Genomic DNA, 115,343 nt, shown 5'->3' on the forward strand with positions numbered 1-115,343 from the left:
TACAAAACCATTTGGTACAAAAATAGGAATTGCTTCTTCATTCATTGTAGCAGCAGTTATGTTGAATAGCCTTGCAAATGGTATTGGAAGAGTTTTTTGGGGATCAGTTTCAGATAAGTTAGGTCGTACAAGAACGATGTGTCTGTCCTTTGGACTGAATGCAATCTTCCTATTTTTATTACCTGTGTTTGGAAGCAAAAATGGTATAGCATATGTAGTCTTATTGATGTGTGTTATGTTTACATGGGGACAACTTTTCAGCTTATTCCCATCTTTAAATGCCGATATATTTGGTTCCACTTATGCTGCTACTAACTATGGTATTTTATACAGTGGTAAAGGGTTTGCTTCTATTTTAGGCGGCGGCTTAGGAGCTGCACTTGCTGCTCATTATAATTGGGGTATTGTATTTACAGTTGCAGCATTATTTTCATTATATGCTTGTGTAATGTCGGTAGTTTTACCTAGACTACCAAAGCCTATAAGGAAACAGACTTTGGTAGATAATGTAACTAGATCTGAGTAACATTTGGTTAACTTTTAAGTGTGTGTTTTAAACTTTTTTTATACAGGGGATCATATTTTGCAGAATATCTTCCCCTGCTCCTTGTAGTATATCATAATATTCAGAGTATTGCAATAGTATTTGGTATACCAAATACTATTGCAATACTCTGAAAAATGCTATATTACTAAGGCTTACAGGTTACTTTATATATACAAAAATTACTATATAAATAAGGAGGTAGTTTGTAATGTTAAAAAAACTGGATGACAAAAATTTTGAGGGCTTTATAGAGGAAAGCTTTTATTCAGTTGTAGGTTTCTATTTTCCTTCTGTGAAAAATGAAAACAAGATGCTAGGAATAATAGAAGAATTTTCAAAAATACATGCTAATGTAGCTTGTGGAACAATGGATATTACTGGACAAGAAGTACCAGAGGAATATGGTATTGGTAAAGATGAGAGTCCAATTATAGTTGTATTTAAACAGGGGAATGCGATTAAGGCTGTAGCTGATCTTTCAGTTAAAAATATTGAGAGTGCAATTACGCCGCCGGGTAAAAATATAACTTTACAGTAAATATTATTCTCGTAGTTTTAAAATACCTATTTGGGATTAGTTTGTCCTTATACGTATATAATTAACAATAATGCTTAATGTGCAAAATAGGGTTTGTAACTGAAAAGTTAATCCATCTCCCTTAGGTATAAATTAACTTTAAAATTACAAACTCTATTAGAGTTTACAAGTAGAAGCTTAACTTATGCGCAGACCGGGATTCCCAAAATACGTCACGTAAAAAATTTCTAGTAAGTCTAAGCTTGCGTTCATAAAAGTCTAAGCAGATTTTATAAACTCGCTTTGCTCAGACATATAAAATCCACTAAGACTTAAGAACCCTTCGCTAAGACTTACTACAAAATTTTTTAATGTGCCTTAATTTTGGAAATTCCGGTCTGCGCATAAGTTAAGCTTTCAGTTACAAACCCTATAAGATTGAAGTGATATTTTGTGATATAATATGTATGTAAATTAAGATATTCAGGAGGGATTTATATGGGGATATATTTAGATAATGCAGCTACTTCTTATCCAAAACCCGATGCAGTAATTCAAAAGATGATGCAGTATATGAAGGAAATAGGAGCTACAGCTGGAAGAGGAGCTTACAAGACTGCAATTGAAGCAGATAGATTGGTATTTAATACGCGTAAAATGGTATGTAAATTATTTAATGGAAATGATCCATCTAAAGTCATATTTACATATAACATAACTGAAGCTCTAAATATGGTTATAAACGGATTTCTGAAAGAAGGAGCCCATGTTATAACAAGCAGTTTAGAACATAATTCAGTTTGGAGGCCTTTGAAAACCTTGGAAAGAGATAGAAATATTGAAATATCTAAGGTTCCATGTACTAAAGAGGGAATCACTAAAGCTTCCGATATTGAAAAACTTATAAAACCCAATACTAAGTTGATAGTGTTTACTTATGCTTCCAATGTTATTGGTACTATTCAGCCTATAAAGGAAATAGGTATTATTGCAAAAAAGCATAATATATTGTTTCTTGTTGATTCAGCACAAACAGCAGGATCTTACCCTATAGATGTTGTTAAAGATAACATAGATATTTTAGCATTTACAGGACATAAAAGTTTATTGGGTCCAACCGGCACTGGTGGATTTTTGATAAATTGTGATTCGGATGCTAATATAATGCCTTCAAAATCGGGAGGAACAGGAGGAGATTCAAGTTATCCATATCAGCCTGATTATCTTCCAAATAAATATGAGGCCGGTACCTTGAATGTCGCTGGAATAATAGGACTCGGAGAAGCTTTAAATTTTATATGTTCTACAGGTATAGAAAATATAAGAAAAAAGGAACAAGAACTTGTAAAGTATGCTTTACAAAGATTGGACGAAATAGATGGAATACATATTTATGGTCCGAAAGATTACAATAAGATAGTTGGGGTTATAGCTTTTAATTTGGAAAATATACCAGCTGAAGATATAGCATTTGAACTTGATAGAAAATATAACATAATGGTTAGGGTTGGAATACATTGTGCTCCTACAGCTCATGAACTTATTGGAACACTAGAACGAGGAGCAGTAAGAATCGGTATAGGTTATTTTAATAGTAAGGATGATATAGATAAATTGGTTAGTGCGCTAAAAAATATAGAAGAAAAAATATAGAAATTTGTTGTAAACGAATATGCTAAAATAGTACAGATTTTAAATCTGTACTATTTTAACTTTAAAAAGTCTTGTAAAGATTTAAAATACATATTGATACAGAATACAAAATCGTATATAATAGTATATGTGAAACGAATAAAGTAAATTTAATAGCCATCATTCTTATAATTAAGTATAAGAAAATATACTCATTAATTTTAATGGGTATATTTTTTAGCCGTTAAAATAAAAGCCCCTTTATGGGGCTTTGTCACAGCACTGGTGTGAAAATTATAATATATAAAGTATTAATTAGATTCTTCCTTTCACTAGACGAATTCTATATAAAATTGTGAGAAAGCATTTCAAAGATTCTGATCTTGATCATTACAATTATAATCTATATTGTTATTTTGATCCGTATAGTTACATATTGTGTTGTCACTTGAATCGCAACTGTTATCACAATCAGAATCATCAAATAATGGATCTAAGTTTTGATCTGGATAGAATTTAGGTATAGGTGCTTCTTTAAATTTTTCACATACATTTTCTTCTGGTTCACAAGGACATGGCTCCTTAGGTAAAGTACAATAGCTATAAGCTGGTATTAAAAGTTGAACGACCAGTTCAGATTTTACGATTATATAGTAGCCTAATGTAATATCTAAAACATTACATCCATTTTTATCCTGAGCAAATTTCCCTTGTAAAGCTTCAGCAACCATTACAAGTTTTATTATATTGTCATCTTGCTTTTCATCATCTAAATGTACACTTGTATCTGAAACTTGGGATACAGAATTAGGACAATAGAACTTTCCTATGACATCTGTTCTATTGATTTCAAAAAATTCACATTTGTTTACTGCACTGCAATCTATATAATCTGCATAGAATGAAATAATGTAAGATATAATTAATTTGTAGAATCCACATTTATCTCTAAGTGGGACTTTATCTACAGAAACAAGCTTTACTTTAAAATCTCTACAGCCTATATACATTTTTGGATTTGATAGTGGGTTACTTCTTAATTCACAATCAGTTGAATTTGTGTCTGGACCGTCATGGTAAAATAGACATCTTTTTATTAAACATTGATCGAAAACTTTAGGTACTTCGATACAAACCAATTCCGAAGGATCAGGTAGTCGTCCTTGTTTGTTTACAAGACCTGGTCGTGGCACAAATTTCTCAAAATTTATGGACATAAATTTTCCTCCTTTTGAAGATTATACTAGAAAAATATCTAAATGCTTACATTACATCATATGCTGAAAGATTAAGATGGTGATATTTTCAAATGCTTTAAATGAAATCTTTAAATAAAAATAGAGTTATAAAATTTTTATATCAGAATATAATTTTATAAGGGGGGAGTGCAGTGAAAAATGAATATCCTTGGATATATAAAGACATTAACAATAATGTATGGAAGTATTATTTAAATCAAAATAATGAACTAGTTTATAAAGTTATGTATAATGAGGGAAAATGGACTAGAGAAAAGATAGTATGTAAAGAAATAAACACATTTACAGTATATGTTGATGTGTATAATAAAGTTCACATAGTGTATTCAAATTTAAAAGGTGAAATTGTATACTGTACAATTAATGATAATAAGTGGATGGGAAAGGTACTTTATAAAGCAGATAATTCTAATATAGTAATATCAGACCTCAAGATTGAAATAATGGAAGAGAATATGCATATCTTCTTTTTACTCTGTGAAAATAATGGAAGAGATCATGGAATACTTATGCATTGCATATGGGATGGCAAGAATACAAAATTTAATAGGATATATGATATTATTTTACCTTCTGTATCAGATGAATATTATTATATTAAAATTGGGATCACAGGCAATATCAATCTATTTTTTTTAACAGATGCTGGTGATGAGATAGCGCTCAATTATTTGATTTATGAAAATGACTTCTGGACAGATCCTGTTAGATTATATGGTTTAAAAGGAGAAAAAATATCGGTTAGAATAATAATAGCTAATACTGGTATACACATACTTAATGGGATTGAGGAAAATTCAATTTATACACTTGAACATGTGTGTATTGATTTTGATAATAAAATAAGTAACTATAAAGTTTTTGAAAGCAAAAGTGAAATTATAGAACCGATTATTTTCTATAAAAATAATAATGTTTATATCTGTTTTATAGAAGAAAATAAAATAAAATGTTTGTTATATGATAATGAAAACTGGTCAGAGGCAATGGAGGTTAATATTGATTCTGCTGTAAATCTGAAAATTTATAATTGTATTTTTGTATTTAATACAAGTGTGCTTATAAGTACGGTATATGGTACAGAAGATGTAGATGCAAGGCTGTATGATTTTGACTATATATTAAAGATGACTTTCGATTCAGAAGCACATTTTGAAAAAAATGGTGAATCTAATGTTTCGCACGATGATGTAAAAAAAATAAAAGAAAAGATATCTGAAGTAAATTCTGTTAATAAAATTTTTGAGAACAAAATCTCAATTCTTCAAGCTGAATTGCAGAAAAAACAAAAGTTCATAGAAAATTATGAAAAAAGGATAAATAAAGTATTTACACAAAAAAGTATTTCTGATGAAAACTGTAGTATGCTTGCAGATATAAAAAATAAACTTGAGCAAAGCCTTGATACTATAAAAGAAAAATTAGAAGAGGAGAAAGATGCAAGGAAAGCTCTGGATGATCAAAATAATATACTTTTTGAGGAGAACTCTATGCTAAAAAGTCAAATAGAGGATTTGAAGGAGGAAAATAAGAAAGTCAAACAGGAGCTTGAAATTGAAAAAAATGAATCTATATTTTCTCATATTCTAAGAAAAAAATAAGATGATATATAGTAATATTATGAAAGGATGAAAGTTATTGAAAGATAGCAATACTATATATTATGTATCGCATTTGAATAGAAATATTATATCAATTATTGATGCTGAGAGTTTTAAAGTTGTAAAAGAGATAGATACTGGTTGTAAAGTTACAAATGTAATAGTTGATTCAAAAAATAATATTTATGCTGTAAGTGGAAGAGATAATAAAATTATAATTTTTGATACTCTTTATAAACGTGAGGAAGTTTGGAATGTAGAAAATGATGGTATAGCAGAAATTGATATGAATGAAAACAAAATATATGTATCTAATATTGAAAGGGTAATTGTATATAATCTTGAAACCAGGGAAAAAGTTGGATGTATAGATGGATTTACCGCGATAAATTCGTTAAAACTTGATGCAAATAATGAACGTCTTTTTATTTTAGACACTATAGAATGTAAATTAAAAGTATATAATACAAAAGACTTAAAACTTGTTTTACAATATAAAAATATTGGTAATAGTCCATATTGTATGTGTGTATATGAAAATAAGGTTTATATTGGAAATAAATCAGCATGGGCGGTAAAAAATAGTGGAAATATAACTGTAGTAAATTTAAAAAATGGAAGCATATCTTATATAAGACTAAAATTGTGTGCTGAGGTTAAGGATTTAGAGATATATAATGAATTATTATATGTACTTAATTCAAAGCTTAAGAGAATTGAGGTTTTAAATATAAAAACAGGTGAGATTGTTAATTTAATAAAGACAACCTTTGAATTTCCCCAAAAGCTTTGTATTGATAGAAATAAAGGAGCTCTTTTAGTTACAAGTAAAGATTTTGAAGGAGACGGTGTTCTCGATAAAGTTGATACTAAAATAAATAAAGTTACTGCAACTGTATATTTTAAGCAGAAAAATGACAATCCATATGATATATCAGTATCTAGAATAGAAGATGAAGCCTTAGAGTATGATTTTCAAACTGAGATTAAAACCGAAAAAAATAAAATACCTATATTTAGTAAGAAGGTTATCTCAACTTATAAAGAAAAAGTATTATTTAATGATATGTCGATCGATTTACCATCTGATAAATGTGATTTCACTAATATAGATAATATATATTTCAAAAAGTGTGAAATACTTAAAGAAATGCAGAGCAAAAAAAGAATTAAAGATAATAGCGAATATCTGGTATTTGAATATAGTTTTATTATTCCATATAGTATAGATATTTCTGATGATAAGAAAAATACATTTACATTAGATGGTACTCTAAATGGGTCACAGAAGGCGACCATTTATATGCCATATAAAGTATATGAATATGATACTGCTATGGTAGTAAATTCTTTTACAAGGATAATTCAAGCTGCTAAAATTGAAGATGAAAAGGTTAATTTTTCAGCTGATTCATTGGTTGTAACAAGACTATTGATTGATGATGTCATATATATTCCAGATTGTGAGCAATGTTTTATAAAGAGTAGGAGATGAATATTTTGCAATGTGGAATATACGAAAAATACATTTTTAAAGTAAAAAATGGTGATGTAGTAAAGTTTTCATATAAAAATGAACTTGGTTTATATTATCAAAAGTTATGCAATAATGAATGGTCAAAGAAAATTATGATTTCGAGGATTGCCTTTAAAGGCTTTTATGCGATGCAAGATTACAACAATGATGTTTATTTATTTTATCAGAATATATATGGTAATATTGTTGTTATGAAATTTGGTAATGGTGAGTTTAAGTCTAAGGAAACTATAAATATATGTAGTAATACGATTATGCCTATTAATATTAGAGCATTTTTTTGCAATAATGATATCCATCTTATATACAATGTTAATGATGAAAAGAATATATCAGAAACACTTGTTGAAATAGTAAAATTAAATAATAGAGAATGGAGCAGGCCGCATGTAGTACTTAGATCAACACCTGCATTTAGCATGATGTTTAAAATAGTTCAGGATTGTGATTCAAATATATTTTTGATAGATAGTGATTTTGATAAAAAGCATAGGATAATTGTAAAATATTTCAATGCACGATACAATAATTGGGCATATCAAAGTATTATTTATGAATCACAATTTCCATGTTTGGATTGTGATTTAACAGTTGATAGAGATGAACAGCATTATATATGCATAATAAAGGAACATAAGAAAAGTAAGGTTGTTTATCTCTATAAAAAGGATAATATAAAAAGAGATACTATTGTATTTTATGGTAAGAATGTGAGTTCATGTTTGATTAAATTTTACAATAATATTCTATGGATTTTTTGGATCTCTGATAATGAACTTTATGGAAGTTTTTCTTTTGATAGAGGAATAAAATTTAGTATGCCTAAAATTTATATATATGGTAAAGATAACTTATTGGAGACTGTGTTATATAAGAGTTATGAAGATAACACTTATATAAGTGTCCCGTATAGATATTATGCAGGTATTAGGAAAGTATTTTTCTTCAAAGATTTCTTGAAAAAAGTTACCTTAAATGCAAACAGTGGATTTATAGAAAAGAATAAAGTTATTACTGCAGAAAATTTCAAAAAATTGTATGATAGTTTCGAATATGAAAAAGAGGAACTTAACAATGTAAAATATAGATTAAAGAATGAAATTGAAACAAATAAGATGCTTGAGGAGAAATATACAGTATTGAGGGATGAGATAGCATATTTAAAGAATAAACTTAAATCAGTTACGGAAGAAAAATTAGAATTGGAAGGTAAGATAAATAAAATTGGAGTAGAGGGTGACTTAAATAAAAACACTACTATAAATAATAAATTTATAGAAAAAAGTACTCTTAAAAAGAATAAAAAGGATTCTAAAAAATGGTTTTGGAAAGATTAAAAATTATTTAAAAATATATAGAAAGTATTAGCTGCAATGTGATATATTAATATTATAATGTATAGTATACTAATGATGAATAAAGTATAACTTATTATAATGTTAATTAATTTTAGAAGGAGAAAATAAAATGATTTTCTACGATGAAAATAATTTAAAGGTTATAGAGAAAGATTTAAGATATCTCAAATTGTTATCTAAGCAATATCCTACAATATCAAGTGCAAGTACAGAAATAATAAATTTACAAGCTATACTAAATCTACCAAAGGGAACTGAGCACTTTATAAGTGATATTCATGGAGAATATGAATCATTTACGCATATGCTTAAGAATGCCTCTGGTGTTTTGAGAAGAAAAATAGATGATGTATTTGGAAACTCATTAGTTGAACATCAGAAGTCAGCACTTGCTACTTTAATATACTATCCTGAACAGAAACTGGAATTAGTTAAAAAAACTGAAACAAATATAAAGGATTGGTATAAAGTAACACTTCATCAGCTTGTAGAAATATGTAAAAATGTAAGCTCAAAATATACAAGGTCAAAGGTTAGAAAGGTACTTCCTCCGGATTTTGCATATGTTATTGAAGAACTTCTTCATGAACAGGGAGATAGAATAGATAAGCAAGATTATTATAATGGTATTATAAATGCTATTATAGATATAAATAGAGCGGATCAATTCATTGTAGCAATATCAAAAGTTATACAGAGATTAGCTGTGGACAGGCTTCATATAATAGGAGATATATATGATAGGGGACCTGGAGCAGATATAATACTGGATGCTCTTATGGAACATCACTCCGTTGATATTCAATGGGGAAACCACGATATATTATGGATGGGTGCGGCATCAGGCTGTGAAGCGTGTGTTGCAAATGTTTTAAGGATTTCACTTAGATATGCAAATTTAAGAACTATTGAAGATGGATACGGTATTAACTTATTACCTTTAGCTACATTTGCTATGGACACATACGATGATGATCCATGCAAAGATTTTATACCAAAAACGATAGACAAAAATATAAGTGAAAGTGAAATATCCCTTTTTGCAAAAATGCATAAAGCAATAGCTATTATTCAATTTAAGGTTGAAGGCAACATTATAAAAAGAAGAGCTGAATTTGGAATGAATGACAGATTGCTTTTGGATAAAATAGATATAGAAAAAGGTGAGATAAATCTATATGGTAAGATATATAAATTAAATGACACTAATTTTCCGACAATCGATTTTAAAAATCCTTATAAATTGACTAATGGAGAAAGTGAATTAATTGATAAACTCACTAATTCATTTTTAAATAGTGAGAAATTACAAAAACATATAAACTTCTTGTATAGTAAGGGTTCTATGTATTTAGTATGCAATTCAAATTTATTATACCATGGATGTATTCCATTAAATAAGGATGGAAGTTTTAAAGAGGTAAAGATAGGAAATATAAAATATAGTGGGAGAAGTTTACTTGATAGATTTGATAGAGTCGCAAGGGATTCGTACTTCTTTAAAAATGACGAACGTGTTAAAAGATATGGTATGGATATGATGTGGTATTTATGGTGTGGACCAGATTCACCAGAATTTAGTAAAAAAAGAATGACTACCTTCGAAAGATATTTTATAGATGATAAAAATACTCATTATGAGGAAAAAAATTATTACTATAAATATAGAGATGATGAAACTATATGTAAAAATATCTTAACTGAATTTAATTTAGATCCAGAAGAGTCCCATATAATAAATGGGCATATACCTGTAAAGACTAAGGAGGGTGAAAACCCCATAAAGGGAAATGGGCGTTTACTTGTTATAGATGGAGGATTTTGTAAGGCTTATCAGCCTCAAACTGGCATAGCAGGATATACTCTTATTTATAATTCATATGGATTACTTTTGACATCACATGAACCATTTACTGCCATACAGGATGCAATAAAAAATAATGAAGATATAATTTCGTCTACTAAAATACTGGAACATGCTGTTAAAAGGAAGAAAGTTGCAGATACAGATATAGGGCGTGAGTTAGAAGAGCAAATTGCTAATCTTGAAAAGCTTCTTACAGCTTATAGGAAAGGTTTTATAAAAGAAGAAAATTCATCAGATATATTTTAAAATCCAATAAGGGTAGGAGATTTCCTATCCTTATTACATTAGAGATGAAAATATTTTACAGAAGGCTTCAAAAGCTTTTATGTAAGGAGGAAGATTATCAAAATAGTCTATAGAAATTCTTCTGCTATGTTTTAAGTCCTCAAAAAATAAGTTTTCGAGTTCTTCTGTGACTTCTTCATCGTATATCATAGCATTTATTTCATAATTGAGTTCATAGCTTCTTATATCCATATTTGAGGTACCTATTGTACAGAGTGTGCCGTCTACGGATGTAGTTTTTGCATGTACAAATGCATTTTTATTATAAAAATAAAGTTTTACCCCATTTCTCACTAGATCTTCAAGATAAGTTATAGAAGCATAATGAACAAGAATATGATCATATCTTTCAGGAAATAAAATAATTACATCTATTCCACTTAAAGATGCTATTTTTAAGGCATTTAATATACTTTCAGTAGGTATAAAGTAAGGAGTCGTTATGTAAACATGTCTTTTTGCGGTACTTATCATTTTTAAAACTGCCTGCTCGATTGCAGGAAATTCAGAGTCAGGACCACTTTTTATAAGTTGCATTAATTTTCCATCATAACTATCATATTCGGGAAAGAATTCCTCAAAATTATCTCCATAGTAGAATAATTCTTTATTTGCTTCTTTAATCGTAGCAAAATCATCCAGGAATACGGCCTGCAGTCCATATATAAAATCGCCTTTTACCATTATATGTGTATCTCTCCAATATCCGAATTTGCTTTTACCTATATATTCATCACCAATATTTATTCCACCAAGAAAACCCACTTTACCGTCGATTATCACTATCTTTCGGTGGTTTCTATAATTTATTTGTGTATTTATGTACTTTAAAAAAGGAGCTAAAAAATAAGAATAATAAACTACATCGACTCCGGCGTCTTTTAAATCTCTTATATAACTTTTTTTTATTCCAATGCATCCGACTTTGTCTAATATAAATCTTATTTTAACGCCTTCTTGTGCTTTTTTTATTAGGATATCCTTTATTTCATTTCCTATAGTGTCACTTTTTACAATATAATATTCCAGATGAATATGATTTTTTGCTTTTAAAAGTTGTTTTTTTAGTTCCTTGAATTTTTCAGTTCCATCTTTAAAAATTGTTACACTGTTATCTCTAAAAAGTGGTGATTCACTGTTTCTTGAAAGCAATTCTATTAATGCCGAATACTCACACGCGTTACTGCCGCGCATAGCTTCGTAAATAAGTTCTTCTATGTTTATATTTGTCTCATCATGTAATTTGTGCTTTTTCCAATTTCGACCAAGAAAGATATATAGAAATAAACCTATAGGAGGAAGTACGATAAAAATTGCCAGCCATGCAATGGTTTTTTCTGGATTTTTTCTTTCTAGTATTATAACGATTATTGAAACCATGATATTTATTAAGACTATTAGATATAATGTGTATTTCAATTGTTATTTATCCCCCTTGTTCTTAGAGTATAATTTTAGTAGGCAAAGGTAGTAATAATTACTGGTTAAAATAATAAAGGAGATACAAAAAGTATCTCCCATGTACATAAAAATCCATTATAATATAAGTTGATAAGACTATATAGAAATGGGTGAGATTATGTACAATTTAAACGATACTTTAAGTTTAAATGATAATGAAATAACTTTCAATAGTTTAGAGAAAAAAATATATAAATATGCGTGTGATACAGCATGTGAAATTCTAAGAGAGGTGCTTTCGCACCTGGACCGGAGGTTAATGGATGAAAGAGATGCCGAAATATATAGAAATAAAGGATTAAGGCATACGTGTATAAAAACTATTATGGGAGATGTAGAATTTGACAGACGTATATATGAATACAAAACTGATCAAGGGAAAAAGGCATATAAATTCTTACTGGATGAATACTTAAAAATGGATACAATAGGCCATATTTCAAGCACTTTAGTAGAAAAAATAGTAGACAATGTAACCAATGTGTCTTATAGGAACACTTCAAATAATATTAAAGAACTGGCAAACCAGGAAATCAGCCATACGGCAGTATGGAATGTAGTACAAAAATTAGGTTCTAAAATAGAAGAAAAGGAAGAGAGGAAGATACTGCTGAATAAAATGGGAAAATTAAAGGGCTCAAGGGAAGTTAAGGCCTTATTTCAGGAGATGGACGGCATCTGGTTAAGCATTCAGGGGAAAGATAAACCTAAAGGAAGGAAGTCTAAAAAGAAAGAACTTAAGCTGGGAGTAACTTATGAGGGCTGGAAAAAGAGAGGTGGCAGAAAAGACGGCTATGTAGTTCATAATAAAACAGCATGCGCCAGCTTTGGAACAAGTAAAAAATTCAAGGAACTTAGTGATGCCGCCATTGCAGAAGTATATAACACAGATGAAATAGAAGTAAGAATTTTGAATGGGGATGGTGCCCCATGGATAAAACAGAGCATGGGTGGAGAAGGCGTATATTTTCAGTTAGATCCATTCCATAAAAGTCAGGCAGTACTGAGAAATATGGAGGATAAAAAGGAAGCATATAAACTCATGAAAATGCTGCATGACGGAAAAATAGATAAGAGTTTTGAATACTTAACAGGTCTTATGGTTAAGTATACTAATAACGAAAAAAAGTTTAAGAAATTAGAAAAACTGTATACATATCTCTTTGAAAATAAGGCAGGATTAGTGCCATATCACTTAAGAGAAGAGATAAAGATGCCGGAGGCACCTGAAGGACTGGAATATAGGAATTTAGGCACAATGGAGCATAATATTTGTGACATACTGGCCCAGAGGATGAAAGGGAGAAAAATGAGCTGGTCTATAAAGGGTGCAAATAATCTGGCAAAAATACTGGCAGAAAAAGCTGGTAAAAGAATATACCAAACAATCGATGAGATATGTTCAGGTTCTATTTCAGATGATAAACTGGAGAAAATAAAAGAGGTTATAACATTAACGGCAGCTGATGTTAACAAGAAACCTAAGAAGAGCAGGTATTACCATATACATAAAGCAGGGATACCATTTACAGGCTGCGCCGTAACCAATGGCAGAAAAGCGATACAGAGCTTTTTTCAGGAAAGAAATCTCAGTGAACTGGTTTATAGATAATTTAAAAACTCGGGATAAAAAGTTAACAGGATAAGTGCGCCCTTCCGGGCTGTGGACGGGGCCATACGGGAAGAAAAATATCAACTGAATTTACAATGGAAATTTTAAAAAATAAAATTGCCCACTTTAACTTGACACAAACCCCCTTGTTATTTGAGTTGTTTTTATTTTTATTTGAATATATAATATAAATGACTGTGCTGTATGTTACTTAAGTATATCATATTTAATTAGATTTAAAGATATCTATATTATTTCGTTAATTAAATTTTTTATAAAGGAGAGGGTACATATGGATTTTGGTGAAATATTATATTATTCTGCTACCCCTATATTTTTAATATTATTTGTATTTTTAGTAATTTTACTTATAAAGATAATAAAAGGCAATAAAAATAGATAAAATGTGACGATTATAAAAATTATATTTTTAGTTTGTTTTTATTGTATTTGGGAGTTGATAGTATGAAGTCGATTATATTATATTTGAAATTTGTATTTTTTATAATAGTGTCTGTACCCAAAAAAATTAAGATAGATCATTTAAGGAAGATCGGAAGAATAGAAGATGCTGAAGCCTTATCAAGAAAATATCTTCTAAAATGGGCGAATTTCACAGTAAAAGAGGCTGGAATAACTCTTCATGTTGACGGAATAGAGAATTTACCAGATACAAGCTGTCTGTTTGTATCAAACCATCAAGGATTACTTGATATACCAGTATTGATTACTGCAGTTAATAGACCTATTGGATTTATAGCGAAAAAAGAACTACTTAAAGTAAAAATAATAAGTGGGTGGATGAAGGAAATTCATTGTGTGTTTATAGATAGAACAAATATAAGAGAATCTGTAAAATCAATAAATAAGGGCGTAGAAAATTTAAGGAATGGCTATAATATGTGTATTTTCCCTGAAGGAACTAGGAGTAAGGGAAAACCTGTTGCTGAATTTAAAAAAGGTAGTATGAAGCTTGCATTAAAATCAAATTCTCTTGTTGTCCCGGTTGCAATAAATGGAACATACAAAGTTTTGGAGGCTAATGGCTGGAGGATTAGGCCTGCAGATGTAATTGTTAAGATATTAAAACCAATTGATACCCAGAAAATCTCAAAAGATGAGAGACGTGATTTATCAGATATAATCAGAAATTCTATAATGGAAAATATGTGAAGCACTATATGTTAATTTTACTTGTGGAATATTCTTAAAGCTATGATATAATAAAAGTATAGAATTGATTTTTATAGTGGGAGGGGAAAAATTGTTTAAGTGTGAAGTCTGCGGCAAAGAAGCCGACAAACATCATATAGTCTATAGAAGTCAAGGTGGAGTTGATTTTCCAATTAATTTTAAGTATCTATGTCCTGAACATCACAGGGGAAAAAATGGTCCTCATAAGAACAGACAGCTTGATTTAAAATATAAACTGGAACTTCAAGAAAAATTAGAAAAAATATTGGTTAAAGAATTTTATACTATAGATGAACTAGTTACACTGCTTAAAATAAATAAAGGTATGCTAAAGAGACTGCTTAGGGAATATAAATTATATAAAGAAGGCTATAAAAAGGCTGATATAATATATAGACTTATGGGCAAAAAAGTTTATACTAAAGATATGTTAGAAAACTATTGTGATTTTATAGCAAATTTTTAATTGTATACAGAACTTATGTTGAGTAAAGTGGATGGCAAGTGGATGTTTTTGTAACTCACTTGTCATTTTCTGTAATATGAGGTATTGTATATGTAACTAAATATATCCGTATAGAATATTTTTTATGAAAGGAGCTGTAACAATTATGAATGAGGATTTGTTAATGCTTTTTAGTATAGAAGAAATTAGAAGTATTATTACGGGACTTAAAATATCACTTGAATCTATATATAGAGGAGATACTGAAATATCAGAAGAAGAAATTATAAGAATAGAGGATATGCTTAAGAAGATGCAGTATGTTGAAAGAGAGTATTCTGATAAAACTGACTAAAGTTTTAAAGAATATACTAATATAACTTATTAATAAAAAGGAGGGAGTCATGAACATAGCTTTTTTTCTAACACCAAAGAAGGATGTTGTGCATGCCTGTATAAGTGGAACCATGAGACAAGCCATTGAAAAGATGGAACGTAGTGGTTATACGGCTATTCCAATTATAGATGATAAGGGTAAGTATGAAGGCACTTTAACAGAAGGTGATTTACTCTGGAAAATAAAAGATACGCAAGAATTTAATTTTAAGGATACGAGCAAAATAATCATTAGAGATATAATTAAAAAAGTAAGGAATAAGCCTGTTCATATTGACGAGGATATAGAAAATCTTATATCTTTGGCAGTAAATCAGAATTTTGTACCAGTTGTAGATGATAATGATATATTTATAGGGATAATTAAGAGAAGTGAAATAATTAATTACTGCTATAAATTACTTGTTAAGAATTCTATGATATAAATTTAAAAACTTGAAGAGACATATTAGTATTGAATACTATTCAGTGCTAATTGTCTCTTTTTTAAATACCTTAGCGGTTGCTATTATTTCTTATAGCTCTTGCTTTAGCATTTATACTCGCGGGATTACCACGATTTAAATATCCTGTTTCAGAATTTCTACTCTCATTACTATGATTTAACATTGCCTTAGTTTTATCATCTTGATTATCTAATCTTTTTTTCTGCATATAAATTTTCACCTCCTAAAAACAAGATTAGTTTGGAGTTTTTAAAATAAATTTATGCAATCTCATTTCGACTGTTGACAAGTATAATTATTGGTGATATTATACATACAATATATAAAATCGTTGATGAGGAAGAGTAACTAATTTAGTTTAGTCGAAGAGAGTTGAGGATGGTGTGATCTCAATATTTGAGCTTATTAGTGAATGGACCTCTGAGAAGTAAATCGAAATTCGTTTAGAAGAGTAGTGGTTACCGTTTGCCATACGATATAATGGCTAGGATATGTTAGTATCTTAAATAAGAGGCGTTTTTACGTAATTTAGGTGGTACCGCGGAAGTGTATCTCCGTCCTAATAATATTATTAGGACGGAGTTTTTTTATTTTTTAATTTGATAGATGGAAGCCGGCTTTTTATATAAATGATGAATTAATCTAAAATTATTAGATGTTTTATATCGAGAGGAGATTATTAATTATGAATGTAAAAAAGATGATTATAAATTCACTGCTTCTGGCAATAGGAGCAATATTACACCAATTGACACCACCATTGATTCTTGGAATGAAACCTGATTTTTCTTTGGCTATGTTGTTTATTATAATGATATTGAATGATGATTACAAATCATGTGTATGTTCAGGACTTATAGCAGGAATATTAGCAGCAGCAACTACTGGTTTTCCTGGAGGACAAATACCTAATGTTATAGATAAAATTGTAACTGTGAATATAATGTTTTTAGTATTAAAACCTTTTAGGCAGAGGGTTAATAACCAGATAAAGATTGTATTTACTACAGCTATTGGAACTTTTATAAGTGGAACTACATTTTTAAGTGTTGCTTTTGTGATAGTTGGACTTCCAACAAGTTTTAAAGCATTATTTTTATCAGTAGTTGTTCCGGGAGCAATTATAAATACTATAGCTGGGGTGATATTATTTAATGCTGTAAATATTGCTATAAAAAGAAAGGCAGCAGCTTAAACTTAAGATGAATTATTTATTGAATGCTAGAGGTTTAAAAGTCAGAAAACTAGTATAATAATATAAAAAAAGACATGTGCTATTACAATGTCTTTTTTTATTATTTAACAACTTTCGATTTCACAATTTTCATAGGGTTTGTAATTCTAGGCTTAACTTATGCTTGTAAATTCTAATAGGGTTTGTAATTCCAGGATTAAGTTATACTCCAGCTGCCACTTCCAAAATTCGTCACCTAAAAAATTTCTAGTAAGTCTAAGTTCGTATTTATAAAAATCTAAGCAGATTTTATAAACTCGCAGGCTCAAACATATAAAATCCACTAAGATTTTCAAAAATACTTCACTAAGACCTACTAAAAAATTTTTTAATGTGCCTACATTTTGGAAATGTCAACTTACGTATAACTTAATCCTGGAATTACAAACCCCATGAGCGTAAAGTTAAGCCAAAATTTAGCACCAGGTAATTAAATTTACAGTTATAAAATAAATAAAAAAGGTCACTCCTAAAGGTAAATAAAAAAACAAGGGGTGATCTTTATGAAAAACAATACAGTAGGTAGTATGCACAAATTAGAAAAAATTATTAGTGATATTTTAAGGAAAAATATAAATAAAATAGCAGTAGATACTAAATTCACTAAAAGGTTTAGTAAATTAGATGGATTCACATTTTTTAAGGCATTTACATTCGGGATATACAGCCTTCCGGCCCCATCATTAAGAACTATATCAGATTTTTGTGAAGACATATCTACTGGTTTAACTCTATCAAGACAGGGTTTAGAAAACAGGCTTCCAGTGGGAGCAAAGTTTTTAAAAGCTGTTTTAAAGCATATTATCGAAGATAAAATGGTTAGAACATTAAAAAAGATAGATAGGGAGCTTAGCTTATGAGTTGGGTAATTATGATAACAAATGTAGATAGGTATCAAGCAAGTGCAGACATGCTGTTTGATATTTATAGATTAAGATGGCAGATAGAGCTGTTATTTAAGTGCTGGAAAAGCTATGCTAATATAAATAATGTAAAATCGGCAGGGTTATTATATGATATTCTAGTGAAACTCGGTAAAAGTTGCAAATGAGAAAAGAGAAAACGTAAATCTACAGAGGAAAGGTTAATGGATTATTACATTCCTCCTGCAGATTGGAATTAATTGTATTAGCTTTACACGTATGTTATAAACCCTATATTGATTAGAAAATAGTTTGAATTTACTTTTATTATGGTATGTAATTTGATGCACAAATTTGAAATAAAATAATAAGATATAGTGGATGCATTTTTTTGAGGGGTTATTTAAATTGAAAGCTGATATTATATTTGAAGGCGGTGGTGTTAAGGCCATAGGTTTTGTTGGTGCTGTTTGTGCACTTGAGCAAAATGGTTACAAATGGGGAAAAGTTGCGGGTAGTTCTGCGGGGGCAATAATAGCATCGCTAATAGCTGCAGGGTATAATGGTAAGGACTTGAAGAACATAATGATGAATATAGATTATACTAAATTTATTGGTAAAGGCAGGTATTTGTCTCTTCCATTTAGAATACTTAATATAATATTAAGAAAGGGTCTGTACTCAGGTGATTATATAGAAAATTTTGTGGAGGAACTTTTAGAAACTAAACATAAGACTAAGTTTAAGGATGTGAGTTTAAATGGAGAATCGAATTTAAAAATAATAGCAGCAGATGTTACCCAAAAGAAACTTCTTATACTTCCAGATGATATAAAAGATTATGGAATAGATCCTATGGAATTTAAAATTTCAACTGCTGTCAGAATGAGTGTAGGTATACCATTTTATTTTAGGCCAGTTTATATAAAGTATAATGGTGTGAATAATTATATTGTTGATGGTGGTATACTCAGTAACTTTCCAGTTTGGATATTTGACGTAGAAGGGGTTCCAAGATGGCCGACATTTGGGCTTAAGTTTGAAAAATCTGAAAAAGGTTATAGTAATAGAGATGACAATTTCATTTCATACGTATTAGATTTGGCTGAGTGTATAATAGAAACTTATGATGAAAAGTATATATCTGATAAAGATATGATTAGAACTATATCAATACCAACTTTGAATGTTAAAACTACTGACTTCAATATAAGTAAAGAGAAAAGCATGAAATTATTTGAAGCTGGTTATAAGACTGCTGAAGAATTTTTTACTAGATGGAATTTTAGGAAATATGTTGATAAACACAGAAAATAAAATTGGATAAAAGATACAGGTGATTTTTATGTCTGAAAAATATTGGCCGGAAACGGTTATACTTTGGGGAGCTGGGGCTACTAAATCCCTTGGACTTTATGCAACTAGAGAATTAATACAGATTGTAGTAAAAATAAATAAAAATGATTTTTCATTTTTGGAGGGTAAAAATGAAAAATTGAGATATGCTTTCAAGAAGTTGGTCACCGAGGATTTAGTAAAAGACCCCATACTGTGTAAGATATATGATTTAGAAGCCCTTCAGCTTATAATAGGAACAAATACAAAGGTAAATATGCATGAGCTTTTTACAATGCTTGATCAATTGATTGGCAATAAAATGGGATTTAATGCATTTATATCTGGAAAAACTTATTTTTTAAGAAGAGAAAGAGTAGAAGGAGCCAAAAGATGTCTTATTTTACTTATTGAGGAATTAGAAAGATTAAGTATACAGTTTGAGCCTGGATATATGAATAAAGATGAACTTACACCATATTATGAATTTTCAAGGACACTTACAGACCTTATGAAAGAAGAGGCATTTGAATTTGATAAGAGAGGATATGTAAGAACAAGCAGAAGGTTTTATTTATATTCATATGCAATTATATCTTTTAATTGGGATCCAATAATAATGTGGAATATTTTTAATGCACATAAAGAATTTAATGATAAGTCGGTATTTTTGAATTGTGGATTAAAATTAAGATTATTTGATGATTTTGGTACACAGATAGCTGGAAAGAAAATAGACAGTATTAATAATGAGATATGGTATACTGTTGGAGAACCTCAATGTAAAAGAATAAATGATTATGAATATCCATCTAGAATTATACGTATTGGGAAGATATTATTTCCACATGGAATTTTTGATTCAAGAGTATGCCCGGAATGTGGTAAATATATAACTACTTTTGGTGGAAGTTGGTGTAGGTTATCTACTGAAGTTTTTGGACCATCTATAGTAGATGAATTGCAGAAAAACTGGAAATATAGAAGCGAGAAGGAATTGAAAAGCAGACATGGGGCAATAGAATGTCCTTATTGTGGACAAATAACATATCCGTCTGATATGCCGCTTATAATGCAAACAATGGCTAAAAAGCAAAGTATTGCACCACTTGAGGAGGTTAAAACAGAAGTTGGCCTTTTGATGAAAAATGCAAAACATATAGTATTTGCAGGGTATAGTCTTCCGATAGATGATATAATGGTGAAAACTTTTTTTATGTCGTCTATAGCTGGAAATGATAAGAGAAGATTAAAATGTACTGTTCTAAATTATGATAAAGACTATTCAGAATGTGGATGGATTACCGGAGATAAGATATCAGATTATCTAAAGTGCAGTACAAATAAAGAAGTATCTGAGTGTATAGAAAATGTCTGTGATATATTTGATATAGAAAATGTACGTGTATCCTTGGAGGGAATACCAAATATATTTATGGAGAATGGAAAGTGCAGCAGAGAAAAAATAAAGGATTTATTATATCCGAAAGAATATTTTAAAGGAGGATTTCCAATAACCAGGGATTAACTTTGTGGAGGTACTTTTCATTAAAGTAAATTAATATGTCGATTTAGAAATTTATAGGGTTTATAACTGAAAGCTTAACTTATGCTCCGGCCGGGATTTCCAAAATACGTCACGTAAAAAATTTCTAGTAAGTGTAAGCTTGCGTTCATAAAAATCTAAGCAGATTTTATAAACTCGCAGGCTCAAACATATAAAATCCACTAAGATTTTTAAGAACGCTTCACTAACACTTACTACAAAATTTTTTAATGTGCCTAAATTTTAGAAATCCCGGTCTACGCATAAGTTAAGCTTAGAATTACAAACCCTATATAAATATAAACTGAGTAATTGCCGGTAATTTTTTGCCGGCAATTACTTTAAACTGTTGTAAATTAAATCTAAATTTGAAGCCATAGATTGTAAATAATCTTTATTGTCCTCTTTGCTTTCAATTGTGTATATTTTTTTAACTTTTGCATTGACTTCTGATGCCAGAGTTTCAGATATTTTGGGGCTTACCATTTCTTCAACAAATATAGTTTTAATTTTATTTTTTCTGCAGTAATCAGTAAGTAACTTTAGTTGTTTTGCACTTGGCTCTTCAGATGCAAATACATCTTCTATACTTCTTTGTTCTAATCCGTAATCTCTGCAGAGATATGCAAATGCAGCATGCCCTGTAACAAAACTTTTATTTGGAACTGATTTTAATTTCTCATTGTAAGAATTATATAGTGCATCTATTTTCTTAGAAAAATCATTGAAATTTTTCTCATAGTAAGATTTATTTAAGGGATCTGCCTTAACAAGTGCATCTCTTATATTTTTTGATTCAATTTTAGCGTTTTTTAGACTAAGCCATATATGAGGATCATATTGACCATGCTCCTTTATTTCATTAGAATCACCATTTTTTATAGGAGTTATTCCTTTTGAGGCATTGGTAACAATCAAATTTTTATTGTCTATTGATTCAAGGGTTTTATCTACCCAGTTTTCCATTCCAAAACCATTATATATGAAGACTTTTGAATCACTTATATTTCTCATATCCTTTACTTTGGGTTCAAAATCATGAGGTTCTGTTCCTTCTGGTACTAAGGTTTCTATATCTATTTTATCTTTACCAATAGCATAGGCAAATTCACGAAGAGCGTTAAATGTAACTACAACTCTTATTTTTGAATTTGAATTCTTTACAGTATCTTTATGTATATTATTACCACATCCAGTAAAAAATAATATTATAGTTGCAGTTATAAATATGGCAAGCACTTTTTTTGTCTTCAACATATTATCACTCCTAAAAATTTATGTTGCAAATCATTTGCATTTACATATATAATATATTATGTGAATTGAATTTGTCAATAAATAATAGGAGGACATATACATGCTTAAGATCAATAATTTATATTTTTCTTATAATAATCTTGCGCCATATATATTAAATAATATTAATCTTACTATAAAAGATGGAGAATATGTTTCTATATTGGGCGAAAATGGTTGTGGAAAATCAACATTGATAAAATTAATACTTAATATATTATCGCCTACAAGTGGCACTATAGTTAATGATGCTAAGAATGTCGGATATGTAGCACAAAAATCTGATTTTTTAAACTCTGATTTTCCAATTACAGTTTATGAAATGCTTGATTGTTATAGAAAAATATTAAAAATAAAGGATAAAAAAATAGTTGAAAAGAGCCTGGATAGAGTGAGTATGTTAAAATTTAAAAATTCATTAATAGGCAATTTATCAGGAGGACAATGTCAAAAAGTATTTATAGCAAGAGCATTAATGGGAAATCCTCATTTGCTTATTTTAGATGAGCCGTCTACTGGTGTTGATATAAAAAGCCAAAGAGAGATTTATTCATTGATTAAAAGTTTAAACAGAGATACAGGTATAACGGTCATATCAATAGAACACAACCTTAAGGCAGCGATTTCAAATTCATCTCTTATATATCACATTGCAAATGGTAATGGACATATGTGCAAACCAGAAACGTACATTAATGAATACGTGGAAGCCAATGGAGGTAATAAATTTTATGTTTGATTATACATTCATGCGAAATGCTTTTGCAATAGCAATCCTAATTTCTATTTTATGCCCCTGTATAGGTATATTTTTAGTGCTTAGAAGATATTCCATGATAGGAGATACTCTTTCGCATACTTCACTTGCTGGAGTTGCGGTAGGACTTTTGGCACAAAAAAATCCTATTGCTGTTGCATTTTTGTTTACTTCAATATGTGGAGTTTTAATTGAATTTTTGAGGAATTATTTTAAAAAGTATGCAGAACTTATACTTGTCATAGTGATGTCATTAGGTGTAGGAATTGCAATTACGATAATGAGTTCTGGAGAACTTCATACAAATGTTGATTCATTTATATTTGGAAGTATCCTTACAGTAACTAAGGAAGATTTATATACGGTTTTAATACTTAGTATAATATCATATATATTGATGTTTTTCCTGTATAATCAACTTGTCTTCATTGCTTTTGATGAAGAAGCAGCAACAATATCTGGAATCAGGGTTAAACTTGTAAATTATATATTTTTAATATTGGTTGCTGCTACAGTTTCTGTTTCAATAAGAATAGTTGGAGTTCTTGTTTTGAGTTCAATGATTGCACTGCCAGTAGCAACTGCACTGCAACTTAAAAGAGGATTTAAAATTACTCTTGTATCTTCAATACTATTTAGTGTTGTGGATGTTTTAATAGGTCTATTTTCTTCATATTATATTGGCTGTGCGCCAGGAGGTTTGATTGCATTGTCATCCGTTATTATGCTGACTTTAGTGATGTCAATTAAAAAGATAGCATTTGTCAACTATTCCTATAAATTATCGAGTAAAAATATTATAAAAGAGAATAATTAAAGAATTTAAGTCTGATGATTATTGACATATACATGAATATGTGATATTAATTAGTTAAATAATAGTATTGTTTTGGGGAGCCTGTATTATAGGCTGAGAGTGAGATAGAATCTTAGACCCGTACTACCTGATTTGGGTAATGCCAACGTAGGAAAAACTTTACATAACTTTAAATATAGAGTTGTATAAAAAGTTTAGATAGGGAAGCATTACATGTTTCTCTATTTTTTTATGCAAAAAAGGAGATGTATTAAAATGGATTATACGACACAAATGGATGCAGCAAGAAAAGGGATAATTACAGATGAAATTAAGACAGTGGCAGAAAAAGAGAATATGGATGTTAATGAACTTATGAAACTTATTGCAGAGGGAAAGGTTGTTGTTCCAGCTAATAAAAATCACAAAAATTTAAGTGCAGAGGGAGTTGGAAAGAGATTAAAAACAAAAATAAATGTAAACTTAGGTATTTCAAAAGATTGCTGTAATATTGATTTAGAACTTGATAAGGTGAAAAAAGCAATAGATATGAAGGCAGAGGCTATAATGGATTTAAGCTGTTTTGGAAAAACCAAAGAATTTAGGACAAGGCTTATAGGTATGTCACCAGCTATGATAGGCACTGTACCTATGTATGATGCTGTTGGTTTTTATGATAAGGAATTAAAGGATATATCAGCTGAGGAACTTTTGGGAGTTATAGAGACGCATGCAAAAGATGGTGTTGATTTTATGACTATACATGCAGGTATAAATAGAGAAACAGCAGAAGTATTTAATAGAAATCCAAGACTCATGAATTTTGTATCCAGAGGAGGAAGTCTTCTTTATGCATGGATGAAACTAAATAATAAAGAAAATCCATTTTATGAATATTTTGATAAGGTTCTTGATATATGTGAAAAGTACGATGTTACAATAAGTCTTGGAGATGCATGCAGACCTGGATGTTTGAATGATTCAACGGATGCAAGTCAAATTAAAGAACTTATGACACTGGGAGAACTTGCGAAGAGAGCCTGGAAAAGAAATGTACAGGTAATGATAGAAGGACCAGGGCATATGGCTTTAAATGAAATAGAAGCTAATATGATGATGGAAAAAAAGTTATGTCATGATGCACCATTTTATGTTCTAGGACCTATTGTGACTGATATAGCACCAGGCTACGATCATATAACTAGTGCAATTGGCGGAGCAATTGCAGCAACCTACGGGGCTGATTTTTTATGTTATGTAACACCGGCAGAGCATTTAAGACTACCAGATTTAGATGACATGAAGGAAGGCATTATAGCAACTAAAATAGCAGCACATGCAGCAGATATTGCAAAAGGTGTCAATGGAGCTAGAGATATAGATAATAGTATGGCTAAAGCAAGAAGAGAACTTGACTGGAATAAAATGTTTGAATTTGCAATAGATCCAGATAAGGCTAGAATGTATAGAGAGAGCTCTAGACCGGAAGACGAAAAAACTTGTACAATGTGTGGAAAAATGTGCGCTGTTAGGAATATGAATAAAGTTATGGAGGGTAAAAATATAAATATATTAAGAGATGATAATTAAATTTTGAAGTTATAAAATTTATTAAAAGAACTGCTGAATAATATCAGCAGTTCTTCTTTTTTTGTCGGTATTTGTGTTAAATAGCAATAAGTTGATATTTTATATGATTATTATAACTAAAAAGGTTAATCTTAAAGATATATTAATAAATATGGTATTATCTACGATAATTGAATTGTAATATTTTAATATGAGTTACTTAAGGAGGAATTTATATGAGAAACAATGCAATATTAAAGAAGTCTGTGAAATTTAAGATCTTAAGAATACCGATAATTATAATTTTTGTTGTAGTAGCCCTAATAGCGTGTATGTCTATATATGAAGTGAAAAGTAAAATATTGCTGCAGATGGAGACAGATGGACTGGTGATGGCAGATCATGTTTCGAGTGAAATAGAGAGAAATAATAGTTCTATAGATGAATTAAATGGATCTATAGATACTAGAGTAAAGACTTTAAGTAGCTTTTTAAATGCTAATATGGACAAGGCAAATGATGATTATTTGACTTTACTTTCTAAACAGTTTGAAGTTAATGAAATAAATATTGCTGATCCATCTGGAAAAACTATATATACAAATTTGCCAACAAATGTGGGTTATGTGTACGATAGTAAAACGGATGCATATAGGGTTCTGAAGGGAGAAAAGAATTTCTCTATGGAGGATATAAGAAAAAGTACACTATCAAATGATTATTATAAGTATGGAAGTATGCGCCTGGATAATGGAGGTATAGTTCAGATAGGAATTTTAGCAAATGCTGTCCAAAAGTTGACATCTAATCTAGAAATGCAAAATTTTATGCAATCTTTGGTTAAGGATAAGAGTGTTGTATATGCAGCATTTATAGGCAGTGATTTAAAAATAAAGGCTCATAGTGATAAAACTAGAGTAGGCATCACTGTAAATGATATTGGCAGTAAAACTGCGGCTGCTCACGGAAAGACGTATTCTTCTCAATATAAATATGAAAATAAGATACCAGTATATGATGTTTTGGTTCCTGTCTCTAAAAATGGTAAAACTATAGGTGCAGTTGATCTTGGCATGTCTATGGAGAATGTAAATAAAACAGTACGTATGATTACAATACTTATTATTGTTTTAGCTCTTGCAGCATTTCTTATAGCTGTATTTATGCTTACCAAGGTATCAAAGAGCATAACTTCTCCTTTAGATGAATTAGTTATTTTTGCCAAAAAAATAGAGGATGGAGATTTAAATAATGAAATAGACATAAAAAGCGAAGATGAAATTGGTGTTTTAGCACGCAGCTTTAAGAACATGGGTAATGGCTTAAAGGATACCATAGCTTCTATAAAAGAAAACTCTGAAAAGGTCCAAGTTATGTCAAATGATTTGAATACTAATGCGGAACATATGACAAGTGCTGCAAATGAAGTTTCAGGAGCTGTCCAGGAAGTTGCGGAGGGAACTACAAAGCAATCTGAGGATTTGGTTTCTATATCAGAAAGCATGGAGAGACTGGGAGAAGAAATTCAAAATATATTTGATAAGCTTTCTCATGTGGAAGAAACATCTAATATTACAAAAGATAAGGCGGACAATGGCAAAAAAGAAATAAATATACTTTTGAAATCAATTACTGATGTAAAGGATTCATTTGAGGAAGTAGTTAAGAAAATAAATAATCTTGATAAAAGTGTTTCTAAAGTTGGAGGTATTACTGAGGTAATAAATGATATATCAGAACAAACCAATCTTTTGGCGCTAAATGCTGCAATAGAGGCGTCACGAGCAGGAGAAGCCGGAAGAGGTTTTTCAGTTGTAGCTGAAGAAGTTAGAACTTTAGCAGAGCAATCCCAGCAATCAACAGCTGAGATACAGGAACTTATTCAATCTATAAGTAATGAAACAAAAAATGTAATCTCAACTTCAAGTAAAGTTAAAGGTGTAGTTCAAGATCAGTCTTCAATAGTGGATAGCACAATGAAATCATTTGATGAAATGTCAGAGTCTATAGATAAAATAAAGCCACTTGTTGATGATGCATATAGATCTATAAAAGTTACTAATGAATCAAAAGATAGTATTTCCGGGAAAATTGAATCAGTAACCGCAGTGTCCGAGGAGACATCTGCATCTTCTGAAGAAATAGCAGCATCATCGGAAGAAATGTTTGCATCTTCTGAAAATGTTGCAAAATTTTCTGGTGATTTAAAGAAAGTTGTAAATGAACTTGAGCAAAAAATATCCAGATTTAAGATTTAAATAATTTATCTTAGAACTTTTAGTTCATATTAAGAACTAAAAGTTCTATTTTTTTTACAATTAAATAATTTATTGTATTATTTTAGATTTTATTGTAATATTTATATGTATCAAACGCGTACAAATTTACATAAATGTACGTCAATTTATTTAGAGGAGGAAAGTATATGAAAAATGATGATGGTATTCAAAAGTCTATAAAATTTAAAATCTTATCGGTCCCTATAATTATAATATTAATTGCAATTATTATTTTATCTGGTGTGTCAATATACATATCTAGAAATAAAATTCTATTTCAGATGAAAACCGATGGAATTGTTATGGCAAATCATGTTGTAAATGAAATCCAGAGAAATAGTAATTCTATTGATGAATTAAATAGTTCAATAAATACTAGAATAGAAACATTGGGAGGTTTTCTTGTAAGTAATTCAGATAAGATAAATAATGACTATTTAACACTTATGGCAAAACAATTTCAAGTTGATGAAATCAATGTGACTGACCCTTCGGGAAAGATAATTTACTCAAATATACCTGCAAGTTTAGATCAGGTATTTGATAGTAAAACCGATGCCTATAAAGTTTTAACGGGACAAAAAAGTGTATCTATAGAAAATATTAGAAAAAGCCGTGAAACAAGTAATTATTTTAAGTATGGTTCACTGAAGAAAGATGATGGGGGGATTATTCAAATAGGAATCCTGGCAAATAAGGTTCAAAAATTGACATCAAATTTGGAAATCCAGAATTTGATGGAAAATTTAGTTAAGGATAAAAGCGTGGTATTTGCTTCATTTATAAATGAGGATTTTAAAGTAACCGCTCATAGTGAGAAGAGTCAAGTTGGAACTGTTGTAAACGATAAAATGGAAAAGGACGCTATTACTAATGGAAAAATTTATACGTCTGAATATAAATATAAAGATAAAACGTCAGTTTATAACATAATAGTTCCTGTTGTTCAGAATGGTAAAAATGTAGGAGCATTTGATATAGGTATGTCTCTTCAGAATGCAAATAAGACGTTGTTTGAAATTATGGGCATTGTGATTATTTTGGCACTTATAGCATTCTTGCTGGCAGCATTTATATTAATTAAAGTGTCGAGAAGTATAACATTACCTTTGAATTCACTCGTGGCTGCAGCTAAAAAAATAGAAGACGGTGATCTGAATAATGATATAAACATAAATAACACAGATGAAATTGGTATTTTGGCACGTAGTTTTAAAAACATGAGTGATAGTTTAAAGAATACAATAGGCTCAATAAGGGAAATTTCTAATAAGGTTCAATCCATGTCAGACAATTTGAATACAAATGCTTCCCATATGACAAGTGCTGCAAATGAGGTCGCTGATTCTGTACAAGGGGTTGCTAAAGGTACAACAAAACAATCTGAAGATCTTATTTCTGTATCAGGAAGCATGGACAAACTTGACCAAGAAATTCAAAGTATATTTGACAAATTTTCTTATATTGAAAAGACATCTAAATCGTCAAAGGATAAATCTGATAATGGAAAGAATAATATGAAGCTGCTTTTAAAGTCAATAAAAGATGTTAAAAATTCATTTGAAGAGGCATCAAGGAAAATAAACAGTCTGGATTCAAGTGTTTCCAGGGTTGGAAATATTACAAAAGTTATAAACGATATATCGGAACAGACAAACTTATTGGCATTGAATGCTGCTATAGAAGCGTCAAGGGCAGGAGAAGCTGGAAGAGGATTTTCTGTTGTAGCTGAGGAAGTTAGAAACTTGGCAGAGCAATCACAGCAATCAACATCTGAGATACAAGGGTTGATTCAATCTATAAGTGTTGAAAGTAGGGATGTAATTTCTACTTCAGATAAGGTGAAAGATGTGGTTCAAAGTCAATCAGGCATAGTAGATAGTACCATTTCCTCATTTGAAGAAATGTCATTATTTATAGAAAAGCTTGGACCTTTAGTAGATGAGGCATATAAATCTATAAAATCAACTAATGAATCGAAGAATATAATTGCAGGTAAAATTGAATCTGTAACTACGGTTTCAGAAGAAACCTCAGCATCTTCTGAAGAAATAGCTGCATCCTCCGAAGAGATGTATGCATCATCAGAGAATGTTACAAAGTTATCTGATGAATTAAAGAAGATTGTAACTGAACTTGAACATAAAATATCTAAATTCAAAATTTAATGATTATATTTAAAACTTTTAAAGAATTAGAGCTAACCTATAGATAAGTTAGCTCTAATTTAATGTGTACTATTAAGGAAATATATTTACGAATTTTATAGAGTATATATCTCCAAGAGTCAGCTCTCCAGTACTTTCTTCCTTTAAAATAACATAACTTATGCCGACGTCTGTAAGTATACCTGTACGATCCTGTAGATTATTTGTACCAAGTAAAAATGTCATCCTAACTCTCTTGCCTATTTTAGTTTTTAAATATCCCTGAGTATATTCAGTCCCTAGATTTGTAGGAGCACCAGGGGCTTCTGCAAAATCAGATGTCTGATTTTGAGATTGTGTTGTCGCCGCCACTCTAGAAGGTGGGTCTATTTGTGTGTTAGTACTAGTAGAATGTTCTGCACCCTGAGTATCGCTAGTTTTTGAAGTATTAGTCATTTGGTCGTATGGGAACATATTTGAACCCGGAAAGTTAGGCGGTACGGTTCTATAGAAACAGTTCGTGCAATATGAATTAAAATCAGGAAACATCCAATTACCTCCACTTTGAATATTGATCAAAAAATTAAGTTTTAGCATAGAGTTCAGTAGGGTTATAAAAGCAATGTTGTCCAACACTAACTTGAAAACTACCAGAACCATTTGGTGGAAATGTATATGGGCAGTCAGGTGCAAATGGATTGAAGTACCATAAAGAATAACCAATATTATATAATCTATTACCAGCTAATGCCCAATCTGCTATATCATAGTGAATTTGATCGGGTGGATTTGCCCATATTGTTTGTGGGTTAGCAACACCACCCAATATTGATCTCATACAATCAAATTGACCTTTTTGATAAATTACTTTTCTGATATCTCCCTGACCTACCCGGTGATATTCACCGTAAGGGACTCTTACCCTATTCATGATAACAGTTGCAACTGCCTTCATACCGATTTCGCCTTCTCCACCAGCTTCACACTTTACGATACGTGCGAGCAATTCTCTATTTGAGTAAGACATATATTTTCACCTCATTTTGAATACAATATTTGTTTTGTAAGGCAGTTATAACATTTTTAAATTATATAATTATATAATTTAAAGCCTCCAATAAAATTAATTACACAATATTATATTATGAATGATATCAAATATATGTTACATAAATTAATAAACTTAAAGTAATTAAAAGGACAAATTTTTAGTAAAGTGATATAATAACTTCGTAAAAGATTAGGAGTGATATAATGAATGATATTGCAGGAAACGGCTGCGAGGTTATGGTTCCATATAATGAAAGAAAACCTCTTAGTGAAATAGAGAATAGTATCAGTAAAACTTATAAAAAACATATATGGTCTAAATTTGTGAAAGCTATAAAAGATTTTAAGCTTATAGAAGAAGGAGATAGAATTGCAGTAGCTGTATCTGGTGGCAAAGATAGTTTGCTTATGGCTAAATTATTTCAAAAATTAAATAAACATTCGCAGATTAAATTTGAAGTTGAATATATATCTATGGATCCCGGATATCATCCAGACATAAGAAAGCTTTTAATTGATAACTGTGAATACTTAAATATACCAATACATTTATTTAATTCAGATATATTTGAAGTAGTAAATCATATAGCGAAGGATTATCCATGTTATATGTGTGCAAGAATGCGAAGAGGAATTTTGTATTCAAAGGCAAAAGAATTAGGATGTAATAAGCTTGCACTTGGACACCACTTCAATGATGTTATAGAGACAACATTATTAAATATATTTTATTCTGGTAATTTTAAGACTATGCTGCCGAAATTAAAGGCAACCAATTTTAAAGGCCTTGAACTTATAAGACCGCTTTATTATGTAGAAGAGGATTATATTAAAAGATTTATAAAAAGAAGTGGAATTTGGCCGCTTAATTGTGCCTGTATGGTTGCAGCAAAAAAGACGGGAAATAAGAGATATGAAATAAAAGATTTAATTCAGGAATTAAAAGGAAATTTTAAAGATGTTGAAAAATCAATTTTTAAAGCTGCCCAAAATGTAAATATGGATTCTATAGTAGGATGGCAAAAAGATGGAGAAAAGTATTCTTTTTTAGATAATTATAATCAGAAATAAGTACATGTTGTACCATTAATTACATGATTAATTTTTCTTTTAAAGTACAAACTATGATTACAATAAAGTATAGTACAAAATACAATATAAAGAGGAGGAATTAATTATGTCATATAATAAAGTTTTAGTACCAGAGGCAAAGGAAGCTTTAAATCAATTTAAAATGGAAGCTGCAAGAGAAGTAGGAGTAACTCTTAAAGATGGTTACAATGGTGACTTAACATCCAGACAGAATGGTTCCGTTGGAGGACAGATGGTTAAAAAGATGATTCAAACATATGAACAGAGCATGAAATAATAATATACATTAATGGTGTCCTGAGCGTTGCTTAAGGCACCATTAATTTTATAGGGTTTGTAATTCCAAGCTTGAATTATATGTAAGCTTTCATTTTCAAAATTTGTCACGTAAAAAACTTCTAGTAAGTCTAAGTTCGTATTTATAAAAATTTAAGCAGATTTTATAAACTCGCAGGCTCAAACATATAAAATCTACTAAGATTTTCAAAAATACTTCACTAAGGCTTACCAAAAATTTTTTAATGTGCCTACATTTTGGAAATGTCAGCTTACGTATAACTTAAACTTGGAATTACAAATCCTATATGTAACTTAATTTTATGAGAAACATAATATAATTTAAGAAGCTATAATATAAAAGAATGGTGATATTATTATGTGTGGAATAGCAGGAATTGTCAACTTTAATAGAAATCTAACGGATGATAAAAATATAATAGAATCTATGACAGATACATTAAAGAAAAGAGGACCTGATTCGTATGGATATTATATATCTCATGATGTTCTGTTTGGACACAGGAGGCTTATAGTTGTAGATCCGGAAGGTGGAGTTCAACCAATGATTAAATTCTGTCATAATAAGAAATATATAATTGTTTATAATGGAGAACTTTATAATACTGAAGAAGTGAGAAAGGATTTATTAAAAGAAGGTTATAAATTTGACTCATACTCAGATACTGAAGTACTTTTAACATCATATATACATTGGGGAGAGGATTGTGTAAACCATATAAATGGCATATTTGCTTTTGCAATTTACTGTGAAGAGGATAAGAAAGTTTTTATTGCAAGGGATCATCTTGGTGTAAAACCTCTTTTTTATTCTATAAAGGATGGAAATTTAATATTTGGATCTGAAATAAAAACTATTTTAGCACATCCAATTGTTGAGCCGATACTAACAGAAGAGGGACTTACAGAGATATTTGCACTTGGACCTGCAAGAAATTTAGGGAGCGGAGTTTTAAAGGATATATTTGAAGTTCCGCCTGCAAATTATTTAATATTTACAAAGGATGGAGTTAAAGTCAAGGAATATTGGAAACTCAAATGTTATCCACATATTGAAACTACAGATGAAACGGCTGAACATGTTAGAAATATATTAGTTGATGCGATAAAACGTCAGCTTTATGCTGATGTTCCAGTATGTACATTTTTGTCAGGAGGACTTGATTCAAGTATAATTTCTGCGGTTGCAGCAAAAGAATTTAAAGCTAGAGGTAAAGTATTAAATACTTATGCAATAGATTATGAAGATAATGAACTATATTTTAAAAATGATGGTTTTGTTATAACTACAGATAGTACTTGGGCTAAAAGGGTGTCTGAATTTATAGGAAGTAAGCACCATAAAGTGTTAAATAATAATGAAAATCTTGCAAAAGCACTTAAGAATGCGGTTGAAGCAAATGATTTACCAGGAATGGCAGACATAGATTCATCACTTTTCCTATTTTGCAGGGCAGTCAGAGAAAATAATGTTGTCGCACTTTCTGGTGAATGTGCAGATGAAATTTTTGGAGGGTATCCCTGGTTTACAAGGGAGGAAATGGTGAATGCAAATACATTTCCATGGTCGAGATTTGTAAAACAGAGGAGTGAACTCTTATCACCTCAATTTAAATCTATAAATCTACAGGAATTTGTGGACGAAAAATATAAAGAGAATATAGCTAAGGTTCCATATTTGGATACAGATACTAGATATGCAAGAAGGATGCGTGAACTGGTTTATCTAAATATAAAGTGGTTTATGATAACACTTTTAACAAGAAAAGACCGTATGAGTATGGCAAATAGTTTAGAGGTGAGGGTACCTTTTGCAGATCATAGATTAGTTGAATATGCATTTAATATTCCACCTGAAATAAGATTTTATGGAAACAGGGAAAAGGGAATATTAAGAAAGGCAGCAGAAGGAATGCTTCCAAAGGATGTAATAGAGAGAAAAAAGAGTCCATATCCAAAGACATTTGATCCGGGATATACAAGATTAGTTCAAAATTGGCTTAGGGAAATTTTAAATGACAAAACTTCACCTATACTAAATATAATAGATTTAAAGAATGTAACCGAACTCATGGAAAGTGGCGGAGAATCATATAAAACTCCTTGGTTTGGTCAACTTATGAAGGGACCACAATTAATAGCATATCTTATACAGCTTAATTTATGGCTTGAGGAATACAACGTAAAACTAGAAATGTAAAATTTATAAAATGCATATATTGCGTATTAAGCATTGTTGTAGACACATAAGTAGAATTCTTACTCCCGTGAAATACTGTAAGGCTTTGACACGTTAAAACTTTTTATAAATCTAAAACTTGTGCTGTTAAAAATCTAAAAAACCTGGATAAACTCGTACCTCAGACAGTATCCAGAACTTTAAGATTTTTAACAGCACTTCGCCAGGATTTATAGAAAAAGTTTTAAATGTGTCTTCAGCCTTACAGTACTCCACTACATAAGAATTCTACTTATGTTTACATCAAATACTTAACATACCAATAAAAGTATATAAGTGATTTTATAACTTTATGTAAATTTGATAAACTTTCTGAATATAATTTCGCCTTTAGGGGTTTATGGTGATAGCCATATTGATTTAAAAGTCCTTTACTCCATTTAAACCTAAATCATATATAATCTCACCCATTTTCTTTTATAGTATTCGCAATTTACATTATAATTCCCATGATTGTATTCTCTTTATAAAGGTTTTACGGACGGTAGTCCTTGTATACATAGTATTAATCCCGGAGGGATATTTTAAAACTACAGAAATTATAATAAATAACAAAATTTTTCCCGGTAAAAGATTAAATATATTTAAAACTAAAATAACCTACCCCTCATAAGAAGAACAGAACGCCCTAACGGGCTTGAAGGCTTACAGCCTTCCTTCTTTAAGTTATAGTAATGACTGTACTAATTTAATTATTAGGACGTTAACTTCCCGGGTATATAGTAAAACTCACATTTAAATTTAAATAATTCAATAGGACTAATCGTCCTGGAATCATTTCATTTATCTAAAATTTTAGTTAAATATCTTTTATGCCCAAAAAGATCTTAAAGTTCTGAATATACTATCTGAATTACAGGTTATTCAGACTTTTTTAGTTATCTTAACAGATGTCTAAAACTGCAATTATAGTATAAATCAATATGGCTATCGCCATAAACCCTTAAAGGAGAAATCATATTTATCAAGTTTACATAAGGTATATAATTATTTATATACTTTTATTAGTATATCAAGCATTTATTGATTTAAGTATATAACTTATAAGGACAGTTTGCCCTTATAGCCCCATATATCTATGATCAATGCTTAATACGCAATAAAGGTATGATTTTAAAATAAAATTGGAATTTAAATGCTAGATATTGCATATATATTAATACATTAAGTATTGATCTTGTTTAATTTATCTCATGTGTTTAATATAACTATTTTTTAAAAAGATTTGGAGTATGGACTGTCAGTATTTTTACGGTTTTATTTGTATTGTTCGCCCAGTTATGGTAAAGGTTTGAGTTGTAATGGGCACTGTCTCCTGGGAACAATTCATAGCTTTTATCGTTTATTAACAAAGTTAAAATTCCCTCCAGTACATATACAAATTCTTCTCCAGCATGAGGATAAAGGTTTATTTTTTCATTGTTGCTGCTTGGCAGAATTTCGAAAATTCGTGGGAGTAGATTTTTATTATCCATATCATTTGTTAATTGAAATTGTATTATTTTGTTGTTTTCAACTTCAAGTACTTGTCTTTCGTAACTTCTTAGAATAAAATTATCCTTGTTCTTTGGTTCGGTGAGAAAATAAGATAATGTAACACCTAAAGCTTCTCCTATATTGGATAATGTATCAATGGCTATGCTTGTGAGACCTCTTTCCAGCTGAGACAAATAGCCTGTGGACAAATTGGTTTTTTCACTTAAATCATTTAAGGTTAAATTATTTTGAGTCCTTAATTCTTTTATTTTTTTACCAATGTCTGAATTCATGTTGTGTCACCTCTTTTTAGTTGCTGTAATTTTTTATATGTTTATATTATTTAACAATTCCCGTTATTATTATATTATATAAGGTAATTGCTGTCCATAATAGTTTATGTATGTGAAAAATTTTCATATATATAAAATTATTATGGGCAATAAAAAGTAATAATATAACAATGTTCAAAAAATAATATATGATAGTAAATGATTAAAAAACGTTATGAAAAGGCCACATTGGTTCAATTATTGATACAGTATTTTTATATGTATGAATTTTTTTTTATATATGTAAAAAAAATAGTAGACAAAATAACAAAAATATTATAGAATATAATTAATTGATTGATACATTTTAAACAATCAATATGCTCAAATGCATTTATTGTAAATATAAAACGTTTTCTAATATAAAACTATAATTATTTAAATAGTAATCTAAATTAATTATTTAACTAGAGAAATGGTTGCAATTTCATAATAATGAAATATGTTTAATATCCTAATAAAAAAGTATGAATTATTGTAACTTTGATTTTAGTAAAAGTATAAAAAATTTTTTATTATAAGAAGGTGAGATATGTGGCAGCGGGTATAGTAATGAATATTCAAAAGTATTCAATTCATGATGGCCCTGGAATTCGTACAACAGTTTTTTTAAAGGGATGTCCACTAAATTGTTGGTGGTGTCATAATCCAGAAAGTCAAAAATCAAACCCTGAAATTATGTTCTTTAAAGAAAAATGTAAAAGTTGTGGTTTATGTTTAAAAATGTGTCCTCAAAAAGCAATAGAATTTGTGGATGGATATCCTGTAACTAATGAAGGCAAATGTAATCTTTGTGGAAAATGCACTGATTTTTGTACAAGCAATGCCAGAGAGATTATAGGAAAAGAGATGACAGTAAAGGACTTAATGAAGGAAATAATCAAAGATGAGGCATTTTATGATGAATCAAACGGTGGAGTCACATTTTCTGGAGGCGAACCTTTGATGCATGCAGATTATTTAAATGATATCCTTAGAGCTTGTAAAAATAGAGGTATTCATACAACAATTGATACCAGTGGGTATACAGATTGGAGTCAATTTGAAAAAATAATTGATAATACAGATCTTTTCTTATTTGATATAAAACACATGGACAATGAAAAGCATTTCAAATATATGGGCGTCGGCAATACTGTTATTTTAGAAAATTTGAAAAAACTTTCTGAAAGAGGCAGTAATATTTATATAAGAATGCCAATAATTGCTGGCGTAAATGATGATGACAAAAATATTGATGCAGCAGTTGATTTTATATCAAAATTAAATATAATACATGTAAACTTGTTACCTTATCATAAGATGGGTATGGACAAATATGTAAGACTTAATAAGAAATATAAGCTATCAGGTTTAGAAAAACCATCAGATGAAGTTATGGACAAAATTGCAGATAAATTTAAAAAAGCTGGGATAAAAACTAAAATAGGGGGTTAAGTATTATGATGACAGAAAGAGTAAAAAAATTAAGGGAGCAAAGCTTAAACGCTGTTCCAAGTCTTTCAATGGAGAGAGCAAAAATTGTAGATGAGGTTACCAAAAAGTATGAGGGAATAGTTCCAATTCCTGTGCTTAGGGCATTGGCTTTAAAGGAAATCAACTCAAAAAAGAAACTTTGCATTAATGATGGTGAATTAATTGTTGGTGAAAGAGGAGAAGGACCTGCTACAGCCTGCACTTATCCAGAATTATGCTGTCATACACTTCAGGATTTTGATGTTATGTCGCAGCGTGAAAGAATAAACTTCACAGTTAATGATGAAGCAAAAGAATTACAGAAGGATGTTATAATCCCATATTGGCAAAATAGATCCATGAGATACAGAATTCTTGAAAATGTATCACAAGAATGGAAAGACTGCTATGAAGCTGGAATATTTACAGAATTTATGGAGCAAAGAGGACCGGGACATACTGCAGGTGATGATAAGATATACCATAAAGGATTCCTTGATTTTAAAAAGGATATTCAGGATGCAATAAATAAACTTGATTTTTGTGAAGATGATGAAGCTTTAGATAAAAAGAATGAGCTTGATGCTATGTCAATATGTTGTGATGCAATAATGATTTTAGGAGAGAGATATGTTGCTTATGCAAAAGAATTAGCAGAAAAAGAAACTGATCCAGTTAAGAAACAGGAATTACTTGACATAGCTGATGTATGTAGTCATGTACCAGCACATGCTCCGAGAACCTTTAGAGAAGCACTTCAAATGTATTGGTTTGTACACTTATGTGTTATTACTGAATTAAATCCATGGGATGCATTTAATCCTGGTAGATTAGACCAGCATTTAAACCCATTCTATCAAAAAGAAATTGAAGAAGGAACATTAACTCATGACCAGGCAATGGAATTACTTGAATGTTTCTGGGTTAAATTTAATAATCAGCCGGCACCGCCAAAGGTTGGTATCACATTAAAAGAAAGCTCAACTTACACGGATTTTGCCAATATTAATGTTGGTGGAGTAACTAAAGAAGGTTTAGACGGAGTTAATGATGTAAGTTATATGCTGCTTGATGTAATAGATGAGATGCACTTACTGCAGCCAAGTTCAAATGTTCAAATAAGTAAAAAGAGTCCACAAAAGTTTGTAAAGAGAGCTTGTGAAATTGCAAGAGAGGGTTGGGGACAGCCGTCAATGTTTAATACAGATGAAGTTATTCAAGGATTAATGTTTGCAGGAAAATCTCTTGAAGATGCAAGATGTGGTGGAAACAGTGGCTGCGTAGAGTCAGGAGCTTTTGGAAAGGAAGCATATATACTGACAGGCTATTTTAATATGAATAAGATATTAGAAATTACATTAAACAATGGAATAGATCCAATGACAGGCAAGAAGCTTGGTCTTGAAACTGGAGATGCTTCAAAGTTTAAAACTTATGACGAATTGTTTGAGGCATATAAAAAACAAGCGAAATATTTTATCGATGTTAAGATAAAAGGCAATAGAGTAGTAGAAAAATTATTTGCAACTCAAATGCCTGAACCATTCCTTTCTGTTGTAATTTCTGATTGTATTTCAAAAGGTAAGGATTATAATGCAGGAGGAGCAAGATATAACTCAACATTTATTCAATGCGTTGGTATCGGAAATATTACGGATGGTTTGTCATCAATAAAATATAATGTATTTGACAAGAAAAACTTTACTATGAAAGAATTATTAGAAGCTATGAAAGATAATTTTGAAGGACATGATTATATTTATAATTTAGTTAGGAATAAGACTCCGAAGTATGGCAATGATGATGACTATGCAGATGACGTAATGAAGAGCATATTTAATTTATACTTTAGCATTATAAACGGAAGAAGAAATGGAAGAGGCGGATTCCATAAAATTGAGATGCTTCCAACAACATGCCATGTTTATTTCGGAGACGTTATGGGTGCAAGTCCGGAAGGAAGAAAGGCACATATGCCAGTTTCGGAAGGAATTTCACCAGCACAAGGAGCAGATAAACACGGTCCTACAGCAGTTGTTAAATCATGTGCAAAAATGCAGCATATAAAAACTGGCGGAACCCTGCTCAATCAAAAATTTACTCCATCTGTTGTTGCAGGAGAAAATGGACTTGATAATATGGCTAACCTGGTTAGAACGTACTTTAAAATGGATGGACATCATATACAGTTTAATGTTGTAGATAGAGAGACACTTTTAGATGCTCAAAAAAATCCAGATCAATACAATGATCTTATAGTTCGTGTTGCAGGATATAGTGATTATTTTAATAACCTTGACAGGGCACTACAAGATGAGATAATTAATAGAACAGAACAAACTTTTGAAGGAAGCGTCTGTTAAAAAAACAAAGGAGTGTTAATATGAATAAAATAATAGGATTCATTGGATGCGGTAATATGGGTAAGGCAATGATTGGTGGAATAATAAATGCAAAATTAGTAACACCTCAAAGTATCATTGTAGGCGACCTGAATGAAAAGAGTTTGGCTAAGGTTGCTGAAGAATACGGAACTAAAACTACAACAGACAATAATGTAGTAGCTAAAACTGCTGATATTATTGTGTTATCAGTAAAACCAAACTTATATCCAGTAGTAATAAAACAGATAAAAGATCAGGTTAAAGAAGATGTAATAATTGTTACTATTGCAGCAGGAAGAGCTATTGAAGCTACAGAAGAGATGTTTGGTAAAAAAATCAGAGTAGTTAGAGTTATGCCTAACACTCCGGCACTTGTGGGTGAAGCAATGTCAGCAATTTGCCCTAATGAAATGGTATCAAAAGAAGAAGTGTCTGAAATAGTTAGTATATTTGAAAGTTTCGGAAAAGCAGAAATAGTTAATGAGAAATTAATGGATGTAGTAACTGCTGTCAGTGGTTCATCACCAGCTTTTGTATTTATGTTTATTGAGGCAATGGCAGACGCAGCAGTTTTAGATGGAATGCCTAGAAATCAAGCTTATAAATTTGCAGCTCAAGCTGTTTATGGCTCCGCCAAGATGGTGCTTGAAACAGGAAGACATCCGGGTGATTTAAAGGATATGGTATGTTCTCCAAGTGGAACTACTATAGAAGGTGTAGCTGCTCTTGAAGAGAATAGCTTTAGAAATGCAGTTATATCGGCACTCAGAAAAACAACTCAAAAATCTATTGAATTGTCCAAATAAGAAAGCTTTTAACATTTGTAAGGAACATTGTCAAAGTAAATAATAGCAATTATAAGTGGAAACTTCAGGTGAAACTTAATATTTTGCTAAAAAGGATTAAGTGAGGACATCCTCACTTAATCTTTAAATATTATATTTTAGGAGGGAATTATATGATAATTACAGTTCTCTATATTTTACTAATAGGTTTTGCACTTTATTTTGCTTTTGTATTTTTAAAGGACTATGTAAAAACCTCAAAGGAAGGAAAATTAGAGTCAGGAAATTTCTGGGCAATAGGAGCAATAGGACTTGTTATGAATTTTTTTGATACCTTAGGAATTGGAAATTTTGCTACAGAAACTGCTGCTCTAAAAAATTTCAAACTTACTCATGATAGAACACTTCCTGGAACCTTGAATGTTGCCAATGCTATTCCAGTTATAGTAGAAGCATTAATATTTATAACAGTTGTTAAGGTTGAACCTGTTACATTATTTGCAATGTTGGCTGCAGCTGTATTAGGAGCATTAATAGGGGCCAAGTTTGTTTCTAAACTTGATGAAAGAAAAGTTGAAATTGCAATGGGTTTTGCATTACTTATAGTTGCTGTTATTATGCTTTGTGGACGATTAAATATTATGCCGTCAGGCGGAACTGCAGCTGGACTTACAGGAGCAAAGTTAATAATAGCTGTAGTTGGTAATTTCATTTTAGGAGCATTAATGACACTCGGTATTGGACTTTATGCCCCTTGTATGGCATTGATTTATGCACTTGGAATGAGCCCAAAGGCTGCATTCCCAATTATGATGGCATCTTGCGCACTTTTAATGCCAGTTGCTTCAGCTAAGTTTGTAAAAGAAGGCGCTTATGATAGAAAGGCATCAATGTCAATTACGGTATTTGGTATTGTTGGAGTGCTAATTGCAGCATATATTGTTAAATCTCTTCCACTAAATATATTAATATGGGTAGTAATATTTGTTGTAATTTATACAGCTGTAATGATGTTAAGATCTGCTAGCCGTCATAAAGCAAAATAAAAAGGACAAAATGAATATATTGCGTATTAAGCATTGATCATAGATATATGGTTATAAGGACAAACTCAACTCACACCACAGAGGTATACTCACAAACTTTGGCACCCTAAAAAAGTTTTAACATCTCTAAGCTCGCCTTTTAAAAATTTAAGCAGATTATATAAACTCGCTTTGCTCAAACATATATAATCTACTAAAACTTTTCTAAAAGGCTTCGCCAAGAGATGTAAAAGACTTTTTAGATGTGCCCTCAGTTTCCAGGTATACCTCTGCGGTGTGAGTTAAGTTTGTCTTTATAAATTATAAATCAAATGATCAATAAAATAATTTCGCTTTTAAGGGGTTATGGCGATAGCCATATTGATTTAAAAGTCCTCTATTCCATTTAAAGCTAAATCATATATAATCTCACTCATTTTCTTGTATAGCATTCACAACTTACATTATAATTTCCATGATTGTATTCTTTTTATAAAAATTTTATGGACGTAGTCAATGATTAGGTAAATTCCTGTTTTATCAAATCTTTTTACAGTATTCATAACAAACAGTTTTTTCCTAGAATTATTAATAATAAAATCGATATTATAGAGCTTATTTTTATTTAATTATCATCTTTTACATATTCAATTATATCCCCAGGTTGACAATCTAATACTTTACACAATTTATTCAATGTAGAGAATCTAATAGCTTTTGCCTTTCCAGTTTTCAGTATTGATAAATTAGAATTTGTGATTTCTATACTCTCTGCTAAATCTTTAAGAGAAATTTTTCGTTTTGCCATCATTACATCTAAATTAACTACGATAGACATGATATCACTCCTATTTTATATGGTTAGATCATTATCTTCCTTTATTTTCATTACCTCATCAAATATACTTGCAATTAAAAAAAATGTTAAAGAAATAATCACCAATGTTATCAAAGCTATTGTTATATTAAGTCCGAGTATTTGAACTATACCTTTATCGGGTTTGAATATTGAACTGTAGATGGCTTCAATAACTGCTTCTATGAAAATTTAATTACTTCAATATATGTTTAAAATTGCAATTATAGTATAAATCAATATGGCTATCGCCATAAACCCTTAAAGGAGAAATCATATTTATCAAGTTTACATAAGTTATATACTTAAATCAATAAATGCTTTATATGCAATATATGCATTTTTTAACTCACCTTAATTTACTGCTGCTTCAGATTATGAATAAAAGTTTTTTTATGATATACTTTAGTTTAGATGTCATATGACAAAATATTCTAGGGCAGGGGAGTTACAATTTGAAAAAAGGTTACATATATTCTATTTTATCAGCAGTACTTTTTGGAACCTGCGGAATAGTAATAAAAACATCTCTTTCACAGGGGATAGATTCTATAACGTTATTGATTTTGCAGTATTTAATAGCAATTCCTATTATGATTATTTTTATGCTTATCATAGATAAGGATTCACTTATAATAAGTAAGAAGGATTTATATCATGCAGCTGTTTTGGGTGTAATTGGGAATACATTTATGACTGTATTTTATTATTTAGCGTTTGATTATTTGGATGTTTCGGTAGTTACAATATTACTATATACATATCCAATAATGGTATTTATATATTCAGCTGTATTTGAAAGAGTTAAAATAGGAGTTAGTAAAATACTTCTATTATGTGTAGCTTTTATTGGGTGTTTCTTAGCACTTGGAATTTTAAAAGGTATGGGTACATTTTCAGCTATAGGAATAGTATATGGTATTTTATCAGCAGTATTTTACGCTTTTATGAATATATATACAGAAAAAAAGATGAGTAACATGAATTCATTTTCTATTAATTTTTATTCTATTTTATTCTCATTTATTTCATTGATATTAGTAAAACTTCCGCATATTGATTTTTATATTAATTTTAATATAAAACTTGTGGTATCTGTACTACTTTTGGCAGTGATGTGTGAAATAATACCTTTGACATTATTATATTCTGCAATTAAAAAGATAGGTTCTTTAAGGGTTTCTATAATAGGAAATTTAGAAATACCAACAGCTATGTTTTTATCGGTATTAATTTTGAAAGAGAATGTTACAATTCTTCAAGTAATAGGTGCATTTATGGTTATATACGCTGTTTATAGTATAAGAAAAATAGACTAAGTGTTATCTACAGTGACTTCACTTTCTTATATAGGGTTTGCAAATGAAAGCTCAACTTATGCTCCGGCCGGGATTTTCAAAATACGTCACGTAAAAAATTTCTAGTAAGTCTAAGCTTGCGCTTAAAAAAATCCAAGCAGATTTTATAAACTCACTTTTCATTTATAAACTCTATATAAAAAGTTCAGGCTTTTATATACTTTGAATTGTAAACAGATTCCTTATCCTTAAATTCAGGATTATGGATTTTAGTCTTATCTAGTATAGATGTCAAAAAGAAGGCTGCAAGGCATATAATCCACTCCATAAATATTACATGAGGAAAAATTCTAAAAGAAGGCAGAAGTTGCCACAAAAATAATGTAATTATACCAGCTATAGTTGTATAGAATGCAGAATTTTTTCTACAGAGTTTTGGAGCGAATATGGTGAATAAAAATACTATTGTAAACGCAGTTGTAAGGCTTAGACCAATTGATATAGTTTTAAGTATACCTGACATTGAAAGAGCAAGTATAAAAGTAAATACTCCAATTATAACTACGAAAAGTTTTGTTATTACTAAAAGCTTTTTGTCTTCTACTTTTTGATTTAAAAATTTCTTGTATATATCATTTGTAACTAAGGTGGATGCACCTAAAAGTAAATTACAGGCGGTTGAAACATCAGCAGCCCAAAGTGCAGCAAGTGTTATTCCGGCAGCCACCGGGTTCAGTGATAAAATCATCTTTGGCAGAGCCATTGTTGCGCTTACATGTGGAAATGCTGTTTTAGCTGACATACCAATTAATGCACATAAAAAACCTATTGGAATCATTAAAAGTCCACCAAACACAAAGCCGTTTCTTGCAACCTTGGGATCTTTTGCTGCAAAGGTTAATTGAACAGGTCCCTGCATAGACATAACTTGAGTTGTCATGACTAAGATCCAGCTTAGTATTATCCAAAGCCCAACTCCTTTAATAGGACTGAAGTATGGAATACCCTGGGGGAGAGAAAGTCTTATATTCTGAAGGCCGCCTCTTTGTGATACAGAGAGTATTGTACATAATATTATTCCTGTGTACTTTAAAGGAACATTGAATAAATTACATAGACCAGCAGACCACATGCCACCTATAAAGGTTATTCCTACGAATACACATGCGCTAACTATCATTCCTGTTTTTATGGTGAAGATATTTGGAAGTAATGATGATAGTATAGCTCCACCTGCAATGTATTGAAGCGATACTACTACGATTAGAATTATAATTTGGCATAGTACACATACAAATCGCCCTTTTTCATCATAAAATTTTCCAAATAGTTCAGGAACAGTTGATACATTGAATTTTCTGTATTTTGAAGCCAGCGCAAGCCCCATTATAATTGCACCAATTCCCCATGCTACATTGTACCATCCAGCTGAAAGACCAACATTATAAGCTTGCTCTGCAACACCTATAGTAGAAGCACCCCCAATTGCTAGTCCTATGAGTGAACAGGTTACCATTGGAGTTGTTAGCTGTCTACCAGCTAAAGTATAACTTTCTCCTCCTTTTGATGCCTTTTTTCTTGCGAAAAAACTTATTACAAATAACATAGCAATATATAGTATTATGATTATTAAAGATATATTCATTTATTATAGCCCTCCTTTTTATTTATGAAAAAGGTACCTTAAATTAAGGGACGAAATAATCGTGGTACCACCCTAGTTAAACAAAATTAAGAATTTTTAAAATAGCAATAAAAAAAGGCACCCAATGTAAAGGGGCGAATGATCGCGGTACCACCCTAATTGAACAATAATAGTGAAATTTATAAGATAAAAAAAGCACCTACGATTAAGGGACGATTAATCGTGGTACCACCCTATTTCAAAAACAAGTATTTGTTCTTCTCTCACTTTATAACGGAAGTTAACCGGCACAGTTTACTTCTTAAAAGTTTCAACCTGCAGTTCAAGAATGTATTTCATAAAGCATATTAGACAGTTTACACCAACCACTGTCTCTCTTTGCAATATACTTGATTACTTCTTTCTATCGTCACATATTTTTATGTGATTTAAATTATAAATTTTAATTTTTAGGATTGCAACTATAAAAAGTAGTGTTTAGATAGAATAGGTTTAAAATGCTCTACAAATTTAAATGTATCTGTGAAATCTGAATTATTTTAAATTATAAATAAAATTATCATTCATGCAGTTTTGGTATATAGCATTTATGACTTTTCGTACAGGAGGTTAAAAATGCTGTAGAAAATGTGATTATTGGTGCAACATAACATAGTACTGCATATGGAAGATAAAGTGAAACTGAAATTCCCGTTACAGCAACAATGAATAATGCATTTGCATTCCAGGGAATAAGTGGGGCAATAGCAATACCGGTATCTGAAATAGTCCTTGATAATATATTGTTATCTATTTTCATTTTTTCATATTTTTTCTTCAAAAAACTGCATGGAATTATAATTCCGACTGTTTGATCACTTATAGATGTTAAAAGGCCACTTATAATTCCAGTTTTAAATATAAGATTTCCTTTTGATGTGATTTTAGATGTCAATTTTTTTATAATAGGGTCTATTGTTTTTGTTTTGCATAAAAGACTGCTTAAACTTAAAGCACCGATTAGTATTAAAAGTATCCCAAACATGGAGATAATTCCGCCACTTAACAATATTTTATTTAAAACTGCAAAATCTGTGTGAGCCTTATAGCCAGTAAATATTATTAATATTGTAGTTTTTAAACTTATTCCCTGTATGAATATGGCAGAAAAAATACTTAAAATTATTCCTATTGATACCGATTTCAATATATTTATACCTAAGAATGACATTACTACAATACTTAATGGTACAAGTAAAAGCGTTGGAGATATGTGGAAACTTTTATTTAAAGCAAAAGTGAGAGAATTTATATTTGAAACCTTATTCGAAATATTGTAATTTTTGCCTAGTAAATAATAGATAAAGCAACATATAAAGTACTCTGGTATAAGTGTTGTAAGTACGGATTTAAGTGTGTTCTTATAATTTGTTTTCATACCTTCTATTGTCAGATTACAGAGGCTAGATATTGGTGAAATTCTGTCACCTATAGAGGCCCCGGATATTATTACTCCTAATGTAATGTAACCAGGTATTCCAAAAGCTTTTCCAAGTCCTAAAAGGGCAATGCCTATTGTGCTAACTGTACCGATTGCAGTTCCCATAAAGAAGGAGACTAATGAAGTTATTATAAATGCAGCGAGTAAGAAATTTAAATTTTGCATATATTCTAGTCCATAATACATCATAGCAGGTACAATTCCGGATATTAGCCATGCAGATATAATAGCACCAATAGATATTATCAAAATAATAAGAGATTTACATTCTATTAAAGTTTCTTTTATTATATTTAAAGTTTTTAGTACAGGAAGTCCATTTTTTTTGTATATATAAGAGCAGAAAATTATACTTGTAAAAAATGCATAAGATAGGGAAAGTTTAAATATAATACAGGAAAATATAGATAAAAGTATAAAAAGTACTATAAGGTAAGAAGTTTTGTTTTTTATAGAAATTTCATCTTCAGTCATGGTAAAGTCCCCCTATAACTATTGAGTAGATTTTGAATAATTAAAAATAAAAAGTACCTGCAAATTAATCGCGATACTATGCTAATTAAGACTAAATTATTACTTTGTTCATACAAGTTTTATTATAATGTCAGGGTTTTATGAATACAAGTATGTTTTTAAAATATGATAGATTTTTAAAAACGTTTCACTAACACTTACTACAAAATTTTTTAATGTGCCTAAATTTTAGAAATCCCGGCCTGCGCATAAGTTAAGCTTAGAATTACTAAAAGCATTTATAGTATCGGATTTTGACAGTATCTCCCGGGGGATGGATTAACTTTTCATTTATAAACCCTATATCATGTAGTGACTTCGTTAAATATTACATGGGGAAAAGATTAAGTGAATCGTATAGTTTCTGTCATACTTGTGTTCGTGAATGCATATATATAGATAAAATTATAAAATATTTAATATATAAGAAAGTGTTTTGCTATTAAATTTTTTATATATTATTTATTATAGAAATAAGATTTTTTATATTGACATGACTTTGAATTTGTAGTAAACTCATTGCAAATAGAGAAAGGCAATGATAGGATTAAATAAATATGTTAATGTTTTTAAGAGAGCAGGTATTTGGTGTGAATCTGTAAACATGCATATTGAAACTCACCCTTGAGCTGTAAGCTGAATTAACTAAGCTTATCCGGTTTTTATAAACCGTTAATACAATTAAGATAAAAAATGGGTGGTACCGCGGCAGATTTTTCGCCCCAGCGAATTAGTCTGTTTTTTTTGTACCTTAAATTGTATTTAGATATTAAAGGTATGACCAATGCGCCAGTGATTGTTCATAATTTATAGAAAGGAAGGATGAAATTTACATGAATATCGTAGTTTTAATTAAACAGGTCCCTGATATGGACAAGGTAAAATTTGACAGAGAAAAGGGTGTTGTAGATCGTAAATCAGCAGGTACAGAAATAAATCCATTTGATTTAAATGCACTTGAAGCAGCTGTTCAGATAAGTGAAAAAATTGATTCAAAAGTAACAGTAATAAGTATGGGACCTCCTAGTGCAAAAGAGGCACTTAAAGAATGTATTGCAAGAGGAGCAAATGAAGGGATACTTGTAAGTGATGCAAAATTTGGCGGCTCAGATACCAAGGCAACATCAGTTATCCTTGCAGCTGCAATTAAGAAGATTTCAGAATATGATTTGATAATTGCAGGAGAAAAAACAGTAGATGGCGATACAGGGCAGGTTGGACCTGAAATTGCAGAGGTATTGAATATACCACATGTCAGTTATGTGAGTAAAATCGATAACATTGATAATAAAAATATTACAGTTTGCTCGGATATTTGGGATGGAACTTATTTAAAGCAAATGAAATTCCCTGGATTAATCACAGTTACTAAGGATATAAATGAACCAAGACTTCCTTCTTTTAAGAATAAGATGAAGGCTAGAAAGGCCGAAATAAAAGTTCTTACTTTTGATGATCTAAAAGAATTTCTCGATGAAGAAAAGGTTGGTTTTAAAGGATCACCTACTAAAGTAAAAAAGATAGAAGTTCCAAGTGTTCAACAAAGACAGGGAAGAATCTTTAGAGAAGCAGATACTCAAAAGGCAGAAGATGAATTAATTAATATATTCAGAAAAAATAAAATATTGGAGGTAAACAATGAGTAGGGAATATAATGGTGTATTAGTATTTGCTGAACAAAAAGATGGACAAATCCATAGAGTTAGTTTTGAATTGCTTGGAAAGGCAAAGCAAATTGCGCGAAAATTGAAAACATCTGTATACAGCGTTATTTTAGGGCAGGAAGGAATGGATGTAAAAGAACTTATATATAGAGGGGCAGATAAAGTATTTTATATAACTGGAAATGAGTTTAATGAGCCTGAGGAAATGATTTACAAGGCAAATTTGGAAAACTTGATAAGGAAGATTAAACCTGAGATTTGCTTAATTGGAGCAACTACACTTGGAAGATCGCTGGCACCGAGAGTTGCAGCTGCACTAGGCACGGGACTGACAGCAGATTGTACAGGACTCGAAGTAGATGAAGATGGAAAACTTATTCAAATAAGGCCGGCATTTAGTGAGAACATATTGGCTCACATAAAAACTGATACTTATCCTCAAATGGCTACAGTAAGATATAAAGAATTTAATGAAATGCCTAGAGATGAAAATAATATTGGTGAAATTATAAATGTGGATAAGGTAAGTTATGATAATAATTTGGTTAAGGTTTTGAAAAAATTAAAATCTCAGGATGTTAATATTTCAGATGCTGGTGTAGTAGTTGCAGCAGGGAGAGGGATAAAGAAAGCTGAAGATCTTTGTATGATAAAAGAACTTGCTGAAATTTTAGGCGGAGTTGTAGGGGCAAGTAGAAGCATTGTCGATGATGGTTTTATATCTAAGGATTTTCAGGTTGGATATAGTGGAAATAGAGTGAAGCCAAAGTTATATATAGCCTGTGGAATTTCTGGAGCGCCGCAGCATTTGGCTGGTATGAAAGAATCTGATTTTATTGTGGCAATCAATACTGATCCGTCAGCTCCAATATTTAATGCAGCTGATTATGGGATTGTTGATGATATTTACAAGGTTGTACCTGAACTAATTAGTAAAATAAAAAATAGTTAGAAGGGCTTTATTTAATAAAAAGGGGGCAATAAAATTGAAAAATGAATTATTAAAAAATGAACCTTACAAGGTAGTTGAAAGTCTAAAAAAGATATCAGGTGATGACTGGGTTACAAATGATTTATCACAGATACAGGGTTATTTGTATGATGAAACAGAACCACTTCTTAGACCAGAAGCATCAAAGGATTGTGTAGTTGTTAAACCTGGATCACCAGAAGAAATATCTAAAATATTGGAGTATGCGAATGAAGAGGAGATATCAGTAATTACAAGAGGAGGCGGAACAGGAGTAGTTGGAGGTGCGATCCCGACGACAGCAAGTATAATTTTGTCACTTGAGAGATTGAACAAGGTTGTTGAACTGGATGAAAAGAATCTTATGATTACAGTCGAGGCAGGAGTCACATTAGCTGATTTACTTGAGGTTTTAAATAATCAAAGTGAATTATTTTTCCCGGTACATCCGGGAGATGAAGGAGCACAAGTCGGAGGAATGGTTGCCACAAATGCTGGCGGAACAAAAGCTGTAAAGCATGGGATCATGAGAAATCATGTTAAGGCACTTGAGGTTGTACTTCCGACAGGTAAAATAGTTAATTTGGGTGGAAAGCTCCTTAAGAATAATATGGGGTATGATTTACTTCATATGATGATTGGAAGTGAAGGTACCCTGGGAATTATTACTAAGGTAACCTTGCGATTGTATGCTAAGAGCAAATACAGCGGAACCTTAATCATTTCATTCAATTCACAGCAGGATGCTTGTAATGCTGTACCCGCAATACTTCAAGATGGAATAACTCCATTGGCCGTTGAATATATGGATAGAGATATATCGAACACATCTGCAAAAGATCTTGGAACTACATGGCCAGCTTCTAAAGGATCTGTGGATTTGCTTTTTATACTTGAAGAAAATAATGAAGATGAGCTCTACGGAAATAGTGAAAAAATTGTAGAAATATGTGAAAAATATAATGCTGTAGACAGTATTATAGCAGAAACACCAAAAGAGCAGAGACATATTTTAGAGATAAGAAGTAATGGATACACACCTTATAGAGATAATATATCAGATGCACTTGATGTAGCTGTACCACCGGCAGATGTACCACAATATTTTAATGATATTAAGGAACTTTCTTTAAAATATAATAATCATATTTTATCACTTGGACATATAGCAGACGGAAATATACACAATTTTATTATGAGTGATAATGGAAAGTTGCCTTCATATTATGAAGAACTTAAAGAAGAGATATACAAGGCTGCTATAAAGTACGGTGGAACTGTTACAGCGGAGCACGGGACTGGAAAGACTAGAAAGAAACATATGAATTTGCAGTTTACAGATGATGAAATCAATATTATGAGAGGTATAAGAGCTGTTTTTGATCCGAATAAAATTTTGAATCAAGGAGATATATTTGATTAGAACTACGATAAAGGCTGCCTTAAATGGCAGCCTAATTTATCTATGATATATTTTGGGGGATTGTTATAGACATATTGTAAGATGTAAATTTTGAATTATCAAAAGTGAGCATATTTTGTATATAGCCTAAAGTATCTCCATTAGTTGTTCCAATTATACGCTGAAATGCGGTTAAATCATAATTATTAGTTTTTTCATCAGAGGCTATTGGAATTAATGCACCTAGAGAAAGAACCTCACCTTGAATAGGATTTATAAGTTTTCCATTGCTGTCATAGTATTTTGATAGGTAAGATTTGTCTTTATAGCTTATATCTAATGTAAAAACTTGATTTAGAGTAAGACAGGAAATTTTTACTTTATATAAATCCATATAATCTACATTGTATTTGTATTTATCATTGTAATTTTCAAAGTTAAAGAGTTCCGTTTGAATATTATTTTTGAATGAGTATATATAGTAAACACCATATCCACCGCTTCCACCAGAGTCAATACTTATTTTTATATCACAAACGTTATCTTTATTAAAATCTCCTAAAAATAATCTTGGATTATATCCTTCATTGAATTTTGGGGTAATTATATTAGTTCGATTGCAGTGTCCGTTTTGAATTACAATTGTAATATTACTTATAAATTCGCTGTCAGGATCATCATCTGACTTATTACCATAAATAGATACCTTATCGATGATTTTGTCACCAGTTACATCGCCAAGCTTCATGTCTATTAGGGAAGTACTTCTAAAAAAATTATTAAACGGGCATAAATATGTTGAATAAAACATACTCATAGCATTAAATTCTCCTAACCATTATAAATTTTAAATTAAAGATTGGTTAAATATATTTGACAAACCAAGTTTTTTTATTCTAGCTTGGATTTCATTTTTATCTATTGAATATAGATTTTTTCCCTTCATTCTATTGAAATATTCTGCACCAGCAAAGGTATACCTATTTTGCCTTCCTTCTTTAGTTTTAATTCGTGAATTTGCATAACTAATTATATCTCCGATGGCTGTTTTATCTGGAAGTACCAGGGTATTAAAACCAAGAGCGTATCTTACAGCATTATTTCCAGCTAAGGAACCTGTACATATTGCTTCTGTATGGCCAACAAATAAACCACTTTTTTCACCGGCACAGAATAAATTATCAATTCCTTGTACCTTTAAATCATCATAAACCGGTGCTACAGAAAGATATCGTATAGAATTACCTTTACCACCAGAATAGGGATCTACAAATTTTACATTTTCGAGACCAGGTATCTTTCTTAATTTATCCAAAGGATAATAAGAAGTCATGAGCTTTATATGTCCGGTATCAAGAAGAACAATATTTTCAGCAAATTCTTTTAGGGCGTATTGCTGACATACTTTTGCTTTGAGTTTATCCAAGTTTATATCTTCTTTTGGGACTTTTAAGACAACAACGCCTTTTTTCTCAATTTCATTTAAAAGATTTTTATCTACAGTATCTTTTGATAGTTTACATGAACCACTGAAGGCTCCATAAGTTCCATCAGACCTTTCACCATGAAGATCTTCCACACCTGCACACTCACTTATACTTATCCTCGGACCAAAAGATGGACATCTTAGTATACACATGGAACACCCGTTACCATATTTTATACAGTTACCCATAGGTCCAGTAGATCCAGTGGTTTCAATAAATACATCTGCTTCTTCATATTCTCCATCAGCTGTGAATATGCCTTTTATTTTAGTATCGTCCATGTCTACATCTACAACTCTAGAAATTAGATTTAGTTTTATACCTTTATCTAGTAGATATTTTCTAACAGCGGGTTCTATTTTATTTACATCATAAAGCCATGCATGTTTATGCCCTGGAAAATCCAGATTTTTGTGTCTTGTAAGACTATCTGTAATATTTATAAGATCTCCAGCACCAAGAGCTATAATTTCTTCAGCAGCAGTATATCTTCCATTATTTCGCATTATTCCACCAACATTTCCAAGGCCAAGTACCATATCTGTTTTTTCATATATTGTAACATCTGCACCAGCTTTTTTTGCAGTTAAAGCTGCAGCACATCCTGACCAACCTGAACCAATTATGATTACTTTCATAAGAATACCTCCTTATATGATCCTTCTGTCTTTAAATAAATCTCTTGGATCTATTTGTACTTTACATAACCTTTTTACTACATTTTCTTCATAATGTTTTGTGCAGCTTCCACAAATACCCTCACCACAAGTCATCTTTGCATTATTACAGCATGAAAGATTTATAGATTTATCTATAAATTTAATGATTTTATAGGTCATTATATCAGGCCCTCCACAGTGAAGTAAATTGACCTTGTATTTGTTTAAGATTTCACTTAGCTTGGATTTAAAGTCATCTGTGAGATTTCCATGATCAAGTATAGAACAGTCTATAACTTCCAAATTGAATTTTTTAAAGTAATCTTTATAGATATCTTTATTGTATTTACATTCAATCAGTGAAATAATTTTATTGCCATTTGAATATAATTTTTTCATAACAGGAATTGATGGAGCTATACCTATTTCACGAGCAGTAATTATTGATATTCCATTTTTAGATTTATTTATATTTAATAGCCCCATTATACCATTTGAAAAAGGTCCTCTTACTAAGAGATCGTTTCCTTCAGCCGATTCAGATAATTTCTGGGTTTTTATTCCGGTTACTTTTATTAAGAGTTTTATAATACAGCTATCAATGTCTGACTCCATCACAGATATTGGAACATCATAGTAATTTAAACTGTCTAAAGTCCTTAAAAATATAAAACTTCCTGGATACTTTAACTCTTTTGCAAGACTTTGAGATACTTTTATTCTAAACATATACAGGTTATCCTCAAAAGATTCTTTTTCTATCAATTTGCATTTATAAGTCTCTCTTATTTTTGAAGCAGTAGCTCCATTTGATAGATACTTTTCATATATACATACTCCACACCAATCTTTACACTGACAAAATTCATTATTAGAAAGCTGTGAGCAGTGTACACAATTGTTAGTTTCGGCTAGGTGACATGGGCAATATATACTTCCAGCGTCGATACAATACATGTAAATAATCACCACCTATTATAATTGGCTATATTTTTTATATTAAAAGATTTATACACAATATATATTATTTTTCATTTGGCATATTTGTTACTTTGAAACTTTTCAATATATAGTATTCCAAAAATTTATTAATAGTTTATTAATAAATTTGAAACCTAATTGTCAAGAAAGACATTTAATATATATGTATACCATATTCCATAATGAAAAAGCTACTGGTAGCGATTGCTGTCGGTAGTTTTTCTAATCTTTTAATCTATAAACTTCCTAAAATATAATTTCATGATATAATATTAATTAACTTAGAGTATAATTAACAAATAGAAGAGACAAAAGGGATCTGCTATAATTAATAATGAAGAAAGAATATATACACTTAAATATCATAAAGGAGAATAATTGTGGAAAACGATAAAATATTTGAATTCATGACTAAAATGTATGCTGACTTAAAAGAAAGTCAGGGAAAAATGTATTCTGAAATGCAAAATGGATTTGAAAATGTTAATAAAAAAATTGGTGATTTAGATAAAAAAGTTGATAATTTAGAGGGAAAAGTTGGTAGCTTAGAGGCAAAAGTTAGTAGTTTAAGGGCTATTAGAGATATTTCTAAGACATCAGATAAGGGCGAAAAGGCTTATGATTTTATAAAAGAACTTTCTAATAAAAACTTTGGCAACTAATCTATATAAAAAAGCAGCTCTTTTAAAGAGTTGCTTTTCATAGCTTATTCGTATTTTTTTTGGATGTAAATGGAATTATATGCGGTCTATTGTTTATTGGATTTTTTATCATACACATATCTATTTTATATACACCTTTAATATTTTTCTCTGTTATAACTTCATCAGGGGTACCACTAGTTATTATAGAACCATTATCCATAAGTATTATATAGTCACTATATTGGGAGGCCAGGTTTAGATCATGTAATACGGCGACTATTGTTATGCTTTTAGTTAGCAATTTGATAGTGTCTAGAATCTCTATTTGATGATGTAAATCAAGGTGAGATATTGGTTCATCCATTAATATGATATCAGTATTTTGAGCAAGTGCTCTTGCTATGAGTACCCTTTGTTTTTCACCACCACTTAGTTGATTTATAATTTTATCGCGAAGCTGCCATGTGTTAGTCATGTTCATTGCATTTTTAGCAAGTCTATAATCTTTTTTTGATTCACTTTCAAATCTTGAAAGGTAAGGGGATCTTCCCATTAAGACTATGTCTAGGGCTGTAAAATCAAAATCTATTGTTGTATTTTGTGGAACAACCGCCAGTTTTCTTGCTAGAGAACTATTTTTAAAATCAAGAATATCTATATTATCCAAAAAGATACTTTTAGTTGTAGGTTTTAAAATTTTTGAGATGTTTTTTAATAATGTGGTTTTACCGGAACCATTAGGACCTATGATTGAATAAAATTTATTTTTTGTAAAATTTATATTAATTTTATGTAGTATTTCTGTTTTATCAAAGCTAAAGTGTAAATCTTTAATATCAATGGCAGATGAATTCAAATTAAATCACCTTCTTTTTAGTTTTAATGAGAAGATAAATAAAATATGGGGCACCAAATAAAGCTGTTATCGCACCAATAGGTATTTCCGATGGAGCAGCTATTGTTCTTGCAATTGTATCCGATATTATCATAAATATAGCACCAATTATCATTGAAAATGGTAATAATACCTTATGATCAGGACCAAATATCATTCGAACAACATGAGGAATAATTAAGCCGACAAATCCGATTACTCCACTTATTGAGACACACGCCGCAACTATTATCGAGGATACTCCAAGTATCAGTTTTTTTACAGTTTCTACATCTATTCCAAGACTTCTTGCAGTGTCATCACCTGTTAACATTATATTTAAGTCTTTTGAAAAAGATAAAATTATAATGGAACCTATAAGTAAAAATGGGAGGAGAGTTAATATTTGATTATAACTTGATGCAGACATACTTCCAAGTGTCCAAAATACAATTTTATCAAGCTGCTGTCTATTAAATACCATTATTATGGATATTAAGGAAGATAACAAAAATCCCATAGACACACCGGCCAAAAGTAGTGTTGTAGTTGGTATTTTATTCTTTACCCTTGCTATGCTATATACAATCAACGTTGTTAAAATAGAGGATATAAAAGCAAGTACAGTAATAGTGGCATTACCAAAGATTGAACCATCTAAACCAAGAATAAACCCAATAGCAGCACCTAATGCGGAACCTGATGAAATTCCGAGTACGTATGGATCTGCCATTGGATTTTTAAATATGGCTTGAAATGAGGCTCCAACTACAGACAATCCAATACCGACTAGTGCGGATGTTATTATTCTAGGAAGCCTTATTTCAGTTATTATAAGAATGTGATCCTGAGATATATTACTGTAATTTACGAGATTTTTGATAAAAGGTATTTTACTACACATAACAGAAAAAGTTTCTCTCAAAGGTATATTTGCAGATCCTAGAGTAGTTGATATTAAGGAAACCAAAATAAGTAATATTATACAAATACAAAAGCTAAGCTTAAAATGTTTTTTATGTAAAAAGCTCATAGTAAAATCTTCCTTCATATAAGTTATTTGAATGCTTCAGGATGTATTATTTTAGCCAGAGCTTCAAAACCGTCAGCTAGTCTTGGCCCTTGTCTATCTATTAAATCATCATTTATTTCAAATAGTTTATTATCTTTGACTGCTTTTAGGTCTTTATATCCATTAGCAGATTTTATACCGGCTTTTGAATTGAATTTGTTAGAGCATATCATTATGTCGGGATTCTTTTCAATAAGTTTCTCCAAACTATAATTCCAGCCCATAACATCATCAGCAGCATTTTTTCCGCCGGCCATATTGATCATTTTTCCTATAAAGGTATCTTTACCGGCAGTAAAATCACCATTTTTGCCATAACTTATAATATAATATACTGATGGCTTGGATTTCCCTTTTATTTTTGATTCTACATTTTGTATTTTCTGTTTCATATTTGAAACTACAGTATAGGCTTTTTGATTTTCGTTTAAAACATTTCCTATAGTTTTTATTAAATCATATGTATTTTCAAAGCTTTCAGTATTTGATAAAACTAAAACGTTCAACTTAAGCTGTTGTAATTTTTTTAATGTGTCTGGCTTTGTAAGACTGGAGGTTATTATGAGATCAGGCTTCAGTTCGACAATTTTTTCAACATTTGGATCTGTAATTGAGCCTAAGGATTGAATTTTAAGTGCAGCTTTTGGATAATCACAATAATCAGTTCTTCCCACAAGTGTACCCTGTTTATTTAATGCATATATTATCTCCGTTATATTTGGTGATAATGATATGACTCTTTTAGGTTCATTCTTGATTACAATTTGTTTCTTTAATGAATCGCTTACTTCAAGTGGGTAAGTTGTATTTTTTACTACTTCATTCTTCTTAGTATTATTTGAAGATTGATTATTTGAATTTGATGAACTGCATCCAGTAAATATCAATGAAAACATTATTAAAAATACTAGAATTAAGTTCCATTTTTTTTTAAACATTTGTGTATACCTCCAATGGTTGTAAATATTTAGATTGTAAAAATAAAGTAAAAACATATATACAATGTTAAATTTAATTTAAGTATAACATTTTTATTAAATTTATAGCAAATAATATAGTTTTAGAGAATATAAACGTATACATTACTATCTTTTATATAATATTAATTATTAAAATATAAAGATTGTCATTTGAGTAATAGCCATAAATTTAATATAATTATCTAAGAACAATTGTATTGTATTATTTTATGTGATATTTTAAATTAAATAATATTTTAGTTTACAAGAAAAAATTTAGTATAGAAAGGTAGATATTATGGATTTCAAAAAATTAGAACTTGAAGATAAGGAACTTTTTGATAAATACATTTATCCATATAAATTTTTAAGCTGTGAATATTCATTTACAACTTTGTATATTTGGAGAGATGCATGTGATATTAGATATACTATTTATAAAAATGCACTTATAATAAAGAAAAAAGATTTTAATGGTGATTACTACTTTATGCAACCTTTGGGATATGATAAAGACGATCTAAAAGATATAGTCGAGAAACTTTCAAATTATAAGATGGAATTTCATATGGAATACTTATTTAAGGACTTAGAAGAAAATTTTATAGTTGAAATAAAGAGTTTATTTGGAAATATTGATGGATGCATAAAAGAGGATAGAGATAATTTTGATTATCTTTATGAAGCTAAGAAACTTATTATGTTGTCTGGCAAAAAACTTCATAAAAAGAAGAACCATTATAATTCTTTTGTCAAGAATTATAATTATGAGGTGGTAAGTATAAATAGTAAAAATGTAGCAGATGATGTTATAGAATCAGCACGTACTTGGTATGATGAAAATAAAAGTGGACAGGAAGATATGCTATATTATGAATTACAGGGTATAGAAGATATAGTTGATAATATTGAAAAACTATCCTTAGTGGGTATAGCTGTATATATTGATGGTAAGATTGCAGCGTTTACGATAGGAGAAAGATTAAACAGTAAACTAGCTGTGATTCACATTGAGAAGGCTGATAGAAATGTAAATGGAGCATACAGCTTTATAAATAAAGAATTTGTTGATAGATGTTTTAACGATGCTGAAATAATAAATAGAGAACAGGATCTTGGGATTGTAGGACTTAGAAAGTCAAAGATGTCTTATTACCCTATAAAATTGGAAAAAAAATTTATTTTAAATTGCTAGTATGAAAGGAAAAGAGGATGTATATATGTCAGTAAAGAATTTACTAAAAGGTAAAAAAGTTAAACTTACAGCTTTTACAGATGAAGATATAACAGAATTAGAAAGATGGTATAATGATATATATTTTTTAAGATTTTATGATATGGTTGTATCATATCCACATGAAAAAAGTGAATTAAAGGAAATGATATCTTCTATAAGAAGATCAAATAATGAATATATATTTGCAATAAGGACTATACAGGATAATAAGCTTATAGGTATTACTGGATTTGAAGACATACTTTGGAATAATGGTACCGGAGTAATATATATAGGAATAGGAAAACAGGAGTATAGGGGGAGGGGATTTGCAAAAGAAGCTCTTTACCTAACTATGGAATTTGGTTTTGAAGAACTTAATTTGAATAGAATACAATTAAATGTAATAGAATATAATAAAAGTGCAATAGGGTTATATGAAAAACTTGGATTTAAAAAAGAAGGAGTCTATAGAGAATTTATTCATAGGGATGGAACAAGATATGATATGTATTTGTATGGAATCTTAAGAAACGAATGGGATTCAATATATAAAATATACCAGTTATAATATTAAAAAAAGATAAAATTTCTATTGAAATTTGTGTTAAAAATGATACAATAAAACCGTCGGTATTCTTATGAAACTGAACTTAATTTATAAGAAATTATCCGAATTATATCCTAAAAGGAATAAGAACGGAGGAGTATTATGGAAAAGCATTTGAATTCGCTTGTTAAATTTAACACAAGGCAGCTTGCAGTAATTGGCATGTTGTCAGCAATTTCAATTTTACTTGGGATTACAGGTCTGGGATTTATACCTATACCACCAGTAAAGGCTACGATTATGCACGTCCCTGTAATTATAGGAGCCGTATTAGAAGGACCGGTAGTCGGCTGCATGGTTGGACTCATTTTTGGAGTTTTTAGCATTATACAGTCTATAACGACACCAACACCGGTATCATTTGCATTTATAAATCCGCTGGTATCAGTTTTACCGCGTATATTAATAGGAATAACTGCATATTATTCTTATAAATTGTGTGGTATGAAGTTTAAACATCTAGGTGCCGGGGTTGCTGGATTCATTGGTTCATGTACAAATACTATAGGTGTTATGGGTATGGTATATATCATATATTTAAAACCATATGCCAAAGCATTAAACATAAGTGTAAATGCTGCTAAAGATGGTATATTAACAGTTTGTGCTATTAATGGAATACCGGAAGCTATTTTGTCAGTATTGATAACTATGGCAGTTGTAACAGCAGTCAGCAAAATAAGAAATAGATAAATAAGATAATAAACTCAAGTCTTACATTTTGACTTGAGTTTTTTTATTGTACTTAATTATGGTATAATAAGACGAAAATGTATTTTACATAGGAGGTAAAACTTTATGTTAAGAAGAAAGCTTTTAATGAATGTGCTTATAAGTACCGCAGTAACAGGTATGCTTATGATGTCTTCTTACAAAGTTAGTGCAGCATATGCTGTGAATAGTGAAAGGCTTTGGGGAAGTGACAGATATGAAACTTGCTCAAAGATTGTAGAAGAAGGTTGGAAAACGACTTCTAATTATGCAGTAATAGTCAATGGAGAAAATTTTCCTGATGCCTTAAGTGCATCTGTACTTGCTAAGAAATACGATGCACCAATTCTATTGACTGAAGCAGATAAATTAGATGATAATTCTTATAATGAATTGAAGAGATTAAATGTTAAACAAGCTATAATTGTAGGTGGAGATGGTGTGGTTAATCCATCAATAGAAAAATCAGTTCAAAATATGGGTATAAGTACCCAGAGATTTTATGGGTTAGATAGAAATGAAACTTCAGCTGCAGTTGCAGGGCAAGTAGGTACTGAAAATGGTATAATACTTGCAGCTGATTCTGATTTTCATGATGCTCTTTCAATAGCACCTATAGCAGCAAAACTTCAGATACCTATAATACTTATGCCTAAAGATACTGTGCCGGATTCTGTAATGAATTTTATAAGCGGCAGAGATATACCTAAAACGTATGTACTTGGAAATAGCGATGTTATATCAGATAGTGCTGCATATCAATTTCCTAATGTTCAAAGAATAACTGGTAAGGACAATTATGATATGAATATAAATATAATTAAAGCTTTTGAGGACAAGTTTAATTTTAACAATATCTGTTTGGCATATTCAGAACAGTTTCCAGATGCATTAAGTACATCTGCATTTGCAGCCATAAATGGCAATCCTATTGTATTTGTTAGTGATAATAATGATTTAAATGCAAAATATCTTTTAGCAGATAAAAAATCAGATGTTAAGAATATGTATGTCATAGGCGGTAGTGCTGGAATAAAGGATTCTGAACTTGATGACATAAAACAATCAATTAACTATGAAGTTGATGATACGAAAAGTAATTCAGGGTCTAACGTATATTACTATAATGTCGAAAATAATGGTTCAAGCATTGTAAATGATGGCGGATACATGTATTTTGGTTTGAACTCCAATAATTCAATATCAGGATTAACCAAAGGAATTTACTCAATAAAATCAGATAATACAGATATAACAAAAGCACAAAAGATATCAGATGATTTTGCAAATAAGATATGGTCTAACAATAACTGGTTGTATTATGCAGATTATAGTGATAATAATGGGAATGGTGCATTTTTCAGGGTTAATAAGACCGGAACCGATAAACAAAAGGTAAGTGACAATAATTTAAGATATTTAAATTTTGATGGAGATAATATATATTATTCAGAGTACATAAGCAGTGACAATCCTAAGAATTTTTTAATTTATAAAATGAATGGCGATGGAACCTCCAAACAGCAAATAGGTTCAGCTCGCGGAATTTACCTTCAAAAGGTTGACAATTATATATATTATTTAAATGTAGATGATAATTATAGAATATATAGAATTAGTACAGATGGTTTGTACAATCAGTTGATTTCAAATGATTCAGCTATTGATTATATGAAAGTATCAGGTGATTTTATATATTATTGTAATAGTGATGACAATGACAGTATATATAGAATTAGAAAAGATGGTACACAAAGACAAAAGTTAAATTTTGATAATAGCAAAAATGTAAATATAGTTGGTAATTATATTTATTATGGTTCAGCCGATGATAATAATTCAGATTCATTGTATAAAATGGAAATCGACGGGTCAAATAAAAAACTTTTGAGTTCTGTTGACTGTTCCACAGCAATCAAGGTTAAGGATGATTATATATATTGCTCTGGCTATAATTCTAAAGGAATATACAGCATAAAAACTGATGGAAGTAGTTATAAGCTTATAAATAATAGCAGCAATATAGTTTCTTTAAATACAATAGGAAATTGGATATACTATGGTACAATTGATCCGACTAGCATGGAGATTAATTTATATAGAATGAAATTAGATGGTTCGTCAAATCAAAAAATACAATAATTTTGTATGTGTTGGGGGAAGATATATGAAAGAAATAGCATTTGAAGAAATTGACGGCATAAGAATTGGAAATGCACAAAATTTAGAAGGACCAACAGGGTGCACTGTTGTAATTTGTGAGAACGGAGCGCCAGCAGGAGTGGATGTAAGAGGAGGTTCACCTGGAACAAGGGAAACGGATCTCCTCGATCCTGTAAATTTAGTAGATAAAATTCATGCTGTAGTGCTATCTGGAGGAAGTGCCTTTGGACTTGATGCGGCTTCAGGAGTAATGAAGTATTTGGAAGAGAAAAACATTGGATTTGATGTAAAGGTTACTAAAGTCCCTATTGTTTGCTCGGCTGTTTTATTTGATCTTGCGATTGGAAACCATAAAATAAGACCAGATAAAAATATGGGATATGAAGCATGTAAGAATTCAGAGTTAAATAAGTCCTGCGAGGGAAATGTTGGAGCAGGTTGCGGTGCTACTGTTGGAAAGATATTTGAAAAAGCAGAGTATGCTATGAAGGGTGGACTTGGATGTTATGCAGTTCAAGTTGGGAAACTTAAGGTAGGAGCATGTATAGCCGTAAACTGTCTTGGAGACGTTATAGATCCAGGTACTGGAAAAATAATAGCAGGCGCTTTAAATGCAGACAGGAAAACTTTTGCGTGTACAGAAGATATAATGCTTAAAAACTATGCATCAAGGAAAAATCTGTTTAGTGGTAATACGACGATTGGAACAGTGGTTACAAATGGTAAGTTTAATAAGAGTCAAATGAATAAAATTGCATCTATGGCTCATGATGGATATGGAAGAACTATGAGACCGTCACATTCTATGTTTGATGGCGATACAATATTTACTATGGCTACTGGTAAAGTTGACGCGGATATATCAGTTGTTGGATTTTTGTCTGCTAAAGTAGTTGAAAAGGCAGTACTTAGGGCAGTAAAGAATGCACAAACGATATTTGGGTATAAATCGCTGAGTGATTTGTAAAGTTATATATAGTTAGGAGAGATAAATAATATGGCAGGAGAAAAAGATAATATTTCAATGAATGAATTTATTGACCAGATTGAAAATTCAATGAATACAATAAAGGCAAACGAAATTGTAAAAGGGAAGGTTATATCTGTATCTGAAGATGGTGCTGTTATAAATATAGGTTATATGTCGGATGCATTTCTTCCAAAAGCTGAGATGGGTGATGATCAGGATGTAAATCCTCATGAGATTTTACATGAAAATGATGAAATATATGTGTATGTTATTAAAATGAATGACGGTGAAGGAAATGTACTTGTGTCCAAAAAAGCTGCAGATAAGATAGGTGCTTTGAATAAACTCAAAGCTGCATTTAACAATAATTCAATTATAGATTTAACTATATTTAGGGCTGTAAAAGGCGGAGTTGTAGGATTTATAAATGGTATAAGAACTTTTATGCCAGCATCTCAAATTTCAGTAACATATACTAAGGATTTAAATTCGGTTGTAGGCACGACTGTTAAAGTAAAGATAATTGAATTTAATGAAGAAAATGAGAAAATAGTAGTTTCTCATAAAAAAATTGAGCAGGAAGAGCTTGAAATCAAAAAAGAGGAACTTTTAAATAGTATAAAGGTCGGAGAAAAAAGAGAAGGAGTTGTTGTAAGGCTTACTAATTTCGGAGCATTTGTTGATTTAGGAGGATTAGATGGACTTATACATCTGTCAGAGCTATCTTGGAAAAGAGTAAAGAAGGCTTCTGATATGGTAAGTGTTGGTGATAGAGTTCAAGTGTATGTCATCGGGTTAGATAAGGATAAAAACAGAATATCTCTTTCTTTAAAAGATGTAAATGATAATCCATGGAATAATGTAGCTGGAAAATTTAAGGCTGGAAATATAGTCGAAGGAACTGTATCAAAAATTGTAGACTTTGGAGCTTTTGTCGAGATAACTGATGGTATCGAGGGACTTGTCCATCTATCTCAAATATCAGATGAAAGAGTACTGAAAGTCTCTGATGTGCTTAAGGTAGGAGATAAGGTTAAAGTAAAAATTTTAGATATAGATAATGAAAATGACAGAATCAGTTTAAGCATAAAGGAAGCACAGGGAAAAACACAAGGAGATCTTGGTAAATATGTAGACAAAGAACAGGCAAATACAAGTTTGGCCGATCTCCTAAAAGATTTTAAATTTGAAGACTAGAATATACAGCTGTATTAAAAGCTATTTACCATTATAGGGTTTGTAAATGAAAGCTTAAATTACACTCCAGCTGACATTTCCAAAATTCGTTACCTAAAAAACTTCCAGTAAGTCTAAGTTCGTATTTATAAAAATCTAAGCAGATTTTATAAACTCGCAGGCTCAAACATATAAAATCTACTAAGATTTTCAAAAATACTTCACCAAGACTTACTAAAAAATTTTTTAATGTGCCTACATTTTGAAAATGTCAGCTTACGTATAACTTAAGCTTAGAATTACAAACCCTATATATGTTTACTGGTATTTTAAGATTTTTAATAGATTGTTTTTCTTCATAATTAACTTAAAAAGTGGACATCCTATACAAGTTACAACTACAAATTCACCAATGGCTATATATATTGAAGATATAAAGAATGGCTGATGAAGTACAAAGAACAGTTCTGCACCAACTAGTATAGAATTCATAATTGTCGGCCATAGAGATGCTAGTATTAAGTGTTTAGTCTTGCTTATTAGGTATACACTTAAGAAGGTAGCAGAAGTACCAACTATAACATCAACTATTCCAAGTGGACTGTATAAATTGGAAAGTGCACATCCAAGAACAAGCCCGGGTATATAAATAGGATCTATAAAAGCTAATAACGTCATTATTTCTGAAAGTCTAAATTGAACAGCACCATAGCTTAAAGGTGCTATGGCCATAGTTGCAACTGCGTATAAAGCAGCTGTTATCGCAATTTTAACTAGTATTTTAATAGAAATATTATGTTTTTTATTGTAAGAACTCATTTTTAATTACCTCCAACTCCAAAATCTGAATTATTCCAAAGAATTTCTATATTGTCCATATTATCAAGAAAACTGTAATTTTCTCTAAACCACTGTATTAATTTATCATCTCTTTTAATAGGAGTTGAATTTTCTGTATATATGTTTATACAACCATATTTGAAATACTTAAGTAAGTACTCTATGTCCTTTTTTATCATATCTGTAGTCTGACCTTTTATGCCGACCATTAGACATATTGATTTGAAATATTTTGATACTTCTAGAGGACTTGAAAATACAGCACCTTTGTTTAAAAATTCATTTCTAAATTTGTTATTGAAAGTTTCTATTCCACATTTAAATATAATTGGAACTTTAAAGAAATTCTCCATTTCGGAGAGCCTGAATCTATATATCCAGTGACCTTCAAAAAATAGTTTATTTATACCTTTAGATATAACTATGGATTTTATATCATCTAAAGTTTTTTTAGGAAGTTCAAAGCAACTGCCAGAGTTTATAACTTCAAGTGATTTATATTTTCCAGAAATGTTTTTTAGAACTTCTCGATTTAGAATTTCATTGGACTTAGTATCAAGACTGTTGTCATCTATGTAGTCACAAAATGAACAATGCCCCCAGATACATGGAGATGCTTTTAACAAGACAAGTTCTCTTTTATTTTTGTTATTGATTATATTGTAGCGTTTCATAATTAATTCCTCCTTGTTTTTTTACAAATGAGTGGTTAAGCAAGGAACACTCATTATAGAATTTTAAAATCCTTATATATATTACTACAGTATTCGTTTTTTGTACAGAGGTGGCATTTAAAAAATATTGTATTGATAAAATTTAATTTTTACATACCTTAATTTGACAACAATTATAAATAAAAGTAATATGAAATTAATAACAGATTTGATTTTAATACAGAAATGTTAAAAATTTTACCCAATTGCAATGAGCATTATTTTTTAATGGGGAAGGAAGAATTAGAATGAGTGAGGAAGTACGTAAGATAGGAATTAAAACAATTTGGGCTGTTTATTTTAGTGCCACTGGTACTACTGAAAAAGTAGTCACCTGCGTGGCTAAAACTGTAGCTCAGGTCATGAATACTGAGTACAAGCAGTTCTGCTTTAACCTGCCTAAGGATCGTGAAGGAGCGCTCTCCTTTGGCCCTGACGATTTGGTGGTTCTGGGAGTTCCAGTGTATGCTGGACGTGTGCCTAACCTACTGTTGCCATATCTTAAAGAAAAGGTAAGTGGTAACAATACGCTGGGAGTGCCTGTATGTTTGTTTGGCAATCGAAATTTTGACGATGGATTGATGGAATTACGCAATGTTATGTGGACTAACGGATTCTATCCTATAACTGGAGGTGCATTTGTGGGTGAACACTCCTTTTCACGAATCCTGGGAGAAGGGCGTCCCGATGAGGAGGATATGGCATTGGCTGTGCAACTTGGACAAAAGACTGCTGATAAGATAAAAAACTTGCAACAGCTGCCTAATGAACCAGTAACTGTGGTTGGATGTGATCCCATTAGACCGTACTATGTTCCACAAGATCGTTATGGTCACTCTATTAATATCTTAAAGGTGAAGCCTAAAACTGATCCAAACAAGTGCATCAAGTGTGGTTTGTGTGCCCGTATCTGTCCAATGGGTGCTATTGACCCTGCAGATGTGTTTTCTGTGCCTGGTAAGTGTATTAAGTGCTGTGCTTGTGTAAAAAGATGTCCAATGGGTGCCAAGTATTATGATGACAAGGGTTACCTTTACCATCAGCATGAATTGGAGGAGATTTATATTAGGCGAGCTGACAGCCAGATTTTTATGTGAATTGTTGAATATATAAATTGAATCAATTGCATATATTGCGTATTAAGCATTGTTCATAGATATATGGCTATAAGGACAAACTTAACTCACACCGCAGAGGTATACTCATAAACTTCGGCACCCTAAAAAAGTTTTAACATCTCTAAGCTTGTCTTTTAGAAATTTAAGCAGATTATATAAACTTAGCTTTGCTCAAACATATATAATCTACTAAAATTTTTCTAAAAGACTTCGCCAAGAGATGTAAAAAACTTTTTAGATGTGCCTTCAGTTTCTAAGTATACCCCTGCGTATGAGTTAAGTTTGTCCTTATAAATTATAAATCAAATGCTCAATAAAATAATTTCGCCTTTAAGGGTTTATGGCGATAGCCATATTGATTTAAAAGTCCTCTACTCCATTTAAATATAAATCATATATAATCTCACTCATTTTCTTGCAATAGTATTTGTCAACTTATATTATAATCTCCATGATTGTATTCTCTTTATAAAGGTTTTACGGACGTAGTCCTTGTATATATAACATTAATCCCGGAGGGATATTTCAAAATTACAGAAGTTATAATAAATAACGAAATTTTTCCCGGTAAAAGATTAAATATATCTAAAATTAAAATAACCTGCCCTTCACAAGAATAACAGAGCACCCTAACGGGTTTGAAGGCTTACAGTCTTCCTTCTTTAAGTTATAGTAATGACTGTACTAATTTAATTATTAGGATATTAACTTCCCGGGTATATAGTAAAACTCACATTTAAATTTAAATCTGTTATGAAAATAGATATGCTATTTTTTGTAACTCCCATAAGTTTAAAATATCCCTCCGGGATTATATTATTCGGAGGATTACCATTCATAAAATTCCAAATCAATTAAAAATATAGAATATCGCATTAAACAATTTATTGCAAACATAAGTAAAATTTTTACGTAGTGGAGCACTGTAAGGCTGAAGACACATTTAAAACTTTTTCTATAAATTTTGACGAAGTGCTGTGAAAAACCTTAAAGTCCCGGATATCATTTAAAATATGATCTTATTCAGATTTTTTTAATTACTTCAATATATGTTTAAAATTGTAATTATAGTATAAATTACAAGGGCTAATCGCCCTAGAACCCTTGAAGGTGATATTTCACTTATTAAGCATATAACCTGGTTTAAATATATAGCTTATAAGGACAAACTGGGATTATACGCAGGGGTGCAATAACAAAATGAAAGCACATTTAAAAAGTTTTTTTACAGTTCTTAGCAAAGTATTTTAGGAAATTTTAGTAGATTATATATGTCTGAGCTTTGCGAGTTTATATAATCTGCTTAAATTTCCAAAATACAAGCTTAGAACTGTTAAAACTTTTTAACATGCTGAGTTTTGTTATTGCACCCCTACGTATAAGGCTAGTTTGTCCTTATAGCACCATATATCTATGATCAATGCTTAATACGCAATATATCCATTTTAAGTATAAGGTTAGATTTTTCAAATCATTATTTGTTTGATTTGCCAGAAATGTGTTCGATATTAATTTTTATTATTTTGGTTGCTTTACTTGCATTTTTTATATACTCTTTTCCTTCTTTAATGTAATCTGGCGAATATTTATTTAATATTTCTAAAAGAATTTTATTTTTTTCGTCATCGTCTGAAACATTAACTGCTTTTCCAAATATAATTACGCTCTCATATTTTGTACTAAATTCTTTGGATAGAACTTGATTTTGACCAACTACACAAAAGGACACTTTACTATTTTTTGCTATATTGTCTATTTTATGTCCTTCTAAAGCACTATGGAAATAAATTGAATCATTGAAAAGGATAAAATTTATAGGAATACCATAAGGATAACCATTTTCGCTTATAGTTGATAAAATACCATAGGTACTATTTTTTAAAATTTTAAAAGCCTCGTCATTTTTAATTTTTCTATCTTTTCTTCGCATTTCTCTGAACATAACATACCCCTCCATAAAATCATATTGCTTATATAATATACTATATTACCTAATTTTTAAAGAATAATTTTTAATGTTCAGATTTATTCTGCAGATTATAGGGTTTGTAATTTCAAACTTAAGTTATGTGTAAGCTGACATTTCCAAAATGTAGGCACATTAAAAAATTTTTTAGTAAGTATTAGTGACGAATTTTGGAAATGTCAGCTGGAGTATAACTTAAGCTTTCATTTATAAACCCTTATAATTAATCAAGTTTATCGTTCACTTAAGGCAGAACCTAATTATTATTGGAATTGTAATTATTGAAAGTAATGATGAAAATGATACTATAAAGGCAGAATACTCTTTATTTTTATTGAAATTCTCCGCAAAAATAGTAGTAAATGCAGCTGCGGGCATAGCCTGCATAAGTATAAATGTTTTTAAAACTATAGAATTTTCTTTAAATAATAGTGACACTATGTATAATGCAAATGGAACTATTATAAGTTTTATAAATGAACCATAATACATGCTTTTATCTTTAATAATTTTTACAAGATTACTTCTTGATAATAAACTTCCAACTATAAGCATTGATACTGGGGTTGTTAGTCCTCCAATCATTTTCATTGTACTTAAAAGTATGGGATGTATCTTTATTGAAAATATCATAATGATAAGTCCGATTAATGCAGATGTTATTCCAGGGTTTTTTAGAGATTTGAGGACATCCTTAAAGCTTGTACTATTTTTAAAAAGCATGACACCATAGGTCCAGACAAATATAGTAAAAGCCATATTGAATATAGCAGCATATATAACTCCTTCGTTTCCAAATACACTTTGGGCAATTGGGAAACCCATGAAACCACAGTTTGAAAATACCATTGCAAATTGTAATACATTTCTCTTACCTTTTTCAATTTTGAGCAATAATGGTTTGACTAGTAAAGGGGTTAATATGAAGATAAGAAAACTATAAATGAAAGCTTTTATAATGTTTTTTGAAATACTTGCATCATATGAAAGGCTAAAAGATCCAATAACTAAAAAAGGGGTTGTTATATCTACTATTAATTTAGAAAGCCCGTTTGAAAAATTTTCATTTATTATATTTTTTTTACCCCCATAAAAGCCTACCAAGGCTACTAGGAATAGTGAGATTATCTGATTTATTACTGTGTTTATGCCCATATATTTGACCTCATATTTCTATTATTAGTTTATAATTATAGGGTTTGTAATTCCAAGCTTAAGGTATACTCCAGCTGATATTTCCAAAATTCGTCACCTAAAAAATTTCTAGTAAGTCTAAGTTCGTATTTATAAAAATCTAAGCAGATTTTATAAACTCGCAGGCTCAAACATATAAAATCTACTAAGATTTTCAAAAATACCTCGTTAAGGCTTACTAAAAAATTTTTTAATGTGTCTACATTTTGGAAATGTCAGCTTACGTATAATCTAAGCTTGGAATTACAAATTCTATATATAACATATAAATTTGTAAATTAAATTCTATATTCCGGTGCTGTGTCAAAAATATTTTCTAAGGATCTCCGTAGTTCTTTTTTCCAGTCAAAATTCCCCTTTTTAATGCACCAGGTGACTTCGTATCCAAAGAACATATGGGCGGCTGCTTTATATAAATCTTCAGCTTTATTTTTATTTCTTATTTGCCCTGACTTCTGGCCCTTTTTTATTATTGTTACTGCAATGTTAGTAAGATTGTCTCTTAAATCATAACTCCCGTAATCTTCTTTTAGGTTGCTAATCAGCATTTGACTAAAAAAATCAGTTCCATATTTTGAGTCCTCTTCTACGAGAGATTCAAAACACATTACTAATTGTTCCCAGTGATTATCCATAGCTATAATAGATGATAGTCGTTCAGATATATTTTGAGTTAATGAGTCGTAAAACTGCAGTATAATATCTTCTTTAGATTTAAGATGATAATAAAATGTTGTTTTAGAAATATCACATGCAGTGCAGATATCTACAACTGTAACATTATTATAACCTTTTTCAATAAATAATTTGTTAGCTGTTTCTATTATAAAATCTCTAGTTGATTTATTTAACATTATTGCCTCCAGAAAATTTCTGTAAATATTTTATGAATTATTTATATGGTAACATACAGATTTTAAAAAATCTATATTGACAATTATTTAACGGGATATTATATTACTATAGTAATATAAAATAAAACTTAGGTAAAGGAGAGAGGAAGTTTGAAATTATTTGATAGGACACAAATTGCAGGTATGAAGCTTAAAAATCGTATTGTTATGGGCCCGATGGGAACAACAGGTGAAGCAGATGGAGCATATTGTAGAGAAGCCATTAATTATTTTGAAGAAAGAGCTAAAGGTGGAGCAGGACTTATTATTACAGGTGCTAATGTAGTTACAACTAAATATGAAGCACGTCCTTGTACGGAACTTAGCAATTTTCATCATGTTGAACGTTTGAACATGCTTATAGAAAGATGCCATCACTATGGAGCAAAAGTATGTGTGCAAGTTTCTCCAGGATTAGGACGTCAACAGTTTACGGATCCGTTTACACCTCCTTATTCAGCAAGTGATTGCAGTGCATTCTGGTTTCCTTCATTGAAATGCAAGCCATTTTCAAAAGAGCAAATTCATGATATCGTTAACAAGATTGGATATTCTGCAAGTCTTGCTAAGATGGCAGGCGCAGATGCAGTAGAATTACATGCTTACGGTGGATACCTGTTAGATCAATTTCAGTCAAAACAATGGAATACACGTACTGATGAATATGGTGGAGAGCTAAAAAATCGTATGAGGTTTACTCTTGAGTGTATAGATTCTATGCGTAAGAATGTTGGAACTGACTTTCCTATACTTGTAAAATTCACACCTGTGCATCGTGCTAAAGGTGGGCGTGAACTTGAAGAAGGTCTTAAAATGGTTAAAATACTTGAAAATGCAGGTATAGATGCCATTCATGTTGATGTTGGCTGTTATGAGGTTTGGCATAAAGCAATATCTACAGTGTATGAAAAAGAAGGACATCAAATGGATGTTGTAGGAGCAGTTAAAAAAGTGGTTTCATTACCTGTGCTTGGACAAGGTAAGATGTTTGATCCGGAGAAGGCAGAAAAAGCTGTAAGTGATGGAAAAACAGATTACATTGTATTAGCACATCAAATGCTGGCAGATCCAGCCTGGGCAAACAAGGTTAAGAAGGGAAATACTATGGATATAGTTCCATGTATAGGATGCAATGAGTGTTTATTGGCCGGATTTTCAGGCAAACATTATTATTGTGCTGTAAATCCACTATGTTACGCAGAAAAAGATTATATGCTTCCTGAGAAAACTGATATTAAAAAATCTGTACTAATAATAGGCGGCGGACCTGGAGGAATGTCAGCAGCTATTACAGCGGCAAAACGTGGATTTAATGTAGAGTTGTGGGAAAAATCATCAAGATTAGGCGGCAATCTATGGCCAGCAGGACTTCCTACATTTAAACATGATGTGTTGAATCTTATAAAATATATGGAACGTCAAATATTGAAACTTGGAGTTAAGGTAGTACTAAATAAGGAAGCAGTTGAGGAAGAAGTTTTAGATGGCAAATACGACAAAATTATACTAGCTACTGGATCAAAACCATTTATGCCGCCAATTTCAGGAATTGAAAATTCAGTTCCTGCGAATGATTATTTACTGGGGATCAAAAAACCTGGTAAGAGGGTTGTTGTAATTGGAGGTGGACTTGTTGGCTGTGAAACTGCAGCATATATGAAGGAAACTTCTGAAAAAGTGACTATTGTAGAAATGTTAGAGGATATCTTAGCAATATCAGAACACTGCCTAAATAATGATCAGGCATTGAGAACTATGATTAAGGAAAGAAATATAGATGTAGTTGGAAGTGCAAAGGTAATTAAAATAACTCCAGATAGCGTAATTTATATAAAGAATGATAAAGAATATACACTTGAATGCGATACAGTAATTATTGCATCAGGATATCGTTCAAACAATGAATTAGAAGATAAACTTCAAGATAAGGTTGAGAATTTAACGGTTATTGGAGATGCAGGAGCTCCACGAAAAATTCTTAACGCCATTCATGAAGGATATCACGCAATTCGTGTAATGTAAGTAAGAAATTAAAGTGCCGTTTTAATCAATTTTAAGACGGTACTTTAATTTTATTTTACTCCTACATATTGTATAATGATAACATAATATATGATAGGGAGGGTATCCTTTATGAAGAATATATTGACAGAGGAAAATATTAAGAAATTGCAAGAAGAATTGGATTATAGAATGACTGTAAAAAGGGCGGAGATAGCGAAAGAAAAATTAGTAGCTGCTGCACATGGTGATAGGTCCGAAAATGCTGAATATAAAGAAGCATGTGCTAATTATAGAGAAAATGATAATAGAATTCAATATTTAATGAGTATGATTTCAACTGCAACTGTGATTGACGGTAAAAATATAGATAAATCAATAATAGGAATTAACAGTAAGTTTAAAATTAAATTTATAGAGGGTGAAGATGAAGAGGTTGTATCATTAGTAACTACATTAGATGCAGATCCAGAAAATATGTTTATAAGCATAGAATCGGATTTAGGAAAAGCGTTAAATGGTAAAAAAGTTGGTGATGTAGTCGAGGTGGAGGCCCCTGCTGAAAAATACTCAGTAGAAATATTAGAGATATTATAAAATAGTTAATTTTTATATGTGGAGGGAAACATGGGGTGTAGAATTGTTTTATATTTAATGAGACATGGACAGACTATATTGAATAAAGCTAATAGAACCCAGGGATGGTGTGATGGGGTATTAACAGAAAAGGGAATAGAAGTAGCTGTAAATACAGGTATTGGACTTAGCAATATAAAATTTAAATCTGCTTATAGCAGTGATTTGGGAAGAGCAATAAATACAGCACGAATTGTTATAAAAGAAAATAAGGTAAGTGGTAATCTTAAGCTCAAAGAATTGAATGGACTTAGAGAAGTGTATTTTGGAAAGTACGAAGGTGAGATTCAGGACATAATGTTTGGTGATATACTAAATTATTTAAATGTTAAATCTGTTGAGGAAGCGGAGGCAAAATATGAATTTCAAAGAGAATACTGTAACTCATGTGCAGTACTGGATGATACAAATGAAGCTGAAGACTATGATACAGCAATAAAGAGAGCCATGAAGACTTTGGATGATATATGTAGAGAAAATTTAAAGCTTGATGGAGGAAATGTACTTATAGTAGCTCACGGTGGTATAATGAGGCTTATTATTGATTATTTAGATAAAAGCTTTAATATAAGAGATATAGATAATTCGAGTATAGCTAAGATCATTTATGAATCTGGAAAATATAAAGTTGAATCTGTAAATGATACAAGTTATTCTAAAATGGGTTCTAAAATTAGAAATAGTAGGTAATTTTTATACTAAAGGATTGCATAGTTGACAATTGTGCTCTACAAGCATAACATTAAATCTGTGTAAGTCAAAATAAGTCGAAAGGAGGATGCTTTATGGAGAAAAAAAGTATATTAGACATGGAAGGAAAAACAAGACTTATTCAAGAGACAGTTCCAGGTAAGCAGATTACTATCGCACATATAATTGCAAGTCCAGATGAAATTATATATAAAAAATTGGGACTAGATCCTGCAGTTAATTATGAAAAAGCGGCAATTGGTATACTGACAATGTGTCCAAGTGAGACTACGATTATTGCTGGAGATATAGCTAATAAAACTGCGGACGTAGATTTGGGATTTATAGATAGATTTAGTGGAACTTTAATTATAACAGGTGGAATTTCAGAAATTCAGGCTGCTGTTACATCCATTATAGAATATTGTAAGAATAATCTTGGATTTACGGTATGTGGGATAACAAGAACATAGGTGATAATATATGAGAAAGATAATTCTATTTGGCAGAAGTGAATGTGGGAAGACTACACTCATGCAAGCTTTAAGAGGTAAGGATATTTCATATCATAAAACTCAGTATATCAATAATTTTGATGTTATTATTGATACACCTAGAGAGTATGCAGAGAATAAAGATTTAGCTGCTGCACTGGCGTTATATACATATGAAGCAGATGTAGTCGGATTGTTAGCTAGTTCAATAGAACCCTATTCACTATATCCGCCTAATATTACTCCGAGTGTAAATAGAGAAGTTATAGGTATAGTGACACAAATAGATCAACCTAATGGTGATCCAAAACGTGCAGAAAGATGGCTCAGACTTGCTGGATGCAAGAAAATTTTTTTCGTCAGCTCCTACACAAAAGAAGGGGTATGGCAAATTTTAGACTACCTTAGGGAAGATGGAGATATTATGCCTTGGGATAAGGACAAATCCAAGCAATAATTTAATATATTTGTTGAAGTAAATGAAGAAATTGGGTATAGGTTTATGTAGAATGAAATCTATACCTTAATTAGGATATTTTTCCATCTGCTAAGTTTGCTTTCAAAGGGAACAGTGTGGGCGGGACTTGTTGATGGTAATTTGCAGAATGTTATATAAATGTATTGTTTAAAACCTACTTTTCTTTTAAATGTTTCATAGGATTTATTTCCGTTAAAGAAAACATATTTAATATTTGGATACTTTTTAAATAAAGTCTTAAAATCATTAGGAATTTCATTCTTTATATTTGAATCTAGGCTTCCCTCCCTAGAACATACACCTATAACGTCCCAAAGAGCAATGTTTTTTTCCATAAGGAATTCTATTCTTTTGTCATATGATTTTAATGGTGTAAGATTATATAGTGAAAATATTATTTTCCAAAATTGATTTCTTTTATTTGCATAATACTGTTTTTTATTTAATGATTCAACACTGGGCACTGAACCCAATATTAAGATTCTTGAATTTCTATCTATTATTGGTTTAAAGGATTGTATATTTCCCAAGATGGTCACCCCTCATATGTTAACTACTACAAAAATTTTGCTTTAAAGATCAAATTTGTTTATTGTTTTTTGGATGTTGTTAATAAGTTTGCTAACATGATATCCATCAGCTGCTGCATGAGATATTGTAACAGTAAATGGCATCAGCCATTTCCCGTTTTCCTCATGATACTTCCCGTATGTTATAATTGGCATGAGCGCAGGTTCAGTGCTACTTGTGTATGTTGAGTATCCTGTGAAATTAAGCCATGGCACACAGGATATACAGTAGAAGTTTGGAGGCTGATTTGGTTTGATTTTTACGCCTTTTAAACCTGAGTATTTTTTCATATCTTGTCTATAGTTATCGTAGAATTTATAAAAATCCTGTGTATATTCTGACCACATGTCTGAAAATGTGTGATCATCATTATGAAAAATTGTGTAATTAGGATGAACAATATCATATATGACAAGTTGATGATTTTCTTTAAGCCGTATTTTAAATTCTTTCATAGAATTAATATTGAAACTAACGCAATAAATAAAGGATGGATAAAATTTGAGCCCATTTTTATTTAAAGATTTTTTAAATAAGGTAATATCTAGATTTGCAGTAACGCTGTAACCACATTTTAATTGTTCAGTATAATATTTAAAGTGATCACTTCTCTCCCATTTTTTCATATCAACTATATGAAACATAATTATTACTCCTTTAGATATTTATTCTAATCATCTCTCCTTAATTATATCATAGTTTTTAACATTTATATGGTTTGTAAATGAAAGCTTAACTTATATGCGGGGAAATATATACAGTCTTTGGTAACCTGGAAACTTCTAAAAAATTTTTAGGATGATAGCCCTTTGGTTTACAAAAATTATGAGTATTTATAGTAAGACTAATAATTTCAATAGATTAGAAGATTGAATTGAAAAAAATAAATTTAAAAGTTAGTTTATGCGCAGGAATATGTTACTAAAATGAAAGTATTTTTGGTACTGAAGTTTGGTAACATATCCCGGAGTGTAAACTAACTTTTGGTGCAATTATTCTATAAATGTATGGTTACAAATATTAATTATTGAATACATTTTTTTTACTGCGGGCAATCGCAATAATTAAACCTATTAAAAATCCCAAAAATGCTGGTAATATCCATCCAAGTCCATAGTCAAAGCCTGGAAGATATAAGTGAGCAAAATTGACAAGCTGTGATATTAATCCACTCTTTGAAAGCGAATCAGGGAGCGCTTTACAAAAATCAAAGAATGCAGCAATGGATGTTAAGATTGTAGTAAACCTATATATCGTGCTCTGCTTATGGATAAGAGGGTTAAGCAAAGATAATATAATTAGAGTTATTGCCAGAGGATATAAAAACATAAGAACAGGTATAGATAGTTGTATAATTGTATTTAATCCAAAGTTGGCAACTATAAGCGAACATATTGTAAATACTACTGTATATTTTTTATAGGAAATGGATTTTGGAAACATTTCACTAAACATTTGAGAACAAGAAGTAATGAGACCAATAGCTGTCTTTACACAAGCAACTGTTACAATAGCTGCAAGCAATATTTTTCCGATGACTCCAAAATAATGATTACTTACCATAGATAAAATGATTCCACCATTATCAGCACGGTTTATACTTCCCAAACTTGTAGCTCCCATATAGGCCAGGGATGCATAGATAAATGTCATAGCAATAATACTCACTACACCTGATTTACATGTTTCGATGGCAATAGAGGTTGGATTTTTTATACCTAATTTTCTTATGTTAGAAATAATTATAATTGCAAAGGCTAAAGAAGCCAAGGCATCCATTGTATTATATCCATCCAGAAAACCGGTAAATAATGGTTGAGAAACATATTTGCCTTGGGCCGCATATTGACTAATTTGTCCCATAGGTTTTACGAAAGTTACAATTAATAGAATTGATAAAAGTACCAAGAAGATTGGGGTTAAGTATTTACCAATCCAATCTAAAATTCGACCAGGTTTTAATGAAAAATAAAGCGCAAAAATAAAAAACATTAATGAAAATATAAATAGTCCTATTTTTAAATAATTGTCAGAAATAAACGGATGAATTCCTATCTCAAATGCAACTGTAGCAGTACGTGGAATTGCAAACAGCGGTCCAATTGTGAGATATAAAAGGCAAGTGAATATTTTTGCATAACTTTTATTAACAGGGCTTGCCATGTCAAGTAAATTTTCACTTCTTGAAAGTGCCGAAGCGACTACACCTAAAATAGGTAATCCTACACCTGTAATTAAAAATCCAATAGTTGCTGCTAAAGTATGATTTCCGGCTTCCTGCCCCATTTGAACAGGGAATATTAAATTGCCTGCCCCAAAAAATAGTCCAAATAATAATGAACCTATCAAAAGGTTTTGTTTAAAAGTTAATTTTTGTTCCATAAATAGTCCCCCTAAGATACTTGAAAAAATTTAGTTTGTCAATTAATGCGTCTTTTCTGATGTTTTATAAAAATAAAGATGTATTAATGCCTAATTAGTCGTTTTTATAGATTATTTGCGATTAATACACATAAGAATATCATAGTTACTATTTAAATGCAATATATCTTTCTACTTATCAAAATAGTGCACTTTTAAAGTGAAAGATAAAATGTTATAATCATCTGGAAAAATTAATTAAGGAGGCAAATATGGTGAAAAAGTTTTTAATCTCAACTATTTTTTGCATCATATTGTCAGCAATAGGTATTGGATTTTATATACACAAAAGTTTAAATAGTTATGATATAAAGCCTAAGAATACTAATATTATAAAAAATAAAGAAACACTAGATGAAAAATTAGACAAATCAATAATATTAGTAAATTCAGATAAAAATAAAAATGGTATAAAGGATCAAGAAGATATACTTCTTGGTGCAAGGAAGGAAGCAAGGAATAAGGTAAAGTATAAAAGTGCATATTATGTTGGCGGGTATCCGCCTGACAATGAAGGTGTGTGTACTGATTTAATCTGGAGGGCATTTAAAAATGCCGGATATAATTTAAAGGATGAGGTGGATTATGATATAAGAAATCATCCAGATGCCTATAAAAAAGTTGAAGGAAAACCTGACCCTAATATAGATTTTAGAAGAGTTCCTAATTTATATATATATTTTAAGAGGAATGTTAAAAATGTAACTACAACATTAAAGCCCAATGATTTAGATAATTTAAAAAATTGGCAGCCTGGAGATATTGTAACCTTTGATAATAGAGAGCATATAGCTGTTGTCTCTGATAAAAGGAGAGCAGATGGAGTTCCGTACATAATACATAGTGTACCTCCATATGCTAGAGAAGATGATGAGCTTATGCACTGGATGCCAAAGATAACAGGTCATTTTAGGATTGTAAAATGACTTATAACATTTTGTTTAGTGATAGTTTTTCCAGCATTTATCACATGTTAAACAACAACGTGTAGCAAAATTGGGGCAATGACCATAGGCATTGTATCCACTTGCAGCTGTCGATTTAGAGTCATAGGCTATATTTTTCAGCCAGTTTAATATATTGTTTTTTGTTTTTTTAAGTTTCAAAAAATCACCTTCAATAATATTAAGATTATGTTTCGTAATTAGTATAACATTTTAAACTAATGAATTCTGTAACATATGATATGAAATAAATTAATTTTTTAATAGATAGGAGGAGTTAAAATGAAAAATTTTGTAACTACCGAATGGCTAAAAAAACATATTGATGATGAAAATTTAGTCATTGTAGACTGTAGGGGTGATCTGCTTGATAAGGGATATGGAAAGATGGTTTATGAGAAAGGGCATTTAAAAAGAGCTCAATTTATAGATTTGAGTGAGCAGTTATCTTCCAGTGAATGCAGTAAGCATGGTGGAAGAAATCCTTTACCTGAAATTAATGATTTTAAAAATACAATTGAGAATCTTGGAATAAGCAATGATACTGTAGTAGTGGCTTATGACGAATATAAAATTGGATCTGCAGCAAGATTTTGTTGGATGCTAAGGTTTGCAGGACATAAATTCAATTACGTCTTAGATGGCGGGATAGATAAATGGATAAGTGATGGTAATGTTCTTTCAGTAGATGAACCTAAGGTATTAAAAAAAGGTGTATTTGAAGTAGACATAAATGAGGATATAAAGGTCAATATGGAATATGTTAATAAAGTAAAATTTAATTCTGAAGTATCAATAATTGATTGTAGGACGAAAGTAAGATATAGAGGGGAGAACGAACCGATAGATAAAATAGCAGGGCATATAAAAGGGGCTGTAAACTATTATTGGAAAGACAATCTAAACAATGACAATACTATTAAAGTTATATCCTATTTAAAGGAAAAGTTTAATAGCTTGTTTGATAAAAAAGAAGTTATAGTATATTGTGGTTCCGGTATAGATGCTGCTTTTAATTTTTTAATATTAGACGAGATTGGCATAAAGGCAAGATTATATGTTGGAAGCTGGAGTGATTGGATAACTTATAAAGAAAATATTTAATGTAATTTAAATTTATAATTGAGATAAAGCTGCTGCATTATTTGATTAATGCAGCAGCTTTATTTTTTTGTATGTTTAAGCTGATATTTAAAATTATTTTAAAATATCAGCTTAAATTAGTATAAAAGTAATTTTGTTGTCCAATACTAATTTTATAAAAATTTATAAATATTTTATTTGAAGGAGGAGTGAAAAAAGTTGAACAAACGAATAAGAGTATTTATTTATTCTGTAGTGACATTTATTCTAGTAGGCATAATATCTCTATCATTATTAAGCGGAGCGGCTCCTTTAGAAACTTTCAATAGAAAAAAGGATGTAAATTTATCTCTGGAATTATTTGCGGGAAAAAATATTTTGCAGGGAAAATTTCGAAAAACATCAGATTTATCTGCTGTAGAGGATAAAAATTTAAATCTCAAGGGACTTAATGAACTTAATATTTCGGGCAGTAAGCAGTTTGATGTAAGTACTCTTCCTATTTTAGTAAAAGGAATAGGTACGTCACTACCTGTAACGGTTGTAGATTTAAGACAGGAATCTCACGGTTTTGTAAATGAATTTTCAGTTAGTTGGGTTGGTGAAAAAAACAATGCAAATGTAGGTCTGACTAGAAAACAGGTGCTGGCAGAGGAAGCTAAAAATCTTAAAAGCATAAAACTTAACGAACCTTTAACATTTTATAATCATCCTAAAAATACTATAATACCAACAAAAGTTCAAGATGAAGATAAGCTTGTAAAATCAAATAACTTGTCTTACAAGAGGATTACAGTTAGAGATGGTGGAATACCAGAAGATGATATGGTGGATTATTTTGTTAAGTTCGCAAAAGAACAGTCTAAAAATTCTTGGCTTCATTTTCATTGCAAACAAGGTATGGGTAGAACAGGAACTTTTATGATTATGTATGACATGATGAAAAATTGTAATGAAGTGAGTGCAGAGGATATTATAAAAAGAGAGCTTGCATTAGGAAATTATGATGAAGAACAGGTTAAATCTTTTAAAAACAATGAAAGAATGAATTTTTTACAAAAGTTTTATGATTACTGCAAAGAAAACAGTAATTCATTTGATGTAAAATGGAGTAAGTGGAAAGGTAGTAAAAATACAACAACAACATCTTCTATTGTTTTGAATAATAAGACACAAAAAATTTCTGGTTATGTAAAAAATCCTATCCTTCCTGAGAAATTATATGTAATTTCTCAGGATTTAATGACTAATGCAGAAAAGACAATGATAGCAAGTCTTCAGGGAATAGTTAATGGACATACTACTTCCCAAATATATACACTTAGTTCTTCTCAGCCGGATTACGGAGTATGGCTTAGCGATTTAAATAATAATTATAAAATACCATATGAAAAAATTCAAGATCCATGGCAGTTATTAAAAATTTATAAAGATAAGATAGACGGATATATACTTTATAGTAACAAAAATTCTAAAGATCCTTCAATAAATAATGCTTGTTCTCTTGCATCGCTAAATAATTCTATAGTTGTTGACGAGTCAATAGAATCTAAGGTAATAAATAACGGGATTACAAAAATTAATGGTGACTGCAGAAATACAGATCAGAATTGGGCCTATAATAATTTATGGAATAAGGGGTTAAATCATTCTACTGTGATTCAAATTTCCCCTGATAAAGCTGCTCCATTGAGAGATTATGCTATAATGAGCAAATCGCTTGTATTCTATGAAGATAGTATAAATAAGACAGCTTTGAGAGAAAAAGTTTTTTTATCTATGGAGGGTAATTCCGTCTGTATGGGATGGGGACCTGATGAATTTATAAATGTTAGTATAGCATCAAAGTGTGGTACAAGTTTGGTTGCTGCAGACTGGTCATATAATCTAACTGTATTAAGTGCTTTTCCATTACAGGATATTGTAATAAAACCTGACTCTATGCTTTCTCAAAAGGGAAACTTTCATTATGTTACATTTATAATGTCTGACGGGGACAATCAGCAGTGGAATTTAGGGAGCAATTATACCTCTGATAAATGGTATGGTTATAGTAACCGAGATAAACTTTCTTTGGGGTGGTCTATGAGTCCATCTATATATTATTTAGCGCCTACTGTATTTAAGATGTACTATGATAGTATAAGTAATGAAGATAAATATAATAATTTTATTGTAGCTCCTTCTGGAAATGGATATATGTATCCGAGTAAATTTAAGAGAAGTAAGTTAAATACATATATTAATGTACTAAATGATTATATGAAAAGATCAGGAGAAAGATATATTTCTGTTATAGATGATATGTCTTTTAATAATGTCGATCTTTGGAATAAGTTTACTCAAAAATCTAATATAGATGGAATATTTTATCTTGATTATAAAAAACATGATAATTTCAAAGGACAGATAGTATGGTCTAATAATAAACCAATAGTATCATGTAGAGATCTGCTGTGGGACAACATCGAGTCGGAGGATGAATTGGTTAAAAAAATTAATAGCAGAGTGGATTCAGGTGAGGTAAATGAATCAAATTCTAAAGCATATACCTTTGTCTATGTTCATGTTTGGAGTAAGAGCACTGAAAATGTTAATTATGTAATAAATAAATTAAAAGCAAATCCAAATGTAAAGGTAGTTACACCTGAGGTATTTATGAAATTAATTAAGGATAGTGTAAAACATTAAAAATCTTTATTGATAGCAATTCCAATTTTACCCATAATCGACATAAGCAATGAAAAATATTTGACAAAAATAATAAAAATAATTATAATATATGAGTGTCAGCCGTTATTGTACGGCTATTGATTATTGGGGTGTCGCCAAGTGGTAAGGCAATGGACTTTGACTCCATCATTCGTAGGTTCAAATCCTGCCATCCCAGCCATAGGGTTTACTAGCTCAGTTGGTAGAGCACATGACTTTTAATCATGGTGTCCGGGGTTCGATTCCCCGGTAAGCCACCAATATAATATTATGCAGGTGTGGCGAAATTGGCAGACGCACTAGACTTAGGATCTAGCGCTTTACGGCATGGGGGTTCGAGTCCCTTCACCTGCACCATATTCTGTGACTTGTGGACGCAAGTTATTTTTATTTTAAATTAAAAATTAAAAGTATTAAAAATATAGTGTAATGTCATTATATTTTTAATACTTTTAATATTTTTCATATATACAAAAAACGACTTTTTTCATGTATAATTACATGAGTTTAATATATTTAGGAGAGTTGATTATGGAAATTAGCAATTTTATTTTATCAAAAGTAGAAGATGATTTTTCTTACCAAATAAAACTTATTCCAAATAAAGTTTTAAATAAAATGACGGATTATATAATTGTATCATTTGATGACCTAATTAATTGCAGTCTATCGTTCAAGAAAAACGTTAATAGAGAAATTATAGACAATCAATATTCTTTAACCAAAAATGAATTAGAAAAGTATATAAATTTTTTAAATCGAATAAATGATAAACTTACACATGATGAACACATAGATCTTCAAGAATTTAGAATTAAAGATGGTGAGAAAATAGTAATTAATTCTTTAAAACGAAATTGTATAAAAATGTGTTCTATAAAAAATGGCGAAGACAGGCAAAGTAGAAATTTTTTTGTTTTATTTAAGGATGAACTTGCAGCATATATAAAAGTGCTTAAAAAAGTTTATTTTGGAGATAAACCTGCTGCTAAATATAATAGTGAATTCTTATTAAAGCCTATTACAAAGAAGGAATATGATGAAATTTATTTGGAGGCATTATATGTGATGGCAGATGGTGCCTTAGATTTAAAAGATAAAGAAAAATTTGAAGTTATAAGCAGTAAAATAAAAAGTTTGAATAAAGTACCATAAATTTACAAGAGCTTGTTGAACAACCAATACTGTTATTCAACAAGCTATATTCACATATTAATTGCTATTTTAAAATAATCATATTAATATTTATTTCTTTATCAATGAAGAAATTGGGAGCTTAACAGTAAAGATTGTTTTAAATTTACTTTTATTGCTTTTTAAGTTTATAGAACCATTTAAATTATTTACAACCTGGTTTACATATGGAAGTCCCATTCCTGTTGATGGCTTACCAGAAATATCATATTTTGTAGTATACCCGGGTTTAAAAATTAACTTGTTCTTTTTTTGAGGTATACCACTTCCTGTATCTGAAATTGTAATTTCTACATTATTTTTAAATTTATTTATGAGTAATTTTATGCAGCCCTTATCTTTGATAGATTCTATAGAATTTGATATTAAGTTATTCATAATAGAAAGAATTGTATAAACATGGAGTTCTGGGAAAGAATCATTAATTTCTAAAATGAATTCAATTTGTTTGTCTAATGATTCAGCATATTTTTTGTTTGTGTTAACTACAATATAACTTATCTTATCTATACTTATATAATCTGTATAATTTTCAGACATAATCATTTTGGATAGTCCTGCATATATTCTTTGGTTATCTTTTTTAATTTCATGTATCTGGCCCGTAATGTATAGTAGTTTTTGAGATAAATCTTTGGGATCATATATAACATCATTATTATTTAAATTCTCATATAAGTTATAGCAGTCTCTTGTAATACTTTCTGATTGTTTTAAGGTTTTATGAAGCTGCATTGATTCCTCATATAAATTTGAAATCAAAAGAATCATATGTTCATTTTGTTTTTTCTGTTCAATATTTTTCAATTCTACTTCATGAAGTTTAATTGCATAGAAGAAGCCTAGGGCAAAAAAACTTCGTATTATTGCTATTAAAAAAACTTCAATTACAATTGAAATTGTAATCATATCATTCAATAGAAAATATCTGAAGGTGAGTTCTACTATACTTGATGATGTTTCTATTATAATAGATAAAAAACCTATCCAGAGTGGATGTATTTTTGTTTTGTTGACTTTGGTTAATGTAAACATCAGTGCATATGTGAAATAATAAAAAAATGTTGGAAGATTAAATAATAAATTATGATAAAATCCAAAACCTGGTTTTGTTAATATATCCAATGTAAAGCGGAATCCAAAGACACTCAAGCCAACGATTAAACCTAGTAATACACGAGGCGTTTTTCTTATCATAAGTAAAAATAAGAAGAAGATTGGTACACCAAAGCTTATCTGAAAGGTGCTGTGAAATGGATAGAATTTTAATTCACCTGATAGAGATACTACAATTGCCATTAAGATTAAAGTAAATATATTTTCTTTCAATGGTATACAACTCCTTAAATCCAATAAAAAATAAAAGCCAATAATATTATAAGCTAAATCTTTAGATACAATCAAACATAAATTCAAGTAACTTTGGATTGAATTTATATAACTTTGGCCCTATTTAATTAATGGTAGATTAAATATAAATTATTCAATTTTGTTAAATTGATTTACTTTTATATTAGAATAATGAAATCATTTTATAGATGTATATGCATTAAAAAATATAAATAATTTAAAAAGCACACTTTTAACTGTCAATTAAAGATGATAACATAAAAAGTTTGAAATATACAATATTTTTCTGTTAATATTCAGAAAATATGAATTATTAGAATTATTAACGGAAGGTTTGCAGATATATCTATTTTTTAAAAAGTTTAAAAATATCATTATAGTTTTTTGTAGGATTTTATAGATTGCATTATACCATTATTAAAGTGGATTGATTCGATATAAATTATTAGAAAAGGATGATATAGATGAAGAAAATTAAGATCGGTTTAGGTATGCAGATATTCATCGGGCTTGTTCTGGGAGTCATAGTAGGGGCAATTTTTAAGGGAAATTCTGCAGTAGCAGCATTTTTACAACCTTTTGGTGATATCTTTTTGAGATTAATAAAAATGATAGTAGTTCCTATTGTGTTCTCAGCTCTTGTAGTTGCTATCGCAGGTGCAGGTGATTTAAAGCAAATAGGTAAAATTGGACTGAAAACTATAGTGTATTTTGAAATAGTTAGTACTATAGCTATAATACTTGGATTACTTATAGCTAATATATTCCATCCAGGTATTGGAGTAGATATGAGTGCTATTACAAAGACTAGTATTTCAAGCTATGTTAATACAACCAAAACGACATCAAATCATGGCTTTGTGGCTACACTTGTAAATATAGTTCCAACAAATATATTTGAATCTCTTTCTAATGGAGACATGCTTCCGGTAATTTTCTTTTCAATTATGTTTGGCTGTGGAATTTCGGCTGTTGGTGAAAGGGCTAAGCCAGTACTTAAAGTAGTAGATGGTATAGCACAAGTTATGTTTTGGATAACCAATCAGATAATGAAAACAGCACCTATTGGTGTTTTTGCTCTTATTGGAGTTACGGTTTCAAAATTTGGGGTGGCATCCTTAATACCACTTGGAAAACTAGTTATTTCAGTTTATGGTGCTATGGCATTCTTTATATTAGTTGTTTTTGGTACAATAGCAAGACTTGTCGGAGTAAATATCTTTAACTTGTTTAAAGTAATAAAGGATGAGATGATACTTGCTTATAGTACTGCAAGTTCAGAAGCTGTTTTGCCAAGAATTATGGAGAAGATGTCTAAGTTTGGATGCCCAAAGTCAATAGCAACATTTGTTATACCTACAGGTTATTCATTTAATTTGGATGGATCAACATTGTATGAAGCTATTGCAGCTATATTTATAGCACAAATGTATGGAATACATTTGTCTTTGGCAGCTCAGATTAATTTAGTAATAGTTTTAATGCTTACTTCAAAAGGAATAGCAGGAGTGCCGGGAGTATCGTTTGTTGTACTTCTTGCAACACTTGGTTCTGTTGGAATTCCTGTAGAAGGATTGGCATTTATAGCAGGAATAGATCGTATATTAGATATGGCAAGAACTTGTGTAAATGTAGTTGGAAATTCACTTGCTTCTATAGTAGTATCTAAATGGGAACATAAATATGATAGAGGTAAGGCGGATAAATATCTCGATGAATTAGGTAAAACAAATAGTGCAGAGGTTGCATAGATTTTAGAAAGACTATTTTATATTTAAAAATTCAGCTGCCCTATATTAGAAATTAATTTTTAATATAGGGCAGTTTTTATATTTTGGGTTGTTGCTTTTTGCGTATATACTGTATATAATAAATATATACAGTATATACGCAAAAATTAAGGGGTAATATATATGAATATTCTAATATCAAATTCTGCTGACAAACCAATTTATCAGCAGATAAAGGAACAGATGAAATCACTTATCATAAGGGGAGATATAGAGCAGGGGGAGCATCTCCCATCTATAAGAAATCTCGCAAGGGAACTTCAAATAAGCGTTATAACGACAAAAAGAGCCTATGAAGAACTTGAAAGGGAAGGTTTTATTGAAACTGTTCCTGGAAAGGGAAGTTTTGTTTCTCAGCAGAACAAAGAACTTTTGAAAGAAAGAAAAATAAAAATAATAGAAGAAAAACTTCAGGATGTAGTTGATCAGAGTATAGCAATGGATATTTCTCTTGATGAAATTATAGAAATTCTTAGAGTGCTGTACAATAGCTGATTTACAATTTAAATTATTTATTAGGTAGATGGAGGAAATAATTTATGGATAATATTATGGAAATAAAAAATTTAAGGAAGCAGTATGGCAGTTTTACATTAAAAGATATTAGTTTCACCCTTCCAGGGGGATACATAATGGGATTTATAGGACCCAATGGTTCGGGAAAGAGTACGACTATAAAGCTTATAATGAATTTAGTGAAAAAGACGGGGGGAGAAATAAAATTATTTGGAATGGATATGGAGAAACATGAGATAGAGATAAAGGACAGAATAGGTTTTGTATATGATGAAAATTACTACTATGAGGAATTAACGATAGATCAGATGAGAAAGGTAATACGACCATTTTATTCAAAATGGGATGATAGAATTTTTGATGATTATATAAATAGATTTAGTTTAAATCCAAAGATCAAAATTAAGAAGCTTTCAAAGGGCATGAAAACTAAATTTGCACTTGCTATGGCACTAAGTCATAATGCTGAACTTATAATAATGGATGAACCAACAGCCGGGCTTGATCCTATTTTTAGAAGAGAGATTCTAGACATACTGCATGAATTAATACAGGATGGAGATAAAAGTGTATTTTTTTCAACACACATAACAACTGATCTTGAAAAAATTGCGGATTATATAACATTTATAAATGATGGAAATATAGTTTTTTCAAAAGAAAAGGATGTTATTATGGATGAGTATGCGTTGATAAAAGGTCCCCTTGATCTTTTAAACCATGAAAATGAGACTTCATTTATTGGAATTAGAAAAAATAAATATGGTTTCGAAGCTCTTATAAGTGACAGGAAATCTATAAAAAGGATTTATAAAGACAAAATCATTATGGAAAAAGCAAGTCTTGAAGATATTATGTTTTTTACGGCAAAGGGGGAAAGAAATGTTTAATCTTATATTAAAAGATCTCAAATATCAAAGAACTAATGCTATCAGTATTTTTATAATTATGCTTGTAATATTTTTTTTCCATGATCAGCTTAATATTTATGGAATGTATTTTTTAATTAGTTTTTCTGCTGTATTTATAATTATAGAGGCAATACAAAGAATTGAGGGATTTAGAAAGGTAAATAATATTACAAATTCACTGCCAGTTAAGAGAAAGAATATAGTAATTTCAATTTATGCAGAGTTAATTTTAGTACAAGTATTTATAATGCTCATATACTGTGGATTGAGCTATATACTGGGATATAATTTAAAAATTATTAAACTGGATAAATTATTAACTGGTTTTGAATTTATTACGGTTGTAATGTCTATTAACCTATTTGTTGAATTTGCTATAAATTATAAGATTGCTGGATTGGCTTCAACATTATTATATGGTTTTATCTTTGGAGCAAGTTTTTCATTTTTTATAGGCAATTTGGAAGATAATTTAGATTTTATATATGGAACTATAAATTTTTTTAATATAAATTATTTCAAACTTGAGATTTTGATATTTGTGTCTGTAATTTTAATTTTTATTATGTCGATGCTATTGTCAATCAAGTTTTATGAAAAGAAGGATATATAAAGTTTGGAGGCAGATAAAATGATAAATTTAATAAAAAAAGATTTTATTCTTATGAAGAATTTGATAATTATAATGACAGCATTTGTGTCTATTTTTATATATATAATTTATAGCTCTAAAGAATACAATGATATAGGATACGGCTTTATAGTGTTTTTAATGGGATATCTGACTTTTTTAATGATGGGAAAATATAAAAAGAAAAAAAATGAGTATATGGTCATAAGCAGTCTCCCAATTTATAAAAATACAATAGTATTTGTAAATTATTTTATGATGATATTGTATACACTGTTTTTTTACATTATCATAGTTTTAGAAACTTTTCTTTTGAGGACATTTGGAATTAGTGGATATAATCTTACCAATATATGGGTGCTCATTGCTCCTTTAGGATTATTATTAATAAATTTTTCAATTATGAATCCATTTGATATAAAAGATAGCAGATTCGCAGAAGGTTTAAAGATAATAACATATGTCTTAATATGTTTATTGCCCCAGATTTTAATGAAGTTTTATAAAACATCTATGGGAATGAAGATTTTTAAAGTCATTGCAAGACCAGATTTTATGTATATAGCTGTAATTTCAATATTCATATTTGGATTAGTAAGTTATTTAATATCTTTTATGATATCTGTTAAAATATATAAAAACTTTGATAATTAAATTTTGTATATGGAACTTTTTTATTTTGATATTGTATTTTTAATGGTAATATAAATATATGATAATTTATATAGACAAGGAGCAGAATTGATGAAGCAGAATTTAAAATCTATCAATATCAGATTTACAGTGATCATGATTATTATATCTACAATTTTAATTATAGCAGTTACTCATCTTACAAAAGATTTATCTTTAAAATCGATAATTATATTGATGTTCTTTTATTATCCATGTATATCATTTATATTGGGAATTGTATCGAATAAAATTGGGGCAAATAAGGTGATTATGATTACAGCTATTTTGATAATATACATATTAAATATGATTGTAAATTTTGATTCTAAAGGATTTGTATATATATTATTTTATTTTGGATTTGCGGCTGTAGGAATATTTTACGAGAGATAAAAACTAAACTCCATAATTTATTATAGTATGGAGCTTAGTTTTATTTATAATATACTTTCAGCAAGTTCTTTTAGAGAATTTATTTTGCTATCAGCATCAAGAAATGTTGAGTCATATTTATCTTTTAATATCTTAAAAAAATCTATAAATTTTTGCTGATCTTCTCTGGTAAATTTAAATTGGCCGGCAATAGCATTTAAAAATTTAATTTCTTCTTCATCGAAACTTCCATCAATTAAAGCTAAACCTATTAATTCAAGATAAATTATATTTTTAATTCTTGAGGTTGAATCTTTTAATTGTTCAATAATTTTATCAAAGGACATATGTGGTATTTCATCTTTATTAAGTGAAAGTTCTTCTATGTAGTCACAAATCAAATTTTTTTCCTTTTTGGCAAATAAATTATCCGATTTGGCAAGAAGTTCAACCAAATTTACAAATGCAATGGATTCTTTTTTATTAAGTTCATTTAAAAACACTTAAACTACCTCCTCTAGAGTATATATTAAATACTATAAACTTATTATACAGTTTAACATACTATTTAACAAATTTTAAAAAAACCTATTTTAAATAAAATAAAACCTTTCATTTAAAATAAGTTTATAAATCTAAGCTTAACTTATGCGTAGGCCTAAATTTTAGAAATCCCGGCAAGAACATAAGTTAAGCTTTTGTTTTTATATAAATTTTGCAATTTCATCAATGTTTTTACGTATTTTTTTGCGAATCTCTGTATCTGCAGAATAACCTATACTTATTACAAGTCTGATTCTTTTCGACGGATCTATATTAAGTAAATTTTTTAACTTTTTTTCATTAAACCACCCCATAATACAAGTTGATAATCCCTGTTCAGTGGCTTCCAGGCATAATTGACATGATGCAATTCCTATATCAATTGAGGAATAGTCCTGATTTTTTATTTTTGCCCCTATTCTAGCTTTTATATCTGTTTTTTCCTGAAGTACAATTATAAAGGCAGGACATTTTTCTGTGAATTTATTCATAACTAAATCTTCAATACATTTGGCAACTTTAAATGAAAGTTCTTTATTATTTATGATTATAAATCTCCAGGGTTGCCCATTACAAGCTGATGGAGCAATTCTGGCTGCCTCTATACAAGAAATTAATTTTTCTTTTTCCACTGGTTTATTGCTGTAGTTTCTACAACTCTCTCTTTTTTCTATTAAATCAAAAAAATTATTCATTATGAAAATCCTCTCATCAATATATTTTTAATTATTTTATAATGGTATTTTTTATATTTGTCAAGATAAATAAATGTTGAAAAATTTATATATTTTAGCAGCAGGGGAATACTAAAATATTATACACAGTCGAGTTTGAGGGAAATAAATATGGAAGAGGATTATAAAAATATTAAAATAGCTGAGAAAAGAGCCGGAATCAGTCTTATAATATATGTTATTTTGAGTATATTTAAGCTTATAGTTGGTTATCTTTTTAAGTCGAAAGCACTTATTGCAGATGGGATTAATAATTCAACTGATATAATTGCATCTATATCAATTATAATAGGGTTAAAAATATCTAGAAAACCTGTTGATTATAATCATGCTTATGGACATTTGAGGGCAGAAACGATATCATCTTTAATTGCGTCGATAATAATGATAGCTGTGAGTTTTGAGGTTATTTATAATGGTATTCATTCAATAATATTTTTAAATAAAAAAGCTCCAGATATATTGTCGGCGTTTGTTGCTATCTTATGTGCTTTAGTAATATATATTGTGTATATATATAATATGAAAATTGCTGTTAAGGTTAAAAGTTCCGCCTTAAAGGCATCTGCAAAAGACAACTTTTCGGATGCTATTGTGAGTTTGGGAACTGCTGTAGGAATTATTGCATCTCAGTTTGGTTTGCCATGGATAGACCCACTTGCAGCAATAGTTGTAGGACTAATAATATTAAAAACTGGATTTGATATATTTAAAGAAACTTCATATGATTTAACAGATGGTTTTGATAAAAAAAAGCTTATAGGAGTAGTTTCAAAAATAAAAAAAGTTAGTGGGGTACATAAAGTAAAAGATATAAAGGCAAGAGTTCATGGAAATAATATTTTACTTGATATTACAATATATGTTAATCCAAATTTAACGGTAAAGGAGAGTCATAAGATTACTGAAGAAATAGAAACAATGTTGAATTCCGAATTTAAAATAAGATATGCTATAGTTCATGTAGAACCAGACTAGGGCTTATAGAATGTTAAAGTATATATGCCATTTTACATTTATTGTATAGGATAATATTTTAAAATAAATCCATACTACTATTGTATTAAGTTTATATATTTAATTTAAGGAGGATTTTATTATGGATAATAATTGTAGAATGCAAGTAAAGTGTGGAGTTGATAGTTGTCATTATTGGCAGGATAGTATGTGTCATGCAGATCAATTAGAGGTAAATCCTATGAGTGGTAAAGCTAATCCTCATACTAGTGATGATACCTGCTGTAAAACGTTTAAACCATGTAGATAGTTTTATTAACGTTTTAAACCCAAATTATTTTATGATTTGGGTTTTTTTAATAAATATTTTTCTTTAAGTGGAAGATACTATTTCTAAAAGAATATAATAGAGGAGTGATATAATATGAATTTTCCGACAAATTTTCCAAAGCAGCATCAAAATAAGCAGCCTGGATTTGAGTATGAAATGAATCCCAAACCTGTATATGATGATCCACTGTATAATAAAAAGGGAGATCTTTTAAAGGATCAAGTGGCTGTAATAACAGGTGGAGACAGTGGTATAGGCAGGGCCATTTCAGTAGCTTATGCAAATCAGGGAGCAGATATAGCAATAATATATTTAAATGAACATAAAGATGCTGAAGAAACTAAATGTATCGTTGAAAGCAAAGGTGCTAAATGCGTACTCATACCTGGAGATATAAGTGATGTAAATTTTTGCAATGAAGCCATAGAAAAGGTTGCCATGTCGTATGGAAAGATAGATATACTTGTTAATAATGCAGCTGTACAGTATGAGTGCCAGGATATAAAACAGCTTAAAGATGAACAATTTGACAGAACTTTTAAAACAAATGTATATGGAACATTTTATATGACTAGAGCAGCAATGAAATATTTAAAATGTGGATCTTCTATAATAAATACTACTTCAATAGTTGCATTCAGGGGAAGCCCAAAATTAGTAGACTACTCAATGACAAAGGGAGCTATAGAGGCTTTTACGAGATCATTATCTACTGCATTAACACAAGGAAGGACTGGTATAAGAATAAATGCGGTTGCACCTGGTCCAATATGGACTCCTTTAATACCGGCTTCATTTAATGATACTGAGACTTCAGAATTTGGATCAAATACAACTATGGGAAGGGCAGGTGAACCTGTCGAATGTGCAGGCGCTTATGTATTTTTAGCATCGAAGAATGCATCATATATTACAGGGCAGACGATACATGTAAATGGCGGAGAAATAGTAAATGCATAGATTTAATTATTGCACATTAAATTGTGATTGTAATCTGGAAGTGCAATAAATAAAATATTAATTATTGTGCAATCTAAAAGTAGACAACTTGTAAAGCACCGTAATATTGTAAAAATATTACGGCGCTTTATATAAAGATCTATAAATAAGTTTTTTTCTTCACTGCGATGTCTAATAAGGTTTTTGCCAAATATATAAATAACAATACATTTAATAGTGATATTACAGTAAGCATTGTATTAAATGAGCTAATATTTGAATATACAAGTATATAGTGAATATTGGTATATACAGTTATTGTAAAACCAAGGCTCAGGAGTAAGAATCTTTTGTCTTTAATATATATATAAGTTAGAATGCATAATGCAACAGCAGAAAATAAGTATCTTTCATGCATGCTTGTTGAAAAAGTAAATACACCTGATATCTGAAGTAATGCTGCAGCCGGTGCAATTTTTTTATCATCTGCTTTAATATATATATACCAGGTAAACAGCGTAGTAAGAACTATGAATATAAGTCCTATAATATGATAACTTAAACCAAATACAGTATTTGTATCTTTAACAAAATTCTTACCTATCAAACTGAAAAAGTTGAATCCATTGACTGATGCATATGGATATTCACCCACAGTATTTGTATACAGTTTAAATATCCAGGTGAACCCATTTGTAATTGAAAATGGGAGCACTATAATAATTGCTGTAATTATAGCAGCCAAAGCGGCCTTTAAGAAAATCTTAATATCTTTCCTTCTTACAAGTTCAAAGAACAATACTGGTAAAAATATAATTCCCTGAGGTTTCATCAGTATAGCAGCGGAAAATAATATAGAAGATAAAATAAGTTTTTCTTCAGAAATTGTGAATATTGAAAGTACAATAAGTAATGTGAAAAATGAATCTACTTGTCCCCAAACAGCAGAATCTATAAAAATAGCCGGATTAAAAATATAAAATGCTGATATCAATAAAGCAGTTTTAGGTGAAATATATTTTTTGCATAGTTTGTATATAATAATTGAAGTAATTATGTCTGCAATCACTGATGGCAACTTTAACAGCAGGTTAAAACTTGAACTTGTGCCTGGAATACTCGTTATTTTACCAATTAAATATAATATATACATGTATAATGGTGGGTAATCAACTGACTTTGAGCTTGAATAAATTTGAAATAGGTTATTTGCAGCAGCATTTGCCCAGTTTCCAAATAAATTAAGGTCATTATGCGACTTTGTAACAATTGAGAGGAAAAGTCTTAAGAACAATCCTATACACAATAATGATATAATAATGAACTTTTCGTCCGGGTAAATGATTTTATTATTTTTATGTTTAAAAAAGTAATATAGTAAAATGGATAATATGATAAATGCTATTGAATAAACAGCTATCATAATATTATATTTTCCTGATGTTCCTTTAGAAAAATTATTTTGCTGATGATTAAAATTATTTTGATGATTTTTGTTATTCACCATACTATTATTTTTAGGTGTATTACTTAATCCATTAAAGTTATTTTGTTTATTTTGATCAGGTTTTTGATTCCGTGATTTATTAAATTTAGCATTATTCTGTTGTGATTTTTGCGGTGTACCATTAAATTCAATTCTGTTGTAATTTGAATTAGTATTTTTGTAGTTAAATAAAGTGAAAGTAAATAATATTATAGATGCACATGCTAAAAAAAATAAACTTATTTTAGTAAAATTTTTCTTTAGAATCATAATAAGCCCTCCTTTTTGACTAACTTAAGATCAATATATGATTATAAATTTTAAAACAAATAACATATACTAATTTAATTTTATAATTATCTGCTAAATTAAATCCCCGCAAAATTGTGGCAAATTTGAAGTAATATAAAATTTAGATGATATCAATATTTCCCTCATGGTAAAATATAATGATGAGGTGAAGATGAAATATGGATAAAAAATTAATATACATTGCTGATGATGAAATAAATATTTGTAATATAATAAAATCATTCCTTTTAAAAGAGGGGTTTAAAGTAGAAATATTTAATGACGGAAATTCGATCTTCGAGGCTTTTAATGCAAGACCTGCCGATATGCTTATTATTGATATAATGATGCCTGAAATGGATGGATATTCATTGTGCTCACTTATAAGGGAAAAGAGTTCTGTGCCTATAATAATTGTGTCTGCCAAGGATACGGAAACTGATAGAATAGCTGGATTAACCCTGGGAAGTGATGATTATTTAACCAAACCATTTAGCCCAATTGAGCTTATTGCTAGAATTAAAAGCATTTTTAGAAGAATTGACTTTGATAAAAGAAATAGTACATTAACTAATGTTATTAATATATATGATATTTCAATAAATATAGATAAAAAAGAAGTTAGGTTTAGAGGTGAAGATGTTGGGCTAACAAAAATGGAATTTTCTCTTTTAAGTTATCTTGTTTTAAATAAGAATAGAGCAGTTAGCAGAAATGAACTTCTTGATAAAATATGGGGATTTGAAGATGAAGTTGAAACTAGAGCAACTGATGATATGATAAAAAGGATAAGAAAAAAGCTTTCTGATATTGGATCAATATTAAAAATACGAACTGTATGGGGATTTGGTTTTAAAATAGATGATTAGGAATGATTTAATGAAGAAAAATACGATCAAATGGAAGATATTTAAATATAATATTACAGCAATTGTTATGCTTACTATGTTAACGACTATAGTATTTAATATTGCTGTACGTACATATATAAAAAATGATATAAAAGATGAATTGAATAAAATTGCTGTAAATACAGAAAATGAAGCTTTAAGACATGGTCCGGATTTTCTGACTGACTCAAAGAAAGCACCTCCTGTAGATTTACGGAAACGTGATGATAATTTTTTAAAATTTCACTTTATGTTAGATGAATCTTTAAAGAAATCACTTTCTGTATTAAATGCCGATTATGTTTTATTAGATAAGGATAAAAAGATTATAAAAACTATTCCAGAAGGCAAAAATTATAATAGGATATCAAATGAATTGATAAATCAGTTATTATATGAGGTAAATAGGTCTAAAGATTTGGATAAAGGTAAATTTTCGGGGTTTTATTTTTCAGGTATTCAGTATGTGTCTGTAGTAAGGCCAGTATCAGATAAGAATTCTTTTGGACTTGGATGGATTGTTATATACTCCAGTCTTCAAAAGATAAATCAGATCCAGCTTGAAATAAATTTAATTTTATTTGTAATTTTGCTTATATCAGCCTTTATTACAGCAATATTTTCATCTATAACTGCAAAAAAGGTGTCAGAATCATTTTCTTATCTTAATAAAAGATTAAGGGAGATTTCAGAAAGAAACTTTGGAAATAAAATTGATGTGGAGGTATATGACGAGCTTCGTGATTTTGTAAATAACATAAATAATATGTCCGAAAAACTTGAGACATATGATAGGGCACAGAAAACATTTCTACAAAATGCATCACACGAATTCAGGACACCACTCACGTCTATTCAGAGTTATGCTGAGGGTATAAAGTATGATGTTATTGATCCTATAAATGCGGCTGATATAATAATTGATGAGTCCAAAAGATTAACTAGGTTGGTGGAAGATTTACTTTATTTATCACGACTTGATTCGATAGAAGAAAATTACAATATGAATGAATTGGATTTTAATGCGTTTATAGAGAGTTGTGTAAAACGTATAAATATTATTGCAATTAAGTATTCAGTGAAGATCTCAGTTAAGAAATTAAAGAACAATATATATGTGTTAGCGGACGAAGAAAAGTTATCACGTGCTGTAAATAATTTAATAAGTAATTCTATAAGGTACGCGAAAACAACAGTTTCAATATCATCGGAAATTGTAGCAGATAGGGTTATATTAAAAATATCAGATAACGGTTCAGGCTTTAAAGAGGATGAACTTCCCTATATATTTGATAGGTTTTATAAAGGTAAAAATGGAAAGTTTGGATTGGGATTATCCATAAGTAAAAATGTTATAGAGAAATTAAATGGCAGAATATATGCTTATAATACAGAAGATGGGGCAGAATTTACGGTTGAACTGCCGATATCAAATAAAATAAATTTTGCTTGACATATATGAGAATAATAATTATTGTATAAATGCGAGTAGTTTAATAAATATTTATATTTTTTTGTGGTAAATAATAATGAATGAAAGAAGGAATGAAAATGAAAAATCCTATAGTTACAATTGAAATGGAAAACGGAAAGAAGATAGATATAGAACTTTATCCAGATGTCGCACCAAACACAGTAAATAACTTTATATCTTTAGTTAAAAAAGGGTTCTATAATGGTGTGGTTTTTCACAGAATAATACCTGGTTTTATGATTCAGGGTGGAGATCCTGAAGGTACAGGAATGGGAGGACCTGGATATTCAATTAAAGGTGAGTTCTCAGGGAATGGTTTTAAGAATGATTTAAAGCACGAAAAAGGAGTGATTTCTATGGCTAGAACTATGGCTCCAGACTCTGCAGGTTCTCAATTTTTTATAATGACAGATGATGCACCGCATTTAGATGGACAGTATGCTGCTTTTGGAAAGGTAATAAACGGTATAGATGAAGTAGAAAGAATAGTAATGGAGAAAAGAGACTATAATGATAAACCATATGATGATCAAAAAATGAAAAGTGTATCTGTAGAAACCTTTGATAAAGAGTATAAGGATCCAGAGATGATACTGTGAATAAAAAATTTAAGTTTGTTGTATTGTTTCTTGTTGTAATTATTATTGGGACTGGAGGGTTATATTTTAGTTTAAGTAAAAGTCATAATTCTAAAATAAAAGAAGTATACAAAAATTCATATAATATTTTGGCTATGGGGGATTCGCTTGCAAGAGGAACTGGTGATGAGACTGGAAAAGGTTTTGTAAATGATTTTGCACTATTGTGGAAAAATAAAACAAATAGTTCTGTTAGTGTTGATAATATTGCTGTAAATGGTGATACATCTTCTGGACTTTTAAATATTGTAAAAAGACAGGAAACTGTTCAAGATATAAAGCAAGCGGATATTATATTTATATCCATTGGAGGAAATGAAATAAAGAATTTTTATTTTTCTGCTCAATCAAATGAACTTACATTAGATAATGTAAAAGCGATAGAAAATAAATATTTTAGTAATCTTGAAGATATTTTTAAGTGTATAAAAAATGCTAATTCAAACTGTACAGTAGTATTTGTAGGCTTATATAATCCTTCAGAAGATAAATTGACATCAAGTGAAACTAATTTACTGGAATTTTGGAATCATATGACAGATAATTTTGTATCCAAATACGATGTTATATTTATTCCGACATATGATTTATTCAAGGGAAATACTAATAGATATCTTTCCTCAGATAAATTTCATCCTAATTCTCGTGGATATGATATTATATCAAATAGAATATTTGATGTATTAAAAAATCATAATATTAAATAATAAATAAAAAATTTAAAGGAATTATTCTAAAGTGGAGATTTTAGAATAATTCCTTTAAATTTTTTGGAAAATCATGTAAATCAAAAATATTATTTTTGATTAAAAAATGACAAAAAATTGAAATTAATAGGTATATAATATTGGTATAAATAATAAACACAGAGGTGAGAAATTTTATTGATTGTATATATTGATGTTCTAATTCTGGAAAATGTAATAGTAAATTTTTTTTTGCTGTATTTGACTGCGAGAACTCTTAAAATAGAGATTAAATTTGTATATATATTTATTTCGGCTGTATTTGGAGGAATGTATACAATTGTACTTGTTTATCCTGCTCTATTTAGGTTCTCATCTATTTTATTTAAACTTCTTGCAGCGTTAATAATGGTATTTATAGCATTTAGATGTAAAGAGCTCAAATTGAATTTTAAAATTCTATGTATATTTATTTTATATTCTATGGTACTTGCAGGTATGTGTATGTTTATAGAATATAATAATTCTATTTATGAAAATTATTTTGCTATATATGATTTTTCATATAAAAAGCTTATGATATCAATTATGTTGATTTATATGTGTATAGATAGAATATTAATTTATGTGAAAGATAAGAAAAGTATTAATAAGTTTGTATTTAAAGTTGATATTGTACTAGATAATAGTGTGAAAACAATAAATGCTTTTTTAGATACAGGAAACGAATTGAGAGAACCAGCTACAAATTTACCTGTAATAGTTGTCGAAGAATCAATTTTTAAAGATATTGATTTAAATGTATATGACAAGTTTTATATACCGTACAAGGTAATTAATGGACAAAGTGGAGTTATGAAAGGAATAAAACCTAAATGTGTTGTTATACATGAGAATGATAAAAGTGAAAAAAAAGATGCTATAATTGCATTTTGCAATAAAAAATTAAGTGAATTTAATGAATATAATGCTTTGCTTTCAAGAAGCATGACATTCTAGAAAATACAAAAATGAAAAGGAGATGTAAACTGTGATGTTAAAATTAAAAATAGTTGCAAACAGAATACTTGCAAAATTAAAAATTTTTGTTAAAGATATTTACTATATAGGGGGAAATGATGTTTTGCCGCCTCCACTTAGTAAAAAAGAAGAAGACGATTTAGTAAGCAAACTTGTATCAGGTGATGAAAGTGTACGTTCTACACTTATAGAAAGAAATTTAAGATTAGTTGTTTACATAGCCAGGAAATTCGAAAATACTGGTGTAAATGTTGAAGATTTAGTTTCAGTTGGTACCATAGGTCTCATAAAAGCAGTAAATACATTTGATCCGGAAAAGAAAATTAAACTCGCTACATATGCTTCAAGATGCATAGAAAATGAAATACTTATGTATCTAAGAAGAAATAGTAAAGTTAAAGCGGAAATATCATTTTATGAACCATTGAATGTGGATTGGGATGGAAATGAACTATTACTTTCGGACATTCTAGGTACAGATAATGATGTAGTTTATAATTTGATTGAAGATGAAGTTGACAAGCAACTGCTTACCATAGCTATGAAAAAATTAAATGACAGAGAAAAAGAAATAGTAAACTTAAGATTTGGTTTAAACGGCAAAATTGAAAAAACTCAAAAGGAAGTAGCTGATATGCTTGGTATATCTCAATCATATATTTCTAGGCTTGAAAAAAGAATAATAAAAAGACTAAAGAAAGAAATAAATAAAATGTTATAGGATTGTCTTTAGTATAAAAAATTGCTCCTTAGGAAACAATTTAAATGCTATCTATTCTAAAGGGGCGATACTTTATGACAATTAATAAAGTTGAAATTTGCGGAGTAAACACAGCAAAACTACCAGTTTTAAAAGAAAAAGAGATGAAAAAACTTTTAATCCAAATGAAAGATGGAGATGAAAGCGCTAGGGATGTTTTTATTAAAGGAAATCTAAGGTTGGTACTTAGTGTAATTCAGAGATTTAATAACAGAGGTGAAAATATTGATGACTTATTTCAAGTTGGATGTATAGGTCTTATAAAGTCAATAGACAATTTTGATTTAAGCCAAAATGTTAAGTTTTCGACCTATGCTGTACCAATGATAATTGGAGAGATAAAAAGGTATTTAAGGGATAACAATTCAATAAGAGTAAGCAGATCTTTGAGGGATATTGCTTATAGAGCCTTACAGGTTAGAGATCGACTGGTCGGAAAAAACAATAAGGAACCAACTATATCACAGATAGCCAAAGAACTTGATATTCCAAGAGAGGAAGTGGTTTTTGCATTAGATGCTATTCAGGATCCAGTATCATTATTTGAACCTATATATCATGATGGCGGAGATGCAATATATGTAATGGATCAAATAAGTGATAATAAGAATGGTGATGATAGCTGGCTTGAGAATATATCAATCAAGGAGGCTATGAAAAAATTGAATGATAGGGAAAAACTTATATTAAATTTAAGATTTTTTGACGGAAGGACTCAAATGGAAGTTGCAGACGAAATAGGGATATCCCAAGCTCAGGTTTCCAGATTGGAGAAAACAGCATTAAGACATATGAGGAAGTATGTGTAATTATATTATTTTATAGTATGTATTATTTTTAACCTGAAGTAAATATAAAAATGTTTATTTCAGGTTTTCATATTTATCTGCCTAAATTTATTTCATCAAAGAATATAAATATACATATAATGTAGGGATGAAAGTAATTAAATTTTTATAATTTTAAGGAGGCGGATAATATGGAAGAGAACGAGAGTTTATATTCTATAGCAAATCTGAAGGCTATGGAGGTTATAGATATAAATACGGGGACTAAAATCGGATTTATAAAGGATTTTAAAGTAGATTGTGAATCAAATAAGGTAGTATCTATAATAATACCATCCAGCAAGATATCGTGGTTTGGGAAAAATGATGATATAGAAATTCCATGGGAAAATATATCTAAAATAGGTGTTGATGTTATATTGGTCAATGGAGAAGAATTTATATTGAATAATAAATAAATATGGTTAATTTATTGTGACTTTAAAATTATAAATACTACAAATTTTTTGCAAACAGTGTATAATATATAGAGAGATATTTAGAGTTAAAAGAAGGACGTGAATGGATGTGAAGTGCCCTTATTGTGGTTATAGTGAAAGCAAGGTAGTTGATTCTAGATCTACTGAAGACAATATGGCAATTAGAAGAAGGAGAGAGTGTCTAAAATGTAATAAGAGATACACTACTTATGAAAAGATTGAAAATATACCAATACTGGTAATAAAGAAAAATATGAATAGAGAGTATTTTGACAGAAATAAAATAATAAATGGATTAATAAAAGCATGTCAGAAAAGACCTGTTTCCAGAAAAGAAATTGAAAATGTAGCTTATAAAATAGAAAAACGAATAAGTAATAATATGACAACCGAAATTAGTTCAAAAGATATAGGTGAAATGATAATGGAAAGCTTGAAAGATCTTGATGAAATTTCGTATGTTAGATTTGCTTCTGTGTATAGACAGTTTAAAGATGTAAATACTTTTATGGAAGAAATAAAGAATTTAATTGCACACAAATAAATGGAATACTTTTATGTATGCCATTTATTTTTTATATCCAATCTGGGTATGACGGTTAAAATATATTGATAATGGTGATATGTTGTTTGAAAAATGTTAAAATATCATTAAATCATATAATAAAGGAGAATTGTTATGAAGGATTTTATGGTGGATGGATATAAATTCATAAAGGTACCTTTTGAGGGGGCCGAAATGGTATTTTCTACGGCATATAATAATTTGGACTTTGACAGAAAAAAAGAAGTTGGTATGGAGAATATACAGAATATAAAAAAATGGTTTGATGTGAATGAAGTTGGATTTTTAAGTCAAATTCATAGTGATAAAATCATAAATTATGATGGAAAAAAGCACGAAGCGGATGCACTTATAACCGATAAAAAAAATATAGCAATTGGAGTTTTTACTGCAGATTGTGTCCCGGTCTTATTATATGATACTGAAAAACATGTTTCAGCTGCAGTTCATAGTGGATGGAGAGGAACTTTCAGTTGTATAGTGTATAAAACTATTGAAAAGATGAAAAATGAATATAACTGCACCTGTAATAACATTGCAGCAGTTATTGGACCTCATATTCATCAGTGCTGCTATGAAGTAAGTGATGAACTTATAGAAAAATTCGTTAATAATCCAATGTATAAAGGCGTTGATATACATGATGGCAGGTACCTTAGTATGCAAAATTGTATTATACATCAACTTAAATTAGAAGATGTTAAAGATATAAGAAACTTAGATATATGCACTTTCTGTTCAAAGGAATATGAGACACATTCTTATAGAAAAAATCAGGATGGAAGGATGTTTTCTTTTATATTTCTTAAATAAATGTTTACAGGGAGGAAGTATTATGTCATCAGAAAAAATACTGATAGTAGATGATGAGGAACATATATGCGAGCTTTTAAAATTTAATTTACAAAATAGTGGATATAAAACCCTTGTATCAAATAACGGGGTAGATGCACTAAAAATAGTTAAACAGCAAATGCCAGATCTTGTATTATTAGATTTAATGCTTCCTGGTATGGATGGATATGATGTATGCAAAGAGATAAGAAAGAGTCTGGATATATCAATAATAATGATAACAGCAAAAGGAGAGGAATTTGATAAAGTACTTGGTCTTGAACTTGGAGCTGATGATTATATTACAAAACCCTTTTCAATAAGAGAATTGTTAGCTAGGGTTAAAGCTGTGCTAAGAAGGGCATCATCTGAAAAAATAGATAAATCATTTGTTTTTGGTAATATAGTTGTTAATTTTGAAAAACATGATATAACTAGAAAAGGGTTAAAATTGGATTTAACTCTAAAGGAATTTGAGTTACTGGAGATTTTAATAAAAAATCGAGGAAAGGTTATGACTAGGGATTTTTTACTTGATAAAATATGGGGATATGAATATGTTGGAGAAACTAGAACCGTAGATGTTCATATAAGACATTTACGCCAAAAAGTAGAAGAGGATGATAAAAATCCTAGATATATAGAGACCATTAGAGGAGTTGGATATAGATTTAATCAAGAAAATTGATTTGGGTGAATAAAATGAAAAAAAAATTAATGATTTCAATGGTCACAACACTAGTTTTTACATTAATTATAGTAACAATATTGTTTGTTGTAATTGAAAACTATGAATATATTCAAAATATAAAACAAAATCTTAAGGTAAATAATCAGATTATAATAAATGTAATTAAGAATAACAATGATGAGTATAATAGTACATTATTTACTAAAAGTTTTAACAATGATGATATACGTGAGACTCTTATAGATAAAAATGGTAAGGTTATAAGTGATACTGTGGCAAAGGCTTCAAGTATGGAAAATCATAATGAAAGATATGAAGTTATTGAAGCAAGGAAATATGGCACTGGTTATAGTATAAGAAACAGTAAAACAATTGGAACAAAGACTCTTTATTTTGCAACGGCGTTTGACAATGGATACGTTTTAAGAAGCGCTATGACAACTCAAATTATAAAGGGATTAGAAAGCAATTATTTAAAATATTATATAATGATAGTGCTGCTTTCTGTTGTGGTATCTATTATATTTGCTTTAAAATTATCAAGTGGCATAGTAAGACCACTTAAGGATTTAGAGGTTACAACTGATAGAATTGCAACTGGAAGACTTGATGAGAGGGTTAATATAGTAACTGATGATGAAATAGGCCAGCTTGGTATCACCTTTAATAATATGGCGGAAAAATTGCAAAAAACTATTGAAGATGCATTTGATAAACAAAATAAATTGGAAGCTATATTAAAAAGTATGGATAGTGGTGTTATAGCTGTAGATAAAAACCTTAATATTATAATGATAAATCCATATGCTAAAGAAATTTTTGGAATAGATAATGATATAATAGGCAAAAAATTATTGTACAATATAAGGGATTTCGAATTTGAAAGCATATTAAAGGAAGGTTCTGATGAATATAAAGAGATTAAGATACTTTCACCTAAGGAAAGAGAATTGAGAATAAAAACTGCTGATATAATAAATACGAGTAGAGAGAAAATAGGGGTTGTAGCAGTAGTTCAAGATGTCACAGATATAAAAAAATTGGAGAATATGAGGTCACAGTTTGTGGCAAATGTTTCACATGAACTCAAGACCCCGTTAACATCAATCAAAGGTTTCGCTGAGACATTGAGATATGTTGATGATAAATTAAATAAGGAGAAATTTTTAGATATAATAGACGATGAAGTAAATAGGCTCACAAGGCTGATAGATGATATACTTACGCTGTCACACATAGAGAATGATCGTGAAGAAAAAAATGAAAAGATAGATGTGAATGATATTATAACAGATGTTTTTAATCTTGTCAGAAATTTGGCAAGCAAGAAAAATATAAAACTTGAATTTATTAGAGATAAGAGGCAAATACTGTATGGCGATAAAGATAGATTCAAACAAATGATCATAAACTTAGTTGATAATGCTATAAAATATTCAAATAATGGTGCCGAAGTCAGCGTTACCACAAAAACTGTGAATGGCAATTGTGTAATAGAAGTAAAAGATACCGGGGTTGGTATACCAGAAGAACATATAGGAAGCTTGTTTGAAAGGTTTTATAGAGTTGATAAAGCAAGATCGAGGAAGCAGGGGGGAACAGGGCTTGGACTTGCTATAGTAAAACATATAATTATTTCGTTCAACGGAAATATAAAAGTAGAAAGCAAACCCGGAAAAGGAAGCAAATTTATTATATCAATCCCCTTAAAGTAAAATAAAAAGGACAAAATATATATAAAAAAGATGTAAATAGGTACTTACTTTTTTAGCAAGTATCTATTTTTATTTTATAAAAAATATTAATCAGAGTGCAGTATTGTTAAATTTAATTAACATAGGTATAATAATGCGTTAACCTTGAGAGTTTATTATAATACTTGTGATCAGAAAGTATTTTAGGAGGGGTTATTATAATGAAGAAAAATAGTTTTAGGTTTATCGTAGGAACATTATTTATCATGATGATTTCTGGAGTATTTGTCGGTTGTGGACAAAACAGTAATCAATCAGTTTCGGAAAGTAATAAGAAAGAAGTTTTGGGTTCAATAACAGCAGCAGGTTCGACTGCTTTACAGCCATTAGTTGAACAGGCAAGTAAAAAGTTCAGTGAAAAAAATCCGGATGCTTCTATAAACATTCAAGGAGGAGGAAGTGGAACAGGTTTAAAACTTGTTGAAGAAGGAAGCGTAAATATAGGAAATTCCGATATTTTTGCAGATAAAGCACTTGATAAAACAAAATCAAAGGAGCTTGTTGACCATAAAGTATGTGCTATAGGATTTGCGGTTGTTGTAAATAAAGATGTAAAAATCGATAGTCTTACAAAGGAACAGATTCAAAAAATATTTACAGGTCAAATTACAAACTGGAAGGATGTTGGAGGAGAAGATCTTCCGATAAATGTTATAAATAGAGCAAAGTCATCTGGAACTAGAGCTACTTTCAAAGATACAGTTATGGATGGAAAAGATGAAAAGGAAGATCTTGGAACTGTTCAAGATTCAAACGGAAATGTTGAAAAATCAATACAATCAACTAAAGGATCAATAAGTTATCTGGCACTCTCATATTTAAGTGATGAAGTAAAAAAGAATGTTAAACCTTTAGAGATAGACGGAGTTGAAGCTAATAAAGATAATATAGTTTCAGGCAAATATAAATTTTGGTCTTATGAACATATGTATACTAAAGGTGAGGCCAAAGATTTATCAAAAGCATTTATAGATTATATGATGAGTGATGAAAACACGCCATTAGTTGAAAAATTAGGATATATACCATCCTCGGATCTGAAAAAATAGATATTAGGAGTCTTATAATGAAAAGTGGTATTACAAACAAAAGCATTTGGAAGAAATTTAAAAATGAATATATTGGTAAAGGATATGCTATGATATGCGGTTTTATTATAGTTGTCCTTACACTTACTATAATAGCTTTCTTAGTGTCCAATGGAATAAAAACTTTTACTAGAGATGGTTATTCGATTTGGCAGTTCCTGTTTAAATTAACCTGGGTTCCGGATAGTTCACCCCCTAAATTAGGAGCGCTTATATTTATAGTAGGTTCGGCATTTGTTTCAATAGGTGCAGTTATATTAAGTGCCCCTGTAAGTATAGCACTTGCCATATTTATGAATTATATATCGCCTAAAATTGGTAAGAAAATATTACAACCTGCACTGGAATTATTTATAGGTATACCATCTGTTGTGTATGGATGGATAGGATTTAGTGTTTTACTTCCATTCATAAAGGCAGATTTCGGTGGTATAGGATTTAGTTTGTTAGCAGGAATATTAGTACTTAGTATTATGATACTTCCGACTATAGCAAGTTTATCATCCGATGCAGTTAAGGTTGTTCCACAAAGTTATCTGGAGGCTTCTTATGGGCTTGGTGCCACAAGATGGCAGACTATAAGCAAAGTAATAATACCTGCTGCTAAAAGTGGTATTTTGACTGGAGTGATACTAGGGCTTGCGAGAGCTTTTGGAGAAGCACTTGCAGTACAAATGGTTATAGGTAATTCTATTAAATTTCCAAAGAGTTTGACTAGTCCTACATCAACACTTACAAGTGTTTTAACTATGGATATTGGAAATACGGCAGCGGGTACACCTTGGAACGATGCATTGTGGTCTCTTGCGTTTTTACTTCTTATAATATCATTTGTATTTATTTTACTCATAAGGGTTATTGAAAAAAGAGGTGAATTGAAATAGATGAATGTTAAGTTAAAGGATAAAATATGGACAGGTGTTATTTACTTTATTTTTGCATTTGTTATAATTCTGCTTATATTATTAGTTGGGTATATATTGTTCAATGGAAGAGGTTTTCTTGATCCTTCTTTCTTATTTGGAAATCCAAAGATTGGTGAAGCAGGAGGAGGAATTGCACCTCAACTTTTCAATTCATTTTATATGCTTACCGTATCACTTTTAATTACAATACCAGTTGGAGTTGGTGCCGGTATATATCTTGCAGAGTATGCTAAACGCGGTATCATATTAAACATAATAAGTTTGTGTATGGAAACTATGGCATCCCTTCCATCGATTGTAGTTGGATTATTTGGACTTTTGATCTTTGTTAATATGACAAAATGGGGTTTTACATTATTATCAGGTGCACTTGCAATAGCAGTTCTCAATTTGCCATCTCTTACAAGGGTAAGTGAAAATGCAATAAGAGAAGCATCTAAAGCTGTAAAAGAGGCTAGTTTGGGGCTTGGAGCAACAACATGGCAAACTGTTCAAAAGGTTGTGTTACCATCAGCATTGCCTCAGATTATGACGGGAATTATTTTGGCGGCCGGGAGAATTTTCGGAGAGGCAGCAGCACTTTTATATACAGCAGGTATGAGCGCCCCGGTATTGCATTTTAATAATGTAAGTTTGATTGGAAATACATCACCTTTTAGTTTAATGAGGCCTGCAGAAACACTGTCAGTATATATATGGAAGTTGAATTCAGAAGGTATGGTTCCGGATGCGGCTGCGATAGCAAATAAATCTTCTGCTGTTTTAATAATAATGGTTCTAATATTTAATATTGCTGCGAGGATTATAGGAAGAAAGATATACAGATCATATGCTGGAAGGGATTAGGAGGGTAAAATTTAAATGAGTATACTAGAAATTAAAAATCTGAATTTATATTATGGAAAGGTTCAGGCATTAAAGAATATAAATTTGGATATATGTAAAAATGCTGTTACAGCACTCATAGGACCATCTGGATGTGGAAAATCAACTTTTTTAAGAACACTAAATAGAATGAATGATTTAATAGAATCAGTAAAAATTGATGGCGATGTATTATTTGAGGGTTTAAATATATACAATAATTATGATGTTATAGAGTTACGAAAGCGAATTGGTATGGTATTTCAGAAGGCAAACCCTTTTCCAATGTCAATATACGATAATGTGACTTATGGTTCTAAGATACACGGTATTAGAAATAAGAAGAAGCTTGATCAAATTGTAGAAAGCAGTTTAAGGGATGCAGCACTATGGGATGAGGTAAAGGATAGATTAGATAAAAATGCATTAGGGCTATCGGGGGGACAACAGCAGAGATTGTGTATAGCAAGAACACTTGCGGTAGAACCTGATGTGCTTCTTATGGATGAACCAACATCAGCTCTTGATCCTATATCAACACTCAAAATAGAAGAACTTATGGATGAACTGAAGAAAAAGTATACTATAATCATAGTGACACATAATATGCAGCAAGCTGGAAGGATTTCAGATTACACAGCATTTTTCTTAAATGGAGAAATAATTGAATATGATAAGACTGAAAGTATATTTTATAAACCAGTTGATAAAAGAACAGAAGATTATATAACTGGTAGATTTGGATAAGTTAAATATTTGGATAAGTTAAATATTTGGATAAGTTAAATAAAAGAGGTGATATATTATGACGAGAACCGGATTTGATTCTGCACTTGAAGAATTAAATAATGATTTAATTAGAATGGGAAATATAACCGAAAAACAGTTGCGTGAGTCTGTGGAGTCATTAGTTAATCAAGATGGAGAACTAGCAGATAAAATTATCAAAAATGATGATTTAGTTGATGACCTTCAAAAAGAGATAGAAAATAAATGTATAAGGCTTATAGCAAAAGAACAGCCACTTGCAAAGGATTTAAGAAATATATTTGCAACAAGTAAAATAGTAACTGATATAGAGAGAATGGCTGATTATGCTGTGGATATAGCTAAGATTACACAACAGTTAAAAAATGAGAAATATATAAAAAATTTAATAGATATACCAAAGATAACTCAAGTAATAATTGAAATGATAAGAATATGCGTTGATGCATATGTTTATAAAGATATAAATGAAGCATATAGGGCATGTAAATTGGATGATGATGTAGATAAGTTCTATAAAAGTATTTTTAACGAAATGCTTATAATAATGGCAGATGATAAATCAAAGATAAGAGAAATAACTCAGCTTTTGTTTGCGTGCAAGTATTTAGAAAGACTTGGTGATCATGTTACTAATGTATGTGAATGGACAATTTATGCAGTGACAGGAGAACTTAAGGATTTGAATGAGTAAAAAGTTAGCATTTTGTATCTATAATTTGTAGGATTATAGTATTAATTTTATTACTGTAATTCTACAATATTTTTTTATTATTTCCTGCTTTATATTTTAAATTTTTGTGTGAAAAAAATTATTAGCTTAATACATTAAACGTTTACTCAGGATTTTTTGTATTTTATTTAAATAAAATTTATGGTATACTTTATAGGGTCGAAAATGTATACTTTCACGTTAGGAGGGATTTAATGTTCAGTTTGACTCCAAAAGAGGACAAATTTTATACCTTATTCATAGATATTGCTGAAATAGCTCATAAAGCAGCTTTATTATTGTTAGATTTTTTGAATAATTTGGAAAATTCAGAACAAAATATAAAGGAACTTAAAGAGATCGAACATGAAGGCGATAGGAAACAGCATGAGATACTTCAGCAATTAAATAAGACTTTTATAACTCCTTTTGACAGAGAAGATATTTATTCAATTGCTAAAGGTATGGATGATATAATTGATTACATAGAATCTTCTGGCAGCAGGTTTGTCATGTTAAATGTAAATAAGTGTACTAAAGAAGGTAAAATATTAAGCGATATGATAGTAAGTTGTTGTGATGAAATAATTACCATAATGAAAGAGTTAAAAAACATGAAAACAAGTACTTTAATATCCAAAAAAATTATAGAAGTCAACAGGATAGAAGAAGAGGGAGATAAAGTTTCTAGAAAAGCTATTACGGATATATTTAGAAGTGATATGGAGGTTATTGAAGTAATAAAGTGGAGAGAGATTTATCAATATCTTGAAGACACTCTGGATGCTTGTGAAGATATAGCTAACGTTATTGAAGGAGTAGTAATGAAAAATGCATGATACATTAGTTTTGACTTTTGTTATTATTATTATTGCGTTAATTTTCGATTTTATAAATGGATTTCATGATAGTGCAAATGCGATAGCTTGTTCAGTTTCAACCAGGGTATTAACTTTGAGTCAGGCTGTGATTATGTCAGTTATAATGAATTTTATTGGTGCATTTACAAGTGTGAAAGTTGCAGAAACTATAGGTAGTGGTATTGTAGATCCTAATCATATAGTTTCAGAAGTTATAATAACTGCATTGATTGGTGCAATAATATGGAATTTAATTACATGGTATTTTGGAATACCTAGTAGTTCATCGCACGCACTTATAGGAGGATTAATTGGTTCGGCAATTGTCTACAAAGGTTCTTTCGCCATAATAAACTGGGCCACTTTTTTTTGGAAAGTTATATTATGGTTATTTTTATCACCGATTATAGGTTTTGTAATAGGTTTTGTATTTATGACTATATTGAGATTTATACTTAGAAATACGACTCCTTTTAAAGTTACAAAGATTTTTTCAAAGGCTCAAATTTTTTCAGGTATGCTTATAGCTTTAAATCACGGTGGAAATGATGCACAAAAATCTATGGGAATTATAACGATGGCACTTGTAAGTGCTGGTTTTTTGAATCATTTTTCAATACCTATTTGGGTAAAGATATGCTGTGCTGTTTCTATGGCACTTGGCACAAGTTTTGGAGGCAAAAAGATAATAAAAACTATGGGAAGTGGAATGGCAAAACTTGCGCCTGTTAATGGATTTTCTGCAGAGATGGGTGCATCTGCTGTAATATTCACAGCAACAATGTTTCATGCACCAGTTAGTACAACTCATATTATTACAACAGCAATAATGGGAGTTGGCGCTGCTAAAAGATTTTCATCGGTTAGGTGGGCCGTGGCAAAGGATATAGTGACTGCATGGGTAGTTACCATACCTGCAAGCGCTCTTATATCAGGAATAGTAATTTTTCTTATTAATTCGATAAAATAGTTAAAGAACAAAAGACATCCAGTTGCTTTATTAAAGGATGTCCTTTTTTATGCTGTAGATTGACTAAATTTTAGTATTACGGTAATATTACTAGATGTAAGCAAGAAAAGGGAGTTTAATACATGAAAAATGAGATTATATCAATTAAACCGGAAAGTATAGCAGAAGAATTGGGGATTGAAATAGGTGATTTTCTAATATCTATTAATGATAAAGAGGTCAAGGACATCATAGATTATAAATTTTTAATATGTGACGAGTATGTTGATGTAGAAATTCAAAAAAAAGATGGTGAACTATGGGAACTTGAGATAGAAAAGGAATATGATGAGGATTTAGGGGTTGAATTTAAAGATCCCATTATGGATAGACCTATGAGTTGCCACAATAAATGTATTTTCTGCTTTATAGATCAACTTCCTAAGGGGATGAGAGAAACTCTTTATTTCAAGGATGATGATTCAAGACTTGCTTTTTTACAGGGAAACTTTGTAACCTTAACAAATATGAGTGAGGATGATATAGATAGAATTATAAAGTATAAAATAAGTCCAATAAATATATCAGTACATACTACCAATCCAGAACTTAGAATTAAGATGACTAATAACAGATTTGCAGGCAATGTGTATAAAAGAATGAAAAAGATGGCACAGTTTGGCATAAAAATGAATTGTCAGGTTGTATTGTGTCCTGGAATAAATGATGGGTATGAGCTGAGAAAAACTATAGAAGATTTATTTATTTTATATCCTAGTATAATTAATTTGGCAGTGGTGCCTGTTGGTACTACAAAATTTAGAGACGGACTCTATCCATTAAAATTATACAATAAAGATTCTGCATCAAAACAGATAAGTATGGTTGAAAAGATCCAAAAAAAATATATAAAGGAGGTTGGGGTGCCATTTGTAAGGTTATCAGATGAATTTTATGTTTTGGCAGAAAGAGATGTTCCTGATAAGGAGTTTTATGGACAATTTGAACAATTAGAAGATGGCATAGGAATGATTAGAATTTTTAGAGATTATATTGATAGTTCGCTTGATAAAATAAGAGAGCCTTTATCAGGCTCATTTACCATGGTAACAGGGGTGTCTGCATATAAGGAAATATTGTCAGCTGCAAATAGAATTAAATTCATAAATGATAAAATAGATATAAAGGTAGAAAAAATAGTAAACAACTTTTTTGGAAAAAATATAACTGTAGCAGGTTTGCTAACTGCAACCGATATAATAGATCAACTGAAAAATAAAAAAATAGGAAAATATGTAATTATACCAGATAATATGTTAAGAAGAGGCTATGAACTTAGTCATGATAATAATAAAGTGTTTCTAGATGATATGACAGTTGAAGATTTATCTAGAGCTTTAAATAGAGAAATATTAATATGCAATTTTACAGGAGAAGATTTAGTAGATATTGTAATTGAACATTGTGAGGAGGAATGAATATGGGAAAACCTATTGTAGCTGTTGTAGGAAGACCTAATGTTGGAAAATCAACATTATTTAATAAACTAGCAGGAAAAAGGATATCAATAGTTCAAGATACACCAGGAGTAACAAGAGATAGAATATATGCTGAGGCAGAATGGCTTAAATATAATTTTACAATAATAGATACGGGAGGT

The 115,343-nt window shown here is 30.0% G+C and carries 106 protein-coding genes, 3 tRNA genes, 1 pseudogene, 1 riboswitch and 3 other annotated features (2 of these 114 cut by a window edge); of the genes and pseudogenes, 82 read left to right on the top strand and 28 right to left on the bottom strand.

Going from position 1 to position 115,343, the window contains the following annotated elements; genetic code table 11:
- The 3 genes from oxlT to D4Z93_RS05015 form a co-directional block, all read left to right on the top strand.
- Positions 1 to 526 carry the end of an oxalate/formate MFS antiporter gene (gene oxlT / locus D4Z93_RS05005; protein WP_119970930.1) on the top strand. It extends 761 nt beyond the left edge of the window, so 526 of the gene's 1,287 nt are visible here — the last part of the coding sequence; its start codon lies off the left edge, out of view; it ends in the stop codon at positions 524 to 526.
- Positions 527 to 755: 229 nt separating this feature from the next.
- Entirely contained in the window at positions 756 to 1,085 is a 330-nt protein-coding gene (locus D4Z93_RS05010; protein ID WP_119970931.1) for a thioredoxin domain-containing protein, read from the top strand.
- Between the two features lie 477 nt (positions 1,086 to 1,562).
- Complete coding sequence (locus tag D4Z93_RS05015) at positions 1,563 to 2,717, top strand: aminotransferase class V-fold PLP-dependent enzyme (protein WP_119970933.1); 1,155 nt, start codon at positions 1,563 to 1,565, stop codon at positions 2,715 to 2,717.
- Positions 2,718 to 3,064: 347 nt separating this feature from the next.
- On the opposite strand, the gene D4Z93_RS05020 is transcribed toward D4Z93_RS05015, so the two are convergent.
- Entirely contained in the window at positions 3,065 to 3,913 is an 849-nt protein-coding gene (locus D4Z93_RS05020) for a hypothetical protein (RefSeq protein WP_243105982.1), read from the bottom strand.
- Positions 3,914 to 4,086: 173 nt separating this feature from the next.
- On the opposite strand from D4Z93_RS05020, the gene D4Z93_RS05025 reads away from it, so the two are divergent.
- The 4 genes from D4Z93_RS05025 (at position 4,087) to D4Z93_RS05040 (ending at position 10,564) form a co-directional block, all read left to right on the top strand.
- Positions 4,087 to 5,556 (top strand): hypothetical protein, encoded by a 1,470-nt coding sequence (locus D4Z93_RS05025; RefSeq protein ID WP_119970935.1) that lies wholly within the window; start codon positions 4,087 to 4,089, stop codon positions 5,554 to 5,556.
- Between the two features lie 37 nt (positions 5,557 to 5,593).
- Complete coding sequence (locus D4Z93_RS05030) at positions 5,594 to 7,051, top strand: hypothetical protein (protein ID WP_119970937.1); 1,458 nt, start codon at positions 5,594 to 5,596, stop codon at positions 7,049 to 7,051.
- 5 nt (positions 7,052 to 7,056) lie between these two features.
- A complete protein-coding gene (locus D4Z93_RS05035) occupies positions 7,057 to 8,430 on the top strand; it encodes a hypothetical protein (RefSeq protein ID WP_119970938.1) in 1,374 nt (457 codons plus the stop codon).
- Positions 8,431 to 8,560: 130 nt separating this feature from the next.
- Positions 8,561 to 10,564: a fructose-1,6-bisphosphatase gene (locus D4Z93_RS05040; RefSeq protein WP_119970940.1), complete on the top strand. Its 2,004-nt coding sequence runs from the start codon at positions 8,561 to 8,563 to the stop codon at positions 10,562 to 10,564.
- Positions 10,565 to 10,597: 33 nt separating this feature from the next.
- Here D4Z93_RS05040 and cls read toward each other — a convergent pair whose 3' ends face one another.
- Positions 10,598 to 12,022 (bottom strand): cardiolipin synthase, encoded by a 1,425-nt coding sequence (gene cls, locus D4Z93_RS05045; RefSeq protein ID WP_119970942.1) that lies wholly within the window; start codon positions 12,020 to 12,022, stop codon positions 10,598 to 10,600.
- 160 nt (positions 12,023 to 12,182) lie between these two features.
- On the opposite strand from cls, the gene D4Z93_RS05050 reads away from it, so the two are divergent.
- From D4Z93_RS05050 to D4Z93_RS05070, 5 genes are all read left to right on the top strand, one after another.
- Positions 12,183 to 13,676 carry an ISLre2 family transposase gene (locus tag D4Z93_RS05050; protein WP_119970197.1) on the top strand — a complete coding sequence of 498 codons (1,494 nt, stop codon included), beginning with the start codon at positions 12,183 to 12,185 and terminating at the stop codon, positions 13,674 to 13,676.
- A 465-nt stretch (positions 13,677 to 14,141) separates the two neighbouring features.
- On the top strand, positions 14,142 to 14,849 hold the full coding sequence (locus D4Z93_RS05055) for a lysophospholipid acyltransferase family protein (protein ID WP_119970944.1): 708 nt from the start codon (positions 14,142 to 14,144) through the stop codon (positions 14,847 to 14,849).
- A gap of 91 nt (positions 14,850 to 14,940) precedes the next feature.
- Positions 14,941 to 15,336: an HNH endonuclease gene (locus D4Z93_RS05060; RefSeq protein ID WP_119970946.1), complete on the top strand. Its 396-nt coding sequence runs from the start codon at positions 14,941 to 14,943 to the stop codon at positions 15,334 to 15,336.
- 145 nt (positions 15,337 to 15,481) lie between these two features.
- Entirely contained in the window at positions 15,482 to 15,670 is a 189-nt protein-coding gene (locus tag D4Z93_RS05065) for a hypothetical protein (protein WP_119970947.1), read from the top strand.
- Between the two features lie 49 nt (positions 15,671 to 15,719).
- Entirely contained in the window at positions 15,720 to 16,136 is a 417-nt protein-coding gene (locus tag D4Z93_RS05070; RefSeq protein WP_119970949.1) for a CBS domain-containing protein, read from the top strand.
- Positions 16,137 to 16,206: 70 nt separating this feature from the next.
- Here the strand turns inward: D4Z93_RS05070 and D4Z93_RS13190 are convergent, their stop codons facing one another.
- Complete coding sequence (locus D4Z93_RS13190; RefSeq protein WP_162920258.1) at positions 16,207 to 16,365, bottom strand: hypothetical protein; 159 nt, start codon at positions 16,363 to 16,365, stop codon at positions 16,207 to 16,209.
- 114 nt (positions 16,366 to 16,479) lie between these two features.
- Positions 16,480 to 16,722 (top strand) — a binding site (T-box leader).
- A gap of 120 nt (positions 16,723 to 16,842) precedes the next feature.
- Here D4Z93_RS13190 and D4Z93_RS05075 point away from each other — a divergent pair.
- The 4 genes and pseudogenes from D4Z93_RS05075 (at position 16,843) to D4Z93_RS05090 (ending at position 21,117) form a co-directional block, all read left to right on the top strand.
- On the top strand, positions 16,843 to 17,352 hold the full coding sequence (locus D4Z93_RS05075) for a tryptophan transporter (RefSeq protein WP_119970951.1): 510 nt from the start codon (positions 16,843 to 16,845) through the stop codon (positions 17,350 to 17,352).
- A gap of 536 nt (positions 17,353 to 17,888) precedes the next feature.
- A pseudogene (locus D4Z93_RS13680) lies at positions 17,889 to 18,514 on the top strand (transposase).
- Positions 18,515 to 18,662: 148 nt separating this feature from the next.
- A complete protein-coding gene (locus D4Z93_RS05085; RefSeq protein ID WP_119970953.1) occupies positions 18,663 to 19,571 on the top strand; it encodes a patatin-like phospholipase family protein in 909 nt (302 codons plus the stop codon).
- A gap of 28 nt (positions 19,572 to 19,599) precedes the next feature.
- Positions 19,600 to 21,117 (top strand): hypothetical protein, encoded by a 1,518-nt coding sequence (locus D4Z93_RS05090; protein WP_119970954.1) that lies wholly within the window; start codon positions 19,600 to 19,602, stop codon positions 21,115 to 21,117.
- 354 nt (positions 21,118 to 21,471) lie between these two features.
- Here the strand turns inward: D4Z93_RS05090 and D4Z93_RS05095 are convergent, their stop codons facing one another.
- Complete coding sequence (locus D4Z93_RS05095) at positions 21,472 to 22,392, bottom strand: metal ABC transporter substrate-binding protein (RefSeq protein WP_119970956.1); 921 nt, start codon at positions 22,390 to 22,392, stop codon at positions 21,472 to 21,474.
- Between the two features lie 100 nt (positions 22,393 to 22,492).
- On the opposite strand from D4Z93_RS05095, the gene D4Z93_RS05100 reads away from it, so the two are divergent.
- The 5 genes from D4Z93_RS05100 to D4Z93_RS05120 all read left to right on the top strand — a co-directional run bounded on the left by D4Z93_RS05100 (position 22,493) and on the right by D4Z93_RS05120 (position 30,000).
- Positions 22,493 to 23,170, top strand: coding sequence for a metal ABC transporter ATP-binding protein (locus D4Z93_RS05100; protein WP_119970958.1), 678 nt, complete (start codon positions 22,493 to 22,495; stop codon positions 23,168 to 23,170).
- Entirely contained in the window at positions 23,163 to 24,005 is an 843-nt protein-coding gene (locus tag D4Z93_RS05105; protein ID WP_119970960.1) for a metal ABC transporter permease, read from the top strand. Before D4Z93_RS05100 ends, D4Z93_RS05105 begins: the two co-directional genes overlap by 8 nt.
- Positions 24,006 to 24,068: 63 nt before the next feature.
- Positions 24,069 to 24,176: riboswitch (TPP riboswitch) on the top strand.
- Between the two features lie 84 nt (positions 24,177 to 24,260).
- Positions 24,261 to 25,574, top strand: coding sequence for a phosphomethylpyrimidine synthase ThiC (thiC, locus tag D4Z93_RS05110; RefSeq protein WP_119970962.1), 1,314 nt, complete (start codon positions 24,261 to 24,263; stop codon positions 25,572 to 25,574).
- A 215-nt stretch (positions 25,575 to 25,789) separates the two neighbouring features.
- Positions 25,790 to 27,811 carry a methyl-accepting chemotaxis protein gene (locus D4Z93_RS05115; protein ID WP_119970964.1) on the top strand — a complete coding sequence of 674 codons (2,022 nt, stop codon included), beginning with the start codon at positions 25,790 to 25,792 and terminating at the stop codon, positions 27,809 to 27,811.
- A 167-nt stretch (positions 27,812 to 27,978) separates the two neighbouring features.
- Positions 27,979 to 30,000: a methyl-accepting chemotaxis protein gene (locus tag D4Z93_RS05120; protein WP_119970966.1), complete on the top strand. Its 2,022-nt coding sequence runs from the start codon at positions 27,979 to 27,981 to the stop codon at positions 29,998 to 30,000.
- 72 nt (positions 30,001 to 30,072) lie between these two features.
- Here D4Z93_RS05120 and D4Z93_RS13465 read toward each other — a convergent pair whose 3' ends face one another.
- Positions 30,073 to 30,528 carry a hypothetical protein gene (locus tag D4Z93_RS13465; protein ID WP_243105984.1) on the bottom strand — a complete coding sequence of 152 codons (456 nt, stop codon included), beginning with the start codon at positions 30,526 to 30,528 and terminating at the stop codon, positions 30,073 to 30,075.
- 34 nt (positions 30,529 to 30,562) lie between these two features.
- On the bottom strand, positions 30,563 to 31,006 hold the full coding sequence (locus D4Z93_RS05130) for a cell wall hydrolase (protein WP_119970967.1): 444 nt from the start codon (positions 31,004 to 31,006) through the stop codon (positions 30,563 to 30,565).
- A gap of 227 nt (positions 31,007 to 31,233) precedes the next feature.
- On the opposite strand from D4Z93_RS05130, the gene D4Z93_RS05135 reads away from it, so the two are divergent.
- The 3 genes from D4Z93_RS05135 (at position 31,234) to asnB (ending at position 34,618) form a co-directional block, all read left to right on the top strand.
- The gene (locus D4Z93_RS05135; RefSeq protein ID WP_119970969.1) at positions 31,234 to 32,100 is read left to right on the top strand and encodes a tRNA 2-thiocytidine biosynthesis TtcA family protein; all 867 of its coding nucleotides are present in this window, start codon (positions 31,234 to 31,236) and stop codon (positions 32,098 to 32,100) included.
- Positions 32,101 to 32,206: 106 nt separating this feature from the next.
- A complete protein-coding gene (locus D4Z93_RS05140) occupies positions 32,207 to 32,398 on the top strand; it encodes an alpha/beta-type small acid-soluble spore protein (protein ID WP_119970971.1) in 192 nt (63 codons plus the stop codon).
- A gap of 378 nt (positions 32,399 to 32,776) precedes the next feature.
- The gene (gene asnB, locus D4Z93_RS05145) at positions 32,777 to 34,618 is read left to right on the top strand and encodes an asparagine synthase (glutamine-hydrolyzing) (protein ID WP_119970972.1); all 1,842 of its coding nucleotides are present in this window, start codon (positions 32,777 to 32,779) and stop codon (positions 34,616 to 34,618) included.
- A 1,247-nt stretch (positions 34,619 to 35,865) separates the two neighbouring features.
- Here the strand turns inward: asnB and D4Z93_RS05150 are convergent.
- Positions 35,866 to 36,426, bottom strand: a complete 561-nt coding sequence (locus D4Z93_RS05150; protein ID WP_119970974.1) for a helix-turn-helix domain-containing protein — start codon at positions 36,424 to 36,426, stop codon at positions 35,866 to 35,868.
- A gap of 591 nt (positions 36,427 to 37,017) precedes the next feature.
- On the opposite strand from D4Z93_RS05150, the gene D4Z93_RS05155 reads away from it, so the two are divergent.
- The 4 genes from D4Z93_RS05155 to D4Z93_RS05170 all read left to right on the top strand — a co-directional run bounded on the left by D4Z93_RS05155 (position 37,018) and on the right by D4Z93_RS05170 (position 42,135).
- Positions 37,018 to 37,902 (top strand): trans-4-hydroxy-L-proline dehydratase activase, encoded by an 885-nt coding sequence (locus tag D4Z93_RS05155; protein ID WP_119974235.1) that lies wholly within the window; start codon positions 37,018 to 37,020, stop codon positions 37,900 to 37,902.
- A 5-nt stretch (positions 37,903 to 37,907) separates the two neighbouring features.
- Positions 37,908 to 40,283: a trans-4-hydroxy-L-proline dehydratase gene (hypD, locus tag D4Z93_RS05160; protein WP_119970976.1), complete on the top strand. Its 2,376-nt coding sequence runs from the start codon at positions 37,908 to 37,910 to the stop codon at positions 40,281 to 40,283.
- 20 nt (positions 40,284 to 40,303) lie between these two features.
- Positions 40,304 to 41,110, top strand: a complete 807-nt coding sequence (gene proC / locus D4Z93_RS05165) for a pyrroline-5-carboxylate reductase (RefSeq protein ID WP_119970978.1) — start codon at positions 40,304 to 40,306, stop codon at positions 41,108 to 41,110.
- A gap of 152 nt (positions 41,111 to 41,262) precedes the next feature.
- Entirely contained in the window at positions 41,263 to 42,135 is an 873-nt protein-coding gene (locus D4Z93_RS05170) for a sulfite exporter TauE/SafE family protein (RefSeq protein WP_119970980.1), read from the top strand.
- Between the two features lie 604 nt (positions 42,136 to 42,739).
- Here the strand turns inward: D4Z93_RS05170 and D4Z93_RS05175 are convergent.
- Complete coding sequence (locus D4Z93_RS05175; RefSeq protein WP_119970982.1) at positions 42,740 to 42,952, bottom strand: helix-turn-helix domain-containing protein; 213 nt, start codon at positions 42,950 to 42,952, stop codon at positions 42,740 to 42,742.
- A gap of 473 nt (positions 42,953 to 43,425) precedes the next feature.
- On the opposite strand from D4Z93_RS05175, the gene D4Z93_RS05180 reads away from it, so the two are divergent.
- Positions 43,426 to 44,289 (top strand): DMT family transporter, encoded by an 864-nt coding sequence (locus tag D4Z93_RS05180; RefSeq protein ID WP_119970984.1) that lies wholly within the window; start codon positions 43,426 to 43,428, stop codon positions 44,287 to 44,289.
- A gap of 184 nt (positions 44,290 to 44,473) precedes the next feature.
- On the opposite strand, the gene D4Z93_RS05185 is transcribed toward D4Z93_RS05180, so the two are convergent.
- Together D4Z93_RS05185 and D4Z93_RS05190 are read right to left on the bottom strand one after the other, a co-directional pair.
- Positions 44,474 to 45,913, bottom strand: coding sequence for a sodium:solute symporter family protein (locus D4Z93_RS05185; protein ID WP_119970986.1), 1,440 nt, complete (start codon positions 45,911 to 45,913; stop codon positions 44,474 to 44,476).
- Between the two features lie 205 nt (positions 45,914 to 46,118).
- Positions 46,119 to 46,332, bottom strand: a binding site (T-box leader).
- Between the two features lie 140 nt (positions 46,333 to 46,472).
- Positions 46,473 to 47,867, bottom strand: a complete 1,395-nt coding sequence (locus D4Z93_RS05190) for a Na+/H+ antiporter NhaC family protein (RefSeq protein ID WP_119970988.1) — start codon at positions 47,865 to 47,867, stop codon at positions 46,473 to 46,475.
- 568 nt (positions 47,868 to 48,435) lie between these two features.
- Positions 48,436 to 48,634 (top strand) — a binding site (T-box leader).
- Between the two features lie 105 nt (positions 48,635 to 48,739).
- Between D4Z93_RS05190 and D4Z93_RS05195 the strand changes: the two genes are divergently transcribed.
- From D4Z93_RS05195 to D4Z93_RS05205, 3 genes are read left to right on the top strand one after another with little or no spacing between them, the layout of a single operon-like run.
- Positions 48,740 to 49,552: an electron transfer flavoprotein subunit beta/FixA family protein gene (locus D4Z93_RS05195; protein WP_119970990.1), complete on the top strand. Its 813-nt coding sequence runs from the start codon at positions 48,740 to 48,742 to the stop codon at positions 49,550 to 49,552.
- A complete protein-coding gene (locus D4Z93_RS05200; RefSeq protein ID WP_119970992.1) occupies positions 49,545 to 50,522 on the top strand; it encodes an electron transfer flavoprotein subunit alpha/FixB family protein in 978 nt (325 codons plus the stop codon). Before D4Z93_RS05195 ends, D4Z93_RS05200 begins: the two co-directional genes overlap by 8 nt.
- Before the next feature lie 34 nt (positions 50,523 to 50,556).
- Positions 50,557 to 51,963 carry an FAD-binding oxidoreductase gene (locus D4Z93_RS05205; protein WP_119970994.1) on the top strand — a complete coding sequence of 469 codons (1,407 nt, stop codon included), beginning with the start codon at positions 50,557 to 50,559 and terminating at the stop codon, positions 51,961 to 51,963.
- 40 nt (positions 51,964 to 52,003) lie between these two features.
- On the opposite strand, the gene D4Z93_RS05210 is transcribed toward D4Z93_RS05205, so the two are convergent.
- Genes D4Z93_RS05210 through D4Z93_RS05220 form a run of 3 tightly spaced genes read right to left on the bottom strand, consistent with a single transcriptional unit; the run spans position 52,004 to position 55,045 of the window.
- A complete protein-coding gene (locus D4Z93_RS05210; RefSeq protein ID WP_119970996.1) occupies positions 52,004 to 52,759 on the bottom strand; it encodes a VCBS repeat-containing protein in 756 nt (251 codons plus the stop codon).
- A gap of 30 nt (positions 52,760 to 52,789) precedes the next feature.
- A complete protein-coding gene (locus tag D4Z93_RS05215) occupies positions 52,790 to 54,067 on the bottom strand; it encodes an FAD-dependent oxidoreductase (RefSeq protein ID WP_119970997.1) in 1,278 nt (425 codons plus the stop codon).
- Between the two features lie 12 nt (positions 54,068 to 54,079).
- The gene (locus tag D4Z93_RS05220; RefSeq protein ID WP_119970999.1) at positions 54,080 to 55,045 is read right to left on the bottom strand and encodes a sulfide/dihydroorotate dehydrogenase-like FAD/NAD-binding protein; all 966 of its coding nucleotides are present in this window, start codon (positions 55,043 to 55,045) and stop codon (positions 54,080 to 54,082) included.
- 404 nt (positions 55,046 to 55,449) lie between these two features.
- On the opposite strand from D4Z93_RS05220, the gene D4Z93_RS05225 reads away from it, so the two are divergent.
- The gene (locus D4Z93_RS05225; RefSeq protein ID WP_119971001.1) at positions 55,450 to 55,731 is read left to right on the top strand and encodes a hypothetical protein; all 282 of its coding nucleotides are present in this window, start codon (positions 55,450 to 55,452) and stop codon (positions 55,729 to 55,731) included.
- Positions 55,732 to 55,768: 37 nt separating this feature from the next.
- Here the strand turns inward: D4Z93_RS05225 and D4Z93_RS05230 are convergent, their stop codons facing one another.
- The 3 genes from D4Z93_RS05230 to D4Z93_RS05240 are packed head-to-tail and all read right to left on the bottom strand — an operon-like array spanning position 55,769 to position 58,597.
- A complete protein-coding gene (locus D4Z93_RS05230) occupies positions 55,769 to 56,569 on the bottom strand; it encodes an ABC transporter ATP-binding protein (RefSeq protein WP_119971003.1) in 801 nt (266 codons plus the stop codon).
- A 1-nt stretch (position 56,570) separates the two neighbouring features.
- Positions 56,571 to 57,620, bottom strand: a complete 1,050-nt coding sequence (locus tag D4Z93_RS05235; RefSeq protein WP_119971005.1) for a FecCD family ABC transporter permease — start codon at positions 57,618 to 57,620, stop codon at positions 56,571 to 56,573.
- A gap of 23 nt (positions 57,621 to 57,643) precedes the next feature.
- A complete protein-coding gene (locus D4Z93_RS05240; protein WP_119971007.1) occupies positions 57,644 to 58,597 on the bottom strand; it encodes an ABC transporter substrate-binding protein in 954 nt (317 codons plus the stop codon).
- A gap of 316 nt (positions 58,598 to 58,913) precedes the next feature.
- Between D4Z93_RS05240 and D4Z93_RS05245 the strand changes: the two genes are divergently transcribed.
- From D4Z93_RS05245 to rpsA, 6 genes are all read left to right on the top strand, one after another.
- On the top strand, positions 58,914 to 59,813 hold the full coding sequence (locus tag D4Z93_RS05245; protein WP_119971009.1) for a DUF2156 domain-containing protein: 900 nt from the start codon (positions 58,914 to 58,916) through the stop codon (positions 59,811 to 59,813).
- Between the two features lie 25 nt (positions 59,814 to 59,838).
- Positions 59,839 to 60,405, top strand: coding sequence for a GNAT family N-acetyltransferase (locus D4Z93_RS05250; protein WP_119971010.1), 567 nt, complete (start codon positions 59,839 to 59,841; stop codon positions 60,403 to 60,405).
- 141 nt (positions 60,406 to 60,546) lie between these two features.
- Positions 60,547 to 61,137, top strand: coding sequence for an ECF transporter S component (locus D4Z93_RS05255; RefSeq protein WP_119971012.1), 591 nt, complete (start codon positions 60,547 to 60,549; stop codon positions 61,135 to 61,137).
- A 105-nt stretch (positions 61,138 to 61,242) separates the two neighbouring features.
- Positions 61,243 to 63,297, top strand: coding sequence for a cell wall-binding repeat-containing protein (locus D4Z93_RS05260; RefSeq protein WP_119971014.1), 2,055 nt, complete (start codon positions 61,243 to 61,245; stop codon positions 63,295 to 63,297).
- A 25-nt stretch (positions 63,298 to 63,322) separates the two neighbouring features.
- The gene (locus tag D4Z93_RS05265; protein WP_119971015.1) at positions 63,323 to 64,285 is read left to right on the top strand and encodes a P1 family peptidase; all 963 of its coding nucleotides are present in this window, start codon (positions 63,323 to 63,325) and stop codon (positions 64,283 to 64,285) included.
- A 30-nt stretch (positions 64,286 to 64,315) separates the two neighbouring features.
- Positions 64,316 to 65,485, top strand: a complete 1,170-nt coding sequence (gene rpsA, locus D4Z93_RS05270) for a 30S ribosomal protein S1 (protein WP_119971017.1) — start codon at positions 64,316 to 64,318, stop codon at positions 65,483 to 65,485.
- Between the two features lie 297 nt (positions 65,486 to 65,782).
- Here rpsA and D4Z93_RS05275 read toward each other — a convergent pair whose 3' ends face one another.
- Both D4Z93_RS05275 and D4Z93_RS05280 read right to left on the bottom strand, forming a co-directional pair.
- Complete coding sequence (locus tag D4Z93_RS05275) at positions 65,783 to 66,283, bottom strand: QueT transporter family protein (protein ID WP_199798414.1); 501 nt, start codon at positions 66,281 to 66,283, stop codon at positions 65,783 to 65,785.
- A gap of 2 nt (positions 66,284 to 66,285) precedes the next feature.
- Positions 66,286 to 66,978 carry a radical SAM protein gene (locus D4Z93_RS05280; protein WP_119971019.1) on the bottom strand — a complete coding sequence of 231 codons (693 nt, stop codon included), beginning with the start codon at positions 66,976 to 66,978 and terminating at the stop codon, positions 66,286 to 66,288.
- Between the two features lie 515 nt (positions 66,979 to 67,493).
- On the opposite strand from D4Z93_RS05280, the gene D4Z93_RS05285 reads away from it, so the two are divergent.
- Positions 67,494 to 68,114 carry a DUF362 domain-containing protein gene (locus D4Z93_RS05285; protein WP_341466779.1) on the top strand — a complete coding sequence of 207 codons (621 nt, stop codon included), beginning with the start codon at positions 67,494 to 67,496 and terminating at the stop codon, positions 68,112 to 68,114.
- A 1,495-nt stretch (positions 68,115 to 69,609) separates the two neighbouring features.
- On the opposite strand, the gene D4Z93_RS05290 is transcribed toward D4Z93_RS05285, so the two are convergent.
- From D4Z93_RS05290 to D4Z93_RS05300, 3 genes are all read right to left on the bottom strand, one after another.
- A complete protein-coding gene (locus D4Z93_RS05290; RefSeq protein WP_119971021.1) occupies positions 69,610 to 70,077 on the bottom strand; it encodes a pyridoxamine 5'-phosphate oxidase family protein in 468 nt (155 codons plus the stop codon).
- 264 nt (positions 70,078 to 70,341) lie between these two features.
- Entirely contained in the window at positions 70,342 to 71,256 is a 915-nt protein-coding gene (locus D4Z93_RS05295; RefSeq protein WP_119971023.1) for an AEC family transporter, read from the bottom strand.
- A 317-nt stretch (positions 71,257 to 71,573) separates the two neighbouring features.
- Positions 71,574 to 72,149 (bottom strand): TetR/AcrR family transcriptional regulator, encoded by a 576-nt coding sequence (locus tag D4Z93_RS05300; protein ID WP_119971024.1) that lies wholly within the window; start codon positions 72,147 to 72,149, stop codon positions 71,574 to 71,576.
- Positions 72,150 to 72,299: 150 nt separating this feature from the next.
- Here D4Z93_RS05300 and D4Z93_RS05305 point away from each other — a divergent pair, with 150 nt between their 5' ends.
- From D4Z93_RS05305 to D4Z93_RS05325, 5 genes are all read left to right on the top strand, one after another.
- On the top strand, positions 72,300 to 74,210 hold the full coding sequence (locus D4Z93_RS05305) for an NAD(P)/FAD-dependent oxidoreductase (RefSeq protein ID WP_119971026.1): 1,911 nt from the start codon (positions 72,300 to 72,302) through the stop codon (positions 74,208 to 74,210).
- Between the two features lie 111 nt (positions 74,211 to 74,321).
- Complete coding sequence (locus tag D4Z93_RS05310; RefSeq protein ID WP_119971028.1) at positions 74,322 to 74,786, top strand: GreA/GreB family elongation factor; 465 nt, start codon at positions 74,322 to 74,324, stop codon at positions 74,784 to 74,786.
- Between the two features lie 30 nt (positions 74,787 to 74,816).
- The gene (locus D4Z93_RS05315; RefSeq protein ID WP_119971030.1) at positions 74,817 to 75,515 is read left to right on the top strand and encodes a histidine phosphatase family protein; all 699 of its coding nucleotides are present in this window, start codon (positions 74,817 to 74,819) and stop codon (positions 75,513 to 75,515) included.
- 95 nt (positions 75,516 to 75,610) lie between these two features.
- Positions 75,611 to 75,988, top strand: a complete 378-nt coding sequence (locus tag D4Z93_RS05320) for a BMC domain-containing protein (RefSeq protein ID WP_119971031.1) — start codon at positions 75,611 to 75,613, stop codon at positions 75,986 to 75,988.
- A gap of 10 nt (positions 75,989 to 75,998) precedes the next feature.
- Positions 75,999 to 76,466, top strand: coding sequence for a EutP/PduV family microcompartment system protein (locus D4Z93_RS05325; protein WP_119971033.1), 468 nt, complete (start codon positions 75,999 to 76,001; stop codon positions 76,464 to 76,466).
- 59 nt (positions 76,467 to 76,525) lie between these two features.
- On the opposite strand, the gene D4Z93_RS05330 is transcribed toward D4Z93_RS05325, so the two are convergent.
- The 3 genes from D4Z93_RS05330 to brnQ all read right to left on the bottom strand — a co-directional run bounded on the left by D4Z93_RS05330 (position 76,526) and on the right by brnQ (position 79,439).
- Complete coding sequence (locus D4Z93_RS05330) at positions 76,526 to 77,017, bottom strand: DNA-deoxyinosine glycosylase (protein ID WP_119971035.1); 492 nt, start codon at positions 77,015 to 77,017, stop codon at positions 76,526 to 76,528.
- A gap of 42 nt (positions 77,018 to 77,059) precedes the next feature.
- On the bottom strand, positions 77,060 to 77,701 hold the full coding sequence (locus D4Z93_RS05335; protein WP_119971037.1) for a chloramphenicol acetyltransferase: 642 nt from the start codon (positions 77,699 to 77,701) through the stop codon (positions 77,060 to 77,062).
- Between the two features lie 376 nt (positions 77,702 to 78,077).
- The gene (gene brnQ / locus D4Z93_RS05340; RefSeq protein ID WP_119971039.1) at positions 78,078 to 79,439 is read right to left on the bottom strand and encodes a branched-chain amino acid transport system II carrier protein; all 1,362 of its coding nucleotides are present in this window, start codon (positions 79,437 to 79,439) and stop codon (positions 78,078 to 78,080) included.
- 251 nt (positions 79,440 to 79,690) lie between these two features.
- Between brnQ and D4Z93_RS05345 the strand changes: the two genes are divergently transcribed.
- From D4Z93_RS05345 to D4Z93_RS05375, 7 genes are all read left to right on the top strand, one after another.
- Positions 79,691 to 80,404 carry a DUF1287 domain-containing protein gene (locus tag D4Z93_RS05345; RefSeq protein WP_119971041.1) on the top strand — a complete coding sequence of 238 codons (714 nt, stop codon included), beginning with the start codon at positions 79,691 to 79,693 and terminating at the stop codon, positions 80,402 to 80,404.
- 300 nt (positions 80,405 to 80,704) lie between these two features.
- Positions 80,705 to 81,526: a sulfurtransferase gene (locus tag D4Z93_RS05350; protein WP_119971043.1), complete on the top strand. Its 822-nt coding sequence runs from the start codon at positions 80,705 to 80,707 to the stop codon at positions 81,524 to 81,526.
- A gap of 198 nt (positions 81,527 to 81,724) precedes the next feature.
- Positions 81,725 to 84,196 carry a GxGYxYP domain-containing protein gene (locus D4Z93_RS05355; protein ID WP_119971045.1) on the top strand — a complete coding sequence of 824 codons (2,472 nt, stop codon included), beginning with the start codon at positions 81,725 to 81,727 and terminating at the stop codon, positions 84,194 to 84,196.
- Positions 84,197 to 84,323: 127 nt separating this feature from the next.
- Positions 84,324 to 84,398: transfer RNA gene (locus D4Z93_RS05360), tRNA-Gln, on the top strand.
- Positions 84,399 to 84,401: 3 nt separating this feature from the next.
- Positions 84,402 to 84,477, top strand: a tRNA-Lys gene (locus D4Z93_RS05365).
- A gap of 12 nt (positions 84,478 to 84,489) precedes the next feature.
- Positions 84,490 to 84,574: transfer RNA gene (locus D4Z93_RS05370), tRNA-Leu, on the top strand.
- 174 nt (positions 84,575 to 84,748) lie between these two features.
- Positions 84,749 to 85,372 carry a hypothetical protein gene (locus D4Z93_RS05375; RefSeq protein WP_119971047.1) on the top strand — a complete coding sequence of 208 codons (624 nt, stop codon included), beginning with the start codon at positions 84,749 to 84,751 and terminating at the stop codon, positions 85,370 to 85,372.
- Positions 85,373 to 85,462: 90 nt separating this feature from the next.
- On the opposite strand, the gene D4Z93_RS05380 is transcribed toward D4Z93_RS05375, so the two are convergent.
- Positions 85,463 to 86,740 (bottom strand): ATP-binding protein, encoded by a 1,278-nt coding sequence (locus D4Z93_RS05380; protein ID WP_119971048.1) that lies wholly within the window; start codon positions 86,738 to 86,740, stop codon positions 85,463 to 85,465.
- 485 nt (positions 86,741 to 87,225) lie between these two features.
- Here D4Z93_RS05380 and D4Z93_RS05385 point away from each other — a divergent pair, with 485 nt between their 5' ends.
- From D4Z93_RS05385 to D4Z93_RS05410, 6 genes are all read left to right on the top strand, one after another.
- On the top strand, positions 87,226 to 88,512 hold the full coding sequence (locus tag D4Z93_RS05385; protein WP_119971050.1) for a cation:dicarboxylate symporter family transporter: 1,287 nt from the start codon (positions 87,226 to 87,228) through the stop codon (positions 88,510 to 88,512).
- 162 nt (positions 88,513 to 88,674) lie between these two features.
- Positions 88,675 to 89,046, top strand: coding sequence for a GntR family transcriptional regulator (locus D4Z93_RS05390; protein ID WP_119971052.1), 372 nt, complete (start codon positions 88,675 to 88,677; stop codon positions 89,044 to 89,046).
- A gap of 44 nt (positions 89,047 to 89,090) precedes the next feature.
- Positions 89,091 to 89,957, top strand: coding sequence for an ABC transporter ATP-binding protein (locus D4Z93_RS05395; protein ID WP_119971054.1), 867 nt, complete (start codon positions 89,091 to 89,093; stop codon positions 89,955 to 89,957).
- Complete coding sequence (locus tag D4Z93_RS05400) at positions 89,950 to 90,591, top strand: ABC-2 transporter permease (protein ID WP_119971056.1); 642 nt, start codon at positions 89,950 to 89,952, stop codon at positions 90,589 to 90,591. The genes D4Z93_RS05395 and D4Z93_RS05400 overlap by 8 nt, the downstream gene beginning before the upstream one ends.
- Positions 90,592 to 90,609: 18 nt before the next feature.
- A complete protein-coding gene (locus D4Z93_RS05405; RefSeq protein WP_119971057.1) occupies positions 90,610 to 91,263 on the top strand; it encodes an ABC-2 transporter permease in 654 nt (217 codons plus the stop codon).
- 90 nt (positions 91,264 to 91,353) lie between these two features.
- Positions 91,354 to 91,677 carry a hypothetical protein gene (locus D4Z93_RS05410; protein WP_119971059.1) on the top strand — a complete coding sequence of 108 codons (324 nt, stop codon included), beginning with the start codon at positions 91,354 to 91,356 and terminating at the stop codon, positions 91,675 to 91,677.
- Positions 91,678 to 91,721: 44 nt separating this feature from the next.
- Here D4Z93_RS05410 and D4Z93_RS05415 read toward each other — a convergent pair whose 3' ends face one another.
- Positions 91,722 to 92,159: a hypothetical protein gene (locus D4Z93_RS05415; RefSeq protein ID WP_119971061.1), complete on the bottom strand. Its 438-nt coding sequence runs from the start codon at positions 92,157 to 92,159 to the stop codon at positions 91,722 to 91,724.
- Positions 92,160 to 92,360: 201 nt separating this feature from the next.
- Entirely contained in the window at positions 92,361 to 92,894 is a 534-nt protein-coding gene (locus D4Z93_RS05420; protein ID WP_119971063.1) for a nitroreductase family protein, read from the bottom strand.
- A gap of 150 nt (positions 92,895 to 93,044) precedes the next feature.
- On the opposite strand from D4Z93_RS05420, the gene D4Z93_RS05425 reads away from it, so the two are divergent.
- The 3 genes from D4Z93_RS05425 (at position 93,045) to D4Z93_RS05435 (ending at position 95,181) form a co-directional block, all read left to right on the top strand.
- A complete protein-coding gene (locus D4Z93_RS05425; protein WP_119971065.1) occupies positions 93,045 to 93,911 on the top strand; it encodes a cation diffusion facilitator family transporter in 867 nt (288 codons plus the stop codon).
- Positions 93,912 to 94,032: 121 nt separating this feature from the next.
- Positions 94,033 to 94,200 (top strand): DUF1540 domain-containing protein, encoded by a 168-nt coding sequence (locus D4Z93_RS05430; RefSeq protein WP_119971067.1) that lies wholly within the window; start codon positions 94,033 to 94,035, stop codon positions 94,198 to 94,200.
- Positions 94,201 to 94,314: 114 nt separating this feature from the next.
- Positions 94,315 to 95,181, top strand: a complete 867-nt coding sequence (locus tag D4Z93_RS05435) for an SDR family oxidoreductase (protein ID WP_119971069.1) — start codon at positions 94,315 to 94,317, stop codon at positions 95,179 to 95,181.
- A gap of 139 nt (positions 95,182 to 95,320) precedes the next feature.
- On the opposite strand, the gene D4Z93_RS05440 is transcribed toward D4Z93_RS05435, so the two are convergent.
- Positions 95,321 to 96,916 carry a glycosyltransferase 87 family protein gene (locus tag D4Z93_RS05440; protein WP_119971071.1) on the bottom strand — a complete coding sequence of 532 codons (1,596 nt, stop codon included), beginning with the start codon at positions 96,914 to 96,916 and terminating at the stop codon, positions 95,321 to 95,323.
- Between the two features lie 200 nt (positions 96,917 to 97,116).
- Here D4Z93_RS05440 and D4Z93_RS05445 point away from each other — a divergent pair, with 200 nt between their 5' ends.
- The 21 genes from D4Z93_RS05445 to der form a co-directional block, all read left to right on the top strand.
- Complete coding sequence (locus D4Z93_RS05445; protein ID WP_119971073.1) at positions 97,117 to 97,806, top strand: response regulator transcription factor; 690 nt, start codon at positions 97,117 to 97,119, stop codon at positions 97,804 to 97,806.
- 10 nt (positions 97,807 to 97,816) lie between these two features.
- Entirely contained in the window at positions 97,817 to 99,280 is a 1,464-nt protein-coding gene (locus D4Z93_RS05450; RefSeq protein ID WP_119974241.1) for a sensor histidine kinase, read from the top strand.
- A gap of 98 nt (positions 99,281 to 99,378) precedes the next feature.
- Positions 99,379 to 99,900 carry a peptidylprolyl isomerase gene (locus D4Z93_RS05455; RefSeq protein WP_119971075.1) on the top strand — a complete coding sequence of 174 codons (522 nt, stop codon included), beginning with the start codon at positions 99,379 to 99,381 and terminating at the stop codon, positions 99,898 to 99,900.
- Complete coding sequence (locus D4Z93_RS05460; RefSeq protein WP_119971076.1) at positions 99,897 to 100,646, top strand: DUF459 domain-containing protein; 750 nt, start codon at positions 99,897 to 99,899, stop codon at positions 100,644 to 100,646. The genes D4Z93_RS05455 and D4Z93_RS05460 overlap by 4 nt, the downstream gene beginning before the upstream one ends.
- Positions 100,647 to 100,823: 177 nt before the next feature.
- On the top strand, positions 100,824 to 101,624 hold the full coding sequence (spoIIGA, locus tag D4Z93_RS05465; RefSeq protein WP_119971078.1) for a sigma-E processing peptidase SpoIIGA: 801 nt from the start codon (positions 100,824 to 100,826) through the stop codon (positions 101,622 to 101,624).
- A 34-nt stretch (positions 101,625 to 101,658) separates the two neighbouring features.
- The gene (gene sigE, locus D4Z93_RS05470; protein WP_119974243.1) at positions 101,659 to 102,366 is read left to right on the top strand and encodes an RNA polymerase sporulation sigma factor SigE; all 708 of its coding nucleotides are present in this window, start codon (positions 101,659 to 101,661) and stop codon (positions 102,364 to 102,366) included.
- A 74-nt stretch (positions 102,367 to 102,440) separates the two neighbouring features.
- Positions 102,441 to 103,214 (top strand): RNA polymerase sporulation sigma factor SigG, encoded by a 774-nt coding sequence (gene sigG / locus D4Z93_RS05475; RefSeq protein WP_119971079.1) that lies wholly within the window; start codon positions 102,441 to 102,443, stop codon positions 103,212 to 103,214.
- Positions 103,215 to 103,384: 170 nt separating this feature from the next.
- Complete coding sequence (locus tag D4Z93_RS05480) at positions 103,385 to 103,651, top strand: YlmC/YmxH family sporulation protein (protein ID WP_119971081.1); 267 nt, start codon at positions 103,385 to 103,387, stop codon at positions 103,649 to 103,651.
- A gap of 109 nt (positions 103,652 to 103,760) precedes the next feature.
- Positions 103,761 to 104,216: a transcriptional regulator NrdR gene (gene nrdR, locus D4Z93_RS05485; protein ID WP_119974244.1), complete on the top strand. Its 456-nt coding sequence runs from the start codon at positions 103,761 to 103,763 to the stop codon at positions 104,214 to 104,216.
- Positions 104,217 to 104,351: 135 nt separating this feature from the next.
- Complete coding sequence (gene pgeF / locus D4Z93_RS05490) at positions 104,352 to 105,050, top strand: peptidoglycan editing factor PgeF (protein ID WP_119971083.1); 699 nt, start codon at positions 104,352 to 104,354, stop codon at positions 105,048 to 105,050.
- A 22-nt stretch (positions 105,051 to 105,072) separates the two neighbouring features.
- Positions 105,073 to 105,759 (top strand): response regulator transcription factor, encoded by a 687-nt coding sequence (locus D4Z93_RS05495; RefSeq protein WP_119971085.1) that lies wholly within the window; start codon positions 105,073 to 105,075, stop codon positions 105,757 to 105,759.
- A gap of 14 nt (positions 105,760 to 105,773) precedes the next feature.
- Entirely contained in the window at positions 105,774 to 107,477 is a 1,704-nt protein-coding gene (locus D4Z93_RS05500; protein ID WP_119971087.1) for a sensor histidine kinase, read from the top strand.
- Positions 107,478 to 107,677: 200 nt separating this feature from the next.
- Positions 107,678 to 108,565, top strand: a complete 888-nt coding sequence (locus D4Z93_RS05505; RefSeq protein ID WP_119971088.1) for a phosphate ABC transporter substrate-binding protein — start codon at positions 107,678 to 107,680, stop codon at positions 108,563 to 108,565.
- Positions 108,566 to 108,582: 17 nt separating this feature from the next.
- On the top strand, positions 108,583 to 109,488 hold the full coding sequence (gene pstC / locus D4Z93_RS05510) for a phosphate ABC transporter permease subunit PstC (protein WP_119971090.1): 906 nt from the start codon (positions 108,583 to 108,585) through the stop codon (positions 109,486 to 109,488).
- Positions 109,489 to 110,376, top strand: coding sequence for a phosphate ABC transporter permease PstA (gene pstA, locus D4Z93_RS05515; RefSeq protein ID WP_119971092.1), 888 nt, complete (start codon positions 109,489 to 109,491; stop codon positions 110,374 to 110,376).
- A 15-nt stretch (positions 110,377 to 110,391) separates the two neighbouring features.
- Complete coding sequence (gene pstB, locus D4Z93_RS05520) at positions 110,392 to 111,141, top strand: phosphate ABC transporter ATP-binding protein PstB (RefSeq protein ID WP_119971094.1); 750 nt, start codon at positions 110,392 to 110,394, stop codon at positions 111,139 to 111,141.
- A 58-nt stretch (positions 111,142 to 111,199) separates the two neighbouring features.
- The gene (gene phoU / locus D4Z93_RS05525) at positions 111,200 to 111,856 is read left to right on the top strand and encodes a phosphate signaling complex protein PhoU (protein WP_119971096.1); all 657 of its coding nucleotides are present in this window, start codon (positions 111,200 to 111,202) and stop codon (positions 111,854 to 111,856) included.
- Between the two features lie 233 nt (positions 111,857 to 112,089).
- A complete protein-coding gene (locus D4Z93_RS05530) occupies positions 112,090 to 112,713 on the top strand; it encodes a DUF47 domain-containing protein (RefSeq protein ID WP_119971099.1) in 624 nt (207 codons plus the stop codon).
- On the top strand, positions 112,706 to 113,704 hold the full coding sequence (locus D4Z93_RS05535) for an inorganic phosphate transporter (RefSeq protein ID WP_119971101.1): 999 nt from the start codon (positions 112,706 to 112,708) through the stop codon (positions 113,702 to 113,704). The genes D4Z93_RS05530 and D4Z93_RS05535 overlap by 8 nt, the downstream gene beginning before the upstream one ends.
- 122 nt (positions 113,705 to 113,826) lie before the next feature.
- Positions 113,827 to 115,161 (top strand): DUF512 domain-containing protein, encoded by a 1,335-nt coding sequence (locus tag D4Z93_RS05540; RefSeq protein ID WP_119971103.1) that lies wholly within the window; start codon positions 113,827 to 113,829, stop codon positions 115,159 to 115,161.
- Positions 115,162 to 115,163: 2 nt separating this feature from the next.
- Positions 115,164 to 115,343 carry the beginning of a ribosome biogenesis GTPase Der gene (der, locus tag D4Z93_RS05545; protein ID WP_119971105.1) on the top strand. The gene runs 1,137 nt beyond the window's last position, so 180 of the gene's 1,317 nt are visible here — the first part of the coding sequence; it begins with the start codon at positions 115,164 to 115,166; its stop codon lies beyond the right edge, outside the window.

This window comes from Clostridium fermenticellae (genome assembly GCF_003600355.1).
GTDB classification, from domain to species: domain Bacteria; phylum Bacillota; class Clostridia; order Clostridiales; family Clostridiaceae; genus Clostridium_AV; species Clostridium_AV fermenticellae.

Bases quoted from the DNA above. Each gene is read 5' to 3' on its own strand.
- D4Z93_RS13465 (WP_243105984.1), bottom strand. From the start codon at position 30,528: ATGTTTCCTGATTTTAATTCATATTGCACGAACTGTTTCTATAGAACC.
- D4Z93_RS05445 (WP_119971073.1), top strand. From the start codon at position 97,117: ATGGATAAAAAATTAATATACATTGCTGATGATGAAATAAATATTTGT.
- D4Z93_RS05195 (WP_119970990.1), top strand. From the start codon at position 48,740: ATGAATATCGTAGTTTTAATTAAACAGGTCCCTGATATGGACAAGGTA.
- D4Z93_RS05130 (WP_119970967.1), bottom strand. From the start codon at position 31,006: ATGTCTTACTCAAATAGAGAATTGCTCGCACGTATCGTAAAGTGTGAA.
- D4Z93_RS05135 (WP_119970969.1), top strand. From the start codon at position 31,234: ATGAATGATATTGCAGGAAACGGCTGCGAGGTTATGGTTCCATATAAT.
- D4Z93_RS05020 (WP_243105982.1), bottom strand. From the start codon at position 3,913: ATGTCCATAAATTTTGAGAAATTTGTGCCACGACCAGGTCTTGTAAAC.
- D4Z93_RS05175 (WP_119970982.1), bottom strand. From the start codon at position 42,952: ATGTCTATCGTAGTTAATTTAGATGTAATGATGGCAAAACGAAAAATT.
- D4Z93_RS05255 (WP_119971012.1), top strand. From the start codon at position 60,547: ATGGAAAAGCATTTGAATTCGCTTGTTAAATTTAACACAAGGCAGCTT.
- D4Z93_RS05210 (WP_119970996.1), bottom strand. From the start codon at position 52,759: ATGAGTATGTTTTATTCAACATATTTATGCCCGTTTAATAATTTTTTT.
- D4Z93_RS05265 (WP_119971015.1), top strand. From the start codon at position 63,323: ATGAAAGAAATAGCATTTGAAGAAATTGACGGCATAAGAATTGGAAAT.
- D4Z93_RS05240 (WP_119971007.1), bottom strand. From the start codon at position 58,597: ATGTTTAAAAAAAAATGGAACTTAATTCTAGTATTTTTAATAATGTTT.
- D4Z93_RS05120 (WP_119970966.1), top strand. From the start codon at position 27,979: ATGAAAAATGATGATGGTATTCAAAAGTCTATAAAATTTAAAATCTTA.
- phoU (WP_119971096.1), top strand. From the start codon at position 111,200: ATGACGAGAACCGGATTTGATTCTGCACTTGAAGAATTAAATAATGAT.
- D4Z93_RS05065 (WP_119970947.1), top strand. From the start codon at position 15,482: ATGAATGAGGATTTGTTAATGCTTTTTAGTATAGAAGAAATTAGAAGT.
- D4Z93_RS05540 (WP_119971103.1), top strand. From the start codon at position 113,827: ATGAAAAATGAGATTATATCAATTAAACCGGAAAGTATAGCAGAAGAA.
- D4Z93_RS05280 (WP_119971019.1), bottom strand. From the start codon at position 66,978: ATGAAACGCTACAATATAATCAATAACAAAAATAAAAGAGAACTTGTC.
- D4Z93_RS05400 (WP_119971056.1), top strand. From the start codon at position 89,950: ATGTTTAATCTTATATTAAAAGATCTCAAATATCAAAGAACTAATGCT.
- D4Z93_RS05140 (WP_119970971.1), top strand. From the start codon at position 32,207: ATGTCATATAATAAAGTTTTAGTACCAGAGGCAAAGGAAGCTTTAAAT.
- pstA (WP_119971092.1), top strand. From the start codon at position 109,489: ATGAATGTTAAGTTAAAGGATAAAATATGGACAGGTGTTATTTACTTT.
- D4Z93_RS05350 (WP_119971043.1), top strand. From the start codon at position 80,705: ATGAAAAATTTTGTAACTACCGAATGGCTAAAAAAACATATTGATGAT.
- D4Z93_RS05300 (WP_119971024.1), bottom strand. From the start codon at position 72,149: ATGTTAAATAAATCAACTAGAGATTTTATAATAGAAACAGCTAACAAA.
- rpsA (WP_119971017.1), top strand. From the start codon at position 64,316: ATGGCAGGAGAAAAAGATAATATTTCAATGAATGAATTTATTGACCAG.
- D4Z93_RS05170 (WP_119970980.1), top strand. From the start codon at position 41,263: ATGATAATTACAGTTCTCTATATTTTACTAATAGGTTTTGCACTTTAT.
- pstC (WP_119971090.1), top strand. From the start codon at position 108,583: ATGAAAAGTGGTATTACAAACAAAAGCATTTGGAAGAAATTTAAAAAT.
- D4Z93_RS05100 (WP_119970958.1), top strand. From the start codon at position 22,493: ATGCTTAAGATCAATAATTTATATTTTTCTTATAATAATCTTGCGCCA.
- D4Z93_RS05185 (WP_119970986.1), bottom strand. From the start codon at position 45,913: ATGAATATATCTTTAATAATCATAATACTATATATTGCTATGTTATTT.
- pgeF (WP_119971083.1), top strand. From the start codon at position 104,352: ATGAAGGATTTTATGGTGGATGGATATAAATTCATAAAGGTACCTTTT.
- D4Z93_RS05070 (WP_119970949.1), top strand. From the start codon at position 15,720: ATGAACATAGCTTTTTTTCTAACACCAAAGAAGGATGTTGTGCATGCC.
- D4Z93_RS05480 (WP_119971081.1), top strand. From the start codon at position 103,385: ATGGAAGAGAACGAGAGTTTATATTCTATAGCAAATCTGAAGGCTATG.
- D4Z93_RS05250 (WP_119971010.1), top strand. From the start codon at position 59,839: ATGTCAGTAAAGAATTTACTAAAAGGTAAAAAAGTTAAACTTACAGCT.
- D4Z93_RS05385 (WP_119971050.1), top strand. From the start codon at position 87,226: ATGAAGAAAATTAAGATCGGTTTAGGTATGCAGATATTCATCGGGCTT.
- D4Z93_RS05390 (WP_119971052.1), top strand. From the start codon at position 88,675: ATGAATATTCTAATATCAAATTCTGCTGACAAACCAATTTATCAGCAG.
- D4Z93_RS05410 (WP_119971059.1), top strand. From the start codon at position 91,354: ATGAAGCAGAATTTAAAATCTATCAATATCAGATTTACAGTGATCATG.
- D4Z93_RS05505 (WP_119971088.1), top strand. From the start codon at position 107,678: ATGAAGAAAAATAGTTTTAGGTTTATCGTAGGAACATTATTTATCATG.
- D4Z93_RS13190 (WP_162920258.1), bottom strand. From the start codon at position 16,365: ATGCAGAAAAAAAGATTAGATAATCAAGATGATAAAACTAAGGCAATG.
- D4Z93_RS05325 (WP_119971033.1), top strand. From the start codon at position 75,999: ATGAGAAAGATAATTCTATTTGGCAGAAGTGAATGTGGGAAGACTACA.
- D4Z93_RS05095 (WP_119970956.1), bottom strand. From the start codon at position 22,392: ATGTTGAAGACAAAAAAAGTGCTTGCCATATTTATAACTGCAACTATA.
- D4Z93_RS05310 (WP_119971028.1), top strand. From the start codon at position 74,322: ATGAAGAATATATTGACAGAGGAAAATATTAAGAAATTGCAAGAAGAA.
- D4Z93_RS05335 (WP_119971037.1), bottom strand. From the start codon at position 77,701: ATGTTTCATATAGTTGATATGAAAAAATGGGAGAGAAGTGATCACTTT.
- D4Z93_RS05345 (WP_119971041.1), top strand. From the start codon at position 79,691: ATGGTGAAAAAGTTTTTAATCTCAACTATTTTTTGCATCATATTGTCA.
- D4Z93_RS05235 (WP_119971005.1), bottom strand. From the start codon at position 57,620: ATGAGCTTTTTACATAAAAAACATTTTAAGCTTAGCTTTTGTATTTGT.
- D4Z93_RS05115 (WP_119970964.1), top strand. From the start codon at position 25,790: ATGAGAAACAATGCAATATTAAAGAAGTCTGTGAAATTTAAGATCTTA.
- D4Z93_RS05315 (WP_119971030.1), top strand. From the start codon at position 74,817: ATGGGGTGTAGAATTGTTTTATATTTAATGAGACATGGACAGACTATA.
- D4Z93_RS05290 (WP_119971021.1), bottom strand. From the start codon at position 70,077: ATGTTCAGAGAAATGCGAAGAAAAGATAGAAAAATTAAAAATGACGAG.
- D4Z93_RS05220 (WP_119970999.1), bottom strand. From the start codon at position 55,045: ATGTATTGTATCGACGCTGGAAGTATATATTGCCCATGTCACCTAGCC.
- D4Z93_RS05150 (WP_119970974.1), bottom strand. From the start codon at position 36,426: ATGAATTCAGACATTGGTAAAAAAATAAAAGAATTAAGGACTCAAAAT.
- D4Z93_RS05320 (WP_119971031.1), top strand. From the start codon at position 75,611: ATGGAGAAAAAAAGTATATTAGACATGGAAGGAAAAACAAGACTTATT.
- D4Z93_RS05105 (WP_119970960.1), top strand. From the start codon at position 23,163: ATGTTTGATTATACATTCATGCGAAATGCTTTTGCAATAGCAATCCTA.
- brnQ (WP_119971039.1), bottom strand. From the start codon at position 79,439: ATGGAACAAAAATTAACTTTTAAACAAAACCTTTTGATAGGTTCATTA.
- pstB (WP_119971094.1), top strand. From the start codon at position 110,392: ATGAGTATACTAGAAATTAAAAATCTGAATTTATATTATGGAAAGGTT.
- D4Z93_RS05495 (WP_119971085.1), top strand. From the start codon at position 105,073: ATGTCATCAGAAAAAATACTGATAGTAGATGATGAGGAACATATATGC.
- D4Z93_RS05275 (WP_199798414.1), bottom strand. From the start codon at position 66,283: ATGAGTTCTTACAATAAAAAACATAATATTTCTATTAAAATACTAGTT.
- D4Z93_RS05530 (WP_119971099.1), top strand. From the start codon at position 112,090: ATGTTCAGTTTGACTCCAAAAGAGGACAAATTTTATACCTTATTCATA.
- D4Z93_RS05200 (WP_119970992.1), top strand. From the start codon at position 49,545: ATGAGTAGGGAATATAATGGTGTATTAGTATTTGCTGAACAAAAAGAT.
- D4Z93_RS05040 (WP_119970940.1), top strand. From the start codon at position 8,561: ATGATTTTCTACGATGAAAATAATTTAAAGGTTATAGAGAAAGATTTA.
- D4Z93_RS05375 (WP_119971047.1), top strand. From the start codon at position 84,749: ATGGAAATTAGCAATTTTATTTTATCAAAAGTAGAAGATGATTTTTCT.
- D4Z93_RS05190 (WP_119970988.1), bottom strand. From the start codon at position 47,867: ATGACTGAAGATGAAATTTCTATAAAAAACAAAACTTCTTACCTTATA.
- D4Z93_RS05440 (WP_119971071.1), bottom strand. From the start codon at position 96,916: ATGATTCTAAAGAAAAATTTTACTAAAATAAGTTTATTTTTTTTAGCA.
- D4Z93_RS05260 (WP_119971014.1), top strand. From the start codon at position 61,243: ATGTTAAGAAGAAAGCTTTTAATGAATGTGCTTATAAGTACCGCAGTA.
- thiC (WP_119970962.1), top strand. From the start codon at position 24,261: ATGGATTATACGACACAAATGGATGCAGCAAGAAAAGGGATAATTACA.
- D4Z93_RS05455 (WP_119971075.1), top strand. From the start codon at position 99,379: ATGAAAAATCCTATAGTTACAATTGAAATGGAAAACGGAAAGAAGATA.
- sigG (WP_119971079.1), top strand. From the start codon at position 102,441: ATGACAATTAATAAAGTTGAAATTTGCGGAGTAAACACAGCAAAACTA.
- D4Z93_RS05395 (WP_119971054.1), top strand. From the start codon at position 89,091: ATGGATAATATTATGGAAATAAAAAATTTAAGGAAGCAGTATGGCAGT.
- D4Z93_RS05015 (WP_119970933.1), top strand. From the start codon at position 1,563: ATGGGGATATATTTAGATAATGCAGCTACTTCTTATCCAAAACCCGAT.
- D4Z93_RS05215 (WP_119970997.1), bottom strand. From the start codon at position 54,067: ATGAAAGTAATCATAATTGGTTCAGGTTGGTCAGGATGTGCTGCAGCT.
- hypD (WP_119970976.1), top strand. From the start codon at position 37,908: ATGATGACAGAAAGAGTAAAAAAATTAAGGGAGCAAAGCTTAAACGCT.
- D4Z93_RS05405 (WP_119971057.1), top strand. From the start codon at position 90,610: ATGATAAATTTAATAAAAAAAGATTTTATTCTTATGAAGAATTTGATA.
- sigE (WP_119974243.1), top strand. From the start codon at position 101,659: ATGTTAAAATTAAAAATAGTTGCAAACAGAATACTTGCAAAATTAAAA.
- D4Z93_RS05450 (WP_119974241.1), top strand. From the start codon at position 97,817: ATGAAGAAAAATACGATCAAATGGAAGATATTTAAATATAATATTACA.
- D4Z93_RS05500 (WP_119971087.1), top strand. From the start codon at position 105,774: ATGAAAAAAAAATTAATGATTTCAATGGTCACAACACTAGTTTTTACA.
- D4Z93_RS05050 (WP_119970197.1), top strand. From the start codon at position 12,183: ATGTACAATTTAAACGATACTTTAAGTTTAAATGATAATGAAATAACT.
- D4Z93_RS05430 (WP_119971067.1), top strand. From the start codon at position 94,033: ATGGATAATAATTGTAGAATGCAAGTAAAGTGTGGAGTTGATAGTTGT.
- asnB (WP_119970972.1), top strand. From the start codon at position 32,777: ATGTGTGGAATAGCAGGAATTGTCAACTTTAATAGAAATCTAACGGAT.
- D4Z93_RS05420 (WP_119971063.1), bottom strand. From the start codon at position 92,894: ATGAATAATTTTTTTGATTTAATAGAAAAAAGAGAGAGTTGTAGAAAC.
- D4Z93_RS05010 (WP_119970931.1), top strand. From the start codon at position 756: ATGTTAAAAAAACTGGATGACAAAAATTTTGAGGGCTTTATAGAGGAA.
- D4Z93_RS05090 (WP_119970954.1), top strand. From the start codon at position 19,600: ATGTCTGAAAAATATTGGCCGGAAACGGTTATACTTTGGGGAGCTGGG.
- D4Z93_RS05295 (WP_119971023.1), bottom strand. From the start codon at position 71,256: ATGGGCATAAACACAGTAATAAATCAGATAATCTCACTATTCCTAGTA.
- D4Z93_RS05055 (WP_119970944.1), top strand. From the start codon at position 14,142: ATGAAGTCGATTATATTATATTTGAAATTTGTATTTTTTATAATAGTG.
- D4Z93_RS05155 (WP_119974235.1), top strand. From the start codon at position 37,018: ATGAATATTCAAAAGTATTCAATTCATGATGGCCCTGGAATTCGTACA.
- D4Z93_RS05435 (WP_119971069.1), top strand. From the start codon at position 94,315: ATGAATTTTCCGACAAATTTTCCAAAGCAGCATCAAAATAAGCAGCCT.
- D4Z93_RS05425 (WP_119971065.1), top strand. From the start codon at position 93,045: ATGGAAGAGGATTATAAAAATATTAAAATAGCTGAGAAAAGAGCCGGA.
- D4Z93_RS05075 (WP_119970951.1), top strand. From the start codon at position 16,843: ATGAATGTAAAAAAGATGATTATAAATTCACTGCTTCTGGCAATAGGA.
- D4Z93_RS05535 (WP_119971101.1), top strand. From the start codon at position 112,706: ATGCATGATACATTAGTTTTGACTTTTGTTATTATTATTATTGCGTTA.
- proC (WP_119970978.1), top strand. From the start codon at position 40,304: ATGAATAAAATAATAGGATTCATTGGATGCGGTAATATGGGTAAGGCA.